At 69.8% G+C, this 115,343-nt stretch carries 98 protein-coding genes, 1 tRNA gene, 3 pseudogenes and 1 riboswitch (1 of these 103 running past the window's edge); of the genes and pseudogenes, 70 read left to right on the plus strand and 32 right to left on the minus strand.

The features are described from left to right. From CHC05_RS23190 to CHC05_RS23205, 4 genes and pseudogenes are all read right to left on the minus strand, one after another. Window positions 1–342, minus strand: a pseudogene (locus CHC05_RS23190) (DUF4097 family beta strand repeat-containing protein); the annotation flags it as partial. A gap of 63 nt (window positions 343–405) precedes the next feature. Beyond that, window positions 406–921, minus strand: a complete 516-nt coding sequence (locus CHC05_RS40860; protein WP_144022728.1) for a SecDF P1 head subdomain-containing protein — start codon at window positions 919–921, stop codon at window positions 406–408. A gap of 44 nt (window positions 922–965) precedes the next feature. Beyond that, a complete protein-coding gene (locus tag CHC05_RS23200) occupies window positions 966–2,252 on the minus strand; it encodes a WD40 repeat domain-containing protein (protein ID WP_089252314.1) in 1,287 nt (428 codons plus the stop codon). Beyond that, on the minus strand, window positions 2,249–2,713 hold the full coding sequence (locus CHC05_RS23205; protein ID WP_089252769.1) for an RNA polymerase sigma factor: 465 nt from the start codon (window positions 2,711–2,713) through the stop codon (window positions 2,249–2,251). The genes CHC05_RS23200 and CHC05_RS23205 overlap by 4 nt, the downstream gene beginning before the upstream one ends. A gap of 98 nt (window positions 2,714–2,811) precedes the next feature. Here CHC05_RS23205 and CHC05_RS23210 point away from each other — a divergent pair, with 98 nt between their 5' ends. Continuing rightward, window positions 2,812–4,107: an MFS transporter gene (locus tag CHC05_RS23210; RefSeq protein WP_089252771.1), complete on the plus strand. Its 1,296-nt coding sequence runs from the start codon at window positions 2,812–2,814 to the stop codon at window positions 4,105–4,107. Here CHC05_RS23210 and CHC05_RS23215 read toward each other — a convergent pair. The 4 genes from CHC05_RS23215 to CHC05_RS23230 form a co-directional block, all read right to left on the minus strand. After that, the gene (locus CHC05_RS23215) at window positions 4,058–4,780 is read right to left on the minus strand and encodes a hypothetical protein (protein ID WP_089252316.1); all 723 of its coding nucleotides are present in this window, start codon (window positions 4,778–4,780) and stop codon (window positions 4,058–4,060) included. The genes CHC05_RS23210 and CHC05_RS23215 overlap by 50 nt on opposite strands. 10 nt (window positions 4,781–4,790) lie before the next feature. Continuing rightward, the gene (locus CHC05_RS23220; RefSeq protein ID WP_144022729.1) at window positions 4,791–5,543 is read right to left on the minus strand and encodes a hypothetical protein; all 753 of its coding nucleotides are present in this window, start codon (window positions 5,541–5,543) and stop codon (window positions 4,791–4,793) included. A gap of 46 nt (window positions 5,544–5,589) precedes the next feature. Then, a tRNA-Lys gene (locus CHC05_RS23225) sits at window positions 5,590–5,665 on the minus strand. Between the two features lie 153 nt (window positions 5,666–5,818). Next, on the minus strand, window positions 5,819–7,189 hold the full coding sequence (locus CHC05_RS23230) for a tyrosine-type recombinase/integrase (protein ID WP_245871171.1): 1,371 nt from the start codon (window positions 7,187–7,189) through the stop codon (window positions 5,819–5,821). Between the two features lie 892 nt (window positions 7,190–8,081). Between CHC05_RS23230 and CHC05_RS23235 the strand changes: the two genes are divergently transcribed. After that, window positions 8,082–8,888: a methionyl-tRNA formyltransferase gene (locus tag CHC05_RS23235; protein WP_218824659.1), complete on the plus strand. Its 807-nt coding sequence runs from the start codon at window positions 8,082–8,084 to the stop codon at window positions 8,886–8,888. Window positions 8,889–8,994: 106 nt separating this feature from the next. Here CHC05_RS23235 and CHC05_RS23240 read toward each other — a convergent pair whose 3' ends face one another. Continuing rightward, complete coding sequence (locus CHC05_RS23240) at window positions 8,995–10,149, minus strand: hypothetical protein (protein ID WP_089252322.1); 1,155 nt, start codon at window positions 10,147–10,149, stop codon at window positions 8,995–8,997. Window positions 10,150–10,155: 6 nt separating this feature from the next. Beyond that, a complete protein-coding gene (locus CHC05_RS23245) occupies window positions 10,156–10,467 on the minus strand; it encodes a calcium-binding protein (RefSeq protein WP_089252324.1) in 312 nt (103 codons plus the stop codon). A 61-nt stretch (window positions 10,468–10,528) separates the two neighbouring features. On the opposite strand from CHC05_RS23245, the gene CHC05_RS42615 reads away from it, so the two are divergent. The 7 genes and pseudogenes from CHC05_RS42615 (at window position 10,529) to CHC05_RS23260 (ending at window position 16,669) form a co-directional block, all read left to right on the plus strand. Then, window positions 10,529–11,653 (plus strand): TOTE conflict system archaeo-eukaryotic primase domain-containing protein, encoded by a 1,125-nt coding sequence (locus CHC05_RS42615; RefSeq protein WP_245871172.1) that lies wholly within the window; start codon window positions 10,529–10,531, stop codon window positions 11,651–11,653. Window positions 11,654–11,812: 159 nt separating this feature from the next. Beyond that, a pseudogene (locus tag CHC05_RS42620) lies at window positions 11,813–12,139 on the plus strand (DEAD/DEAH box helicase); the annotation flags it as partial. A gap of 215 nt (window positions 12,140–12,354) precedes the next feature. After that, a complete protein-coding gene (locus CHC05_RS42625; RefSeq protein ID WP_245871173.1) occupies window positions 12,355–12,888 on the plus strand; it encodes a DEAD/DEAH box helicase in 534 nt (177 codons plus the stop codon). A gap of 555 nt (window positions 12,889–13,443) precedes the next feature. Beyond that, a complete protein-coding gene (locus CHC05_RS23255) occupies window positions 13,444–14,076 on the plus strand; it encodes a hypothetical protein (RefSeq protein ID WP_144022730.1) in 633 nt (210 codons plus the stop codon). A gap of 759 nt (window positions 14,077–14,835) precedes the next feature. Beyond that, window positions 14,836–15,006, plus strand: a complete 171-nt coding sequence (locus CHC05_RS43480; protein ID WP_179266331.1) for a hypothetical protein — start codon at window positions 14,836–14,838, stop codon at window positions 15,004–15,006. An 84-nt stretch (window positions 15,007–15,090) separates the two neighbouring features. Beyond that, window positions 15,091–15,393, plus strand: a complete 303-nt coding sequence (locus CHC05_RS43485; protein ID WP_144022731.1) for a hypothetical protein — start codon at window positions 15,091–15,093, stop codon at window positions 15,391–15,393. Window positions 15,394–15,934: 541 nt separating this feature from the next. Further along, window positions 15,935–16,669, plus strand: coding sequence for a M23 family metallopeptidase (locus CHC05_RS23260; protein ID WP_281257715.1), 735 nt, complete (start codon window positions 15,935–15,937; stop codon window positions 16,667–16,669). 1,014 nt (window positions 16,670–17,683) lie between these two features. Here CHC05_RS23260 and CHC05_RS42635 read toward each other — a convergent pair. Then, complete coding sequence (locus CHC05_RS42635; RefSeq protein ID WP_245871174.1) at window positions 17,684–17,971, minus strand: hypothetical protein; 288 nt, start codon at window positions 17,969–17,971, stop codon at window positions 17,684–17,686. On the opposite strand from CHC05_RS42635, the gene CHC05_RS43490 reads away from it, so the two are divergent. Beyond that, on the plus strand, window positions 17,885–18,226 hold the full coding sequence (locus CHC05_RS43490) for a hypothetical protein (protein WP_425426840.1): 342 nt from the start codon (window positions 17,885–17,887) through the stop codon (window positions 18,224–18,226). The genes CHC05_RS42635 and CHC05_RS43490 overlap by 87 nt on opposite strands. Window positions 18,227–18,807: 581 nt before the next feature. Here the strand turns inward: CHC05_RS43490 and CHC05_RS23270 are convergent. After that, on the minus strand, window positions 18,808–19,380 hold the full coding sequence (locus CHC05_RS23270; RefSeq protein ID WP_089252332.1) for a peptidoglycan-binding domain-containing protein: 573 nt from the start codon (window positions 19,378–19,380) through the stop codon (window positions 18,808–18,810). 123 nt (window positions 19,381–19,503) lie between these two features. Here CHC05_RS23270 and CHC05_RS23275 point away from each other — a divergent pair, with 123 nt between their 5' ends. The 5 genes from CHC05_RS23275 to CHC05_RS23295 all read left to right on the plus strand — a co-directional run bounded on the left by CHC05_RS23275 (window position 19,504) and on the right by CHC05_RS23295 (window position 25,648). Beyond that, window positions 19,504–22,317: an AfsR/SARP family transcriptional regulator gene (locus CHC05_RS23275; protein ID WP_218824660.1), complete on the plus strand. Its 2,814-nt coding sequence runs from the start codon at window positions 19,504–19,506 to the stop codon at window positions 22,315–22,317. 183 nt (window positions 22,318–22,500) lie between these two features. Then, entirely contained in the window at window positions 22,501–23,427 is a 927-nt protein-coding gene (locus CHC05_RS23280; protein WP_089252334.1) for a hypothetical protein, read from the plus strand. A gap of 740 nt (window positions 23,428–24,167) precedes the next feature. After that, window positions 24,168–24,401 carry a winged helix-turn-helix domain-containing protein gene (locus tag CHC05_RS23285; protein ID WP_089252336.1) on the plus strand — a complete coding sequence of 78 codons (234 nt, stop codon included), beginning with the start codon at window positions 24,168–24,170 and terminating at the stop codon, window positions 24,399–24,401. Then, window positions 24,398–25,348: a threonine ammonia-lyase gene (locus tag CHC05_RS23290; protein WP_245871175.1), complete on the plus strand. Its 951-nt coding sequence runs from the start codon at window positions 24,398–24,400 to the stop codon at window positions 25,346–25,348. Before CHC05_RS23285 ends, CHC05_RS23290 begins: the two co-directional genes overlap by 4 nt. A 57-nt stretch (window positions 25,349–25,405) precedes the next feature. Further along, window positions 25,406–25,648: a hypothetical protein gene (locus CHC05_RS23295; protein WP_089252338.1), complete on the plus strand. Its 243-nt coding sequence runs from the start codon at window positions 25,406–25,408 to the stop codon at window positions 25,646–25,648. A 37-nt stretch (window positions 25,649–25,685) separates the two neighbouring features. Here CHC05_RS23295 and CHC05_RS23300 read toward each other — a convergent pair whose 3' ends face one another. Beyond that, window positions 25,686–27,788 (minus strand): S9 family peptidase, encoded by a 2,103-nt coding sequence (locus tag CHC05_RS23300; RefSeq protein WP_089252340.1) that lies wholly within the window; start codon window positions 27,786–27,788, stop codon window positions 25,686–25,688. Window positions 27,789–27,857: 69 nt separating this feature from the next. Between CHC05_RS23300 and CHC05_RS23305 the strand changes: the two genes are divergently transcribed. Then, the gene (locus CHC05_RS23305) at window positions 27,858–29,147 is read left to right on the plus strand and encodes an FAD-binding oxidoreductase (RefSeq protein ID WP_245871176.1); all 1,290 of its coding nucleotides are present in this window, start codon (window positions 27,858–27,860) and stop codon (window positions 29,145–29,147) included. Window positions 29,148–29,260: 113 nt separating this feature from the next. Here the strand turns inward: CHC05_RS23305 and CHC05_RS23310 are convergent, their stop codons facing one another. From CHC05_RS23310 to CHC05_RS23325, 4 genes are all read right to left on the minus strand, one after another. Beyond that, complete coding sequence (locus tag CHC05_RS23310) at window positions 29,261–29,821, minus strand: ATP-dependent Clp protease proteolytic subunit (RefSeq protein WP_245871177.1); 561 nt, start codon at window positions 29,819–29,821, stop codon at window positions 29,261–29,263. 360 nt (window positions 29,822–30,181) lie between these two features. Continuing rightward, entirely contained in the window at window positions 30,182–31,807 is a 1,626-nt protein-coding gene (locus CHC05_RS23315) for an MFS transporter (protein ID WP_089252344.1), read from the minus strand. A 27-nt stretch (window positions 31,808–31,834) separates the two neighbouring features. Then, entirely contained in the window at window positions 31,835–32,347 is a 513-nt protein-coding gene (locus CHC05_RS23320; RefSeq protein WP_179266333.1) for an SAM-dependent methyltransferase, read from the minus strand. A gap of 567 nt (window positions 32,348–32,914) precedes the next feature. Continuing rightward, window positions 32,915–35,005, minus strand: coding sequence for a SpoIIE family protein phosphatase (locus CHC05_RS23325; protein WP_089252348.1), 2,091 nt, complete (start codon window positions 35,003–35,005; stop codon window positions 32,915–32,917). Between the two features lie 537 nt (window positions 35,006–35,542). On the opposite strand from CHC05_RS23325, the gene CHC05_RS23330 reads away from it, so the two are divergent. Continuing rightward, the gene (locus tag CHC05_RS23330; protein WP_245871178.1) at window positions 35,543–39,994 is read left to right on the plus strand and encodes a HAMP domain-containing protein; all 4,452 of its coding nucleotides are present in this window, start codon (window positions 35,543–35,545) and stop codon (window positions 39,992–39,994) included. Window positions 39,995–40,010: 16 nt separating this feature from the next. Further along, complete coding sequence (locus CHC05_RS23335) at window positions 40,011–40,556, plus strand: response regulator (RefSeq protein ID WP_089252350.1); 546 nt, start codon at window positions 40,011–40,013, stop codon at window positions 40,554–40,556. On the opposite strand, the gene CHC05_RS23340 is transcribed toward CHC05_RS23335, so the two are convergent. After that, window positions 40,553–40,888: an STAS domain-containing protein gene (locus CHC05_RS23340; RefSeq protein WP_089252352.1), complete on the minus strand. Its 336-nt coding sequence runs from the start codon at window positions 40,886–40,888 to the stop codon at window positions 40,553–40,555. The two genes, CHC05_RS23335 and CHC05_RS23340, sit on opposite strands and share 4 nt — an antisense overlap. A 99-nt stretch (window positions 40,889–40,987) precedes the next feature. On the opposite strand from CHC05_RS23340, the gene hemL reads away from it, so the two are divergent. The 13 genes from hemL (at window position 40,988) to mqnP (ending at window position 56,631) form a co-directional block, all read left to right on the plus strand. Further along, complete coding sequence (hemL, locus tag CHC05_RS23345; protein WP_089252354.1) at window positions 40,988–42,307, plus strand: glutamate-1-semialdehyde 2,1-aminomutase; 1,320 nt, start codon at window positions 40,988–40,990, stop codon at window positions 42,305–42,307. Next, window positions 42,304–42,951 (plus strand): histidine phosphatase family protein, encoded by a 648-nt coding sequence (locus CHC05_RS23350; RefSeq protein WP_089252356.1) that lies wholly within the window; start codon window positions 42,304–42,306, stop codon window positions 42,949–42,951. Before hemL ends, CHC05_RS23350 begins: the two co-directional genes overlap by 4 nt. Before the next feature lies 1 nt (window position 42,952). Next, window positions 42,953–43,525: a TlpA family protein disulfide reductase gene (locus tag CHC05_RS23355; RefSeq protein ID WP_425426828.1), complete on the plus strand. Its 573-nt coding sequence runs from the start codon at window positions 42,953–42,955 to the stop codon at window positions 43,523–43,525. Next, the gene (locus tag CHC05_RS23360; RefSeq protein WP_089252358.1) at window positions 43,525–44,277 is read left to right on the plus strand and encodes a cytochrome c biogenesis CcdA family protein; all 753 of its coding nucleotides are present in this window, start codon (window positions 43,525–43,527) and stop codon (window positions 44,275–44,277) included. Before CHC05_RS23355 ends, CHC05_RS23360 begins: the two co-directional genes overlap by 1 nt. Continuing rightward, window positions 44,277–45,851 (plus strand): cytochrome c biogenesis protein ResB, encoded by a 1,575-nt coding sequence (resB, locus tag CHC05_RS23365; RefSeq protein ID WP_089252360.1) that lies wholly within the window; start codon window positions 44,277–44,279, stop codon window positions 45,849–45,851. The genes CHC05_RS23360 and resB overlap by 1 nt, the downstream gene beginning before the upstream one ends. Beyond that, window positions 45,851–46,798, plus strand: coding sequence for a c-type cytochrome biogenesis protein CcsB (gene ccsB / locus CHC05_RS23370; protein WP_089252362.1), 948 nt, complete (start codon window positions 45,851–45,853; stop codon window positions 46,796–46,798). The genes resB and ccsB overlap by 1 nt, the downstream gene beginning before the upstream one ends. 144 nt (window positions 46,799–46,942) lie before the next feature. Further along, window positions 46,943–49,468 carry a right-handed parallel beta-helix repeat-containing protein gene (locus CHC05_RS23375; RefSeq protein WP_179266335.1) on the plus strand — a complete coding sequence of 842 codons (2,526 nt, stop codon included), beginning with the start codon at window positions 46,943–46,945 and terminating at the stop codon, window positions 49,466–49,468. 217 nt (window positions 49,469–49,685) lie between these two features. Then, window positions 49,686–52,052, plus strand: a complete 2,367-nt coding sequence (locus CHC05_RS23380) for a hypothetical protein (RefSeq protein WP_342745665.1) — start codon at window positions 49,686–49,688, stop codon at window positions 52,050–52,052. A gap of 22 nt (window positions 52,053–52,074) precedes the next feature. Continuing rightward, a complete protein-coding gene (locus CHC05_RS23385; protein WP_089252368.1) occupies window positions 52,075–52,500 on the plus strand; it encodes a PH domain-containing protein in 426 nt (141 codons plus the stop codon). A gap of 58 nt (window positions 52,501–52,558) precedes the next feature. Then, window positions 52,559–53,083, plus strand: a complete 525-nt coding sequence (locus CHC05_RS23390) for a SigE family RNA polymerase sigma factor (RefSeq protein WP_089252370.1) — start codon at window positions 52,559–52,561, stop codon at window positions 53,081–53,083. After that, window positions 53,080–54,225 (plus strand): TolB-like translocation protein, encoded by a 1,146-nt coding sequence (locus CHC05_RS23395; protein ID WP_089252372.1) that lies wholly within the window; start codon window positions 53,080–53,082, stop codon window positions 54,223–54,225. The genes CHC05_RS23390 and CHC05_RS23395 overlap by 4 nt, the downstream gene beginning before the upstream one ends. Before the next feature lie 49 nt (window positions 54,226–54,274). After that, the gene (locus CHC05_RS23400; protein WP_089252374.1) at window positions 54,275–55,732 is read left to right on the plus strand and encodes a menaquinone biosynthesis decarboxylase; all 1,458 of its coding nucleotides are present in this window, start codon (window positions 54,275–54,277) and stop codon (window positions 55,730–55,732) included. Further along, window positions 55,732–56,631, plus strand: coding sequence for a menaquinone biosynthesis prenyltransferase MqnP (gene mqnP / locus CHC05_RS23405; protein WP_089252376.1), 900 nt, complete (start codon window positions 55,732–55,734; stop codon window positions 56,629–56,631). The genes CHC05_RS23400 and mqnP overlap by 1 nt, the downstream gene beginning before the upstream one ends. Here the strand turns inward: mqnP and CHC05_RS23410 are convergent. Next, window positions 56,628–57,602 (minus strand): terpene synthase family protein, encoded by a 975-nt coding sequence (locus CHC05_RS23410; protein ID WP_089252378.1) that lies wholly within the window; start codon window positions 57,600–57,602, stop codon window positions 56,628–56,630. The genes mqnP and CHC05_RS23410 overlap by 4 nt on opposite strands. Window positions 57,603–57,663: 61 nt before the next feature. Here CHC05_RS23410 and CHC05_RS23415 point away from each other — a divergent pair, with 61 nt between their 5' ends. Next, window positions 57,664–58,323: a UbiX family flavin prenyltransferase gene (locus tag CHC05_RS23415; RefSeq protein ID WP_089252380.1), complete on the plus strand. Its 660-nt coding sequence runs from the start codon at window positions 57,664–57,666 to the stop codon at window positions 58,321–58,323. Between the two features lie 3 nt (window positions 58,324–58,326). Here CHC05_RS23415 and CHC05_RS23420 read toward each other — a convergent pair whose 3' ends face one another. After that, the gene (locus CHC05_RS23420) at window positions 58,327–58,596 is read right to left on the minus strand and encodes a BldC family transcriptional regulator (protein WP_089252382.1); all 270 of its coding nucleotides are present in this window, start codon (window positions 58,594–58,596) and stop codon (window positions 58,327–58,329) included. Between the two features lie 247 nt (window positions 58,597–58,843). Here CHC05_RS23420 and CHC05_RS23425 point away from each other — a divergent pair, with 247 nt between their 5' ends. Both CHC05_RS23425 and cds1 read left to right on the plus strand, forming a co-directional pair. Continuing rightward, window positions 58,844–59,302 carry an Lrp/AsnC family transcriptional regulator gene (locus CHC05_RS23425; protein WP_089252384.1) on the plus strand — a complete coding sequence of 153 codons (459 nt, stop codon included), beginning with the start codon at window positions 58,844–58,846 and terminating at the stop codon, window positions 59,300–59,302. Between the two features lie 9 nt (window positions 59,303–59,311). Beyond that, window positions 59,312–60,403 (plus strand): L-cysteine desulfhydrase Cds1, encoded by a 1,092-nt coding sequence (cds1, locus tag CHC05_RS23430; protein WP_089252386.1) that lies wholly within the window; start codon window positions 59,312–59,314, stop codon window positions 60,401–60,403. Here cds1 and CHC05_RS23435 read toward each other — a convergent pair. The 4 genes from CHC05_RS23435 to CHC05_RS23450 form a co-directional block, all read right to left on the minus strand. Continuing rightward, a complete protein-coding gene (locus CHC05_RS23435) occupies window positions 60,400–61,020 on the minus strand; it encodes a putative glycolipid-binding domain-containing protein (RefSeq protein WP_179266336.1) in 621 nt (206 codons plus the stop codon). The two genes, cds1 and CHC05_RS23435, sit on opposite strands and share 4 nt — an antisense overlap. A 28-nt stretch (window positions 61,021–61,048) precedes the next feature. After that, window positions 61,049–62,371 carry a DEAD/DEAH box helicase gene (locus CHC05_RS23440; protein WP_425426829.1) on the minus strand — a complete coding sequence of 441 codons (1,323 nt, stop codon included), beginning with the start codon at window positions 62,369–62,371 and terminating at the stop codon, window positions 61,049–61,051. Between the two features lie 241 nt (window positions 62,372–62,612). After that, window positions 62,613–64,355 (minus strand): hypothetical protein, encoded by a 1,743-nt coding sequence (locus CHC05_RS41620; RefSeq protein WP_089252388.1) that lies wholly within the window; start codon window positions 64,353–64,355, stop codon window positions 62,613–62,615. A gap of 103 nt (window positions 64,356–64,458) precedes the next feature. Further along, window positions 64,459–65,985: an NlpC/P60 family protein gene (locus CHC05_RS23450; RefSeq protein ID WP_089252390.1), complete on the minus strand. Its 1,527-nt coding sequence runs from the start codon at window positions 65,983–65,985 to the stop codon at window positions 64,459–64,461. A gap of 218 nt (window positions 65,986–66,203) precedes the next feature. Here CHC05_RS23450 and mqnE point away from each other — a divergent pair, with 218 nt between their 5' ends. Both mqnE and CHC05_RS23460 read left to right on the plus strand, forming a co-directional pair. Beyond that, entirely contained in the window at window positions 66,204–67,373 is a 1,170-nt protein-coding gene (mqnE, locus tag CHC05_RS23455) for an aminofutalosine synthase MqnE (RefSeq protein ID WP_089252392.1), read from the plus strand. Further along, the gene (locus tag CHC05_RS23460; RefSeq protein ID WP_089252394.1) at window positions 67,370–67,636 is read left to right on the plus strand and encodes a DUF4229 domain-containing protein; all 267 of its coding nucleotides are present in this window, start codon (window positions 67,370–67,372) and stop codon (window positions 67,634–67,636) included. The genes mqnE and CHC05_RS23460 overlap by 4 nt, the downstream gene beginning before the upstream one ends. Here the strand turns inward: CHC05_RS23460 and CHC05_RS23465 are convergent, their stop codons facing one another. Further along, entirely contained in the window at window positions 67,637–68,986 is a 1,350-nt protein-coding gene (locus CHC05_RS23465) for a C39 family peptidase (RefSeq protein ID WP_089252396.1), read from the minus strand. It abuts the gene before it with no gap. A 176-nt stretch (window positions 68,987–69,162) separates the two neighbouring features. Here CHC05_RS23465 and CHC05_RS23470 point away from each other — a divergent pair, with 176 nt between their 5' ends. From CHC05_RS23470 to CHC05_RS23495, 6 genes are all read left to right on the plus strand, one after another. After that, window positions 69,163–71,040 carry a M14 family metallopeptidase gene (locus tag CHC05_RS23470; protein WP_089252398.1) on the plus strand — a complete coding sequence of 626 codons (1,878 nt, stop codon included), beginning with the start codon at window positions 69,163–69,165 and terminating at the stop codon, window positions 71,038–71,040. Between the two features lie 65 nt (window positions 71,041–71,105). Next, a riboswitch (cobalamin riboswitch) is annotated at window positions 71,106–71,256 on the plus strand. A gap of 76 nt (window positions 71,257–71,332) precedes the next feature. Next, window positions 71,333–72,277: an ABC transporter substrate-binding protein gene (locus CHC05_RS23475; protein WP_425426841.1), complete on the plus strand. Its 945-nt coding sequence runs from the start codon at window positions 71,333–71,335 to the stop codon at window positions 72,275–72,277. Continuing rightward, complete coding sequence (locus CHC05_RS23480) at window positions 72,211–73,317, plus strand: FecCD family ABC transporter permease (protein WP_089252402.1); 1,107 nt, start codon at window positions 72,211–72,213, stop codon at window positions 73,315–73,317. The genes CHC05_RS23475 and CHC05_RS23480 overlap by 67 nt, the downstream gene beginning before the upstream one ends. Beyond that, window positions 73,314–74,111 (plus strand): ABC transporter ATP-binding protein, encoded by a 798-nt coding sequence (locus tag CHC05_RS23485; RefSeq protein ID WP_089252404.1) that lies wholly within the window; start codon window positions 73,314–73,316, stop codon window positions 74,109–74,111. The genes CHC05_RS23480 and CHC05_RS23485 overlap by 4 nt, the downstream gene beginning before the upstream one ends. A gap of 44 nt (window positions 74,112–74,155) precedes the next feature. Beyond that, a complete protein-coding gene (locus tag CHC05_RS23490; protein ID WP_144022733.1) occupies window positions 74,156–74,719 on the plus strand; it encodes a hypothetical protein in 564 nt (187 codons plus the stop codon). A gap of 26 nt (window positions 74,720–74,745) precedes the next feature. Further along, window positions 74,746–75,786: a WD40/YVTN/BNR-like repeat-containing protein gene (locus tag CHC05_RS23495; RefSeq protein ID WP_245871179.1), complete on the plus strand. Its 1,041-nt coding sequence runs from the start codon at window positions 74,746–74,748 to the stop codon at window positions 75,784–75,786. Between the two features lie 3 nt (window positions 75,787–75,789). On the opposite strand, the gene CHC05_RS23500 is transcribed toward CHC05_RS23495, so the two are convergent. Continuing rightward, complete coding sequence (locus tag CHC05_RS23500; protein ID WP_089252408.1) at window positions 75,790–77,847, minus strand: HelD family protein; 2,058 nt, start codon at window positions 77,845–77,847, stop codon at window positions 75,790–75,792. Between the two features lie 179 nt (window positions 77,848–78,026). On the opposite strand from CHC05_RS23500, the gene CHC05_RS23505 reads away from it, so the two are divergent. Genes CHC05_RS23505 through CHC05_RS23515 form a run of 3 tightly spaced genes read left to right on the plus strand, consistent with a single transcriptional unit; the run spans window position 78,027 to window position 80,763 of the window. Then, a complete protein-coding gene (locus CHC05_RS23505) occupies window positions 78,027–78,608 on the plus strand; it encodes an ArsR/SmtB family transcription factor (protein WP_089252410.1) in 582 nt (193 codons plus the stop codon). Between the two features lie 49 nt (window positions 78,609–78,657). Then, complete coding sequence (locus CHC05_RS23510; protein ID WP_089252412.1) at window positions 78,658–79,878, plus strand: MFS transporter; 1,221 nt, start codon at window positions 78,658–78,660, stop codon at window positions 79,876–79,878. Window positions 79,879–79,914: 36 nt separating this feature from the next. Next, window positions 79,915–80,763, plus strand: a complete 849-nt coding sequence (locus tag CHC05_RS23515; protein WP_089252414.1) for a menaquinone biosynthetic enzyme MqnA/MqnD family protein — start codon at window positions 79,915–79,917, stop codon at window positions 80,761–80,763. 3 nt (window positions 80,764–80,766) lie between these two features. Here the strand turns inward: CHC05_RS23515 and CHC05_RS23520 are convergent, their stop codons facing one another. From CHC05_RS23520 to CHC05_RS23530, 3 genes are all read right to left on the minus strand, one after another. Then, a complete protein-coding gene (locus CHC05_RS23520) occupies window positions 80,767–81,651 on the minus strand; it encodes a serine hydrolase (RefSeq protein ID WP_089252416.1) in 885 nt (294 codons plus the stop codon). 146 nt (window positions 81,652–81,797) lie between these two features. Next, window positions 81,798–82,736: a serine hydrolase gene (locus CHC05_RS23525; RefSeq protein ID WP_089252418.1), complete on the minus strand. Its 939-nt coding sequence runs from the start codon at window positions 82,734–82,736 to the stop codon at window positions 81,798–81,800. Between the two features lie 3 nt (window positions 82,737–82,739). Beyond that, window positions 82,740–83,708, minus strand: coding sequence for a serine hydrolase (locus CHC05_RS23530; RefSeq protein WP_089252420.1), 969 nt, complete (start codon window positions 83,706–83,708; stop codon window positions 82,740–82,742). A gap of 327 nt (window positions 83,709–84,035) precedes the next feature. Here CHC05_RS23530 and paaA point away from each other — a divergent pair, with 327 nt between their 5' ends. The 5 genes from paaA to paaE are packed head-to-tail and all read left to right on the plus strand — an operon-like array spanning window position 84,036 to window position 87,625. Then, on the plus strand, window positions 84,036–85,088 hold the full coding sequence (gene paaA / locus CHC05_RS23535; protein ID WP_089252422.1) for a 1,2-phenylacetyl-CoA epoxidase subunit PaaA: 1,053 nt from the start codon (window positions 84,036–84,038) through the stop codon (window positions 85,086–85,088). Then, entirely contained in the window at window positions 85,085–85,366 is a 282-nt protein-coding gene (paaB, locus tag CHC05_RS23540) for a 1,2-phenylacetyl-CoA epoxidase subunit PaaB (protein ID WP_089252424.1), read from the plus strand. Before paaA ends, paaB begins: the two co-directional genes overlap by 4 nt. Further along, complete coding sequence (gene paaC / locus CHC05_RS23545) at window positions 85,363–86,070, plus strand: 1,2-phenylacetyl-CoA epoxidase subunit PaaC (RefSeq protein WP_089252426.1); 708 nt, start codon at window positions 85,363–85,365, stop codon at window positions 86,068–86,070. The genes paaB and paaC overlap by 4 nt, the downstream gene beginning before the upstream one ends. Continuing rightward, a complete protein-coding gene (gene paaD, locus CHC05_RS23550; RefSeq protein WP_089252789.1) occupies window positions 86,067–86,531 on the plus strand; it encodes a 1,2-phenylacetyl-CoA epoxidase subunit PaaD in 465 nt (154 codons plus the stop codon). Before paaC ends, paaD begins: the two co-directional genes overlap by 4 nt. Before the next feature lie 2 nt (window positions 86,532–86,533). Then, complete coding sequence (gene paaE, locus CHC05_RS23555; RefSeq protein ID WP_089252428.1) at window positions 86,534–87,625, plus strand: 1,2-phenylacetyl-CoA epoxidase subunit PaaE; 1,092 nt, start codon at window positions 86,534–86,536, stop codon at window positions 87,623–87,625. On the opposite strand, the gene CHC05_RS23560 is transcribed toward paaE, so the two are convergent. The 3 genes and pseudogenes from CHC05_RS23560 to CHC05_RS43110 form a co-directional block, all read right to left on the minus strand. Then, entirely contained in the window at window positions 87,613–88,434 is an 822-nt protein-coding gene (locus CHC05_RS23560) for an SWIM zinc finger family protein (protein WP_089252430.1), read from the minus strand. The genes paaE and CHC05_RS23560 overlap by 13 nt on opposite strands. Then, window positions 88,434–91,154, minus strand: coding sequence for an SNF2-related protein (locus tag CHC05_RS43105; protein ID WP_342745674.1), 2,721 nt, complete (start codon window positions 91,152–91,154; stop codon window positions 88,434–88,436). The genes CHC05_RS23560 and CHC05_RS43105 overlap by 1 nt, the downstream gene beginning before the upstream one ends. 225 nt (window positions 91,155–91,379) lie before the next feature. Further along, window positions 91,380–92,285 (minus strand): annotated as a pseudogene (locus CHC05_RS43110) (SNF2 helicase-associated domain-containing protein); the annotation flags it as partial. Window positions 92,286–92,774: 489 nt separating this feature from the next. On the opposite strand from CHC05_RS43110, the gene mqnC reads away from it, so the two are divergent. The 20 genes from mqnC to CHC05_RS23670 all read left to right on the plus strand — a co-directional run. Continuing rightward, window positions 92,775–93,965, plus strand: a complete 1,191-nt coding sequence (gene mqnC, locus CHC05_RS23575; RefSeq protein WP_089252432.1) for a cyclic dehypoxanthinyl futalosine synthase — start codon at window positions 92,775–92,777, stop codon at window positions 93,963–93,965. A 334-nt stretch (window positions 93,966–94,299) separates the two neighbouring features. Beyond that, complete coding sequence (locus CHC05_RS23580) at window positions 94,300–95,457, plus strand: LPXTG cell wall anchor domain-containing protein (protein ID WP_089252435.1); 1,158 nt, start codon at window positions 94,300–94,302, stop codon at window positions 95,455–95,457. 78 nt (window positions 95,458–95,535) lie between these two features. Further along, on the plus strand, window positions 95,536–96,228 hold the full coding sequence (locus CHC05_RS23585) for a demethylmenaquinone methyltransferase (RefSeq protein WP_089252437.1): 693 nt from the start codon (window positions 95,536–95,538) through the stop codon (window positions 96,226–96,228). 187 nt (window positions 96,229–96,415) lie between these two features. After that, the gene (locus tag CHC05_RS23590; protein ID WP_089252439.1) at window positions 96,416–97,699 is read left to right on the plus strand and encodes a geranylgeranyl reductase family protein; all 1,284 of its coding nucleotides are present in this window, start codon (window positions 96,416–96,418) and stop codon (window positions 97,697–97,699) included. A 104-nt stretch (window positions 97,700–97,803) separates the two neighbouring features. Beyond that, the gene (locus CHC05_RS23595) at window positions 97,804–98,169 is read left to right on the plus strand and encodes an NADH-quinone oxidoreductase subunit A (protein ID WP_089252441.1); all 366 of its coding nucleotides are present in this window, start codon (window positions 97,804–97,806) and stop codon (window positions 98,167–98,169) included. 16 nt (window positions 98,170–98,185) lie between these two features. Beyond that, on the plus strand, window positions 98,186–98,860 hold the full coding sequence (locus CHC05_RS23600; RefSeq protein ID WP_089252443.1) for a NuoB/complex I 20 kDa subunit family protein: 675 nt from the start codon (window positions 98,186–98,188) through the stop codon (window positions 98,858–98,860). Between the two features lie 82 nt (window positions 98,861–98,942). Further along, the gene (locus tag CHC05_RS23605; RefSeq protein ID WP_089252445.1) at window positions 98,943–99,716 is read left to right on the plus strand and encodes an NADH-quinone oxidoreductase subunit C; all 774 of its coding nucleotides are present in this window, start codon (window positions 98,943–98,945) and stop codon (window positions 99,714–99,716) included. Then, on the plus strand, window positions 99,713–101,041 hold the full coding sequence (locus CHC05_RS23610; RefSeq protein WP_089252447.1) for an NADH-quinone oxidoreductase subunit D: 1,329 nt from the start codon (window positions 99,713–99,715) through the stop codon (window positions 101,039–101,041). The genes CHC05_RS23605 and CHC05_RS23610 overlap by 4 nt, the downstream gene beginning before the upstream one ends. After that, a complete protein-coding gene (nuoE, locus tag CHC05_RS23615; protein WP_089252449.1) occupies window positions 101,038–101,868 on the plus strand; it encodes an NADH-quinone oxidoreductase subunit NuoE in 831 nt (276 codons plus the stop codon). Before CHC05_RS23610 ends, nuoE begins: the two co-directional genes overlap by 4 nt. Next, a complete protein-coding gene (gene nuoF / locus CHC05_RS23620) occupies window positions 101,865–103,184 on the plus strand; it encodes an NADH-quinone oxidoreductase subunit NuoF (RefSeq protein WP_089252451.1) in 1,320 nt (439 codons plus the stop codon). Before nuoE ends, nuoF begins: the two co-directional genes overlap by 4 nt. Before the next feature lies 1 nt (window position 103,185). Then, window positions 103,186–105,624, plus strand: a complete 2,439-nt coding sequence (locus tag CHC05_RS23625) for an NADH-quinone oxidoreductase subunit G (RefSeq protein ID WP_089252453.1) — start codon at window positions 103,186–103,188, stop codon at window positions 105,622–105,624. Further along, complete coding sequence (nuoH, locus tag CHC05_RS23630) at window positions 105,621–107,009, plus strand: NADH-quinone oxidoreductase subunit NuoH (RefSeq protein WP_089252455.1); 1,389 nt, start codon at window positions 105,621–105,623, stop codon at window positions 107,007–107,009. Before CHC05_RS23625 ends, nuoH begins: the two co-directional genes overlap by 4 nt. A gap of 1 nt (window position 107,010) precedes the next feature. Continuing rightward, complete coding sequence (gene nuoI / locus CHC05_RS23635) at window positions 107,011–107,592, plus strand: NADH-quinone oxidoreductase subunit NuoI (protein ID WP_089252457.1); 582 nt, start codon at window positions 107,011–107,013, stop codon at window positions 107,590–107,592. Next, window positions 107,589–108,350: an NADH-quinone oxidoreductase subunit J gene (locus tag CHC05_RS23640; RefSeq protein WP_089252459.1), complete on the plus strand. Its 762-nt coding sequence runs from the start codon at window positions 107,589–107,591 to the stop codon at window positions 108,348–108,350. Before nuoI ends, CHC05_RS23640 begins: the two co-directional genes overlap by 4 nt. Further along, entirely contained in the window at window positions 108,347–108,646 is a 300-nt protein-coding gene (nuoK, locus tag CHC05_RS23645; protein WP_089252461.1) for an NADH-quinone oxidoreductase subunit NuoK, read from the plus strand. Before CHC05_RS23640 ends, nuoK begins: the two co-directional genes overlap by 4 nt. A gap of 13 nt (window positions 108,647–108,659) precedes the next feature. After that, complete coding sequence (gene nuoL, locus CHC05_RS23650) at window positions 108,660–110,579, plus strand: NADH-quinone oxidoreductase subunit L (protein WP_089252463.1); 1,920 nt, start codon at window positions 108,660–108,662, stop codon at window positions 110,577–110,579. A gap of 2 nt (window positions 110,580–110,581) precedes the next feature. Beyond that, window positions 110,582–112,117, plus strand: a complete 1,536-nt coding sequence (locus CHC05_RS23655; RefSeq protein ID WP_089252465.1) for an NADH-quinone oxidoreductase subunit M — start codon at window positions 110,582–110,584, stop codon at window positions 112,115–112,117. After that, window positions 112,114–113,676: an NADH-quinone oxidoreductase subunit NuoN gene (gene nuoN / locus CHC05_RS23660; protein ID WP_089252467.1), complete on the plus strand. Its 1,563-nt coding sequence runs from the start codon at window positions 112,114–112,116 to the stop codon at window positions 113,674–113,676. The genes CHC05_RS23655 and nuoN overlap by 4 nt, the downstream gene beginning before the upstream one ends. Window positions 113,677–113,820: 144 nt before the next feature. Next, complete coding sequence (locus tag CHC05_RS23665; protein ID WP_425426842.1) at window positions 113,821–114,819, plus strand: polyprenyl synthetase family protein; 999 nt, start codon at window positions 113,821–113,823, stop codon at window positions 114,817–114,819. A 288-nt stretch (window positions 114,820–115,107) separates the two neighbouring features. Beyond that, window positions 115,108–115,343, plus strand: partial view of an IclR family transcriptional regulator gene (locus tag CHC05_RS23670; RefSeq protein ID WP_089252793.1) — the beginning only. 559 nt of this gene lie beyond the right edge of the window; the window shows 236 of its 795 coding nt (coding positions 1–236); it begins with the start codon at window positions 115,108–115,110; the stop codon falls past the right edge of the window.

Here is a 115,343-nt window from a genome sequence, read left to right on the forward strand (position 1 = left end):
GTCGAAGGTGACGTCGCCGAGGCGGCCGGTGCCGCGGACCTCGCAGGCGCCGGTCTTGGCGTCGACGCGGGAGCCGGCGGGCAGCTCGACGGTGACGTCGACGGAGCCCTTGGAGCCGATCAGTTTGTGGTGGGTGGTGGAGTCGGTGATGCGCAGGACCCCGTCGTGGTAGTCGACGGTGGTGCGCTCCGCGGCCTGGACGTCGTGGCTCTTGGCCGCGTTCACGGGCTGGACCCGCACCGTGGTGACGGCCTGGTCGGAGGCGATGAACTGGACGCGGCCGGCGGGGATCTCGAGGATGGTGGCGATCGGGGCGGGGGTCTCGAACTTCTGCGTTGTCATGCCTCGACTATCGGCACCGGTGCTGCCACGCCCCCGCCACGGACCTGACGGGACCCCTGACACTCATTCCCATAGCCGCCGCGACAGCTCCTGGGCGGCGGCTTCCGTGTCGACCGGGATGGTGAGCCATTCGCCGCTGAGTGGTTCGGCGAGCTCGGGCGCCGAAACTACTCGGTCCTGGACGTTGACCGCTATCTGGTGTCCGGCGGACCGTGCGGTCCAGGCGGCGAAGGCGGCGCGGTCCGCCGGCGCGAGGGTTATCTCCACCGCGTGGATGCCGATTGAGTCCGCGCCGAACTCGACCGCTTCGGCCCGGGTCACATCGAAGCCCGGATCGACGAAATAGCACCAGTCCCCACCGGCTCCCGGACCCGGAAGACCGCCAGCACCAGCTATGCAGGCGGCCTCGTCCACCCGCGCGACCACGTGCAGCGACACCGGTGTGCGGAGCTGTCGAGGCGCGGTCGGGTCCGACGGCCGCGGAGTCGGCGGCTCCTGCCTCGCCGCGCAAGCGGTAGAACCGACAGCGACGGAGGTCGCGAGCACGATGGCGATGACTCCGAAACGCCGAATGGTCATGTCGTCTTCCGATCTTCGGAGTCGAGCGATCGATCCTGATGATGTCAGCCGTATGCACGCCTCGTCCTTGCCCGACGCAGGACGAGCACGTTGGCCGCGGCGACGAGCAGCAGGAAGGCGACAGCGGCGGTACGGCGGAGCGACCACGGCCAGCCGCCCGCGTCGACGTCGAACACGGTGCTCTCCGGCACCAGGTCGGTGGCGAACTGGAAGTCGGTGAGTCCGTCCGAACCCGTGGGGAAGCTGAGCATCCGGTCGAATCCGTTGCCGGTGAGGGAGAACTCCGCGACGCCGTTGCCGAGGGTGAGGTAGACCCCGTCGCCGCCGTTCCAGCCCAGCAGCCGGTCGCCTGAGCTCAGCGGCATCGAGCTGGGTACGGCGCCGTTCTGGCCGAGCCAGTCGCCGCGGAAGTTCAGGCGCCAGATGTTGCCGTACCGCTCGCCGGCGGCGATCAACAGCGACGTCGACAACGTGTTCAGGCCCAGCGTCACGACCTCGCGGCAGCGTTCCACTGGACCGTTGACGGTGACCGGCTCGGCGGGCTTGGGCGGGTCGACCTGATAGAGGCGCAGCGTGCAGCCGTCCTCCGCGCCCGCCGATGCGAGGACGGCCGACCCCGTCGCGGCGAAAGCCGCCTGCACGAGCCCGTTGCCCGTGTCCGGGCGGGGATCGGCGACCTGGACGAAGCGGCGGGTGTCGAGGTCGAGCACGCTCACTCCGGCTGGGCCGGCTCCTTTCTCGGTCGCGGTGGCCTGGGTCGCGAACGCCACGCGCCGGTTGTCGGGCGACCAGGCCAGTGGGCGGAGGGCGAGTGGGGGCTCGAACGAGTAGCGCTGGGCCTGGCCGGTGCGCAGGTCGACGACGTCGGCCTGCTCCGTCGTGCGGCTCGGGTTGGTCAGCACGACGGTGAGACCGTCCGGCGACAACAGCGCGGCGCCGTTCTGGTCGTCGAAGCGGCGGTAGGTGACCCCGTCGGTCGCGAGCACGATGTAGTGGCCGCCCTGGGCGAACAGCGCGATCGCCCGGCCGGGCGGGTCCTGCGCGACGGTGGTGGTCACCCCGGCGGCACCGGCCAGCACGCGGGGCAGTCGATAGGTGGTCGACTCCTCTCCGGGGGCCGTCGACGGGCCGGGCAGGGCCACCGTCGCGGCCAGGACGGTCGCCACGGCGGCCGCCGCCAGCGCCACGGGCCACATCCGCGCCGCCCTTTCAGGGCCGCGGCGGCGGCGCGCGGCGGCTCTGGCTCGCAGCGTCGCCGGCGGGGGAGCCTTCACCGGAATCGCGTCGACACTCGTGCGGATGAGCTCCGCGACCCGTTCCTCGGAGATCATCGGTCCTCCAGCTGAGCCTGCAGGTGTGCGAGGCCGCGGTGCAGCAGCGACTTGGCCGTACCCAATGGGCAGTCGAGCGCCTCGGCCACCTCCGCGACCGAAAGGTCGAGGTAGTAGCGCAGGAACAACGCCATCCGGTAGCGCGGCGCGAGCCGGGCCATGGCGGCGCGGACGGCGACGATCCCGGGATCGGGCGGCACGGCCGGAGTCTGGTCGAGCGTGCTCGCGTGCCGGCGCTCGAGGATCCGGCGGCGGACCCACGACGAGCAGCGGGACACGACCGCTTTGCGCAAATAGGCAACGGGCGCTTCGACCTGGTCGATGCGGCGGTACCACTCGACGAACACGTCCTGCACGACGTCTTCGGCGGCCGGCATGCTGCCGACCGTCACGTAGGCGAGCCGGACCAAAGAGGCATACTGCGCCGCGTACACCGTGTCGAACGCGTCGGCTCGCGCCATCGTCTGGACCGCCACCTCAATGAGGCGCGCGAGCGACCCGTTTCGTTGCACGCGCGTGGCCGCTTGTGCGGGTGCCGTGGTTCTGGAAGGTTCCGGCCGTGCCCACAACTGAATCGGTTGCCCTCGGCCCGCTTTCGCAGAGTTGGCGGCAGGACTTCCGGCGCAGATGGGCCGCGTTCGCCGTCAGCGAGTTCGGCGGCGCGCTGGGCTACTCGGCGATGCCGATCGTCGCGGTGCTGGTGCTCGGGGCATCGGACTTCCAGGTGTCGCTGCTGACGGTGGCCGCCGGGGTGGTGAGCGCCGTGGTCGCACTGCCGTTGGGTCCGTGGATCGAGCACCGCCGCAAGGTGCCGGTGATGGTCGCGACGGACCTGCTGCGGTTCGTGGCTATCGCGTCGGTGCCGGTCGCGGCGTACTACGGGGTCCTGACCTACTGGCACCTGTGCGTCGTGGCGGTGGTGGAGATGGCCGCGCGGATGGCGTTCGACTCGGCCGGTCTCGCCCAGCTGCGGGCCCTGGTGCCGGCCGAGCGTCGAGCGGAGGCCAACGGCCGCTTCGAGACGACAATGTGGACAGTGAACGCGGTCGGACCGCCCACGGGCGGATTCCTCATCTCCTGGCTCGGCCCGACCGTCACGATGGCCCTCGACGCGGTCAGCTTCCTGGTCTCCGCGGTGACCCTGCGCGGCCTGAGCGCCTCCGAAGTCGCGCCGCCGGCGCGATCCGGCGCCCATCACTGGCTGCGGGACGCGACCACCGGCTGGCGTTACATCTTCGCCCGCCGCGGGCTGGCAGCGCTGTTCTGGAACTCGATGATCTTCGGCGGTTGCATCCTGGCAGCCGTGCCCCTGCTGGCGGTCTTCGTCCTGCGGGATCTCGGTTTCTCGCCTTGGCAGTACGGCCTGATCGGCGGCGTGTCCAGCGTCGCCGGCATCCTCGGGTCAGTGCTGGTCATGCCGATCAGGAGGCGCATCGGCGAAAACCGGGTGCTGTTGTTCGGAGGTGTCGGCCGCAACCTGTGGCTCGGTCTCATCCCGCTCGCCACCGGCGCCACCTCGGGGCTCGTGATGATCACGGCCGCGCACTTCCTGCTCTACCTGTTCGCCGGCATCTTCAGCCCGACGTTCGCCACGTACCGGATGAACGCGACCGACGACGCCCACATGTCCCGCGTGGTGATGGCCTGGTCGATCGCGAACAAGGTCGTCCAGCCGGCCTTCATCGCCGCGGCCGGGGTGCTGGCCGCGATCACGAGCGCCAGAACGGCACTAGCGGTCCTGGCGGCGATCCTGCTGACGGGCATCCTGCTGCTGCCGTGGCGGCCCGACCCCGGGCCCGAGCTTGTCAGCGACGGCGGAAGAGACCTCGCTTCGGCCGCACCACGCCCTCGATGAGCGACCGGATCGCGTCGAAGGTGAGCACGTCCGGGTTGCGGTCGGCCGACGCGATCAGCCCGAGGCAGCGCACGACGAAACTGCGGTCGCCGTGCTCGTCGGCGACGAAGACCGGACCGCCCGCGAAGCCCTCGGGCAGTGCGCCCAGCCAGCGCACCACACCGTCGGGATCCCGCCCGATGTTGGAGGTGGCGATGGCCAGGGGCCGCTGCTCACCCTGGTCCCGGACGACATGTCCCAACGCGTACGCCCGGCGTTGCCGCCCGTCGACGGCGCGCACGTGCTCGGCCGTGGCAGCGACGCCCTCGGTGACCTCCGCTGTCGCCCAGGACCAGCCCTTCGTCGCCGCATGCTCGTGGAGGAACAACGTGCGGGTGACCGCCACGCCGGAGCGCCGCGACCACATGCCCTCGAAGTCGGTCACGAGCAGGTAGTCGGATGCCGCGTCGGTGGGCTCGATCAGCGCTGGGCGGAGCCGCGCCCTACCCACCTTCGTCCGCGTCAGACGGTCGGCGGTCACCAACCACTCGCGTACGTTGTCGCCGTCGGGCGTGGACTCGACGAGCTCGTTGTAGAAGAACGCCGTCCCCGCGCCTGGGCTCTCGCCCAGCGGCAGGGTGCAGGCGCTCCAGTGCTCCAGGATCGCGTCAGCGAGTGGATCATCCGTGGTCATCTTGCCCCGCCTAGAGCAACCGGTAGTGCGCTGCGGTCGCTTCGGTCACCGAACGAGGGTTCGGCGCCTTGATCGACAGCTTCGCCGGCGCGGTGACGGTCAACGACGTGTAGACCTCGCCCTCGGTTGTCTGCACCGTGTAGCTCATCCGCACCAGCCGCCCGGCCAGGTCGAGGTCGGCGGATAGCGGGACGGCCGACGGGTTCTGCGCGAAGTCGGCGACCCGCTGGAGGGCCGCCTTCTCGCTCGCGGAGGTCGCCGCGTCGACCGCCTTCTTCAGATCGACGGTGCCGCCGTACAGCACGCCGGCTTGCTCATCGATGGAGACCAGGCCGGCGAGAATTCCCCATTGGGCGTTGACGTCCAACGAGGCGCGCAGCGGGCTCGTCGCCGAGAGCTTGTCGAGGTCTATGCGCAGCCAGGCGTTCTGCTTCTTCGGATCGCTGGCGACGAACACCTCGTCTCCGATGCGGACCATGCGGGTCTTCCCGTCCGCGGACTCCATCGTGCCCTGCATGGCATCGGCGTCGAGGTCCGTGTCGACCGTTACGCGGGAGACCAGGTCGCCGTCGAGGCGCAGCCGGACCTCCATGGTGAAGGCCCGCTCGGCGTACACGAGCTTGACCGAGTCCTGCACGGCCGCGATGTGGTCGGGTGCCGGGCTGGTAGGCGGCGCGGACGGCGCCGCGGAGCCGGGCCCGCCGCCACATCCGGCGACCAAGACGAGCCCAAGCAGAGCGACACAGGCACGATATCGACGCACCCGCGCACCCTACAGTGATCTTGCGCCGCTCGGGTGGCATGGAAAATGGTGGGCCGCCAGGGACTCGAACCCTGAACCTATGGATTAAAAGTCCACTGCTCTGCCGGTTGAGCTAGCGGCCCGCGTCAGACAGGATACCGGACCGTAGCAGAGTCACCCGTTCACTGGAGGCCCTTGCCGTCGCGGGATGGGCTGCGCGCCGTTTCTGCAGCTCATGTCCCATTTGCGCATAGCGGATGGGGTGGGCGCGTGGTGGCGATACACGAGATAACGCCTCACTGTACGCCCGCGCTCCCGGGGGTTCGACGGAGCTGTGTCGTCGCTCTGTGTAACTGAGGCCAAGGGTTTTCTTGCTCGAAGTGGCGATATGTTGCCAACATGCGAGCGCCCAGGGGGCCGCCCAGGTCCATACTGGACATTCTGCGGTTCCGTTTGTGCAGGTGGAAGCGTTGTTTCAAATTCGGATTATTGAGGTCTTGAGGGCTTTTAATCCATAGGTTCCGGGTTCGAGTCCCGGGCGGCCCACCTGAGTCGTTCTCGTGCGAGTGGCTCGCAGGTGTGCCGACAGCGGCACCTGATCGGCGTGGCACCAGGGCAGAGGCAGCTTCGGCCTTGGCGCGTTCAGACTCTAGCTCGTGCACGACCGAGGTGTAGGTGTTCGCAGCGACAGTGATGCTCGAGAGCCCGAGTACCTCCTGGATGTCCTTGAGGTCGGATCCGGATGCCTTGAGGAACGTCGCAGCGCAATGCCGCAGGTCGTGCAGCCGGATCGGCGGCAGCCCGGAACCTGCGACAGGTCGCTCGAACCGATCGCTGACCTGCTCAGGATGCCACTGGCGACCGTCGGGTCGCACGAAGAACAACTCGGTCTTCGGCCAGGCGGCGTCGGCCCGCCAGCGTTCCCGCCGCTCCTGGTAGTTGCGTAACGCCGTGGTCGTGGAGGCGTCGAGCGCGATGATGCGGTCACCGGCGTAACTCTTGACGACCTTGAGCACTGGTCGATAGCCGACCGTCGTGAGCTGCTGAGTGATCGTGGCGGTCCCGCCCGCCAGGTCGACGTCGTTCTCGCGCAGGCCGAGTGCTTCGCCGCGACGCAGGCCCCGGTGCAGGATGAGAGCGACGATGGGGTAGACCAAGTCGTCATGGTCCTCGACATGATCGAGGAACGCGCCGGCTTGCTCGGGTGTCCACACCATGACGCTGCTGGGTCGTAGTCCCGTCTCCTTCCACTGCTGTACGGCGGCGGAGGTCCATACCCGCGCCCTCGGTGCTTGAACCGAAGGCAACTCGACGTATGCTGCGGGGTTGGACTCGATGAGCCGATGGGTGCGTATCGCATCGTTGAGGGCTTTGCGCAGGGTCGCGCGGATACGTTGCATCGTTGCCGGACCCGTCTTACGGACACCCTTGACCGACGCCCGGACCTGGACATCACCGCTGCAGCGGGCGATGTCGATCTGGAGGTTGCGGTCGCTGATTCTGTCGAACATCGACTGGAGATGGCCGACTCGGAGCCGATCGATCGGGATGTGACCAAGGTGCGGCACGAGATGGACCCGGATATGGGTCTCGTAACTGACCAACGTGGTGGGTTGGATCTTGCGACGACTGGCGTGCCACTGCCAGAGGTAGTCACCCGTGGTCATCGCAGAAGATGCCATGAGCCCGGCCCGGACGCCGCGGGTACAGCATCCCGATCGGGAAACGGCCGACCGCTCTTGGTGTCCCTGAGCATGCGCGCGATCTCGTTGCCGACTGCGTTGTCGTCACCAGCGAGTTCGAGTAGCGACTGCGCACTGCCACGGTCGACGAGTGCCGCTTCACGGGTAGCGAAACCGAAACGTCGCAGCTGCCACCGTTTGCCATCGGGCTGCACCGGTAGCTCAATCCGGTAGCCCCACGTGCCGTGGGCGGCGCTCCACGCACCACCGGCACGACGCAGCCTCGGACATGCGGCGCCGATCTTTTTCCTGTTCTCACCACGACAAGAGCAACTCTTGAACGGCAATCCCCGTGACATGAGAATTACTCCCGGTAGGCGCCTGGGCCGTGCGATTGGGCTCCACCCAGAAGACCGTCCAACCACCCTAAAAGGGTAGAAGAGTAGCGGAGGCGCGATAAGGCGCATCCGTAGTTGCTGCTCAAACGAGTGACAACACCAGCCTGAGTGCCGCGCTGATGGTCACGGGCGAGTGTGTCAGCTCACGGCGACAAGTCATCCACATCAATCCCTGTCGAATCCGTCCATCGTTCGTTGTGACTCGAGTTCCGGCGCCGAGGTGCTGCTTTGCGAGCGGGTAGTGTCACAGGCGTGACCGCTCCGATGCGTGTTGCCCTTGCGACGTTCGGCATCGATGAGTTTGCGGCGCTCCGCGCCACCTGCGTTGGGGCGGGCCACGAGCCCGTCGCGTACGTGTATTGCCGCTCGATGAAGCCGAAAGGCCGGACGGATGCTCGCGCGGCGGCGGTCGCCGGTCGTGTGATGGAGGCGCTTCCGCCGGGCATGGATCTGCTGTTGCCCCCGGTACGGCTGAAGGGTTGTCCGGCGCCCTGGGCGGATATCGACTGGATCTGCTGGTGGTCTACGGCTTCAACTGGAAGCTGCCCGCGTCCGTGTTGCGTACGCCTCGGTTGGGTGTGATCAACGTTCACTCGTCGCTGTTGCCCCGGTACCGGGGCCCGGCGCCGGTGTTGTGGGCGATCCGGAACGGTGACGCGGAGATCGGGTTGACGGTCCATCGGATGGACGAGCAGTTCGACACTGGTCCGATCCTTGCTCAGCGGGGTGGGATCGCGCTGGGGGAGGACGTCAGTCCGCAGCGGTTGTGGCAGCGGGTCAGGCCCGTCCTGGACGAGGTGCTCACGGTCGCGTTGGACGAGGTGGCGAAGGGTCTTCCCGGGGTTCCGCAGGATGACGCCGGCGCGTCCTACGCGGGGTTCGTGGAGCCTGAGTTCTCGTTGGTGGATTGGTCGCGTACCGCCGTGCAGGTGCACAACCAGGTGCGGATGTTCGGCTTCATGGGGCCGGATCATGCTCCGGTCGCCGAGGTCGGCGGTCGGTGGCTGAAGGTGCTGCGGACCCGGCTGAGACCGGCGGACGGCATCCGGGTGCAGTGTGCTGATGCGCCGATCTGGATCGTGGAGTCGGCACCCGCACAGTCGCCGCTATTGGTTGCTGAGTGCTCGGGTGATGCGCTCGCGCAGTGCGCTGGCCTCGGGGAAGACGCTGGTAATCCGCGCCGCGGGCGCGACGGACCCGATGCTTGGACGCTCCGCTGCAGTGGTCACCCGGTGCGGCGCCGCGCTGCGGGCACGGCCAGTCCGAGTCCGGATCCTCGACCGTGACGACGCCGTCCGGCAGCCAGCCACTGTTCGACGGATCGTCAGCAGCCTCGCGGATCGGTAAGCGATCAAGGAACTGCATTCGCGAGGTGTAACGGGATCAGGGGCTTCACTCGTCGAGTGCTGCCAGGTCGAGGCGTTCGAGGAGGCTGGGTTTGCGGGCGTGGGCCGTCCGCAGTTCTGCCAATCGCTGCCGGAACGGTGCGGTGGCGTGGTCGCGTTCGGCGAGGTCACCCAGGTCGGTGAGGAGTTGAACGGCGGCGTCGTAGTCGCGGGGTTTCTTGGCGGCGATGAGGTCGTGGATCTGCTGCCACGCGCCGGGTTGGTCGGCCGCGAGGGCGTCGAGGTGTCGTTGCCGTGCCGCGGCAGCGGACCGTTCCCGGCGGACGCGGTCCTGTTCGCGTTGTTGGGCTTCGCGGCGTTGCCGTTCGACGCGGATTTCGGCGGCTGCCGCGAGGATTTCTCCCGCGGTGCGCCGGGTGGCGGGGGCAGCGGGTGTCGTGGCGGGCTGTTCGTCGCGGTAGCGGCGTAGCAGGCCGCTTCGGACATGGTTGTCGCTGCCGGTGATCAGATCGGTGAGGATCTTGTCCTTGTCCCGGGCGGCAAGGCCGGTGACCCATGTGCGAAGTTGAGCACGGCTCGGTTCCTCGGCGGTGGCCGGCGCGGAGCCGGCCGCCGCGGCCGCGAGCAGGTCGGGGTCGACGCATAGAAAGTCGGCGATCGCGGTAAGGGATGCGTCGAGCGTGCCCAGCCCGGCGGGAACCGGCGGTTCCGGTTCGTCGTCGGAGAGTTCTTCCGATTGCAGGCACCGGAGCCAGCCGAGGTAGAGCAGTCGCAGGTCACCGGCGGCGAGGGCGGCCCTGGCCGGGATGATCGAGGCGAGCAGGCCGTCTCCGCCGATGTCGAACTCGTCGACGCCTTCTTCGTCCTCGCGGTGCAGGTGGATGATGATGTGCTGGCCCGCGGTCCACGCCGACGCGCCGTCGCCCACGCAGTAGTCGGCGGCCACCGCCGGGTCGAGCACGCGCTTCGGGAGCCGGAGCATGAGTTGACGGGTGCCCCAGTTCGTCAGGTACAGATGAGCGTCGAAGTAACGTTCCATCATCCGCTGCGGGTCGCCTTTGAAGTTGCCCCACTCGTAGGTGTTGACGAAGCTGGTGGCGGTGATGTCGGCGCGGGTCGACAGCGCCCGCAGTTCGGCCCGCTCACGGGCGGTGAGAGGCCGGTCGACGGCGGTGAACTCGTAGTACTGGTACTCGCTCACGCCCGGTTACCTTCCTGCCCAGTGTCGGAAGGCGTCAATCCAGTCGACGCCGTCCGGTGGCGGGGTGGGCAGGGGTAGGTCGAGCAGGTCAATCCGCTGCCGGTCGCGGCCACGGGTGCAGATCGCCGCGATGCTGTCGCCGGTCAGGTCGACCTTGCGCACAGTGACCTCGACACCGAGGATCGTGGTGCTGAACGGCACCGCCAGGTTCTCTTCGATCATGGTGTAGAGGCCGGTGAGCTGTTCGTCGTCGTTGTAAGCGTCGACGGTGGCTTCTTCGATCATCGCTTCGAGCGCCGCAACCCGCTTCGCTGCCATCGACAGATGGTAGCGACCCCTCCGCTGGAGGGTCCTATGCCGGTCTACGAGGATGGTCGGTGTGGGTGGGGTGGACGAGTTCGCCGGTCTTCGCCGGGAGGTCGAGCGTTTACGGGCGGAGAACGCCCGCCTTGCACGGCTGCTGGAGCTGCGCGGTCAGGACATTGGTCCGGCGCCTGAGCAGCTGGCGGCGCCGGTCGCCGCGCCGGGCCTGGTCACGATGAACTCCCCGGTGCGGGACAAGCTGGACCTGTTCACCAGCCTGTTCCAGGCCCGCAACGACGTGTACGCGACGCGGTGGGAGAACCGCCGGCTCGGTACGGCCGGTTGGTCACCTGCGGTCGCCGGTGGCTGGCGTAAGGGGATGGACCGGCGTAGCGCCGCGTACCTGCCCCGGACGGCGGAGGTCGTCGCCGCCCATCTCGTCGGCGACGTGTTCATGGGGCTGTACCCCTTGATGACCGGCAACACCTGCCATTTTGTGGTGGCCGACTTCGACGGCCCGACGGCGATGCTCGACGCCCTCGCCTACACCAAGGCGGCACGGACCAGCGGCGCCCCGACCGGGCTGGAGATTTCCCAGTCGGGACGCGGAGCCCACGTGTGGATCTTCTTCGCCGGCCCGGTTCTGGCGGCGGTCGCCAGAGGGGTCGGCACAGTGCTGCTGCACGAGGCGATGGTGCTGCGCGGGTCGATGGACCTGCGCTCGTACGACCGGCTCTTTCCCAACCAGGACGTCTTACCGGAGGGCGGTTTCGGGAACCTGATCGCCGCGCCGCTGCAGGGCCGCCGTCGTAACGACCACGGGCTGACCACCTTCCTCGACCTTGCCACGTTGGAGCCGTACGAGGACCAGTGGGCGTTCCTGTCGACGCTGGACCGGCTCAGCCCGGGCGATGCCGAACGCCTCGCCCGGCAGGCGAAACGTGCCACCACCGGCACCGACGTCGCCTCGATGAGCCGATCCGCCGCGACCCGCGTCCATCCCGCCCTACCGCTGGAGGTTCACGCGGAGGTCGGCGCCGGCCTGAGCATCGACGCGGCACAACTGACCCCGGCCGCCCTCGCCACGTTCAAGCACGTAGCCGCGATGGCGAACCCGAAGTTCTACGAGCTGCAACGCCTGCGCAAGTCGACCTGGGACACCCCGCGCTTCATCCGCGGCTACGACCTCACCCTCGACTAGCGCCTCATCCTGCCGCGCGGCCTGCGCCACGCCGTCACCACGATCGTCGAACAGGCCGGATCACGGCTGGCCGTCACCGACGTACGCAACCCGGGCCGGGAGATCGATGTCGCATTCACCGCCGCACTCACCACCAGGCAGAGCACCGCGGTTGGTGAAGTGCTGGCCCATGATGACGGGCTGCTCGTCGCACCGCCCGGTTCCGGGAAGACGGTCATGGCCTGCGCCGTGATCGCCGAGCGAGGCGCCTCCACCCTGGTGCTCGTCGACCGTAAGGCCCTGGCCGACCAGTGGCGGGAGCGCGTTGAACAGTTCCTCGGCGTCCGCGCCGGCCAGCTCGGCGGTGGCCGGCGAAAGCTCACCGGAACGGTGGACATCGCCCTGCTGCCATCCCTGGCACGGCGCGACGACATCGCCGGCCTCACCGAGGGGTACGGGCACGTAATCGTTGACGAGTGCCACCACCTCGGCGCCGCCGCGTACGAGCACTCCGTCAAGCGCATCGCGGCGCAGTTCTGGCTTGGGCTCACCGCCACCCCCACCCGCCGCGACGGGCTCGGCCAACTCGTCACCTGGCAACTCGGCCCCGTGCGGCACACCATGACCGAGGAAGAGCAAGGCCCCTCGCCGCCGCGCTGGAGTTCAACACCGGCCCACAACGACTCCTGCACGTCCACGAGACCAAGTTCCAAGCCGCCGACGTGGACCTGGACGCACCGGGTGCGCTCGCCGAGGTGCACCGGCTCCTGGCTGTTGCAGAGCCGCGGAACACGCAGATCGCCGCCGACGTCACCGCCGCGCTTGCCCGCGGGCGAAACTGCCTTGTCCTCACCCGCCGAGTCGCCCACGTCGAGGCCCTCACCGCGATGCTTGCCGCGCGTGGGTATCAGCCGCTTGTCCTGCAAGGCTCGATGACCACCACCGACCGGCGGGCCGCCGTCGGCCGGCTCGCCGACGCCAAGGCCGGTGACGGACTACTCGTCATCGGCACCGCACCATTCATCGGCGAAGGCTTCGACGCCCCAGCACTCGACACCCTCTTCCTCGCCGGCCCAATCTCCTACGACGGCCTGCTCATCCAATGCGCCGGCCGCGTGATCCGCGCAGCACCCGGCAAGGACGTCGCCGAGGTCCACGACTACCACGACCCGGCGACGCCGGTCCTCGCCGCCTCGCTCCAACGCCGCATGCCCGGCTACCGCGCACTCGGCTTCACCAAGACCGGCGAACGTTGATCTGAACGCCGCAGCGCACCCACCCGCGCGATCGCAATGTGATCCTACGGCGATCGGACGTTCAGCACCTGGCGAGCACGACCGCCACAGAACCAGCACAGCAGACCTACCTCGACACGTTGAACAAGCTCCGAGGAGGTACGAGATCACGTAGACCTGCGGATACGTGCCGAACCGTTCGAGTACAACACCTTGCGAAGCAACACGTCCAGCGAGTGAGTACTCGCGGGCGAGGGAAACTCAGCCAGTCTGACTACGGATCAGAAGGTTGTAACTGGTGTCGTCGTTGTGCAGCGCTGGTGGAGCCGATCAGCAAGATCCACTTGAGTGTGTTCGAGTTCGCCTGCTGGATAGTCACGCGCCTGGTCCCGTGGATCAGCCGCTGAACGTCGCACACGCCGATCACCTTGCCCGCGACGTCAGCCCATTTCGTACCTCGGCAAACTGGCCGGCCCCAACGAGCGGACGGCCCTGGCGAAGGTCGTGGATTGCATCGCCAGGGCCGTAGCGACATCGTCTCAGAGGGGCGGTGTCGCGTGGGTCGTGGTTACCGGCGTGGTGGTGCTTGCGGTCTCCGTGGTCTGGGTTGCGCGCTCCGTCGTCGGCGGCGGAGATGCACCTGCGTCGGGCGATATGGCGTTCGGGTGTCTGATGGAGGTCAACGAGCCCGACCACGACTACTGGCGGCGGGTGGCTGCCGACGTCGCGGACCGTGCCCGGTTGACCGCCGAGCAGCGCCAACGAGTCGAGGCGATCACACCGACCGTGACGCGCGTCGCGGGTGGCGGCTGTCTGCATCTCGACCCGTCCTGCCGGGGACGCGGATCGTCACATCCACCTACCGATGAGGACCTCGACATCGCCCGTCGCGGGCTCGAGCAGTTCGGCGCGGAGGAGGTGACGGTGCGGCTGGCCGTGCGGACGACCCTGCGCCGGCGGGCGCGCTGGTTTATGCGACGCTTGAAGCGCTGGCCCGGCTGGCCGCCGACGGCGACTACGACCCGCAGAACCAGTATCTGCCGGGCACCCGTCAGCGGATGGGAGGACGTGGCCTCGCCCGAAGCCGAACGCCGGATTCTGCGCTACCTCTGGGCCGGGCTGGCGGATTGGCGACCCGGGCGGTGGAACCTGATGCTCGCCGCCAACGTCGTCGGGGTACAGAGATCGGGGCTCAGCATTTCGTGGTAACCCCCACTGTTTCGACCGAGTCGTGGACCCGTCGGCGACACCAGGGCTCGGGATACGGCAACGCCTTCCGTGAGGCGCTCCTGCATGTAGAGGGCTCGAATTCGGCGGCGGAACCGGCCGGCTCAAGCGGGATCGACGAATCCAGGAACCGGCCGAGGAACTTGGCGCGATTGCCGGCGAACGCTCTCCCCGGTGAGTGCCGGTCCGCATCCTCGGCAGCGGCTCGGGTGCTCCGTGGGTGCTCGGATGGCGGCGACGCCTGACGGATTCGTTGGCTGGATTCCGGATTCCGGCCGCCAGCGCCTATTCACGGGCTGAACACCGTAAGTGACGACCGCGCTGACCTAGCGATACTCCGCCACTGGTAATCGGATTTACAGGCAAGAATCCGGACGCCGACACTAAACGTTTAGTAGCGGGGGCGAAGACAGCCGCTGTGCATTAAAAGTACACTGCTCTGCCGGTTGAGCTAGCAGCCCGCGGTGGTCAGGCTACCTGACCTGCGGTGAAACGTGGAGCCGGTTACCGGGTTCGTGCCCCGTTTCGGCAGGTCTGCCGAACACTCGAACAACTCTCGAGCAGCCAAGCTGGCCGTAGCCGGGCAGGTCGAAGGGGCTTCGTGAGCTCGAACGGCGACGCATGGACGGGCGCTGGCCGGGCGGGTGTGGGCCAGGCCACGTCCCTACGTCGTTGACTCCCGGTCGGTCAGCGTCCGGCTTTGGCGTTGAACTAGTCGACGATCTCCTGTGGGATTCGGCCTTGCTCGCTCTCGCACCGGTCTGCCGGCGGCCGGTCGACCAGATCGCGATCGGCGACGGCCCGCTGATCCCAACCCGCCACCACCGCCTGGACGCTCAGAGGGAGAGCTACCGCTACGCGACGAACCTGCAGGTCTCGATCGACGCCAGAACCCGACGGGTCATCGCTTAGTTAGTGAGACCCGCAGTCAGGCGATCGCAACGACATCGTCGTTGTTCGCACCTGAGGCATCGACCGGAAGTTGGCCGGCCGGTCATGGCCGACGGCGGCGACTGCGGCAACCGCGACGTGATCATCCCGTATCGCAAACGCCCGCGGCAGCGAGCTTGCCGACTTGAAGAAGGACCTGAAAGGCGGCCGCCGCAAGGTCCGCGCCGCATCGAACGCGCCTTGGCCAGGATGAAGAGCCGGAAGATCCTTCGCGACTACCGCCGCGCCGCCGTTACATTGACCGACTCCGCTTTCGGGGATCGCCCATCTTCACAACATCGCCTTGACCTGGTGACCGCGAACCCCTCCGATCAGCTGACGCAGTCCAGTTACGAGATATTCGCCTAGGGAGCGTCTGGCCGAGTTCGTTGGCGCGACCGGTTACCCGGCCGCTACCCGATGACCGAACGTGGCTGAGCCGTCGTCGATGCCATCGAGCCAGAGCGCCCGCTGTTTGAATCAGCGCTATACCGCGACTAAATCCAACCTCCGAATAATGGCCAACGCTGGCGCGGTCAAAAGGTAGCGGAAAAAGCTGGATCGGTCATTTGCGCGGATGTCAAAGACTTGTTCACGTGGGGCAACTCGGTGCCGAGAATCGGTCCCCTGTTGGTCCTCTTCAATATTGTCATGGCGGCGGCGCGGCCGATGCCGTCGCCATCTGAGGGGATCTATCATGATCACCAGCGCCTCGCGGCGTGTGGGTGCGGTCGGCCTCACCGCATTGGTGGGGGCCTTCTCGGCACTGAGCGCCAGCCCTGCCCATGCGGCGCCAGTTTATGAGGCGTCGTCAGGCCCTCGGCCGCACTTCCAGCTTCCCTTTCCCTGTGCTGAGCAGTGGCGATTGGGAACTTATGTGGGGCACGATGATTACGAGATCGATATGACGATGGTTGGACAGGCTTCGCTTGGTCGTCCGATCGTCGCCTCTTACAGCGGGACTGTTATGGCTTCAGGGGATGGCGGCGACGCTGGCCTCCGGGTGCGGCTATGGCATGGAGGTGGTTGGCAGACCGAGTATTACCATATGCGGGACTGGCCGCTGGTCTCGGTAGGGCAGTTTGTGCAGCAGGGGCAGGTGCTTGGCTTCGTCGGCAGCACCGGGAAGAGCAGCGGCCCCCACCTGCACTACGCTCAGCGTTCGAACGGTTCGCAAACCTCGAACGGCACCGTTGTACAGTCCTACTTCAACGGCGCACCGTCTGGGATTACGCACGACAATTCGGACTATGGGTATAACGACATTAGTCAGAATTGCCACGGAGGTCTCTATCGCGAACCCAATGGGGTTATGGCTGTTGCCAAGCGGATGGTTCAATGTTCAACCGCAGCTGCCCAAGACTTCAATCTACCCAGTATTGCCGCGCGACAACAGCAGCGGGGCAATATATGCGATCGCTGGCGGCGCCAGGTACCACCTGAATGGCACCGAATGGAGCCAGATCCCCAACGCGCAGTATGTCAACACGTCGTTGACCTGGCTACGTGGGCTAGCTGCGCGGCCGGCCGTGGGAACGTTGCTCGGTCGGTACAACGGACCCGAGATTTACCAGGTTACCAGTACCGGCCTGAAGCATCTCAGCGCAGCGGAATGGAACAACCGCCCCTTTACGAAGGTTCCTGACGGCTGGATAAATCTCATTGCCTGCTCCAGCGTATCGGGGCCAACCTGCTGATATTCGAAGGCCGCGCATAGATCGAAACTGACGAGTGGTTGATCAGGTGTCCCGGCGGCTCGCGCCGTCGGGCAACCCTCGCGCCGGCGAAGTCGTCGACGGCGACTATTACGGCGATCGCGGCTCAACGTCCTTCATGAAGTCGCGGCGCCACAGGTATCGGCCAGGTGGCTGCCAGCGGCCGGCGAGGAGGAGCGCGGACGTGACGTGCGTCGGCCTACAGACGCGCCGTCGCCGTCGAGGCGGCTGGCAGATCTAGGCATGAAGACAGCAGGTTCGGCCCCGGACGGGGTCTCGATCCCGGCAACCACTGTAGAGCCACCGGTCTCTCGCATCCGACGGGACAGTACTTCCGCAAAGTGCACCAGCCTCAGCGTCCACGGGCCCGGAGATACCCGCGCTGTCGAGGACCGCATCAACCACCGGCCAGGGAAGATCATCGGCTGGAAACGCCCATAGCAGTTCCCAAATCCAACGAGCCAGTGCCTTCGTTGAGCTGGCGAGCCCGGTGCGTCAACATCGACGCGTTGACGGATCATCCACCATTGAGCGGCGGCCAGCTTGCGGGCAACGGGCTCGGTCAGATGCCTGGCGCACTCCAGAATCTCGACGACAGCGTCGCCGTGTGGGCCGAATAGCGTCCCGGTCGGGAGCTCGGCCAGGACATCCGCGACGAAGAACCGGGTGTAGCGCGCGTCCGCATGCAAGCCTTCGGCAGCCCCTGCCACAGCAAGCCGTTCCTCTTCGCTGCTGGACGGGACGCTTGCTATGCGAAACAGCCGGCCCGGCCACCGTGCCATGATGACGGAGTCAAGCTGGCGATCCACCACGATCCACGGCGGGTCCCACGACGGGGTCATCATCCGTCTGCCGACGTTCGCATCCGCCATCGCGCCAGGCCGGTCGTCACTGACGCAGACGAAAGCCTCAACGACACTCGGTACGGTACCGCGCCGCCTGCCTCACTGCCGCAACCGAATACGCACCTCGCGAAGGACGGTCAACCGGGGCGCGCACGGCGGCAGATCCGTGCACTCGGGGTTCAGCCAAGAAACGTCCACCTGCGTGTCAGGATCGCAGCCATGGATGAGAAGACCGAAGCGCAGCTGCGTGTTATTCGCAAGGTCGCAGCGGCTCTGCAGGCGGCCGATGTCTCGGCATGGCTGTTCGGAGGCTGGGAGCTCCATGCGAGGATCGGCCGGATTACGCGCGAGCACGGCGACGTGGAATTCTGGGTCGAGCGTATTCACGCTGAGCGTTCGGAGACGCTTCTCCTAGAGGCTGACGCGACGCCTTTGACGACTCAACCGCCGGAGGAGTCTTTAGCCGCTGAGCCAGTCCTCGCCCAAGATGCGCTGGCCCCAGATGACCGCATCCGCGACCGGCGAGGGTGGCAGTCCGTTCGAGCCAGGCCGAGTCCGGGGGTCGCTTGCTTGTACAGGCGACGCCAAGCAATCCCCGGGCGTAGAAGAGCGTCCGCGGGCCCGAACCGGAGGATCGCGTAAGCCGGTCTGGGCGAGAAGGCGCGTAACTCGGGCTCCATGGCGGCGAACAGCTTCGTAGCCGACGCCGGCCTCGGTGATCGCCTTCTCCAAGCGGTCCTCGATCCCGTGGATCCCATCGACCACGTCAATCTCTGCGAGCCCATCGCCGGGCAACGTGTAGCGCACGGTTACGGAATGTTCGGATGAGCCAGCCCGTCCTTCGTCGGAGACCGGTTCGGAACGCGCACACGCGACCAAGACGCCCAGCAGGAGGGCGGCGACAGTGATGACGGCTGCGGTGGACCGGCAACTTTCCGCGCGGGCGTGTAGATCACGGCATCAAAGTAAGGGTCGCGCTGTCACCCGCGAAGATCGTAGTGCTCGATACCGCGACGGACTTCAACCAGACCCCCTGTCGCCTGCGATCAGGCTCGCCTGCCGGGAATCCGGAGCGGGCGCTGATCTCATGCTGTCGTGCGGCCCGGTTGACCGCGTCGCGGTCGTCGGGTGTCCTTCAGCCCACTGGTGAGGGGCGCGGGCGTATCGGCGCAGCGCTTGCCAGCCGGGGCGCCGCGAGGCCGCGACGCCCCTTTACCGGTGGTTCAGCAGGTGCGGGCGTTGTAGGCGGCCCAGTAGGGGCCCGTGCCGTCAGGCGTGTAGAAGCGGTAGTTCCCGTCCGGCGAGCGCTGCAGGACGAAATCGTGCGAGGCGTACGAGCTCCGGGCGCCCTTCACGCCGTCGAAGGTCACGTACAGCCACCCGTTCTGGTTGTCGTGCTGCGAGAGCCGGTCGCCGGCCTTCGTCCAGGTGTTCCGGCCGGCGGAGCCGTCCGCGGTGAGGCCCTTGTCGCGCTGGAAGTTCCGGGTCGCGGCGTCGGTCTGGTCGCCGAAGATGCCGTCGATGCCGGACGAGGGCAGGTAGCCGTTCGCCCAGAGAATGGTCTGCCACAGGCAGCCGACATTCGAGGAGCGGTGCGTGGAGACGTTGACGACACCCTCGTCGTCGAAGTCGTCAGCCACACCGCCGGTGCCGTAGACGTACGCCCGGCCGCTGTAGGAGCCGCTTGCCGCGGCCGGCGTGGCGAAGGCGACGGTCATGCTGAGCGCCAGCGCCGCGCCGACGGCCGGGGCGGCGGCCCTGCGCAGCAGGTGGCGGATGGAGCGGTGCGAAGACATCGATCTCCTCTTGTTGCTGGTGGAGCAGTGTGGACGGTGGAACGGTACGGCGGGGCCCGTACAATCGCCGCACAACTGGCGTACAACCCAGCGGCCCGCCCGCCCGACCGACTGCAGCGCGAGGTGCGTGTGCGTTTCGAGCTCCTCGGCCCACTCCGCGTGCACCGCGAAGGCCAGCCGGTTCCGCTCGGCTCGGTGAAGCAACGCCTCCTGCTGGCCACCCTGCTGCTGCGACCGAACGAGGTTGTCACCGCCAGCGAGCTGGCCGCCATGCTGTGGGGCGACGACGAGCCGGCATCGGCCGCGGCGAACCTGCGCACCTACGTACGCGGGCTGCGCCGGGCGCTCGGCGGCGGCACGCCCATAGCCGCCGCGGCCGGCGGCTATGTGCTGCGGGTGGGAGCCGGCGAGCGCGACCTGGACCTGTTCGACGCCGCGGCGGCGCGGGGCCGTGAGGCCCTCGCGGCCTCGGACGCGGACCGGGCCGCGGCCGAGCTCTCCAGGGCCTTTGGCCTGTGGCGTGGGGAGCCGCTCTCCGACCTGCCGCTGGGGCTGGCGCTGGCCCGCCGTGCAGCGCGGTTGGTCGAGCGGCGGCTGCTCGCTGAGGAGGACTACGCGGAGGCGGTTCTGGCGCTCGGCGACCCGGCCGAGGTGGTGCGCCGGCTGCGGTTGCTGCTCGATCGGCACCCGCTGCGCCAGCGGGCGTGGGGCCAGCTGATGGTAGGCCTCTACCGCATCGGCGATGTAGGCGGCGCGCTGGATGCCTTCCAGCAGGCACGGCAGGTGCTGGCGGAGGAGACGGGCCTCGACCCGGCACCGGAACTCACCAGGTTGTACGACGACCTCCTCCATCATCGCCCGAGCCTGGCGGCGCCGCAAGGCCCGCAGCGGGCGGCGCCGGACGGGTCGCCCTCGCCCTCGGGCCCGTCGGGGCCGGTCGTCCAGCGTCCCCAGCAGCTGCCGCGCGCGGTGCCGGGGTTCGTCGGGCGCGGCGCCGAGTTGGCCAGCCTCGACGCGCTCCTGGACCGCGGCGCGCAGGGGCCGACCAGCGTGGTCATTGCCGCGGTGTCCGGCATGGCCGGGGTCGGCAAGACCGCCCTGGCGCTGCATTGGGCGCACCAGGCGGCGGATCGCTTCCCGGACGGCCAGCTCTACGTGAACCTTCGTGGCTACGACGAAGCCGGCGCGGTGCCCCCGGCCGATGCGCTGTCCGGCTTCCTCGAGGCGCTGGGTGTGCCGCACGCCCGCATACCGTCCGACCCGGAGGCCCGCGCGGGGCTCTGCCGCAGTCTGCTGGCCTCCCGCCGGATGCTGGTGGTCCTCGACAACGCGCGTGACTCCGCCCAGGTCCGCGCGCTGCTGCCCGGCTCCGGCGGCTGCATGGTCGTCGTCACCAGTCGCGACCGGCTGGACGGCTTGATCGCCGCCGAGTGGGCCGTGCCGTTGACGCTGGGCGTACTCACCACGGAGGAGTCGACGAACCTGCTCGCCGGCCGCATCGGCACCGGCCGGCTCGCCGCGGAGCCGGCCGCGGTGGCCGAGATTGTCGAGGCCGCCGGCCGGCTCCCGCTGGCCCTGTCGATCCTGGCAGCGCGGGTGGCCACCCACCCTACGTTCCCACTCGGGGCCATCGCCGCTGAACTGCACTCGGCCGAGGCAAGGCTGGACGCGCTGGCCGACGGCGACGTCCGGCGCGTCTTCTCCTGGTCGTACCTGGCCCTCGGCAACGACGCGGCCCGCTTGTTCACCCTGCTGGGGCTGCACCCGGGCCCGGACCTGACCGCCGCCGCGGCCGCGGCGCTCGCCGGCATGACGACCGCGGCTGTCACGCCGCAACTGCGGGAGCTGGCCCGGCTCCACCTGCTGACCGAGCACATGCCGGGCCGCTACGCCTTCCACGATCTGCTGCGGGCGTACGCGGCCGAGATCGCGGAGTCGTCGGAGCGCGCCGACGAGCGGGCGGCCGCCCGGGCACGCCTGTACGACCACTACCTGCACGCCGCCTATCCGGCGGCTGTGCTGCTCCAGCCGCAGTGGCCCCGGATCGATCCGGTGCCGCCGCTGCCCGCACTCGCGCGCCGGCCCGTGACCGATCACGACAGTGCGCTCGCGTGGTTCACGGCTGAGCGCCGGGTGCTGATCCGCGTGGTGCGGCAGGCGGCCGAGAGCGGCTTCGAGGCGTACGCTTGGCAGATCGCGTGGGCGTTGAACACCTTCCTGGCACCGCGCGGCCTGTGGCAGGACCAGCTGGCCACCCAACGGGTCGCCCTCGCCGCCGCGGAGAAAATCGACGACCGGGCCGGGCAGGCTGTCGCCAACCGCCTCCTCTCCCGGGCACTGACCCGACTCGGCGACCACGGTGCCGCCGAGCAGCGGCTCCGGCGCGCGCTGGAGATGCACGAACGCCTCACCGATCCGACGGGTCAGGCGCTGACGCTGCACAACTACTGCGAACTCTGTTATCTGGACGGCCGGCTCGACGAGGCGCTCGCGCACGCGCGCGAGGCGCTGCGGCTCTACCGACTGGTCGGCAACCACTCGGGTGAAGCCCGGACGCTCAACGCGATCGGTTGGCTGCTGGCCAGCACGGGCGACTACGTGCAGGCCATCGAGAGCTGCACCGAAGCGCTCTCCCACCAACGCCGGAGTGACGACCGCAACGGCCAGGCCGCGACGCTGGACAGCCTCGGCTTCGCCTACGACCGTCTGGGCGAACGCGAACGCGCGGCAGAGTGCTACGAAGAGGCGATCCAGCTCTTCCGCGACTCCGTCGACCGGTATCACGAGGCGGAGACCCTGATCCGGCTGGGCGACACCCGCGAAGCGATGGGCGACGCGACCGCCGCCACCGCGGCTTGGCGCGAGGGGGTGCGGATCTACGACGAAGTCGGCGACTCCGCCGCCGAGGAGGCCCGCCGCCGGCTCGAACGCCGCTGACACCCGCCAGACGCCCCGCAGAAGAGCTTTGCTCCAGGTTTCGTGGGTCGCTTCGGGATCAGATCTGGCGGCTTTCCGTTCTACGGCGGACCAGCGACCGTGGGCAGTCGGCAATACTGGCGCACCGTGACAATCCTTCGCATTGGATGATGTGGTGTTGTGGGCAACGGCGAACCTTGATTTATGACGACCACGCCGGAGCCGCAACGCCAGCGGCGCATCGCGCTGTTCTCCGTCAGTTCAGGCATCGTGGGACTCATCGCTGGCGCCCTCCTCGGCGCCGTCGCTGACAACCTCGCTGACGGGTCATTCGGAATCGCAACGACGTCTTCGGTGGCGGCAGCTTTGGCCATCGGTGTCTTCGCCACGGTGATGCAGCTGCTGGTTCGCGCGTTCGAGGAGCACGCGAGCGCCGTCGAGCGCAACGTCGACCGACACGGCGGCGCGGTCGAGCGGGCTGTCGAGCAACACAGCCAAGCGATCGACACGGCCACGAGCAGGTTGCGGGACGGTCTGGCCGACCTGCGCTACCAGATCGGGCAGACGGTGCATTACCAGACCATCAGCGGCATGACGTTCGCGTCGACGTTGCAGGATCCGGTCACCCAGGTCTGCCTCGCCGCCACCAGTGAGATTCTTGTGCTCGACCTGCTCGACGAGTCCGGCGACCACCCGGCATCCGCGATCGATGACCCGTTGCTCGCGGGCTTCCTCGACGAACTGATCAAGAGGGTCGAGTCGGATCCGGACCTCGCGTACTCCCGCATCGTCCAGGTTGGTCGGTCGGCGGCGCTGTCGACGGCGAGCCGCTCGTACGAGAAGCACTTCGCGACCATGGTGAAGCTGCACGACGCCGGACGAACCGACGTCACCCTCAAGACCGCGGAGTCGCGCTATCCCTTCAAGTTCATCCTCGTTGACCGAAAACACCTGATGCTGCAACTCAACGCGGTCGACCGCGAGAACGAACGACACCTCAAAGCCTGGTGCGAGTTCCTCTTCACGCGTGCCCACCCAGAGCTGATCAAGGGCTTCCTCCGCATGTGGCAGGACGTCGACGGGGCATCCGAAACCCGCGCCGTCACCGCCAAACGGCTGGAAGGTGGGTAGCGCAGCTCGGCTCGGACCTCCGAGGAAACGCGGCGATCCGCGAGGCTATTCGTTGACGGGCTGGATTGCCTGTGCGGCGATGCTTTTCGAAGCGCGAGGCCGGGTTACGTCGTGGCAGAGGTATCGCCAGGTCGCCGTGCTGGTCCGGTGGCGGGTCGGGTAGGTCGATGCCCGCCACGATGAGGAGTTCTGCTGCCTCCACTCGGAAGGCGCACGGGAATCGGCCTAGACAGCCAGCGATCGCGCACCGGTTTGGGTCGTTCGGGTTGCGGCCGTGGGCCAGGTAGCTGCGGTTCCATGCTTCGACCCGGGCCGGGTCCGGTGGGTTGCCGAAGAACATCGCGAACACCTCTCCTGCGGGTGCCGCGGCAGACAGCGGCCCGGAGCTCTCGTCACGGACCGCTGCCGCCGCAGGCCGGTGCCCGGATCCCGGTGCGGGCTGGGCGGGCCCGCGACGACGCTGGGGCGTACCCGGGAATGGGCATGGCCATCTGGGAGCGCCGGGGCGGGTCGGTGACGGGGCTCCGAACCCGCCCCGGCTCGGAACGGGCGGGTGCCCGAACCGGGGGTGAAGGAGCCCGTTCGCAAGGGCCAACTCGGAAGCGAACACCTTCGGTGATACATGCTGCCAGGGCAACTCTGGCACGTCTACCTTGCCTCGCAACTTTGGTTAGTCGTCTTGTGGTTGCAAGATTGCAACAGGGGTGATCTACTGGACAGGCCAACTCGGAAGTGAGCCGATGTCCCCTTACAAGCCGGACTACCGACGCGTCGCCGACGACCTCCGTGAGCAGATCAAGGACGGTCGGCTGGCGCCGGGTGCCAAGCTGCCGACCAAGCGCGAGATGTGCGCGCAATACGGGGTGAGCAGCCAGACCATCGAGTCCGCCATGCTGGTCCTCAAGACCGAGGGTCTGCTCGACGGTCGCCAGGGCAAGGGCGTCTACGTCGCCCGTCCGGAGAGCGAAGGGTGACCGTCGACCTCATCTCGGTCGACGACGTCGAAGCGGCGGCCCGGGCGATCGCCGGCTCGGTGGTGCGCACCACCGTCTTGCCGGCGGCCTGGGCCCCCGGCCTGCACCTCAAGCCCGAAAGCCTCCAGCCCGTCGGTTCCTTCAAGCTCCGCGGAGCCACCAACGCGATCTCGCGCCTGACCCCCGAGGAGCGCGGCCGCGGCGTCGTCACGCACTCGTCGGGCAACCATGGGCAGGCATTGGCGTACGCCGCGAAGGTCTTCGCCGCTCCCTGTGTGGTCGTCATTCCCGAGACGGCGCCCGAGATCAAGATCGCGGCGGTACGCGACATCGGCGCGGAAGTCGTCATGGTGCCGCCGAGCCAGCGGGTCGTTATGGCCCAGAAGCTGGCCGACGAGCGCGGTCTGACGCTGATCCCGCCGTACGACCACCGCGACATCATCGCCGGTCAGGGCACTGTCGGTCTGGAGATCCTCGAGGACTGCCCGGACGTCGACGTGGTGTTGGTGCCCGTCGGTGGCGGTGGGCTCGCGTCCGGAGTGGCGACGGCGATCAAGGCGCGCCGCCCCTCGGCGAAGGTGTTCGGCGTCGAGCCGGACCTGGCGGGTGACGCGCACGAGTCTCTGCTCCGCGGCACGATGGTCACCTGGGACGTCGCCGACCTGATCAGGACCAGTGCCGACGGCCTGCGGGTGCCGCTGAGCGAGCTGACCTTCGAGCACCTGCACGCCCGGCTGGACGGCATCGTCACCGTGACCGAAGCGCAGATCATCGCGGCCACGTCGCTGTTGGTGCGGCGGTCGCGGCTCGTGGTCGAGCCGAGTGGGGCGGTGTCGACGGCGGCGTTCTTGTTTCGGCGCGATCAGTTGCCGCCGGGCAAGACGGTCGCGGTCATCTCCGGCGGCAACGTGGACCCGGCGGTCCTCGCCGCCGCAGCCGCCGCCTGAATATCCTCGGTCCCGGTTGGGTACTGACGCTCCATCCACAAACGGAGGAGTGCCGGCATGTCCTACCCGACCAGTCCCGCCCGGCCGCGTAGCTCGGCCGCTCGAATCTGCACCATCATCGCGTTCGTCTTCGCCGTGCTCGCGGTGCTCATCTCACCCGCGATCTTCGGCCTGCTCGGCCTGATTCTCGGCGTCGTCGGCGCGGTGCTCGGTGACAAGCCGCTCGGCTGGTACGCCGCCGGGGCCAGCGTCGCCGGCGCGGTGCTCGGCATCGTCATCAACGCCGCGCTGATGAACTGACCCCTGACAGCGAGGTCGGCCGCGGCCGACCTCGCTGTCAGTCGGCCAACCCGACGCGGTCCAGGATCCATGCCGCGATGAACGCCTCGTCCTTCCAGGCGTCGTAGCGGCCGCTGGGACCACCGTGGCCCGCGCCCATCTCGGTCTTCAGCAGGTAGTGCCCGCGCGGTGCGGTCGCCCGCAGCCGGGCCACCCACTTGGTCGGCTCGTGGTAGAGCACCCGGGTGTCGTTGAGGCTGCTGGCCGCCAAGATCGCGGGATAGTCCACATCAGACACGTTCTCGTACGGCGAGTAGGACTTCATGTAGGCGTAGACCTCGGGGTCGGCGAGCGGGTTGCCCCACTCCTCCCACTCCATCACGGTCAGCGGCAGCGACGGGTCCAGAATGGACGTCAACGGGTCCACAAAGGGCACCTCGGCGACGATCCCGGTGAACGCCTGCGGTGCGAGGTTGGCCACCGCGCCCATCAGCAGGCCGCCGGCCGAGCCGCCCCGCGCGACCAGCCGGTCCGCCGAGGTCCAGCCGGCCTTCGTCAGGTGCTGGGCGCAGGCCACGAAGTCGGTGAAGGTGTTCTTCTTGGCCAGCAGCTTGCCGTCCTCGTACCAGTGACGGCCCAGCTCCCCGCCCCCGCGCACGTGTGCGACCGCGAAGACCATGCCCCGGTCGAGCAGCGACAGCCGGGGCACGGAGAACCATGGGTCCATCGAGGCCTCGTACGAGCCGTAGCCATATAGGACGCACGGCGCCGAGCCGTCGCGTGGCGTGCCCTTGCGGTGGATCAGCGAGATCGGCACGCGGGTGCCGTCGTCGGCCAGCGCCCACTCGCGGTGCTGCTCGTAGTCGGCCGGGTCGAACTCGCGCCCGTCCGGGCCCGGCTTGACCGGCTTGCGCTTGCGCAGCACCAGGTCGCCGGTGGCCAGGTCGTAGTCGTACACGGACTCCGGCGTCGTCAGCGACGTGTAGCGCAGCCGTACAGCCGCGGTCTGGTATTCGGGGTTGGCATCGATGTTGACGCTGTAGATCGGTTCCGGGAAGCGCATGTCGTAGCCCTCGGTCTCGCCGAGCGGCAGGATGCGCAGCCCGCTGAGGCCGTCACGGCGCAGCGAGATGACCAGGTGCTCGGCGAACGCGTCGACTGACTCCAGCCGGGTGCCGGGCTGGTGGGGAACCATCGTCACCCAACTCGTCGGGTCGTCGATCGACGTGTACGCGAGCTCGAAGTCCTCGGCGCCGTCGTTGTGCAGGATCAGGAACCGGTGTCCGTGGTGCTCGACCGAGTATTCGACGCCCTGCCGGCGGGGTGCGATCAGCGCGGGCTCGGAGGCCGGGTCGTCGGAGGCGATCACCCGTACCTCGCTGGTGATCTTGCTGCCCGCCTCGATCAGGATGTAGCGCTGCGACCGGGTCAGGTCGACGCCGACCCAGAAGCGCTCGTCGAGCTCCTCGTAGACCTTCACGTCGTCGCTGGTGGCGGTGCCGACCTGGTGGCGCCAGACGCGGTAGGGGCGCCACGCGTCGTCGACGGTGAGATAGAAGAGCGTGCCGCCGTCGTACGACCAGGCGGTGCCGTAGAAGGTGTCCGGCACCTCGTCGGGCAGCACCTCGCCGGTGCGCAGATCTTTGATCTTCAGCGTGAAGCGCTCGTCGCCGGTGAAGTCGGTCGAGTACGCGAGCCGGTTGCCGTCGGGGCTGACGTCGAACGCGCCCAGCGAGAAGAACTCGTGCCCGTCGGCGAGGGCGTTGCCGTCGAGCAGGATCTGCTCGCCCGGCAGCGGAGCGCCGTCGCCGGTCGCCGGTGGTGTGGTCTGTGCGGGGTCGGCGAGCGGCACGCGGCAGTAGATCGCGTACTGCTGTCCCTCGACGGTGCGGGTGTAGTACCAGAACGCGCCCATCCGGTACGGCACGGAGAGGTCGGTCTCCTGGGTGCGCGTGCGGATCTCGCCGAACAGCTTCTCGCGCAGCGGGGCCAGGTGCGCGGTCACCGCTTCGGTGTACGCGTTCTCCGCCTCGAGGTGCGCGAGCGTGTCGGGATCGTCCTTTTCCGCGAGCCATGCGTACTCGTCGACGATCGTGTCGCCGTGGTGGGTGCGTTCCTGCTGGACCTGCTTGGCGACAGGGGGTTTCGGCTCGTCGGTCACGTCGTCACGCTACCCGGCGCGGCGTTCGACGGCGTTGCGGGTCGTTCGAACATGTGTACGATTACGCGCATGAGCGTGCCGGGGGGCTTCGATGTGAGGAGGCGGCTGGCTTCGATTTGTGGCGAGGGCTTCGCGCGCGAGGCCGGTCCGGCCGACGACGTGATCGGTGTGCCCGCGCGGTGGGTGGCCGCGCCCGGCACGGTCGAGGCGGCGTCGGCCGTCCTGGCCCTGGCCGCTGCCGAAGATCTCGCGGTCGTCCCGCGCGGCGCGGCAACCAAGGTCGACTGGGGAGCGCCTCCTGCCCGGCTCGACCTGCTGATCGACACCGGCCGGCTGGCCGGCATCTGGCACCGCGACGCCGGCGAGCTCAGCGTCGAGGTCGGCGCCGGCACACCGGTCCGGGCGGTGCAGGCCGCGCTGGGCCAGCGTGGCCACCGGTTGGCCTGCGATCCGCGCTCGATCGGTGCGACGCTGGGCGGCATCCTGGCGGCCGACGAGGCGGGGCCGCTCCGCCACCGCTACGGCACACCGTGCGAGCAGGTGGTCGGGGTGAGCTATGTAGACGCCGAGGGCCGGCTGCACCACTCGTCCGGCTGGTCGATGCGCGGCGCCGACGGCCCGGGTCTCAACCAGCTGCTGTGCGGCTCGCAGGGAGCGCTGGCCCTGCTGGTCTCGGCGACCCTGCGCACCCAGGCGGCGCCGGCCGCCCGGGTCTGGGTGACCCGCTCGGTGTGGACCCCGTTGGAGGTGCACGACCTGGTCCGCCAGGCACTGGCCGCGGCGGTGGCGCCGTCGGCGGTCGAGGTCGACCTGCCGGCACACCGGGCGATCCTGATCCCGCGCCAACGCAGCCGCCAGGGCCCGGGCACGGTGGCCCTGCTGCTGGAGGGCTCCCGCGCCGACGTCATCGAGCGTGCCGAGCAGTTGGTCCTGGTGCTGGGCGGCGATGCCCGGGCGCTGGAGACGCCACCGCGCTGGTGGCATCGCTACCCGTTCGAGCCGGGTGAGGTCGCGCTCCGCTTGTCGGTGCCGATCAGCGACCTGCACGCGGCGATCTACGCGCTGCGCGACGCGGTCGGCGGGCCGGTCCCCGTCCGCGGGGCCGCGGGCATCGGCGTCGTCCACGCGGCGCTCCCGGCCAGCCTGGGCGGTGACCGGGTCTCCGCGATCCTCACCGCGGTCCGCGGGGTGCTGCTGTTCCGGGGCGGCACGTGTGTGGTGACCTCGGCCCCGCCGGCGGTCCGCCAGGCCATCGACATGTGGGGCCCGGTGGCGGCCCTGCCGACGCTGCGGGAGGTGAAAGAACGCTTCGACCCCCAGCGCCGCATGGCGCCAGGCCGCTACATCGGCGGCCTATGAGGCCTCCGGCCTTGAATGAGGCCGCCCCTGGCTGCGGGAGGGGATGGCGTCGGACCGCTGTGTCCCGCCGCTGCGGCCGGTGGCGGGTTGTGCCGGATCGCTGCGTCGGTGGCTTACGAGGGCTTCTTTCCGGGTGTGACGATCTCGTGGACGAGGCCGTACTCGCGGGCTTCCTCGGCGGTGAGTTGACGGCCGCGCGACAGGTCGTCCTCGATCCGGCTGCGGGGCTGGCCGGTGGCCTGGGCGATTCGCACGATGAGGTCGTCCAGGACGCGCAGGTGATGGCCAGCGGCGTGGGCGACGTCCTCGGCGGTGCCGGAAACGCCGGCGGCGCGTGGCTCGCGGAGGCGGAACCGGGTGTGCGGGAAAGCCCGCCGGTGCGGTGCCACCGCGTAGAGGCCGACCGCCGCGCCGCCGATCTCGGCCGAGGCGAGCGCGTGCACCGGCGCGTGCATGACGTCGACGGCGTCGATGACCGCGAACACCGCGTCGAGGTCGCCGTCGGGGCTGCGCAGGTGCAACTCGACCGGGTCCTGGCCCTGAGCGTCGAGCGTGAGCAGAGCGGCAGCGGTCCGGGTAGCCGCGGACCCGGTCACGCTGCCCTGCAGGATGACGATGCGCCGATCGAAGAGCTTCTCCTCGAGCCAAGGCGCCAACGGCGGGCTGTTGTCCACGGGCGGCTGCTCAGCCCACTGCGGCGTGCTCCCAGGCGGCAAATTCCACCGGCGTGGGTGGTCGTCGAGGGGCATCGTCAGTCCCTTCCGTCGTGGGCGCGACCTGGTCACCGGCCGCTCCGATGTCGACGGTCGTCGGCGCCGGTCGCTGGGACGAACCGGGCGGCCGGTGTTCAGACCGCCGCGCGGCCGCGTCGGGCCTCCCTCCGCCGACCGTATACCGGCGGGCGGCACGGAGCCGCGTCGTTCGCGCGCGGCGAACACTCGGTTGGGCCGAGTGGCGCGGTGGCGGGTGGCGCAGGTCTTCGTCGTTGGCGCGCGGCGAACACCCAGTTGGCCGAGTGGCGCGGCTTGGCTGGGTCAGGCCGGGGCGACCGGAGGGCCGAGGGGTCCTCCAGGGGCATCGTCGTCGCGGGCGCCGGTGCGGGGTGGGGTCTTGGCCGGTTCCGTCGACTCGTGTTCGACCTTGCCGCCCGGGTGGAAGATCGCGAAAAAGAGGGCTACGAACAGCGCGAGGGCCATGCCGTAGAAGACGACTCGGCTTGCTTCCGCGTAGTCGCGTTGGATGGCGGCGAACGCCGCTTCGCGGATCGACGGCGGGAGCGACTCCGCGGCGGTGCTGGCACCCGTCGTGTTCATCAGGGAGTTGGCCGCGGTGGAAGCCTCGGCGTTGGACAGGCCCAGGCCGGACAGCGACGTCGTGATCTTGTCTCGGCCCACCTGCAGGAGCACCGTGCCCAGGATGGCCAGGCTCAGGCTCGAGCCGTAGTTCCGGAGGGTCTGAGTGATGCCGGTGACCTCGCCGTACGAGGCGTTGATCGCGCGGTTGACCGCGTCCGTGCTCGCTGGGCCCAGGAAGAAGCCGATGCCGGCGCCGGAGAGGATGATCCAGTACCACTGGCTGCCTTCGGACAGGGTGGTCAGGCTGCGGGCCCAGAACGCGAAGCCGATCGTGCCGAGTATGCAGCCCACGATCATCGGGCGGCGGGCACCGCCCTGGTCGAGCATGCGGCCACCGATCTGGGCCGCGACGACGAAGCCGCCGAAGAAGATGAGCAGGTACAGGCCCGCGCCGCTGGCGGACTGGCCCAGGGAGATCTGCGAATACACGCTGGCGAAGAAGAACAGCGGCACGAAGGACATCAGGCCGAAGAACAGGACCGCGTTGTCGATCGTGAACGCGCGGTCGCGGAAGATCCGTACCTTGATCAGCGGGGTCTCGGTGCGGAGCTCGACCAGCACGAAGATCACCAGGATCACGAAGCCGGCGACGATGCACAGCCAGGTGCGCCAGCTGTCCCAGCCCCACGAGCTCGCCTGCTGCAGGCCGAGCACGCTGAGCGCCATGCCCGCGACGATCAGCCCGGCTCCGCGCCAGTCGAGCTTTTCGCGGCGGTGGGCCGGGTTCACCCGGGCGTACCAGGTCAGGACAACTGCGATGATCGCCACGGGTACGTTCACCCAGAAGATCGCCCGCCAGGTGTAGTTGGTGAGCCAGCCGCCCAGGATCGGGCCGATCGCGGTCAGCCCGCCGCTGATGCCGAAGAAGATCGCCAGGGCACGGCCGCGCTGCTGCAGCGGGAACGCGGCGACCACGATGGCCAGCGCGGCCGGGAACAGCAACGCGGCGCCGAAGCCCTGGATGACGCGGAAGATGATCAGCCACGCCTCGGCGCCGGCGCCGGTCGGGGTCGCGCCGCACAGGGCCGACGCCACCGCGAAGATGGTGACACCGATCAGGACCATCCGCCGGTGGCCGAGGATGTCGGCGAGCCGGCCGCCGAAGGCGAAGAAGGCCGACAGCGACAGCAGATAGCCGTTGATCACCCACTGGATCGCGGACGCCGAGATGCCGAGCTCGCCGGAGATGTCCGGCACCGCGATCGACACGATGGTCTGGTCGATGAACGTCATCGCGACCGCGAACACCATCGCCGCGAGCGCGATGTACTTGTTCGACCCGGGCTCAGCGGTGGGCGTTGTCATCAAATACACGCTAAACGGACATGGCCCTCAGTGGCTCGTATTCGGTGGCGTGGCGGCCACGCACTGCAAACCCTCGGACGAGGTCACCGAGGTGTCGAAACCTGCATCGACGAAACGCGCTGCCGCGCGCGCCGCGATCTCGTCGGACCGGCCGGGTGTGGGTCCGCGTCCCCAGCAGGCATACATCGTGCCGCCCGGCACCAGCAGCCGGCGCAGCAGGTCGAGCTCCTCCCGCGCGGGCGTGGTCCAGAACAGGTTCACGTTGATAGAGAAGATCTTGTCGAAGCCGCCCAACTCGCCGACGCCGGCCAGGGTGAAGGGTGCCTGCAGCACGGTGAGCCGCCCGGCCGCGACACAGTCGGCGTTGCGGGCCAGCGTCTTCTTCACCGCAGTCAGCGAGCGGTCGATCGCGGTCATCGACCCGGTGAGCAGGCGCGCACAGACCAGCGCGGCCGCCGTACCGCCGCCACAGCCGATCTCCATGATCCGCTCGGCCGGCCCAGGATCGACCCGGTCGACCGACCACCGGATCCGATCCACGAGCAACCTCCTGAGGGCCAAGTCCTTCCGATCATCGCAGCCCGAGCCGAACCCCACGGCCGCCAACCGACCTCCGGCAACCTTGATCACCATCCGAAACGACCGCGATCAAGGCCGGGCGGCCGGAGCCTGACGCCGCGCGGGCCGGCGCCGCGGGTGGCTGCCGCGGGTTTGTAGCGGTCGCGGCCTGGCCACAGCGACACGCGTCAACCTGGCGCAGCCGCTGACGCCGTTAGCGGCCAGCGCGTGTCCGGGCCGAGGAAAGCGCCACGAGGCGTGCGTGTGTCCCGGGGGGTGCCCCACGCGGCGCTTCGGCCAGGCCGGCGAAGAGCTCGCGAGAGCGCATCCGCTGCTCCGGGTCCGGTCGCTGCTCGCCGACCTGACCAGGCTCGGCCCGGTCCACCGCGAGGCCGGAGCACGTCACGCAGCCACAGCCGCGCGCGCCACGGCCGAGGCCGCCGCCGCTGTGTCCGGGTTGGGGTGCGTCGCGGCGCTTGGGCGCGTCCTGGTTGCGGTGCGTCGCGGCGCGCGCCGGGCCGATGGGCGACCTCCTAGCTACCGAGCCGGTTAGTTCGGGAGGGCGTCGTTGCGGAGGACCAGGATCGCGATGTCGTCCCGGGGCGTGTCGGCGGAGAAGCCGATCACCGTGGTTTTGAGGCGTGCCGCGACCACGTCGGCCGAATACCCGGCCAACGGCGCCGCGGCGTCGCGTAGGCGTTCCGGGCCGAACAGGTCTCGGCCGCGGCGCCGTTCGGTGACGCCGTCCGTGTAGAAGACCAGGGCGTCGCCCGGTCGTAGGGTCAGCTCGGCCACCGGGGTCGCGACCTCGTCGAGGAGGCCGAGCGCCGTGCCGCCCGTACCCACGAAGGCAGCTCGGCCGTCCGCGCGGACCGCGACCGGGCGGTCGTGGCCCGCCAGGTGCAGCGACACCGCGAGGGCGCCGTCGCCCGACGCGGCAGGGCCGACCGCGGCCAGCGCCAGCGTGCAGTAGCGTCCGCCGCCGCGTTCGACCAGCGTCTCGTTGAGGCGGGCCAGCGCCTCGGGCAGCGGCCGGGCGTCGTGCACCAGCACCCGGATCACGTCGCGGACCAGGCCGGTGACCGCCGCGGCCGGCACGCCCTTGCCGGACACGTCGCCGACCACCACCAGCCAGCGGTCGTCGGTGAGGGGCACCACGTCGTAGAAGTCGCCGCCGACCTCGGCCGCGTCGCCCGTTGGCACGTACTCGGCCGCGAAGCCGATGCCCTTGACCACCGGCAGGACCGGAGGGAGCAGCGACTGTTGGAGGGTGTGGGCGACCTTCCGGCGCTCCTCGTGGATCCGGGCGTTCTCGATCGCGAGGCCGGCCCGGCGGGCCACGTCTTCGATCACCGCGATCTCGTCCGGATCGTGCCGGTGGCGCTGGTGCCGGCCGACGGCCAGGGTGCCGAGCCGCTGCCCGCGGGCCACCAGCGGCACCGCGAAGCCCTCCATCGGCGGGCCGAGCGGCACCTGGGCCTCGGTCCGGGACGACTCGCGCAGCCGCGACAGCATCGACTCCGGGCCGGATTCCTCCAGCACCGCGTGCAGGCGGGGGAGCATCGACTCGTCGGCGTGGCTGGCCGCGGCGAGGTGCAGCCGGCCCCACTCGTCGGTGGTGTGCACCGCGCACCACTGGCCGAGCCGGGGCACCACGAGCTGAGGGATAAGAGCCATCGTCAGCTGTACGTCGAGCGACTGGGCCAGCAGTTCGCTCGCCTCGGCGAGGAACGTGAGCCAGCTCTGGCGCCGCAGGTCGGCGCGGCGCAGTCGGTCGTTCTCCACGTACAGCGAGAGCCGTTCGGCCACCAGCGCGGCGAGCGGCTGGGCGTAGCTGGACGGCGCGGCGTCGAGCTCGAGCTCGCCGCTGTAGGGGCGGTTGACCGCCAGCGGCATTCGCAGCAGCTCGTCGTCCGGCCTCGGCGGGCGGCCGTAGCGGGCCAGCACCTTGGAGCCCGCGCCGTCGCCGCGGTCGAGCCGGACCACGCCGCCGGCCGCGCCGACCATCTCCGCGACGCGGGACAGCAGGTCGTTGGCAAAATCGGGGAGCGGATCGTCCGCGTACGGGTCGGGGGCGGTCTGGCTGAGCTGGGCCATCTCGGTCGCGGTGGGGGTCGGGCCGGGAGTGGGCGCGGCCGCGACGGGCACACTGCCGAGGGTGGCGCCGGTCGCCAACTGCCGGGGTACGACGGCGTGTGGCGAAGCCGACCCGTCGGGCCGGTCGAGCCGGAACCAGACGCCCTTGCGCGCCCCTTCGTGAATGGTGCCCCACCGGGAGGCGAAATGGTCGACAAGCAACAATCCCCGCCCCCTTTCCGAAATTTCGGAAATGTCGGAGGCGTCCGGCCGCGGGTGGGCCAGCACCGTCTCGATCGGGCCGCCGGCGAAATCCGTCACGGTGACCGTCAGGCCGACCGTGTCGGCCGACACTTCGATATCGAGGTCGGTGCCCGCGTGCACGACCGCGTTGGTAGACAGCTCAGTGGTCAGCAGCAATGCCTCGTTGCTGAGATCGTCGAGCCCGGCCTCGGCCAGCACGGCACGCACCAGGGCCCGGGCGGCCGCCGGTGTGCGCCGGTCGGCGGGCAGCCGCACATGACGGACGTGCTCGACCTGGCTCGCGACGCCCTCCGCTGACACGCTTAGCATCCTGCCCCGAAGCGGCGGAATGTTCCAAGCCGCCCGGTCTGACAGCGGTAATCCGGAGGCGTGGCCTCGCGCCCGGCATGCGGCAAAGGCCATGATGGGAAGGCTGCCGGCGGCATCCCCCCGCCGACATCTCCTACGCAGACCGAGCGACCTCCCCACGCAGACCGAGCGAGGAACCATGACCACGGCGAAACCGAACCCCGCCGGGGACCAGTCCGCCGCCGCCGAAGAGCCCAAGGCCGAGGCCCGGCCGCCGCAGCAACTTGCGGCTGACGGGCGCCAAGGGCGCCAGCCAGCCGCCGCGCGCCACCGGGTTGGTGCTGGTGAGGCGGTGTGGCCGGGCCACGACCGGCGGTCGCCCGGGAGCGGGAGCGTGAGGCGGCGGCGACGCGGCAGCGCGCCGGCCGGACGGTTCAGCCCGGCCGCGAACCGGCGGGCGCTGGGCACGGGGAGTCGGCCGTGACGCGGCAGCCGCCCGCCGCTAGGCGGGGTCAGGATGCGGTGGCAGCAGGGCGGGAAGCGGAAGCCGTGGAGCAGGACCGGCGGCAGGTGGGTGACGTGGGGCAGCAGGAGCGGGAGTTGGCTGACGTGATGCGGCACGAGCAGGAACTGGTTGACGCCAGGCAGCAGCGGCAGGAACTGGCTGACGCGCGTCGGCAGCTCGAGGAGCTGTCCGAAGGGCTGCGCCGGGTTGCCCGGGGTGATCTCAAGGTGCGCTTGCCGCGCCGGGCCGGGCTCGCCGGTGAGGTGGCCGACGCGTTCAACGACGTCGTGGCCACCCAGGAGCGGCAGCATCTCGACGTGCGCCGGATCGCCCGGATCGTCGGTCGCGACGGCCGGCTGACCGAGCGGCTGGACGAGGAGGGCTACGACGGCTCGTGGGCGGAGAGCCAGCGCGCGATCAACTCGTTGATCGACGACCTGGGTCGGCCGACCACCGAGATCGCCCGGGTCATCGTGGCGGTGGCCGACGGTGACCTGTCGCAGCACATGGCGCTCCAGATGGACGGCCGCCCGCTGCGGGGTGAGTTCCTGCGCATCGGGCGCACGGTCAACACGATGGTCGACCAGCTCAGCAGCTTCTCGAACGAGGTCACCCGGGTAGCCCGGGAGGTGGGCACCGAGGGTGAGCTCGGTGGCCAGGCCGACGTACGCGGCGTCGCCGGCACCTGGAAGGACCTCACCGACTCGGTCAACACGATGGCGTCCAACCTGACTCACCAGGTGCGGTCGATCTCGGCCGTCGCGACAGCCGTGGCGCGCGGCGATCTCTCCCAGAAGATCACCGTGTCTGCGAGGGGAGAAGTCGCCGCCCTGGCCGACACCATGAACTCCCTCACCGACACGCTGCGGCTCTTCGCGGAGCAGGTCACCCGCGTGGCCCGCGAGGTGGGCACCGAGGGCAAGCTCGGCGGCCAGGCCGCGGTGCCCAACGTCGCCGGCACCTGGAAGGACCTCACCGACTCGGTGAACTCGATGGCGAGCAACCTGACCGCCCAGGTCCGCAACATCGCCCAGGTCAGCACCGCCGTCGCGAACGGTGACCTCTCCCAGAAGATCACCGTGGCCGCGCAGGGCGAGATCCTGGAGCTCAAGGACACGGTCAACACGATGGTGGACCAGCTCAGCAGTTTCGCCGACGAGGTCACCCGCGTCGCCCGCGAGGTGGGCACCGAGGGCAAGCTCGGCGGTCAGGCCCAGGTCCGCGGAGTCTCCGGCACCTGGCGCGACCTCACCGAGAACGTGAACCAGCTCGCCGGCAACCTGACCAGCCAGGTCCGCAACATCTCCCAGGTCAGCACCGCAGTGGCGAAGGGCGACCTGAGCCAGAAGATCACGGTCGATGCCCGGGGCGAGATCGCGGAGCTCAAGAACACCGTGAACACGATGGTGGACCAGCTGAGCAGCTTCGCCGACGAGGTCACCCGGGTGGCCCGCGAGGTGGGCACCGAGGGCAAGCTTGGCGGTCAGGCCCAGGTGAAGGGCGTCAGCGGCACCTGGCGCGACCTGACCGACAACGTGAACTCGATGGCGTCCAACCTGACCAGCCAGGTCCGCAACATCGCGTCCGTCACTACCGCCGTCGCGAAGGGCGACCTCGGCCAGAAGATCACCGTCGACGCCCGGGGCGAGATCCTCGAGCTGAAGTCAACGGTCAACACGATGGTGGACCAGCTCAGCAGTTTCGCCGACGAGGTCACCCGCGTGGCCCGCGAGGTGGGCACCGAAGGCAAGCTCGGCGGTCAGGCCCAGGTCCGGGGCGTCGCGGGCACCTGGCGCGACCTCACCGACAACGTCAACTTCATGGCGTCCAACCTGACCAGCCAGGTCCGCAACATCGCCCAGGTCTCCACGGCCGTGGCCCGAGGCGACCTGAGCCAGAAGATCACGGTCGACGCGCAGGGCGAGATCCTGGAGCTGAAGAACACGGTCAACACGATGGTGGACCAGCTCAGCAGTTTCGCCGACGAGGTCACCCGCGTGGCCCGCGAGGTCGGCATCGAGGGTCAGCTGGGCGGTCAGGCCCAGGTCAAGGGGGTCAGCGGCACCTGGCGCGACCTGACCGACAACGTGAACTCGATGGCGTCCAACCTGACCGGCCAGGTCCGTAACATCGCGTCCGTCACGACGGCCGTGGCCCGCGGCGACCTCGGCCAGAAGATCACGGTCGACGCCCAGGGCGAGATCCTGGAGCTGAAGAACACGGTCAACACGATGGTCGACCAGCTCAGCAGCTTCGCCGACGAGGTCACCCGGGTCGGCCGGGAGGTCGGCATCGAGGGCAAGCTCGGCGGCCAGGCCCAGGTGAAGGGCGTCAGCGGCACCTGGCGCGACCTGACCGACAACGTCAACCAGCTCGCCTCGACGCTGACCACCCAGCTCCGCGCGATCGCGGAGGTCAGCACATCCGTGACCCGCGGCGACCTGACCCAGCGCATCACCGTCGAGGCCCAGGGCGAGGTCGCCGACCTCAAGGACAACCTCAACCAGATGATCGTCACCCTGCGCGAGACCACGAAGAAGAACGCCGAGCAGGGCTGGCTCGACTCGAACGTGGCCCGGATCGGTGGTCTGCTGCAGGGCCAGCGCGACCTCGGCGAGGTCTGCCGCATGATCATGACCGAGGTGACCCCGCTGGTCGACGCCCAGCTCGGCGCGTTCTTCCTGGCGGACACCGACGAGGGCGTGGTGCGGCTGCGGCTGACCGCCTCCTACGGCTACGTCGCCCGCGACCACCACGTGATCTTCGGTCCCGGCGAGGGCCTGGTCGGTCAGGCGGCACTGTCGCGCCGGCCGATTCGGGTCGGCGCCGAGCCCACCGGCACGCTGACGCTGCGCTCCGGGATGCTCGACGCCCGGCCCCGCGACCTGGTCGTGCTGCCGGTGCTGTTCGAGGGCGAGGTGCTCGGCGTCATCGAGTTCGCCTGCATCGAAGCGTTCTCCGACCTGCACCTGACGTTCCTGGAGCGGCTGGTCGCCACGATCGGCATCGCGCTCAACACCATCCAGGCCAACCGGCGCACGGAGGAGCTGCTGGCCCAGTCGCAGCGGCTGGCGCACGAGCTCCAGGAGCAGTCGGCCGAGCTGCAGCGCACCAACAACGAGCTGGAGGAGAAGGCGAAGCAGCTCTCCGACCAGAACATCAACATCGAGACGAAGAACCACGAGATCGAGCTGGCCCGGATCGGCCTGGAGGAGAAGGCGCGGCAGCTCTCGGCCGCGTCGGCGTACAAGACCGAGTTCCTGGCCAACATGAGCCACGAGCTGCGTACGCCGCTGAACTCCCTGCTCCTACTAGCCCGGCTGTTGGCCGACAACACCGAGGAGAACCTGTCGGCGAAGCAGATCGAGTTCGCCCGCACCATCCACAGTGCCGGGTCGGACCTGCTCTCGCTGATCGACGACATCCTCGACCTGTCGAAGATCGAGGTCGGTCGGATGGACGTGGAACCGACGGAACTGCGATTCGACGAGATCCGGGGGTACGTGGAGCAGGCGTTCGCGCCGCAGGCGGAGGACAAGGGGCTGCGCTTCGAGGTGATGGTCGCGCCGGAGCTACCGGACATGCTGATCACCGACGCGCAACGGCTCCAGCAGATCCTGCGCAACCTGCTCTCGAACGCGGTCAAGTTCACCGACAGCGGCGAGGTGACGCTGCGCATCCAGGCCGCCGAGCCGAGCCCGGACCTCGACGCGCCGACGTTGCAGGCGGCGCACACCGTGTTCGCGTTCTCGGTCACCGACACCGGCATCGGGGTGCCCGACGACAAGCTGGGCCTGATCTTCGAGGCGTTCCAGCAGGCGGACGGCACGACCAGCCGGCGGTACGGCGGCACGGGGCTGGGCCTGTCGATCAGCCGCGACCTGGCCCGCCTGATCGGCGGCACGATCACGGTGGTCTCGGAGCCCGAGGTCGGGTCGACGTTCACGCTGCTCGTACCCGATGTGCTCGCTCCGGACGCGGTCGTGGCGCCGATGCCGGCACCCGCACCGCCGCGCACCACCGTGCCGCCGCTGTTGCGGCCGAGTGCCGAGCCGGCACGGCAGCCCAGCGCGGCCAGCCGGGCGCTCGACGGCGCCACCGTGCTGATCATCGACGACGACGTCCGCAACGTGTTCGCCCTGACCAGCGCGCTGGAGCTGCACGGCATGTCGGTGCTCTACGCCGACAACGGCGGCGACGGCGTGCGCTCCCTGGCCGAGCACCCGGAGGTCGACATCGTGCTGATGGACGCGATGATGCCCGACCAGGACGGCTACGAGACCACCCGGGTGATCCGCCGCAACCAGCACAACGCCGGCCTGCCGGTGGTCTTCCTGACCGCGAAGGCGATGCCCGGTGACCGGGAGTCGGCGATCGCGGCCGGTGCGAGCGACTACATCACCAAACCGGTCGACCTCGACGAGCTGATCGATCTGATGGCGAGCTGGGTGCATGGCACGGTCGACCGGGCGAGCCAGGAGGGCGGGGCGGTTTGACCGCTAGGGTGAGACGGTGACAGGCACCGCGAAAGCACTGCTGGTCGACGACCGTAAGGAAAACCTCCTCGCGTTGGAGGCGATCCTGCAAGGGCTGCCGGTCAAGTCCGTGGCCGTCGAGGGCGGTGAGGCGGCACTGAAACAGCTGCTCGTCGACGACTTCGCGGTCATCCTGCTCGACGCGCAGATGCCCGACATGGACGGATTCGAGACGGCCAACCACATCAAGCGCCGCGAGCGGACCCGGCACGTGCCGATCATCTTCCTCACCGCCGCCGACCGCGACGCCCAGCTCGCCCTGCGTGGTTACGCGGCGGGAGCGGTCGACTACCTGACGAAGCCGTTCGATCCGTGGGTGCTGCGCGCCAAGGTCTCGGTCTTCGTCGACCTGTGGACCAAGAGTCGCCAGCTCGCCGCGCACAGTGAGGACGTCCGCGAGCGGGAAGCCCGGTGGAAGGGGCTGACCGAGGCCGTCGACGCGGCCACCGCGCTGTTGCGCTCCGAGGAGGAGGGCTCGCGCGACCGCGCGATAGCGATGCTCGAACAGGCCCGCTGGGGCTAAGCGGACGGCTCGCCGTTCTTGACCATCAGCGCCGAGCGGAGGCCGGTGATGTCGAGCACGCGCATGAGAAAGTCACCCACGTTGGTCAGCACCAGCACGCTCTGTGCGTCGCGCGCCTTGCGGCTGAGCACCACGAGGGTGCCGAGGCCCGTGGAGTCGCAGAACGTGACGCCGCCGAGATCGAGCGTGATCCGCGGGGTCGGCTCGGTCAGCACCTCGGTGATCGCGTTGACCAGACGGTTGCCGGTGAGCATGTCAATCTCGCCGACGAGACTCAGCACGGCCTCTTCGGGCGTGCGCCGCACGGTGATCGACAGCTCCGGACGTTCCACGCGAGCAGCCTATCGCGATCTACTCGACCCGGCCCGTCGAGCGTCTCCCGTAGGGGCGCCTGCCAGCCATCTCCTACACGCTGTCAGAATGGCAGCACCGTGACCGAAACATATTCGGCCGGCACCGCGCCGGCATCCGAGGCCCTGTTCAGCCGCGCCCGTGAGCTCACTCCGGGCGGGGTCAACTCACCCGTGCGTGCGTTCCGAGCGGTCGGCGGCACCCCGCGCTTCATGGTCCGCGGCGAAGGCCCCTGGATGTGGGACGCCGACGACCGCCGCTACCTCGACCTGGTCTGCTCCTGGGGCCCGCTGATCCACGGCCACGCGCACCCGGCCGTGATCGACGCGGTCCGGTCGGCGGCCTCCCGCGGCACCAGCTTCGGCACGCCCACGCCGGGTGAGGTCGAGCTCGCCGCCGAGATGATCGCGCGGACCCCGATCGACCAGGTCCGCCTGGTCAACTCCGGCACCGAGGCGACGATGTCGGCGATCCGGCTGGCGCGCGGCTTCACCGGCCGGTCGAAGATCGTCAAGTTCGCCGGCTGCTACCACGGCCACGTCGACTCGCTGCTCGCGTCGGCCGGCTCCGGCGTCGCCACGTTCGCGCTGCCCGACTCGCCCGGTGTCACCGGCGCTTCCGCGGCCGACACGATCGTGCTGCCGTACAACGACCTCGCCGCGGTCGAGGCGGTCTTCGCCGCTGACGGCGCCGAGATCGCGGCCGTGATCACTGAGGCGGCGCCCGGCAACATGGGCGTGGTCGCGCCCCGCGACGGCTTCAACGCCGGCGTCGCCCGGATCGCGCACGCCAACGGCGCGCTGTTCATCGTCGACGAGGTGATGACCGGCTTCCGGGTGTCGCGGTCGGGCTGGGCCGGCATCGAAGACACCCAAGCCGACCTCTACACCTACGGCAAGGTGATGGGCGGCGGCCTGCCGGCAGCGGCGTTCGGCGGCCGCGCCGACATCATGGCCCGGCTCGCGCCGGCCGGCCCGGTCTACCAGGCCGGCACGCTCTCCGGAAACCCGCTGGCCTGCGCCGCCGGCCTGGCCTCGCTGCGGCTCGCCGACGACGCCACCTACCGGCGCCTGGACGAGACCGCGGCCACGGTCGGCAAGCTCGCCGCCGAGGCGCTCGCCGCCGCGGGTGTGCCGCACCGGCTCTCGTACGCCGGCAACATGTTCTCGATCTTCTTCACCGACGCGGACGTGGCCGACTTCGCCGGCGCCAAGATCCAGAATGTCTACGCCTTCAAGGCGTTCTTCCACGCGATGCTCGACGCCGGCGTCTACCTCCCGCCGAGTGCGTTCGAGTCCTGGTTCGTGTCGACGGCGATCGACGACGCGGCCCTCGAAGTGTTGGCCGCGGCCCTGCCGGGCGCGGCGCGGGCGGCGGCGCACGCGGGGGGCGCGAGTTGACGACAACGGTGGTGCACGTGCTGCGGCACGGTGAGGTGCACAATCCGGACAAGATCCTGTACGGGCGGCTGCCCGGCTTCAAGCTGAGCGAGCTCGGCGGGCAGATGGCCAAGGCCGCCGCCCAGGCGCTCGCCGAGCGCGACGTCACGCACGTCGTGGCCAGCCCGCTCGAACGGGCGCAGGAGACCGCCGAACCGATCGCCGCCCAGTTCGGCCTTCCGGTCGCGGTCGACGAGCGCCTGATCGAGAGCGCCAACTGGTTCGAGGGCAAGCGGGTCTCGCCCGGCGACGGCTCGTTCAGCGACCCGCGCAACTGGTGGGTGCTGCGCGACCCGCTGACCCCGTCCTGGGGTGAGGCGTACCGGGCGATCGCCGAGCGGATGTTCGCCGCCCTGCACGCCGCCCGGGTGGCCGCCGAGGGCCACGAGGCCGTGTGCATCTCGCACCAGTTGCCGATCTGGACGCTGCGCCGCTACGTCGAGCGCAAGCGCCTCTGGCACGACCCGCGCAAGCGTCAGTGCGGCCTGTGCAGCCTGACCTCGTTCCACTTCGACGGCACCAAGATCGTTGGTATCGGCTACTCCGAGCCGGCCGCGCACCTGGTCGCCCTGTCGCCCAACGCCCGCAACGCCAAGGGCGCCTAGCGTGCGCCGTCGTGGGCTCCTCGTCGGGATAGTGGTCGCCGCCGTCGCGGTGGCCGCGATCGTGTACGTGATCACCGGCCGCGGCGGCGACAGCTGGAAGGACCTGTGCGGCACCTCCAGCGAGGGCTTCATCGAGTGCACCGCCGGTAAGCGCCCGGCCGCGCCGGAGGTCAAGGGCGAGCTGCTCGAAGGCGGCACCTACGACTCGGCCGCGGCCGCGGGCAAGGTCGTCGTCGTCAACTTCTGGGGATCGTGGTGCGCGCCCTGCCGGGCCGAGATCGACGACCTCGAAGCCGTCTACGAGGCGACCAAGGGCAGCGGCGTCGACTTCCTCGGCATCAACATCCGCGACGGCCGGGACGCCGCGCTCGCCTTCCACAACCAGCGGGTGGCGTACCCGAGCGTCTTCGACCCGTCGAGCAAGCTGGCGCTCGGCTTCGAGATCCCGCCGAACTCCATCCCCGCCACGATCATCCTGGACCGGGACGGCGACATCGCGTACGTGATCCGCCGGGCGGTCACCAAGGACCAGCTCCAGCCGATCGTCGAGCGGGTCGCGGCCGAGGCGTCCTGATGGGCGACACCTTCGGCAACCTGGCGACCAGCGGCCCGCTGTTCTTCGCGATCGGTGGCGCAGCGCTGGCCGGCCTGGTCAGCTTCCTCTCGCCCTGCGTGCTCCCGCTGGTACCCGGCTATCTCTCCTACGTGACCGGCCTCGCGGGCACCGAGCTCGAGCGCAAGGTACGTGAGCGCAGCCGGGTGCTGGCCGGCACGATGCTGTTCATCGTCGGCTTCACCACGGTCTTCGTGCTGGTCGCGGTGCTGGTGAGCCGGGTCGGCTGGGCGATGGTCGAGCACCGTCGGGCGCTGGAGATCGTGGTCGGCTCGCTGATCATCGTGCTGGCGCTGGCCTTCCTGGGCGTGATCCCCGGGTTCCAGCGGGAGCTGAGGATCCAGGCGCTGCCCAAGGCCGGCCTGCTCGCCGCTCCGGTGTTCGGGGCCGTGTTCGCGCTGTCCTGGGTGCCGTGCGTCGGCCCGACGATGGGCTCGGTGCTGCTGCTCGCCGGCACCTCGGGTCAGGCCGACCGCGCGGTCGTGCTCGCCGTCGCGTACTGCCTCGGGCTGGGCATTCCGTTCGTGCTCTTCGGGTTGTTCTTCACCCGGTTGCTCGGGCTGTTCAAGCTGATCCGCCGCAACAGCAAGTGGGTCACCCGGGTCGGCGGGGCGCTGCTGATCCTGATCGGGCTCGCGCTGGTCACCGGCGGCTGGAACAGCTTCCTGATCTGGCTGCAGAGCAGTGTCGGCCCGGGGAGCATCGGCATCTGATGACGACGACCGAGACTCGGCCGGCTCCCGCCACCGAACCGCCGCCGCGCCCTGGTTGGGGCAACTTCGTCCTGGGCCTGGCCCGCGGCCTGTGGCGGCAACTGACCAGCATGCGTACCGCGCTGGTGTTGCTGTTCCTGCTCGCCGTCGCGTCGATTCCCGGCTCGGTGCTGCCGCAGAGCAACGTCGAGATCGAGAAGGTGCAGACCTTCTACCGGGAGCACCCGACGCTGGCGCCGTGGGTCGAGAAGATCGACGGGTTCAACGTCTTCGGCTCGCCCTGGTTCGCCGCGATCTACCTGCTGCTGTTCACCTCGCTGATCGGCTGCGTGGTGCCGCGGCTGCGCGACCACTACAGGGCGATCCGGTCGCAGCCGCCCAAGGCTCCGGCCCGGCTGGACCGGTTGCCGCACCACGCGTCGGTCGCGGATTTCGACGGTGACGTGTCGGCCGTGGCGGCTGCGCTGCGCAAGCGCCGCTGGCGGGTGGTCGTCCGCGACGACACGGTCTCCGCCGAGAAGGGTTACCTCAAGGAGACTGGCAACCTGGTCTTCCACTGCTCGCTGCTGGCCGTGCTGGTCGCGGTCGCGCTCGGCTCCTGGTACGGCTGGCACGGCAACCGGATCCTCGTCACCGGCAAGGACTCCGGCTTCTGCAACAGCCTCCAGCAGTACGACGAGTCGAAGCTCGGCCCGCGCGTCGACGAGGGCAAGCTCCCACCGTTCTGCGTGACGCTGGACGACTTCGAGGCGACGTTCCAGACCAGCGGGCAGCCCAAGCAGTTCCGCGCGTCGGTGACCGTCGAGGGCGACGGGCCGACCCGCAGCGCGAGCTTCTCCGTCAACGACCCGCTGCGGCTCGACGGCGCTTCGCTGTACCTGCTGGGGCACGGCTACGCGCCGATCCTGCGCTACACCGACCGGTTCGGGAAGACGCAGACCAAGGAAGGTCCGTTCCTGTCCATCGACGGGATGCAGACCAGCACCGGCGCGATCTCGTTCCCGGACGCCAACGTCGACCCGGCGACCGGCAAGCGCGACGCGAACCTGCAGATGGGCTTCGACGGCATCTACATGCCGACGGCGCCGGCCCAGGCGCCGTTCCTGCGTTCGGACTTCCCCGCCGAGAACAATCCCGGGCTGCTGCTCACTGCTTATCGCGGCAACCTGGGCTTGGACGCCGGCATCCCGAGCTCGGTCTACCGGCTCGACCAGACCCAGATCGACGCGGGCCGGCTCAAGCCCGTCGGTGAGGGCAAGCTGCTCAAGCCGGGTGAGAGCTGGACGCTCGACGACGGCTCGACGGTGCAGTTCGTCGGCACGAAGAAGTACATCGTGCTGTCGGTGCGCCACGACCCGGGTCAGGGCATCGCGCTGATCGCCGCCGTGTTCGCCCTCGGTGGCCTGATGGGCTCGCTGTTCGGCAAGCGCCGCCGTGTCTTCTTCCGCCTGGCTTCCCCGTCTCCGACGTCGAGTAGTAGATTGCTCGAAGCCGGTGGCCTGCCGCGCACCGACTACCCCGGCTTCGCCGAGGAGTTCGCTTCGACCGTCGCCGCCGTGAGAGAGAAGACCTGATGGCCGCCTTGTCGGACGCCCTGCTGGTGGTGGCCATGCTCGGCTACCTCGTCGCGATGATCTGCTACGCCGCCGTGTACGCGTTCGGCGAGCGCGGCGTCGTGGCCAAGGTCGCGACGCGCGAGCTCGTCGGGGCCGGCGGTCCTCCGGTGGTCGAGGTCGTCGAGGAAGTACGCAAGCCGGCGCCCCGCCAGTCGTGGGCCGACCGGATCGCCGGTTGGGTGCTGATGCTTGCCGGTGTCGCCCAGATCGGGTCCCTGATCTTCCGCGGCGTCGCCGGACATCGGCTGCCGTGGGGCAACATGTACGAGTACGTCCTCGCGGCCACCTCGGTCGCCGCGGTGGCGTGGATCGTCGTGATGGTCCGCCGTCCGACGCTGCGCCACCTGGGCCTCTACGTTGCGCTGACGCAGGTCGTCCTGCTCGGCGTCGCGGCGCTCCTGCTCTACGTGCCGGTCGGCCCGCTGGTGCCGGCGCTCGACTCGTACTGGCTGGCCATCCACGTCACCGCCGTAGCCATCTCGTCGGGCGTGTTCCTGATCGGCTTCGTGCCGGCCGGCCTGTTCCTGCTGCGGGCGGGCTACGACAAGGGCAAGCACGGCTTCCCGTTCAGCCTGGGCGAGAAGCTACCGGCCGCGGCGGTGCTGGAGCGGCTGTCCTTCCGGCTGCACGCGTTCGCGTTCCCGATCTGGACCTTCGGCGCCCTGATCGCGGGCCCGATCTGGGCGGAGTCGGCGTGGGGCCGGTACTGGGGCTGGGACCCCAAGGAGGTGTGGGCCTTCATCTCATGGATCGTCTACGCGGGCTACCTGCACGCCCGGGCGACGCCGAGCGTCAAGCAGACAACGGCGACCTGGATCGCGGTGCTGGGCTTCCTGACGATGCTGATGAACCTGTTCGGCGTCAACATCTTCTTCACGGGCCTCCATTCGTACGGCGGCCTCTGACCTCCACCCGATCGGCCAGGCGCACTGGCTTGATCAACTCGCTAGGCTCCTGTTGTTGATCTTGGCAACGGGGAGCACGAGATGCGGCTTGGTCGCGGCTTGGTATGGGTAGCAGTCGGTGCGTTGGTGGTGGCCGGACTGCCGATGATCGGCGGGACTGCCGCCCGGGCGGCTGAGCCGCCGTCGACGATCTACGTCGCCGACATTTGTCACGGCCCGTCGGACGGCACCGAAGCGCGGCCCTACTGCTCGATCTCCGAAGCGGCCGCGGTCGCGAAGCCCGGCCAGACCGTCGCCGTCGGCACGGGGGTCTACCCCGGCCCGTTCGTCGTGCCGTCGGGGCAACCGGGCAAGCCGATCACGTTCTCCGGATACCGGGGGGCTTACGGCCGCACCGCCATCGACCAGAATGCGACCGGGCCGGCCATTGTGTTCTCCGGCGCGCACGATGTCGTCGTGGACGGCTTTGATGTCGGCTACGGCCAAACCCGCCCCACGGTCGTCATCGAGAACTCCAGCAACATCACCTTTTCCGACGCTCGAATCGTCGCGAACAAGGACCCAGGTGTTGAGATCAAGGGCGACTCGCATGCGGTGACGGTCAGTGGCACCACGGTGAGGGCAATACGAGCGCGGGCCTTCGTGGTCGGGGCCGGTACGACCGACACCGTGCTCAGCGGCAACAGTGTGTTGTCGACGTCGGGCGTGGTTGCCCCGTTGGACCCGGCGATCACGGTCACCGACGCCCCGAGGACGACCATCACGAACAACACTGTCGTCGTCGACTGCGCCGCCGGAGTCGCCGTGACAGGCGCCTCGGCCGGTTTCGCTCTTTACAACACGATTGTGCGTTCGACGTTGCTCAGCCTCCCGGGTCATTGCAAGGCCGACGCAGGGCTGGATGCGGCCAGCGTGGCACCGGTGACCGTCAGCGGCGCGGCGACAACTGATGGACGGGTCGACTACAACGTGATCGACCCCGGACATGGTGGGCCGCTCTACTCCTGGGCCGGAGCCGACTACGCGAATCCGACCTTGTTCCAGGCCTCCACCGGGCAGGGGTCGCACGACATCGGCGCGGACCCGAAGCTCGACGCGGTCGATGAGAGCTCGTACGGGGCCGGCTGGAGTCCAGGCGACAGCTCTCCCGCGATCGACTCGGCACTCGCCGACGCTCCTGGGATTCTCGCCACCGACCTGCGCGGCAACGCGCATGCTGACAAACCCGACGTTGCCAACAGCGGCGGCGGATACGTCGACCGGGGTGCCGTCGAGCTTGTCCCCACGCCCACCGTCACCACGGCGATCTCCCACACACCCGGCGGGGGTGCCTTGGACACGGTGTTCACCGGCGACCGGACCTATCCCTGGCCTACGGACGGGCCGATCGGAACGTTCCTCGTCCGCGGAGACGGCCAGCGCGAGGTGCGGAGCCGCGACGGAGTTGTGCCGTTCACCTTCCGCGGCCCTGGCCAGGCCTGCGCGACGGTCACGTTCAGCCTCAGTGGCTTCCGCCTCGGCGGCAGCGTGCCCTACATCGACTCGCCGTGTATGACGGTGGGCGGTGGTTACGCCGCGATCACTCCGCAGCGGGTGCTCGACACGCGCTCGGCCGTCGGGGCGCCGGACACCACGCCGTTGCCCAGTCATGGACAGCTGAGCTTCGCCATTCCCGGTGTGGCGGCGACCGCCAGCGCCGTCGTCCTCAACGTCGCGGTGACGAAGCCGGCAAGTTCTGGCTCGTTGGGCGTGATGCCGTCCGACAAGTTCTGGTCCGTCGGCACGAACCTCCATTTCGTCGCCAACCAGACGATCGCCAACTTGGTGACCGTCCCGGTGCACGACGGCAAGGTGTCGCTCTACAACGACAGCGCCGGCACCGTGCACGTCCTCGCCGACCTGGTCGGCTACTACGCGAACACCGCGAACGGCTTCACCGCCGGCACGCCGGCGCGGGTGCTCGACACCCGCAACGCCATTGGTGTGCCCGGGTCTGTCCCGGTCGGCGCGCAGGGCCGAGTCATCGTGGACGTGTCGTCGCGGGTACCGGCCGGCACGACCGCGGTCGCGCTCAACCTGACCATCACCAAGCCCACTCAGAGTGGGCACATCACCGTGTTCCCGAACGGCTCCCCGGTGCCGGTGGCGTCGAACGTCAACTTCGTCGCCGGCCAGACGGTGAACAACATGGTGATCGCGCCCGTCGTTGGTGGGAAGATCGCGCTCGCGCACGGCGGCTCCGGCGCCGTGCACGTGATCGCCGACTTGGCCGGTTGGTTCGCGCCTGGTGCCGGTGGCGCGTTCCTGCCGACCTATCTGAGTCGTCGTCTGTTCGGACCCAACGGCGTCGCCGGGCTGATCGGGCCGGGGCAGTCGGTGCGGGTCTTCATCGACAGCAGCCAGTGTGGACCCGTCCGCTGCGAGCCACGTAGCTCTGTGGTCGCGAACCTGACGGTCGAGAGTGCGGCTGCGGCGGGCTACCTGTCCATCTACCCGTACGGCCAGCCCCGGCCGGTGATGTCCGTCCTCAACTTCAACAAGGGACAGACCGTGTCCACGCAGGCCACTGTGGGCATCGCCGAAGACTCTTTCGTGATATTCAATAGCAGCTCGACGACTGTCGAGGTGTCCGTCGACCAGTTCGGCTTCTACTTCGGATCGGTGTCCTAGAACCGTGTCAGGCCTTCGCCGCGGTCTCGTACCGCTGATCGCCGCTGTCCTCATGACAGCCGTGCTTCCGCCGTCAGGAGTCAGCGCTGCGGCCGAACTATCGGCGACCATCCACGTCAGGCCGCGGTGTGACGAGACCGCAGATGGCAGTGTGCGGTACCCGTTCTGTTCGATCACGGAAGCGACTAAGGTCGCCCAGCCGGGTCAGACCATCGAGGTGCAGCCAGCCGATTACGTGGAGTCGGTGGTCGTCACCTCGTCGGGCCAGCCGGGCAGGCCGATTACGATCAAGGCGGTCCGCGGCCCGGGGCGGCCGGCGACCGTGCGGGCCGACCAGAAGCAAGACGCGCCGGCCTTTCTGCTCTCCGGCGTGCATGATGTCGTCGTCGACGGCTTCCAGATCGGCCTGAACGGCTCCAACTCGGCACTGGTCATCGAGAACTCCAGCGACGTCACGGTCACCAACGGCTGGCTGCTGACGTCCGCGCGGGTGACCGCGCAGATCAAAGGTGACTCGCACCGGGTGACCGTTAGCGAGATGGTGACGCGAGGATTTCACCAGTCGACCTTCGAAGTGAGCGGCGGTGCCACCGACACGCTGCTCACCGGCAACAGCGTCTACCAGGAGCGGCCCTCCAACGGCAACCAGCCGGCCATCCGGGTCGTCGACGCACCACGGACGACCATCACCAACAACACGATCGTGACGGACTGTGTCGTTGGTGTCACGGTCGCCGGCTCCTCGGCGGGGTTCGGCCTCCATAACTCGATCGTGCGGACCAATCTGCCCAACAGTCCCGGTAGCTGTAGCCCACCGCAGGCACCGCCCTCGGCGGATGCCATTCCGGTGATGGTCGACGGCCCGGCCACACACGACAGCGAACTCGACTACAACCTGCTCGACCCGGTGCACGGCGGTCCGCTGTACTGGTGGGCCGGCACGACCTATTCGGATCCAGCCGCTTTCGCGACCGCGACCGGCCGCGGCGCCCACGACATCGCGGCTGATCCGAAATTGGGGAGCAACGATCCAGGGGTAAGCGGGTGGAGCGTCAAGGAGGATTCGCCGGCGATCGACTCGGCGCGCGCGGACGCGCCGGGAGTTCTCGGTCGTGACCTGCGCGGCAACCCGCACGCTGACAAGCCGGACACTCCCAACACCGGCGGTGGATACGTCGACCGTGGCTCCGCCGAACTGCTGCCGAAACCGGAGGTCTCGTTAGGTTTCGGCCGGGCGGGCGGCGGCAGCCTCGAGACGATCGCCACGGCGACCGCCAATTATGGGTGGTCGACCGACGGGCCGGCGGGCACGGCGCTCTTCTATTCGTTCAACAACCCGTCCGACCAGCCGGCCGTTCTCACGCACACCGGCAGCGTCCGATTCACCTTTCACCGGGCGGGCGTTGCCTGCGTGAGCATCCAGTTCAGCACTGACGGGTTCCGCACGCCTTTGCCGGCACAGGAGCTCTCGCAATGCATAGTGCTCGGCTCCTCGTTCACCCCGTCGACCCCGCAGCGTGTGCTCGACACCCGGTCCGGCATCGGTGTTCCGGGCAACACCCCGATCGGGCCGAACGGTGATCTGGACCTGAAGCTCCCGGCGCCGTTCGCGGCAGCGAACGCCGTCGTCCTCAACGTCACCGTGACCCAGCCCACCGCACACGGCTACCTCACCGTTTATCCGCCGGTAGGCGAGCCGGAGTCATCGAACATCAACTTTGTCGCCGGGCATACGATCGCCAACCTTGTGACGGTGCCGGTGATCGATGGTCAGGTGCGGTTGTCCAGCAGTAGCTCGGGCACCGTGCACGTCGTCGCGGATGTTGCCGGGTACTACGGGAACACCGGCGCGGCCATGCGGGCGCCAGCCCCGGCCCGCGTACTCGACACCCGGAGTGCGGTCGGCGTGCCTGGCACGACCCCGATCGGCGCGCAGGGGCGGGTGACGGTCGACGTGTCGTCGCGAGTGCCGGCCGGCACGACCGCGGTCGCGTTGAACCTGACGGTCACCAAGCCGAGTCAGAGTGGACACATCACGGCGTTCCCGCCCGGCGCCGCTGTGCCGACGGCTTCGAACCTGAACTTCGTGGCCGCACGGACGGTGAACAACATGGTGATCGCGCCGGTCGTCGACGGGAAGGTCGCGTTGGCGCACGGCGGCTCGGGGACCGTGCACCTGATCGCGGACCTGACCGCTTGGTTCGGTCCGGGCGCTACGGACACGTACCTGCCGACGTCCCCGACGCGGATCCTCAACACCCGCATGACCGGCACACCGGTGGGCCCTGGCCAGACGGTGCGGGTCTCGGTAAACGCATGGGAGTGCTTCGACCGCCCGTGCTCGCCCAGCGCGATCGTGGCGAACGTGACCGTCACCAACACGAAGTCCGCAGGCTATCTGACCGTCTACCCGTACGGCCAGTCCCGCCCGACCGCGTCCGCCATCAACTTCACCGCCGGGCAGACGGTGGCGAACCTGGTCACCGTCGGCCTGGGGTCGGATTCGTTCCTCGTCTACAACAGCAGCGCGGCGCCCGTCGACGTGCTCGTGGACCAGGCCGGCTTCTACCTGTCGCCGGCCTGACGCACGTCACTATCCTGTCCCGATGCGACACACCTGGCGGGTATCGCCGGCCGGTCGGATCGCCGGGATCGTGTTCATGGCCTTCGGGCTGTGGGTCATGGTCCGCGCGCTGCTGTCCGGCGCGCGGGACGGCTATGAACTGGCCATCTGGTACGGGTTCGGCTTCGGCCTGGCCGCCGTGCTCGTGCCGCTGCTGTTCGCGCTGCGGCCGGCCGTGACGCTGACCGGCACCGAGGTCGAGGTGCGCAACCCGTTGCGCAGCCGGCGCGTGCCGCTCGGCGACATCACCGACGCCAAGACCGGCTACGGTGGCCTGCGCATCGAGACCCGGGACGGCCGCGCGGTCACCGCGTGGGCCGTGCAGAAGTCCAACCTGGCCAGTTGGTCCGGCAAGCACACCCGGGCCGACGACGTCGCCGACGCGATCCGGGCACAGGCGGTTTCGTAAGAAGACTCAAGCAGCAGCCGCTGCCCCGGCGGCGTTGTCAGGGGTATGAGGAACAAGCATGGACGCTGATCTCGAAGCGGAGTTCAGCGAGTTCGTCGGTGCCCGGTCGCACGCGTTGTTCCGCACGGCGCTCGCGCTGACCGGCCACCGCCAGCAAGCCGAGGATCTGCTTCAGACGGTGCTCGTCAAGGGCGCCCGGCACTGGCCGCGGATCCGGTCCGGCGCGCCCGAGGCGTACCTGCGCACCGCGCTCTATCGCCAGCAGACCAGCTGGTGGCGCAGCCTGCGCCGGCGGGCCGAGGTGGCCACCGACGTGGTGCCGGAGCGGGCGTCGGTGGGCGACCCGACCGCGACCGTCGACCTGCACCTGGCCCTGCGCCAAGCGCTCGCCCGCTTGGCGCCGAGGCACCGTGCGGTGCTGGTGCTGCGCTACTTCGAGGACCGTCCCGACGCGGAGATCGCGGAGATCCTCGGCTGCGCCGAGTCGACCGTCCGCAGCCAAGCGGCGCGGGCCATCGCCCGACTGCGCGTGCTCGCCCCAGAACTGACCACGTCCGACACGAAGCAGGAGGTGTCGCGATGAACGACCGTCTCGCGGGTGCGCTGCGGCAGACGTTCGACGAGATCGCCGACGCGGGACCGCCGCCGCAGGGGCTGGCCCGAGCCGCGCTGGCCGGTGCGCGGCGCAGCCGCCGTGGCCGGGTCGGCGGTGCTGTCGCCCTCGCCCTGTGTGCCGCGTTGGCCAGCGGCGTCGCGGTCAGCGGCCTCGGCGAAGAAGGCGGCCAGGGAGGCCAAGGCCAGGCCGGCCAGGGTGGGCCACCCCTCAACGCTCCCGGTGATGCGGTGGTCATGGCGTACAGCGGAGTCCGGGACCTGGCCGTGGAGGACGGCAGCCCGGCCTTCAACTACTCGCTGCTGCTGGACCGCGCGACGGGCAAGTACGAACGGATCGCCTACCGGTACGCGATGCCGTCGCCGGACGGCGAGCGAGTGCTGGTCGCGGTCGGCGACAACAGCGCACCCCACCCGAGCCGGGTGGGGATCATGAACCGGGCGACCGGCTCCGTGCGCTGGTTTCCGGACATCCCGGGCACCGTGGGCGACGGCGTGTGGTCGCCGGACGGCAAGCGGGTCGCGTTCCGGAACACGTCCAAGTCCGGCCCGATCACCGCGCTCGTGGCCGACGCCGAGACCCTGACCAGCGACGAGGTGCCGCTGCCGGACTTCCGCGAGGGTGACGTGCGGATGCGCTGGACGCCCGACAGCGCCGGCTTCGCGATCACCCTGGCGCGGTCACCCGACGAGGCCACGGCAGCCCAGGCGAGTGAGGTCCGCTACTACGGCCTCGATGGGAAGCAGCGACACTCGCTGCCCGTACCCGATGCCAGCTTCACGGCCGCACCGGCTTTCTCCGCCGGCGGGCAACTGGCCGTCAGCGGGCCGAAGGGCGGCGACGGGCCGCTGGAGGTCGCGATCGTCGATCCCCAGTCCGGCGCCGTGCACTCCCGCTTCACGCTGGCCGAGTCGGGGGCGATCGTCGACTGGGTCGGCGAGGCCCACCTGCTGGTCCGCACCTTCGGTCGCCAGGCGGAGCAGCTGAAGCTCGTCGGCCTCGACGGGGTCGTGGTCAAGGAGCTCACGCCGCCGGAAGACGTCTTCGCGCAGCAGATCTTCGTCGGCCCCGCCGACGGACTGCCGGACTCCGCGGCCGACCTGACCTTCTGATCGGGGGGCCGAGACGGTGCGGCACGGGTCATAGGCGAGACTGCTACCTATGGCCCGTGCCTTTCCGTACCCGGACCTCAAGGACTTCATCGCCGCCCTCGAGAGCGCCGGTGAGCTGCGGCGCGTCGGTGTGCCGGTCGACCCCACGCTGGAGATCAGCGAGGTGGTGACCCGCACCGTGCGGGCCGGCGGGCCGGCGCTGCTGTTCGAACGGCCGACCCGGGGCGAGATGCCGGTCGCGATCAACCTGTTCGGCACCGAGCGGCGCACCGCGATGGCGCTCGGCGTCGAGTCGCTCGACGAGGTCGGCGACCGGATCGGCGCGCTGGTCAAGCCCGAGCTGCCGGTGGGCTGGTCGGGGATCCGCGACGGGCTCGGCAAGGTGTTGCAGCTCAAGTCCGTACCCCCGAAGAAGGTCAAGACGGCCCCCTGCCAGCAGGTGGTCTATCGCGGCAAGGACGTCGACCTCAACCGGCTGCCGGGGCTCCAGGTCTGGCCGGGCGACGGTGGGATCTTCCACAACTTCGGGCTGACCCACACCAAGCACTCGGAGACCGGGAAGCGCAACCTCGGCCTCTACCGCCTCCAGCAGCACTCGCACAACACGCTCGGCATGCACTGGCAGATCCACAAGGACTCGACCGCGCACCACGCGGTGGCCGAGCGACGCGGCGAGCGGCTGCCGGTGGCGATCGCGATCGGCGCGGACCCGGTGGTCAGCTACTCCGCGAGCGCCCCGCTGCCGGGTGACATCGACGAGTACCTGTTCGCGGGCTTCCTGCGCGGCGAGCGGGTGGAGATGGTCGACTGCCTGACGGTCCCGCTGCAGGTGCCGGCGCAGGCGCAGATCGTGATCGAGGGCTACATCGAGCCCGGCGAGCGGCTGCCCGAGGGCCCGTTCGGCGACCACACCGGCTTCTACACGCCGGTCGAGCCGTTCCCGGTGCTGCACGTCGAGTGCATCACCACGCAGCGCGACCCGGTCTACCAGTCGATCATCACGTCGAAGCCGCCGCAGGAGGACCACGGGCTCGGCAAGGCCACCGAGCGGATCTTCCTGCCGCTGCTCAAGCTGCTGATCCCGGACATCGTCGACTACGACCTGCCGTCCGCAGGGGTGTTCCACAACTGCGTGATCGTCTCGATCAACAAGCGCTACCCGAAGCACGCGCAGAAGGTGATGAGCGCGGTCTGGGGCGCCCACCTGCTCTCGCTGGCCAAGCTGATCGTGGTCGTCGACGACGACTGCGACGTGCACGACTACGCCGAGGTGGCGTTCCGCGCGTTCGGCAACGTCGACTACGCGCACGACCTCGTGCTCACCCAGGGGCCGGTCGACCACCTCGACCACGCGTCGTACCAGCAGTTCTGGGGTGGCAAGGCGGGCGTCGACGCGACCCGCAAGCTGCCGACCGAGGGCTACACCCGCGGTTGGCCGGACGAGATGACCATGTCGCCGGAGATCACGGCCCTGGTCGACAAGCGGTGGAAGGAGTACGGCATCTGATGGTCGCCGTGGCGGCGCCGGCCCCGAACCGGGTCCGGGCCTTCATGCGGCTGGTGATGATCGAGCACTCGATCTTCGCTCTGCCGTTCGCCTACGTCGCCGCCCTGGCCGCCATGCGGCTCGATGGCGGCAGCGTGCAGTGGGACACCCTGGCGCTGATCACGATCGCGATGGTCGGCGCCCGTACGGTGGCGATGGCCGCGAACCGGATCATCGACCGGCGGATCGACGCACAGAACCCGCGCACCGCCAAACGCGAGCTGATCACCGGTGAGGTGTCGCTGCGTACCGCCTGGATCGGGCTGTTGCTGTCGCTGGCCGTCTTCGAGGCCGCGGCCGCCGCGCTCAACCCGCTCTGCCTGGTCCTCTCGCCGATCGCGCTGTTCCTGCTGGTCATCTACTCGTACGCGAAGCGCTTCACCAACTACCCGCAGTTCTTCCTGGCCGCGGCGCAGGCGGTGGCCCCGGTCGGAGCCTGGATCGCCGTCACGGGGCAGTGGTCGTGGCCGGCGTTCGTGCTCGGCGTCGCGGTGGGCACCTGGATCGGCGGCTTCGACTGCATCTACGCGGTGCAGGACCTGGAGGCCGACCGCCGCATCGGCATCGGCTCGGTCCCGGTCAAGCACGGGGTCCGCGGTGCGCTGATCATCTCCGCGGTGACCCACGTGGTCACAGTCGGCTTCTACATCTGGTTCGGCGTGCTGGCCGACCTGGGCTGGCTGTGGGGAGCGGGCGTCGCGATCACGGCGGTCGTCCTGGTCTACGAGCACGCCATCGTGAAGCCCACGGACCTGTCCCGAGTGAACAGGGCCTTCTTCACCGCCAACGGCGTGATCGGCATCGTCCTGTTCGCCTTCGCCCTGCTGGACCTGGTCACCCTCCAGGGCCTGACCGCCTAGTTCTGGGTGCCCACCCACTCTTCGACCACCGCGGGCATCGGGTAGCGAGGGGACTCCAGCGACCAGTCGATCGTGCCGCGGACCGAGTCCGCCACGCCCTCGACGTAGCGGCGGACCGCGGCGTCGATGCGGGCGCCGAAGGCCGGCACGGCCGCGCGCAGTTCGACGAAGCGGGTCATCCGGTCCTGCCAGCGGCCGATCACCTCGCGGATCGCGGCGTCGCGGGCCAGGCCTCGCTCCCGCGCCGTGGCCAGCACCAGGTTGTGCCCCGCCGCGGTGTCCTCGTCGCGTTCCAGCGAGAGCAGGTCGTTGAACCAGGAGAGCAGGTCGTTGCCCGCCGCGCTGATCTCGCGGAGCACCGGGTGGTGGTAGACCGCCTCCGGGATGCGCAGGCGGCCCGCGCCGGCGAACTCGATCAGGGCGTACGAGACGTAGGCCGCCGAGGTGGCCCGGCGGAGCTGGATGTATTCCACGATGCCGGGGCGGCGGCCGACCCACTTGTTGCTGGCCTCGACCAGGATGCCGTCCAGGTGGTGGCGCAGCGCGTCGTTGATGCGGTCGACCGACATCTCGGACAGGTCGCCGGTGATCGCCCGCCACGAGTCCAGCAGCATCGTCCGCATCGGGGCGCTCAGGCCGGGCGCCGGGTGCCGGCCGTCGCTGTCGATCGTGGCGAAGACGCCGTCGACGGTGGCCCGGACGCTGTGCAACGGCGGGGTGGCGTTGCCGTCGACGGTGTCGTCGAGCAGGAAGAACCAGGTGAACAGCGCCGTCACCAGGCGCAGGTCGGCCTCGGTGGCGTCCGGGTAGAGGCGCCCGGCGTAGCGGGCGAAACCGCTGCGCCGCAGCCGCTCGGCGGTCTCGGTCGCCACGCCTCGCTCCAGGAGCCAGCCGGTCAACCAGTTCTGCGCGTCGTCGGCGTGCGGAGAGATCCGCGGCGGGATGGGGCAGAACAGACCGGGCGTCACCATGGGCAGCGGCCTCCCGAGTGCGGGCCGGGTGGGGCCAAGCCCGGCTCATAGGCTTGACCGTATGCGAACGCCGTGGGTGGTAGGGGTCTCGGGAGCATCTGGTACGCCATATGCGGCTTCGGTGCTGCGGGGGTTGCTGGATGCCGGGGAGCCGGTCGATCTCGTGGTGTCCCGGGCCGCGCGGCTGACGATCCTGGACGAGACCGGGTCGCCGTTGCGTGACGGGCACTGGAAGGACGACCTGGCCCGCTGGCTGGGCCGCGACCTGGCCGGCGCCGACCTGCTGTTCTGGCCGGCCGGCGACCTCGCGGCCGGCCCGAGCAGCGGCTCGTACCCGGCGCGCGGGATGGTGGTCGTGCCGGCGAGCACGGCGGCCTGCGCCGGCATCGCCCTGGGCCTGTCGAAGGACCTGCTCCAGCGGGCGGCCGAGGTCAATCTGAAGGAGCGGCGCCCGACGGTGCTGGTGCCCCGGGAGACCCCCGTGACCCGCAGTCACCTGCTGCACCTGCTGGAACTCGACGCCGCCGGCGCGGTCGTCCTGCCGGCGAGCCCGGGCTTCTACGGTGCGGGTGCCACGGCGACGGCGGCCCAGTTGGTCGACTTCGTGGCTGGCAAGATCCTCGACGCGATCGGCGTCTCACACGATCTCTCGCCGCGCTGGACCGGAGTGATCGGCGGTACGTCCGGGGGCCCGCCCAGCGGGCCCCACACAGACGATTGAGAGCTAGTGCAGGCCTGCGTTGGTCGGGCCGTGGTTGCCGCTCTGGGCCGGCCCTGAGTTCGGCGAACGGTTCGCGCCGTCGTCGAGGTCGTCGAGCACGCCTTCGCCCTCGAGCAGGGCACGTACCTCGGACTCCCGGAAGCGCCGGTGTCCACCTGGTGTCCGGATGCTCCCAATTCGGCCCGCCGCAGCCCAGCGCGTCACGGTCTTTGGGTCGACCCGGAAGAGTGCGGCCACCTCGCCCGGCGTCAGCAGACGGTCTCCAGTGTCCACGGTCCCCTCCTCGCGTCAGCGAAAGCCTCTCGAACTGGTCTCAGATGTGCGCCCCGGCAGTGCGCGAGAGGCTTTCATAGGGACGTACGGCCATTAGAGCACCGTGAGAGTGCACTGTCCTGGAATCGGGGAAAACGCACTGTGTGGGCAGATCCCCCGTAAAATTGCGAGCCGTACTCTCCTTTGCCCATGTTTCACGCGGACCGGCGAATCGTCCACTCCCGGCCCCGGTTAGGGTCTACAGGACGTGGATGCCATCGACCTGCGACTCGTGGAGTTGTTGCGTACCAACGCCCGGCTGTCCTTCGCCGAGCTCGCCAGACAGGTCGGCCTGTCCGCGCCGGCGGTGCACGAGCGGGTCGGAAAGCTCGAATCGTCCGGTGTGGTCCGTGGCTACCGGGCCGACGTCGACCCCGAGGCGATCGGCCTCGGCGTGACCGCGCTGATCAGCGTCGTCGAGGAGTCGACCACCGACGCCGACGACCTCCAGGAGCTCCTGCGGGAGCTGCCCGAGATCGAGACCTGCTACTTCATGGCCGGCGTCGAGTCGTTCCTGCTGACCGTGCGGGTCGGCACGATCGCCGAGCTCGAGCGGCTCATCGTGCGGCTGAACCGGACACCCGGGGTGGCTTCGACGCGTACCGCGATCGCGCTCTCGGCCAAGTGGGAGAACCGCCCGCGTCCGTTGTCGCCGCCGGCGGAATAGCCTGCATCCATGGAACAGCTCGACCGATGTGACGACGCTGATCGGGCGTGGGTGACCGAAGCGGTCGCCGCGGTCGAAGCCGACGCGAACCGCTCCGCGGACACCCACCTGCTGCCATTCCCGCTGCCTCGGGAGTGGGGGGTCGACCTCTACCTGAAGGACGAGTCGGTGCACCCGACCGGCTCGCTCAAGCACCGGCTGGCCCGTTCGCTGTTCCTCTACGGGCTCTGCAACGGCTGGATCGGCCCGCGCACCACGGTCGTCGAGGCGTCGTCCGGGTCGACGGCGGTCTCCGAGGCGTACTTCGCCCGGATGCTCGACCTGCCGTTCATCGCGGTGATGCCGGCGTCGACCTCGGCCGAGAAGATCGCGTTGATCGAGTTCCAGGGCGGCAAGTGCCATCTGGTCGACGACCCGTCCGCCGTGGTCGACACCGCCCGCCGGCTCGCCGCCGACCTGCACGGCCACTTCATGGACCAGTTCACCTACGCCGAACGGGCCACCGACTGGCGCGGCAACAACAACATCGCCGAGTCGATCTTCAACCAGATGTCCCGTGAGCGGCACCCGCTGCCGACCTGGGTGGTGGTCGGCGCGGGCACCGGCGGCACCAGCGCGACGATCGGCCGGTACGTCCGGTATCAGCGCTATCCCACCAAGATCTGTGTGGTCGACCCGGAGAACTCGGCCTTCTACCCCGCGTACGCCACCGGCGACTGGTCGGTCAGCACCGGTCGTGGGTCGCGGATCGAGGGCATCGGCCGCCCGGTGGTCGAGGCCTCGTTCCAGCCGCAGGTCGTCGACCGGATGTTCGAGGTGCCGGACGCGGCGTCACTGGCCGCGATGCGGGCGGCCTCCGCGGTGCTCGGCCGCCGCGTCGGAGGCTCCACGGGTACGAACCTGTGGGGCGCTTTCGCCCTGATCGCGGAGATGCGCGCGGCGGGCGTACGCGGCTCGGTGGTGACCCTGCTCTGCGACGGCGGCGAACGCTACGCCGACACCTACTACGCCGACGAGTGGGTGGCCGCCGCGGGCCTGCATCTGGCGCCCCACCTGCGAGTGCTGGAAAGCTTCCTGGCCACGGGGCAGTGGCGCGGCTAGCCCCGTTTGGCCAGCCCCGGGTAGTCGACCACGAAGCCGGCGTCGTCGACGGTCATGTCGGCCCGGAAGGTGTCGCTCTCGTAGCGGATCTTGTTGCCGCCCAGTGGGGTGTACGTGTGCTCGCTGGCGATGATCTCCAGGCTGGGCAGCAGCAACCAGGCCGTCGTCACGGTGTAGGGCCGGTCGGGCGCGGCGTTGAGCAACCCGAGGCGGCGGATCACCAGCGTGTTGGTCAGCGGTGAGCCACCCAGGTCGACGTCGAGCGCCCGCTCCAGCCGCGACGCGTCCTCGATGCCGGGGAGGCCGACGCGGCGTTGCCCGGCGGCGACCAGCGCCGCGTCGAGATCACCCTGCTCGCCGGTGGTGGCCCGCCACCGGCCGGTGGCCCGCTGCAACCGGATCGTGCGGGTCCAGCCGGCGCCCTCGACGCTGACGTCCAGCCGGGCCGTCTGCCAGTTCTCGTCGACGATCAGCTCGTAGCGGGCCAGGTAGGGGATGGGGTCGACCGCCTGCTGAGTGCCCCGGGCGACGAGCCCGCGCCGGTCGTCGAAGACGACGGTCTCGGCGCCGGGCACGTCGGTGCGGGTCCACAACAGAACCTTCGGCAACGTGGCCATGCGATCACGTTACCGAAGGTCTGCCGATCTAGTGGGTACGGCGCGGGCCGCTGCGGGGACCGCTCCGCGGGCCGCGGGGCCCGCCGTGGCGGTGCTCGCCGCCGTGCCGGTCGCCGTTCGGGCGCGGACGGCGCGGCTGCTCGAGGTCCGGCTTCACCGGGACGCCGCTGGGCTCGCGCGCGCCGGTCAGCTCGGTCAGCGCGGCGTCACCGGCGCGGACCCGAGTCTCCGCCGGCTCGACGCCCGCCTTGCCGAGCATCGCCAGCGTGCTGCGGCGCTGCTTGGGCAGCACCAGCGTGGCCACCGAGCCGGACTCGCCGGCCCGGGCGGTGCGCCCGGCCCGGTGCAGGTAGTCCTTGGCGTCCCGCGGCGGGTCGATGTGGACGACCAGCGTGACCCCGTCGACGTGGATGCCGCGCGCGGCGACGTCGGTGGCCACCAGCACGGTGGTCCGACCTTCCTTGAACTCGGCGAGGGTACGGGTGCGCGCGCGCTGGGTCTTGCCGCCGTGCAGGCCGCCGGCCCGGACGCCCACCGCCGCGAGCTGCTCGACCAGCCGGTCGACGCCCATCTGGGTGCGGGCGAACATCATCGTGCGGCCCTCGCGGGCGGCGATCGACGCGGCGACCTGGAACTTGTCGTGTGGCGGGATCAGCAGCAGGTGGTGGTCCATCGTCGTGACGCTGGCGGACGCCGGCTCCGTGGAGTGCGTGACCGGGTCGGTCATGAACCGCTTGACCAGCGAGTCGACGTCGTTGTCCAGGGTCGCCGAGAACAGCAGCCGCTGGCTGCCGGCCGGCGTCTTCGCGAGGAGCTCGGTGACCTCGGGCAGGAAGCCCAGGTCGGCCATCTGGTCGGCCTCGTCGAGGACGGTGACCTCGATGTCGTCGAGCGAGCAGATGCCGCGGTTGATCAGGTCGCCGAGGCGGCCCGGGGTCGCGACGATGACCTCGACGCCGCGCTGGAGCGCGTCGATCTGCCGGTCGTAGGGCACGCCGCCGACGGCGGTCTTCAGGAAGACGCCGAGCGACTTGCCCAGCGGCAGCAGCGCGTCGTTGACCTGCATGGCCAGCTCGCGGGTGGGCACCAGGACCAGGGCGCGCGGGTGCTTGGGCCGGGCCCGCTCGCCGCGGGCGACCCGGGCGAGCACCGGCAGGCCGAAGGCGAGCGTCTTGCCGGAGCCGGTCTGGCCGCGGCCGAGCACGTCCTTGCCGGCCAGCGCGTCCGGGACGGTGGCCTTCTGGATCTCGAACGGGGTGACGATGCCTTCGCGGGCCAGGGCCCGGACCAACTTCTGCGGCAGGCCGAGCGAGTCGAAGCTGTCGCGGGCCTCTTCGGTGCCCTCGGTCACGGCAGACGGGTCAAAGATGGACGGAAACGTGCTGGGGTCAGCAAACGCGGTCAAGTGGGGCCTCTCGTGGGCGGGCCATCTCGCGCGTCAGTCAAAAACCAGGGGCCAGGGTGTGCCCGCTTCGCAAGATCGCCCATGGGGCGCGGAAGCGCGCCGGTCGATGAACTTGACGAGTGTACGGTGCGTGGCCGCCTGACGTCACATCGAGGCGGCTACGGGTGTGCGGCATCACGCGCGCGGGTTACCCGAGGAACCCCGTGATCGAGTTGCTGACGAACAGGACGACGAGCGCACCGATGCCGATCAGCACGCCGAGGCCGATGGCGAGGAACAGGCCCACCTTGGCGTAGCTGCGCTTGGCCGGGGCCGGCTCGGAGCGCCCCTGGGCCAGGATGTGGCCGGTCAACGAGCCGGAGTTGTCCATCGTCGCGGCGGGATAGGCGGTTGGGAAGGCCGTCGTCATCTCCGGCGGGTCGTCCGACTGGCCGTAGAGCCGGCCACCGGGCCGCTGCCCTTGGGCCCAGCGTTGGTAGTCGGCCGCCGCGGGCGAGGTGCCGGGCGCGGTCGGGTTGGTCGACTCCGGCCAGCTCGGCAACGCCGGGGCGGGCGTCGCGGTGGCCGGCACCGCCGAGACCGCGGGTGGCGGCGGGAACGGCGGTGCGGGCGTGGGGCCCGGCGGAGGCCCGGGCGGCGGCACCGGTGGCCCGGGTGGCGCGGGCGGCCTCGGTTCCGGCACGGGCGGCACCGGTGAAGGCGGCGGCTGCGGGATCGGAGACGGTGGCACCGGCGGCGGGCCGGGTGGCGTCGGGCCGGGACCGGGCGGCGGGCTCGGCGGCGGGCCGGGTGCCGGGAACGGCGACGGCGCCGGCTCCGGGCCGGGGAAGGGCGGCTGCGGGTGCAGCGGCGGCTCCGGCTGTGGCTCCGGAGGCGGGGCGGGCCGCCGCGGGGGCGCCGGGCGACCGGGCTCTGGCTCCGGCTTCGGCTCGTCCGGCTCGGGCTGGTCGGGTGTGGGCTCGTCAGGGGCAGGGCGGGCCGGCTCAGGCTCCGGGTCGGGTTCGTCGGGACCTGAGCTTGACGCGGAACCACCTCCCAGGTCCGCCTCGCCGGCCCGGTAGACCCGGGCGCTGCCGCTGCTGACGGACGGCACCCCGTAGGGCAGGTCCGCGGCGGAGGGCCGGCGGGCGCCCGGCACGATGACCCGCGCCTTGGCGACGCGGGCCGTGGATCCCTGTTCGGGCGCCTCTACCGGCACGACCGATGCGGGGGTACTGGCCGCCCAGCCGGACCGCTGTGCCGGGATGGCCGACGCGGCCGGTTCACCCTCGGCCGCGACCGGCTCGACCCCGGGCAGCGAATAACCCGGGGCGGCCGGCGCGGCGGTCGGGCCGGCGGCCGGCTCGGGTCGGACGTAACCGGGCGACTCCTGCTCGGCCTTGTTGAACGGCACCGCGAAGCCGGACCACGGTGACTCGTCGGCGACCGGCACCTTGGGCACCCGCCGGTCGAGCGGCGGCACAGGCCCCTTGGCCGCCACGGGTGTGATCGGCGCGGCCCGGCTGGGCAGCGGCGCCTCGGCGGGCGCCGGCGCCTCGGCCGGCGCGGCGCTCTCGCCGGCCTGGTAGGTGCCGGGCACCGGCGGCACGGCGACATGCTCCGCGTCCGGCGTGGTGCTGGTGCGCACCGACGCCCGCCCGACGGCCGAGGTCGTCGTGCCGGCGGCGGGCGCGGTCGGGATGTACGAGATCTCCGAGACTGGCGTCGGCCGCGTCCAGCCCGGCGCGGGGTCGGGCCAGAGCGCACCGTCGCCGGAGGGCGCCGGCGGCGGCTCGTACGCCTCGGGTAGCTCTTCCACCCCGGACGACTCGGGCAGCACCGTGCCTACCGGCGGTGGCGCCGGCAGCGGCGGCAGATCGGCGGGCCGGCCGCTGGGCGGCTCTGACTCGTCGATCCGTGCGTCGTTGGACTGCTGCGGCTTCTCGTCCATCGCTGCCTCCCTGCCCGCCGCCGGGCGCGCGGATTCGCCCGGCGCGGCGTGCCAATGTCACATCGTGGCACAACCGCACACCCCAGTACGCCGGGAAGCGGCCTCAGCTCCCTGACGTGCCGGTCGGCGTGGCGGCCGAGTCGGTCGCCGGCGGGTCCTCCTGGGTCACCGGTGGCGCGGTCTCCTCCGTGTCGTCGTCGACCGGCGGATTGGTCGTCTCGTCCGTCACCGGCGTCTCCGGCGTTTCGGTCGGATCGTCCGTGGGGTCGGTGGACGGCGGCGGGTCCACCGGCTTCGTCGGCTCGACGACCGGGGGCCGGGTCGTCTCCGGGGGCTTCGTCACCACGGGCGGCTTGGTGGTCGGCGGCGTGGTCGTCGGAGGCGGGGTCGTCGCCGGCGGGGTGGTCGGCGGCGGCGTGGCCTGCTGCGCGGGGAAGATCCGGGTGGCGCCGTAGAACCGCGACCACCAGACCGTCGACACCTTGACCACGTCGCCAGTGGTCGGGGCGTGCACCATCTTGCCGCCGCCGATGTACATGCCGACGTGGTGCACGGTCTGCCAGCTCGACCCCGAGGCGAAGAAGATCAGGTCGCCGGGCAGCAGCGCCGACCGCGAGACGCTGCGGTCGCGGCTGTAGTAGTACTGGTCGCGGGCCACCCGCGGCAGGTCGCGGAAGCCGGCCGCCCGGTAGGACGCCCACATCAGGCCGGAGCAGTCGAACGAGTCGGGACCCTCGGCCGCCCAGACGTACGGGTCACCGAGCTGCGCCAACGCGTACCGGACGGCGACCATCGCCTTGTCGTTGGCCTTCATCCCGGCGACGCTCTCGCCGGAGACGTATTGCGCGCCGAGCCGCTGCTCGGCGCGCTCCTGCTCACGCTCGTAGGCCTCGACGGCCTCGATGTTGTCGGCCCGCAGCGCGCGCAGCGCGTTTTCCTTGGTCTTGCGGCTCTTCTCCAGCGCGCCCGCGTCGGTGACCAGCTTCTGGTGCTTCGCCTGCATCGCGGCGTAGTAGGCCGTGGCGTTCTGCTCGGCGAGCCGGGCCCGCTCCACCTCGTCGCCGGCGACCTCGGGGTGCGTCCCGGTCGACTGACCGGTCAGCATCCGCCGCAACGTGTCGAGATCCTGCATGTCGCGGTCGTAGGTGCCCAGGGGCAGCGCGGCGGCGGCCTTGAGCGCGTCGGACGCGGCGCTGTCGGCGTTGCGCTGGGCGGCGGCCAACTGGTCGCGCTTCTGGCGCAGGTTGGTGTCGGCCAGCGCCAGGTCGGTGGCGGCCTGGTCACGCTGCTGCTGGAGCTCCAGCACCCGCTCGCCGAGCATGGCGACTTCGGTCGCGCTGGCGTTGATCCGGGCGGCCAGCGGGCCGCTGGCGACCAGCGACGGGAGCTGCGGAACGGTGGTGGCCGGCGGCTGGCCGGGAAGCTGGATCGTGCCGAGCGGCTGGGGCCGGGAACCGGCATCGGGCACGTTGTTGGGGTATGGCGGATCCGCCGCGCGCGGGGTGGCCGATGCGGGCGAGCCGAAACCGGCGGCCGCGGCTGCGGTCGCCGTGAGCAACGCGGCCCACGCCACTGGTCTGATGACCCGCATGTGCGGGACGTCGCGGCGATTGGGCTGCCGGCGCGTCATGATCCTCCCCGGATGTCGCGTTGTGACGAGCGAACGCCGGGCGGCACATTACGTCCTGGTTCGGACGCGAGGAGGCCTCTGGTGTATCCCGTCACACTCGTTACTACCGCAAAACTGTGGCCACTGTCGATGGCAGCGGCGGTAACGAGACGCTGAGAACCGGTGAACGGTGGTGGCCAATCAGTGATCATCGGACGGCGGCACGTACGCTCGCCTGCATGGACGAGGCACGTAAGCACGAGCTCGAGGAAAAGGTCTACGCGGGTATCCGACTTTCCCGGAAAGACGGCGAGGACCTCTACGAGTGCGATGACCTGGCCTGGCTCGGCCGGCTGGCACACCACAAGCGCACGGAGCTCAACGGCGACCGGGTGATGTTCAACATCAACCGGCACCTCAACCTGACCAACGTCTGTTCGGCCAGCTGCGCCTACTGCTCGTTCCAGCGCAAGCCGGGCGAGAAGGACGCGTACACGATGCGCATCGACGAGGCCGTCCGCAAGGCCAAGGAGATGGAGAGCGAGCAGCTCACGGAGCTGCACATCGTCAACGGCCTGCACCCGACGCTGCCGTGGCGCTACTACCCCAAGGTGCTGCGCGAGCTGAAGGCGGCGCTGCCGAACGTCAACCTCAAGTGCTTCACCGCGACCGAGGTGCAGTGGTTCGAGAAGATCAGCGGGCTGTCCGCCGACGCGATCCTCGACGAGCTGATGGACGCGGGCCTCGAGTCGCTGACCGGCGGCGGTGCGGAGATCTTCGACTGGGAGGTCCGCCAGCACATCGTCGACCACGCGTGCCACTGGGAAGACTGGTCGCGGATCCACAAGCTGGCGCACAGCAAGGGCATGAAGACCCCGGCCACGATGCTGTACGGGCACATCGAGGAGCCGCGGCACCGCGTCGACCACGTCATGCGGTTGCGTGAGCTGCAGGACGAGACCGGCGGTTTCGCGGTCTTCATCCCGCTGCGCTACCAGCACGACTTCGTCGACTCGCAGGACGGCAAGGTGCGCAACAAGCTCCAGGCGCGCACCACGATGGCTTCGCCGGCCGAGTCGCTCAAGACGTTCGCGGTGTCCCGGCTGATGTTCGACAACGTGCCGCACGTGAAGTGCTTCTGGGTCATGCACGGCCTGTCGGTCGCCCAGCTCTCGCTCAACTTCGGCGTCGACGACCTGGACGGCTCGGTGGTCGAATACAAGATCACACACGATGCCGACTCGTACGGCACGCCGAACACGATGCACCGCGAAGACCTGCTCAACATGATCGGGGACGCCGGCTTCCGGCCGGTCGAGCGGGACACCCGCTACAACGTCGTGCGCGAGTACGACGCGCCCCCGTCGCTGGCCGAACGCCGCGCCGAACCGCAGGACGTGATGTCGTGAGTCCCACCGTCAAGTACACGCTGGCCCGGCTCGGGCTGTTCGTGGTCATCTTCGCCGTGCTGATCCCGATCCCGATGGGCCTGTTCCTCAAGCTCATCCTGGCGCTGGCGTTCTCGGCGACGATCTCGTGGTTCTTCCTGCGCACCTGGCGTGACCAGATGGCGCAGCAGCTCGCCGACACGGTCGACAAGCGCCGCGCCGACAAGGCCAAGCTGCGGTCGGCGTTGGCCGGCGACGACGAGCCGCCGGCCACCGCTCCGTAACTACCAGTTGGTCGAGCCGGCTACCTTCGGCCAGGGCTTCCACCACGGCTTGATCAGGTACGCGATGCCGCCGGTGCCGCCCGAGGTGCCGCCGTTCGCGTTGATCCGCTTCGTGCGCAGCCAGATCTGCTCGAACTGGCTGCGCTTGTAGACGTTGCGGACCACGTCGTTCGACGAGCTGGCCGGGTCGTTGATGATTACGTCGCCGTCCGCGGTGAAGCCGACGATCACGAACAGGTGCCCGGAGGTGCCGTAGTTCGCCCCGTCCAGCTCGCTGGCCAGGAACGACTGCGAGGTGACGATCGGGATGCCGGCGGCGATGAAGCGTTCCGCCTCGTCAAGTGAGTGCAGCCGGGTGACCTTGCCTTCCAGACCGGGGAACGACGCCGCGTACGCCGTGTTGAACGGCCAGTTCCCCGCACCGTCGTACGTGTAGTCGTAGGTCATCCGGGCCGCGTGGTTGACCGACGGGTCCGGGTAGGTCGGGTCGACCCACGCGGTGTCGGCGGCCGACGGCTTGCGACCCCAGTACTCCACGACCATCTCGGTCGAGGTCGGTGAGCACCAGGCCTCGCCGCCGCCGTCGTACTCGGGATAGTGCCCCTCGTGGATGTTCTGCGAGTAGGTCGGGACGTCCAGCTCCTTGCCCCAGGCGATGTGCCCGGCGCTCGGCGGCACGGTGAACCGGTCGGGCACGTAGGACGACATCGCGCCGAGGGCCCAGACCCGCGGCGCGGCGAGCTGGCCCGGCGCCTTGTAGAGCGTCAGCCGGAGTTGGTACGCGCGCAGCATCACGCCGTTGGCGACGTCGTCGATCGAGAACGTGTCGGTCCAGATCGTCGAGTACGGGTCACCCTGCCGGTTCACCGACGTCCGCCGGATGTCCTGGTCGCCGGAGGCCCACCGCCCCATTACGTACCACGGGGTCTGGTTTCCGGTGTTGTAGGTGCCTTGCATCTCCACCTGGATCCAGGTGCCGCGCGGCGTCTCGGCGTTCCACGAGGCGATCAGCTCGCTCGCGTCGAACCCGACGTCACGCTTCGGCGAGGTCCAGGTGGCGTAGTTCCAGCTGCGGGTCACGCCGGTGTGCGGATCGGTGTATTCGGTCGTCCCCTGTGGACGCAGGATGGTTACGCCACCCTGCAGGCCGGGAACGCCGGGAATGCCCGGCAAAGCCAGGGTGCCCTGGTGCGTGCCGGTACGCCAGTCGCGATAGGTCGACCAGCCCTGGTACGTGATCTGCTCGTCATGGACGGGTGTCGAGGTGGCGGCGCCGGCCGGTGCCGCGAACCCGGCAATCAAGGCAACCGCGCCGAAAACCGCGACGGCCGCCCGCGCTGATGCGTTCATGGCTGTCACTATGTCTGCTGAAAGGAAGTTTCACCAGACCACGCTTCGTTGAAGTTCGTTGCCGGCAGGATGATCGACCTGGCATGGTCCCGCACAAAGACCCATATTGATATGACCATGAAACGGGTGGTGAGGTTCGACCAACGTTCCTCCACCTACCCCCATGGAGGTCATGCATGGCCATCCGTCTGGGCCGGCGCCGCGCGCTGACCGCTCTGGTCAGCACCGCGATCGTCGGCCTGCTAGTCGCCTCGGCCAACCCGGTCTCGGCGAAACCGGCTCCGGCCTGGCCGAGCGCCACCGCCGCGCCCGCGCCCTCGGCCGAGTACCGCGTTCTCGGCCCGAAGAACCAGGCCGACCGCAACGCCGTCGCGCGCACCGGTGCCGCGATCGACTATGTCGAGCACGGCGTCCTCAACGTCACCGCCACCGCCGCCGAGGCCGCGGCCATCGGGCGGCTCGGCTTCAAGCTGGAGCGGGTCATTGCTCCCGCGACCAGCGGTGGGCCGACCACGCTGGCGTTCCCGCCGGCGGACTCCAACTACCACGACTACGCCGAGCTCACCGCCGTGGTCAACCAGGTCGTCGCGGACCACCCGTCGATCGCCCGCAAGCAGTCGATCGGCACCTCGTACGAGGGCCGCGACCTGATGGTCGTGAAGATCTCCGACAACGTCAACATCGACGAGGCCGAGCCGGAGATCCTGTTCAACGCGCAGCAGCACGCGCGTGAGCACCTGACCGTCGAGATGGCCATCTACCTGCTCAACCTGTTCACCGACAGCTACGGCTCGGACTCCCGGATCACGAACCTCGTCAACAGCCGGGAGATCTGGATCGTGCCGACCGTCAACCCGGACGGCAGCGAGTACGACATCGCCACGGGCTCCTACCGGAGCTGGCGCAAGAACCGGCAGCCCAACTCAGGCTCGTCCAATGTGGGCACCGACCTCAACCGCAACTGGAGCTACCAGTGGGGTTGCTGCGGCGGATCGTCCGGCACCACCAGCTCGGAGACCTACCGCGGCCCGTCGGCGTTCAGCGCTCCGGAGACCCAGCGCCTGCGCGACTTCGTCAACAGCCGGGTCGTCGGCGGCCAGCAGCAGATCAAGGCGAACATCGACTTCCACACGTACTCGCAGCTGGTGCTCTGGCCCTTCGGCTACACGACCGCCAACACGCCGAGCGGGATGACGGCGGACCAGTACAACACGTTCGCCACACTCGGCCAGCAGATGGCGGCGACCAACGGCTACACGCCGGAGCAGTCGTCCGACCTCTACATCGCCGACGGCACGAGCATCGACTGGATGTGGGCGGCCCACAACATCTGGGCCTACACCTTCGAGATGTACCCGGGCTCGGCCAGCGGCGGCGGCTTCTACCCGCCCGACGAGGTGATCCCGGCGCAGACCAGCCGCAACCGGGAAGCCGTGCTGTTGCTGCTGGAGGCGGCGGACTGTCCGTACCGCGTCATCGGCAAGCAGGCGCAGTACTGCGGCGGCGGTGGCGGCACGACCGTCTACTCCGACACCTTCGAGACGGCCACCGGTTGGACCGTCAACCCGTCCGGCACCGACACCGCTACCGTCGGTCAGTGGGTTCGCGGTGACCCGGAGGCCACCACCTCGAGCGGCGCCAAGCAGCTCGGCACCACCGTCAGTGGCACCAACGACCTGGTCACCGGCGCGGCGGCCGGCACCTCGGCGGGCGACTTCGACATCGACGGCGGTCTGACCAGCGTCCGCTCGCCGGCGATCACCCTGCCCGCCGGTGGCACGCTGACGCTGAGCCTGTCGTGGTACCTCGCTCACGGCTCGAACTCGTCGTCGGCGGACTTCTTCCGGGTCAGCGTGGTGCACAACGGTGGCACGACGGCCGTCTTCACCCAGGCCGGTGCGGCCACCAACCGCAACGGTGCGTGGGGGGTCGCGAACGCCAACCTGTCCGCGTACGCCGGGCAGTCGGTCCGGATCCTGATCGAGGCGGCCGACGCCTCGACCGCCTCGCTCGTGGAGGCCGGCGTCGACGACGTCCGGATCACCCAGAGCTGAGCATCGACGTCACCGGCGTCCCGCGTTCGACCGCGGGGCGCCGGTGACGCGACTAACGGCCGCGTAACAGCCCTGCCGACCATGGTGACCTGTGCGTTACCGTGCTCCGGACCCCACGCAGCGAAGCCGGTGTGAACCCGGCGCTGTCCCGCAACTGTGATGCCCCCGGTTTTCCGGGGGACAAGCCAGGTCGCCTGCCAAGGTCGCGAACCAGCGCTCTCGAGGAAGGGCGCCTCGCGGGCCGGGCCCAATCCCTGTCGGCGAAGCACCAGACCTCGACCGACAGGAGGCTCTGATGCGATATCCGGCCCGATTCGTCGCCGTCGCCCTCGGCGCGGCCCTCGCGCTCGCCGGCTGCGGCTCCGGCGGCGGCACGGAGAACGGCGGTATCCCGCCGAACACCGACGTCAGCGCCACCGCCGACTTCCCGGCCACCGTCGGCGACGTGACCGTCGAGGCGAAGCCCACCAAGATCGTCTCTCTGTCGCCGACCGCGACCGAGATGCTGTACGCGATCGGTGCCGGCCCGCAGGTGCTGGCGGTCGACGACCAGTCCAACTTCCCGGCCGAGGCGCCGAAGAGCGAGCTGTCCGGCTACCAGCCCAACGCCGAGGCGATCGCCGGCAAGTCGCCCGACCTCGTCGTGGTCTCGAACGACACGAACAACGTGGTCGCCCAGCTCACCCAGCTGAAGATCCCCGTTTACCTGGCGGCGTCTGGCAAGACGATGGACGACAGCTACCGGCAGATCACCGACCTGGGCGCGCTGACCGGCAACCGGCCGGCCGCGGAGGACCTGGCCAAGCGGATGAAGGAAGAGGTCGACAAGCTGGTCGCCGACGTCCCGAAGCGCGCGACCAAGCTCACCTACTACTACGAGCTCGGCCCGGAGCTCTACTCGCTGACCTCCAAGACCTTCGTCGGCGCGCTGCTCGCCCAGCTCGGGCTGGAGAACATCGCGGACCCGGCCGACGCCGACCGCAAGAGCGACGGCTACCCGCAGCTCGCCGCGGAGTCGTTGGTGAAGGCGGACCCCGACCTGATCTTCCTGTCCGACACGGTGTGCTGCCAGCAGACCGCCGAGACGGTCAAGGCGCGCCCCGGTTGGGCCGGCATCACGGCCGTGAAGACCGGGCAGATCGTGTTGCTCAACGACGACATCGGCTCGCGATGGGGTCCGCGCACCGTGGACCTGCTCCGCCAGGTCGCGGACGCGGTGGCCAAGGTCCCGGCCTGAAAACCTTGAAAATCCCCGGCGTACGGTGGCCGTGGCTGCTCGGCGGTGTGCTCGCCGTGCTGGTCGCGGCCATCGCCGGGCTGGCCTTCGGCCCGGTCTCGCTGCCACCGGGCGGGGTCGCGGTCGAGCTGCTGGACCTGATCCCGGGCGTCAACCTCCACAGTGGTCTCTCGGAGCGCGACGCCGCGATCCTGTTGCAGCTCCGGCTGCCCCGGGTGGTGCTGGCCCTGCTCGCCGGCGCGATGCTGGCGTTGGCCGGCGGCTGCTACCAGGGCGCGTTCCGCAACCCGCTGGCCGACCCGTACCTGCTGGGTGCCGCCGCCGGCGCCGGGCTCGCTGTGACCGCGGTGGTCGCGTTGCGGGGAGCCGACCTCGGCGCGCTCCCACCGAGCGTGCCGCTGGCGGCGTTCGCGGGCGCCCTGATCGCGGTCGCGCTGACCTATTTGCTCGGCGTCGGGGGCCGCGACCGCAGCCCGGCATCGCTGATCCTGGCCGGTGTGGCCGTGTCGGCGTTCCTTGCCGCCGGCCAGACATACCTGATGCAGCGCAACGCCGACGACATCCGGGCCATCTACTCGTGGTTGCTCGGGCGCCTCGCCACCAACGGCTGGCACGAGGTGCGGTTGCTGCTGCCGTACGCGGTGGTCACGACCGTCGTCGTGCTCGCCCTGCGCCGCGAGCTGGACGTGCTGTCGGTCGGTGACGACGAGGCCAGCGGCCTGGGCCTGCACCCACAGCGGTCCCGGTTCATCCTGATCGCGGCGGCCTCGCTCGGCACCGCCGCGGCCGTCTCGGTCTCCGGGCTGATCGGCTTCGTCGGCATCGTCGTGCCGCACATCGTGCGGATGCTCGCCGGCGGCAGCTACCGCGCGATCCTGCCGCTGTCGATGCTGTTCGGAGCCGCGTTCCTGGCGCTGGCCGACCTGGCCGGGCGGACCTTCGCCGCACCGGCCGAGATACCCATCGGGGTGGTCACGGCGTTCGTGGGCGGGCCGTTCTTCGTGCTCGTCCTGCGCTCCGCGAAGCGGGTGATCACATGAGTGCCATCGTGGTTCGCGACCTGCACGTCACGCTGGGGAAGGCGCCGATCCTGCGCGGGGTCGACCTGACGGTCTCGGCGGGTGAGTGGGTCGCGGTGATCGGCCCGAACGGCGCGGGCAAGTCGACGTTGCTGCGGGCGATCGGCGGCCTGCTGCCCTCTTCGGGCGCGGTCTCCCTGCTGGGTACGCCGGTCGAGCGCCTGCGCCGCCGGGCCCGCGCCCGCACCGTGGCCACCGTCGCGCAGTCGCCGGTCGTACCGCCGGGCATGTCGGTCTTCGACTATGTGCTGCTCGGCCGCACGCCGTTCGTCTCGCTGCTCGGCCGCGAGTCTTTTGCTGATCTGGAAGCGGTGCGCGCGCTGCTGGAGCGGCTGGACCTGACCGGGTTCGGCGACCGGGAGCTCGACACCCTGTCCGGCGGCGAGCGGCAGCGGGCGTTCCTGGCCCGGGCGCTGGCGCAGGAGCCGTCGCTGCTGCTGCTCGACGAGCCGACCAGCGCGCTCGACATCGGCCACCAGCAGGAGGTGCTGGAGCTCGTCGACACCCTGCGCCGCGACCAGGGCTTGACCGTGCTGGCGACCATGCACGACCTTTCGATCGCCGGCGGCTACGCGGACCGGTTGGTGCTGCTGGCGGAGGGTCGGGTGGTCGCGGCCGGCACCCCGCGCGAGGTGCTGACCGAGGAGATCCTGTCGCGCTTCTACCGGGCCAAGGTCCGGGTCGTGGACGGCGTCGACGGGCCACTCGTGGTACCCGTCCGTTCGGTCAGCGCAGACTGGCCGAGCGGTTCTTAGGTATTCGCGATAGTCGACGGCTTTCGTGATTACCGTCAGGGTTTGTGAGCGTTCTTACGCACCGCACCGCATGGGTGCCCAGCGACGACCACACCCCTCGTAGCGACGCCGCCGAACTGGCGGCCGCGTGGGTGCTCGAACAGGCCCGCGCCCACGCCCTGCAGCCCGTCCTGCGCGACCCCGGCAAGGGTGGCAGTCCTGGACGAGGCCATGCCGTGCTCGCCTACCTCCCCGACTACGACGACGTGCACCACTCGCTCCAGGCCGTCCGCTACGGCGCGTTCGCCGCCGTGGAGTCGGTCGCGTACCCGCTGATCGGTTGGGCCATGGCGACGCGTGCCCTGGACCTGACCACCGGCGAGATCACCGTGGACAGCCGCAGCGAGACCCTGAAGGAGGCCATCGAACGCATCCACTTCTTCGACAACAACGGCTGGACGCGTGGCTTCGGCGCCGACAGCGCCAAGCGCATCCTCGGCGACCTGCCGCCGCCGGACCGCGACAAGGACCTGCTGCTCGGCAGCCTCTGTGCGCTCGGCTCGCGCGGCCGGGCACTCGAGCGGCTCGGCGATCTGGCTCAGCGGGTGTGGAAGAAGATATCCACATGAGCTGATCCGGAGTAAGTTCGGTCGGCATGTGGATGCGGAAAGCGTCGATGGCCGCCGTCTCACTGGGCGTGCTGGCCGTCTCGGCGGGGTTCACCCATACCCCGTCACCGTCCTGGGACCTCTCGCCGACCGACAGCACCGCGCGGCTGCGCGGTCTCTCCGTGGTCAGCGCGGCCACGGTCTGGGCCAGCGGCAGCGGCGGCACCGTGCTGCGCACGGTCAACGGCGGCCGCACCTGGTCGTCGGTCGGCCCCGCGGCGGCAGCCGACCTGGAGCTTCGTGACATCGAGGCCTTCGACGCGCGGCGAGCGGTCGCGCTGTCCATCGGCCCGGGCGAGGACTCCCGCGTCTACCGCACGGCCGACGGCGGGCGCACGTGGACGGAGGCCTACCGCAACACAGACCCGGCGGCGTTCTACGACTGCCTGACGTTCCTGGACGAGCGGCACGGGCTCGCCCTGTCCGACCCGGTCGACGGCAAGTTCCGCATCCTGTCCACCAGCGACGCCGGTCGCTCGTGGTCGGTGCTGCCGTCGACCGGAATGCCGGCGGCGCTGCCGGGCGAGTTCGCGTTCGCGGCCAGCGGCACGTGCCTGGTCTCGTCGGGCGGGCGGGCCTACTTTGCCACGGGCGGCGGCGCGACCGCGCGGGTGTTCCGCAGCGACGACCTGGGCCGTTCGTGGCGGGTCTCCGACACCCCGGTGCCGAGCGGCCCGTCGGCGGGCATCTACTCGCTGGCGTTCCGCGACCGCGACAACGGGGTGGCCGTGGGCGGCGACTACGCGACCCCGTTGGCCGCGCCTGACGGAGCGGCGGTCACTCGCGACGGCGGCCGCACCTGGACGGTGGCGAAGGAAGAGCCGGGCGAGTACCGCTCCGGCGCCGCCTGGATGACCCGCCTCGGCCCAGTGCTGGCGGTCGGCCCGACGGGCAGCGACATCTCGTACGACGGCGGCCGAAAGTGGTCCCTGTTCGACGGAGGCAGCTTCGACGCGGTCGAGTGCGCGGGGTTGTCGGTCTGCTACGCCTCGGGCGAACAGGGCCGGATCGCCAGATTGCGCTGGTGACCTCTAGCCCGCCAGCACCTCCGGCAGCGGTGCCGTGTGCAGGACGGCCAGGCGGCTGACCGCTCGGGTGAGCACCACGTAGAGGCGGTGTAGGCCCCGGGGCTCGGCTTCGACGATGGCGGACGGTTCGACGACCACCACGTGGTCGTACTCGAGGCCCTTGACGACCGACGCCGGGACGACGGTGACCCGCGCCGGCGACTCGACCTCGTCGGCGGTCGCGTTCTCGATGCCGGCTGCGGTCAGGGCGGCTCGCACGCCGGCGACGGCGGTGTCGGCCGCGATCACGCCGACCGAGCCGTCGTGGCGGAGGGCGTCCCGGACCTCCGCGACGGTCGCGGCGTCGAGGTCGGCCACCTGCTCGATGGTCAGCCCGCCGTCGTTCCGCAGCGAGCGGGCGGCGGGCACGTCGACCGCCAGCGCGGGCAGCAGGCGGTTGGCGAACGCGACCACCGCGGCCGGAACCCGGAAGCCGATGGTCAGCGGGACCACTTCCGCGTCCGGCTTGCCGAGGTGGCGCAGGGTGTCGCGCCAGTCGGCGGCGGCCCACGGCGCGGTGCCCTGGGCGAGGTCGCCGAGCAGGGTGATCGAGCCGTGCTCGCTGCGCCGGGCGATCGCGCGGGCCTGCATCGCCGACAGGTCCTGCGCCTCGTCGACCACCACGTGGCCGAAGCTCGGGCGGCGCTCGATCAGGCCGGCGGCCTCGTCGACCAGCACCAGGTCGGCAGTGGTCCACTTGGCCGTCTTGAGCGAGCGCGGCGCGGCCGGCCAGCGGATCAGCTCGCGTTCGTCGTCGGTCAGCACCCCGGCCGGCGGGTCGGTGAGGATCTCCGCGACCAGGCCTTCCGGCGTGATCGCTGGCCAGACCCGGTCGAGGAACTCGGTGACCTCCTTGGCCTTGCCCATCCGGCGTAGCCAGGCGTCGTTGGGCGAGTCGCCGCGGCGCGCCTCGGACTGGCGTTGCAGCAGGCTGACCACCCGGGCGCGGATCCGTTCGCGGGCGGTGCCGTAGGGCAGGTTCTCGGCCCGCACGTCGGCGACCAGGCGGCGGAGGACCTCGGCACCGATCCGCCAGCGGTACGAGCCGTCGGACACCGTCATCGGCTCGACGTCGCCGCCGATGCGGGCGTCGAGGGCGGTCGCCAGGACGGTGGCCATCCGGGCGTCGTGCTTGACCGTCGCGGCGGCGGGGGAGTCCTCGGCGCGCACCCGGACGGCTGCGATCAGGTCGTCCACCGTCGCCTGCTCGACCTCGACCTCGCCGAGCGCGGGCAGCACCGCCGAGATGTAGGACAGGAACGCCCGGTTCGGCCCGACCACCAGCACGCCCGACCGGCGCAGCCGCTCGCGGTGCAGGTAGAGCAGGTACGCGGCGCGGTGCAGCCCGACCGCGGTCTTTCCCGTGCCGGGTGCGCCCTGCACGCAGATCGAGACGTCCAGGTCGGCCCGGACCAGCTCATCCTGCTCGGGCTGGATGGTGGCGACGATGTCGCGCATCGGCCCGACACGGGGCCGCTCGATCTCGGCGGTCAGGATCCGGCTGGTGGTGCCGAGCTCCTCACCCCGGTCCAGGTGCTCGTCCTCGAAGCTGGTCAGCAGCCCGGCGGCGAACCCGAACCGGCGCCGCACCGCGATGCCCTGCGGCTCGCGGGCGCTGGCCCGGTAGAACGCCCGGGACACCGGCGCACGCCAGTCGAGCACCATCGGCTCACCGTCGTCGTCGGTGACGTGCCGGCGCCCGACGTGGTAGCGGTGCCCCGCGTGGTCCTCGGCGGCCGGGCCGCTGCCGAAGTCGAGCCGCCCGAAGAACAGCGGGGTGTCCGGGTCGTCGGCGAGCTCCGCGACGCGGCGGGCGAGCGTACGCCCGAGCGTCTCGGCGGTGTAGGCGTCACCGGCGACGTTGCCGCCGGTGCTGAACAGGGCTTCGGCACGGTCGCGCATCCGGCGCAGGGCGGCCCGGGACGCGGTCAGATGGTCCCGCTCGGCGCCGAGGTCGGTCTCGAGATCGGAAGCGGGCTCGGTGGCATCGGTGTTGACAAGGTGATCAGCGGGCAGGGTCATCCGAGGAAACCTTCCGGCGGTGGTCAGTGGGACTCGGGAAGACCTGGGCCGCCCGGAACTCCGCGCGCAGCGGTGCCGGCAGTGCCCGGTAACCACGCTTCCAGCGCGGCGGCGCTCCACGTTACGCCCGCCCCGGACCGGCGGCCAGGCATTTACGGCGGCGGTGGGACGATGTCTTTATGGCGGAGGTCGGGCAGGAGCGGCGTCAGATCACGGATCCGAAGATGATGCGGGCGTTGGCGCATCCGGCTCGGTTGGCGATTCTCGAGCACCTCAACTCGACCGGGGAGCCGACGACCGCCACCGAGTTCGCGGAGATTGTCGGGTTGTCGCCCAGCGCTACCAGCTATCACCTGCGTGAGCTGGCCAAGGTCAACATGATCGAGGAGGCGCCGAGTCGGGGGGACGGGCGCGAGCGGGTCTGGCAGAGCCCCGCGCACTCCTTTCAGATCGACCTCGAGCAGGGCCGCGGCGACCCGGAGACGCGGGCGGCCGAGGACGCGTTGATGGCCGTCTACCTCGAGCGGGACCAGGCGCGCCTGCGGGCGTTCCTGTCCCGTGCCCGCGACGAGCCGCAGGAGTGGCGCGACGCCGCCGGACTCACGACCTCGACGATCTTCGTGACCGCCGACGAGCTCAAGACCTTCCTCGAGCAGGTGCACGAGTTGATCGACCCGCTCAAGAAACGGCACCGCCCGGAGGCGCCGCCGGACGGAGCTCGCACGGTTCGCGTGCATTTCGCCGCCTTCCCCGACGACTGAGTTCATCGAGGGGGTTGCCCTAGCAGATGTGAAGGATTATTTTCGAAACATGTCCTTCGCATCTGCTGGTTCGTCGCGCTGGAGTGACGTCTACGTCACTGCCGGCTCGCGTGCTCTGTCCATGGCCGGCGAGACGCTCGTCGCCACCACGCTCGCGCTTGCCCTGCAGGAGCGCGGCTCCGGCGGTCTCGCCGTCTCCGGGCTCTGGCTGGCCGCGACGCTGCCGCTGGTCGCGCTGGCTCCGCTGGCGGGCCGGCTGGCCGACCGGGGCGACAGCCGCACCTTGCTGGTCGGCATCGGCGTCGCCCAGGCGCTGGTCTGCGCCGCGCTGGCCTTCGTCACCGCGCCCGTCGCCGTGATCGCCCTGGTCGCCGTGCTGGCCTCCGGGCTCGCGATCACCAACCCGGTGTTCGCCGCGCTGGTGCCCTCGATGGTCACGCGCGACGACCTGCCCAAGGCGAGCGCGATCGGGCAGACCGCGTCGATGATCGGCATGCTGACCGGGCCGGCGGCGGCCGGCTTCCTGGTCGGCGCGTTCGGCACCCGGCCACCCCTGCTGATCGGTGCCGTCACGTACCTGGCCATCGCCGGCGCGGGGCTGCTGCTGAAGACCCGTCGCGGCGCCACTCCCGAAGCGGCGGCGGCAGCGGCCAAGACGGCCTGGACCCTGCGCGGCGACGGCCTGTTGCTGGCCACCTTCCTGGCCTTCGGCGCCGTGGTCGCCGGCGTCGGCGGTGTCAACGTCGTCGAGGTCTTCTTCATCCGCGACACCCTGGGCGCCTCCGCCTCGGCGTTCGGGCTGGTCACCGCGTCCTGGACCGCCGGCATGGCGGCCGGCGCCTGGGTGTTCGCGAAGGCGGTCCGCCGGTACGACGACGACGCGAGTCTGGTCCGCGCGTTGCTCGTCCTGCTGGGCTCCACCTGCGTGCCGGTCGTGCTCAGCGCGGCCGCGCCCGGTGTCTGGGTGGTCGTGCTGCTCTGGCTGGCCGGTGGCCTGCTCAACGGCGGTCTCGGCGTGTTCAGCACCGTCCTGGTCTCGCGCCGGGTGCCGGAGCGGGCGCGCGGCCGGGCGTTCGCCGGCCTCAACGCCGCGGCCAACGGCGGAGCGATGTTCGGGTACGTGCTGGCCGGCGCCCTCCTCGGCCCCTTCTCGCCGCGGGCGCTGGTGCTCGGGTTCGGCCTGGCGGGAGTCCTCGCGGTGGTCGCCGTCGCGGTGCCGGTCGCGCGGGCCATCCGGCAGGAGCGCGTCACATCCGTGGCGGTCGCCTGAGCGGCGTCCCACTGCTCGGGATACGGTGAGGTCACCATGATGGAGATTCGCAGGCCCCGGGTCGGGCACATCCAGTTCCTGAACTGTCTTCCGATCTACTGGGGCCTGATGCGCTCGGGTGCCCTGCTCGACGTCGACCTCCACAAGGACACCCCGGACAAGCTCAACACCGCGCTGGTCGCCGGCGACCTCGACATCGGCCCGATATCGCTTGTCGAATACCTCCGCCACGCCGACGAGCTGGTCCTGCTGCCCGACATCGCGGTCGGCAGCGACGGCCCGGTGCTGTCCGTCAACATGGTCTCGACCAAGCCGCTCGACGAGCTGGACGGCGCCCGGGTCGCGCTGGGGTCGACCTCGCGAACCGGTGTGCTGCTCGCGCAGATGCTGCTGACCCAGCGGCACAGCGTGACACCCGAATACTTCCGCTGCCCGCCCGAGCTCACCCAGATGCTGCTGGAGGCCGACGCCGCGGTGCTGATCGGCGACGCCGCGCTGCGGGCGCTCTACGAGGCGCCGGGTCGCGGGCTGACCGTCACCGACCTGGGCCAGGCCTGGCGGGAGTGGACCGGCCTGCCGATGGTGTTCGCCGTCTGGGCCGCCCGGAAGGACTTCGCCGAACGCAACCCGGGCCAGGTCAAAGAGGTGCACGAGGCGTTCCTGCGGTCGCGCGAGCTGTGCCTGGCAGAGCTCGACGAGGTCGCGGCCGCCGCGGCCCGCTGGGAGCCGTTCGACGCGGCGACGCTGGCCGAGTACTTCCGGGTGCTCGACTTCTCCCTCGGCGAGCGCCAGATCGCCGGCCTGAAGGAGTTCGCCCGCCGCGCGGCGATCGCCGGCGAGGCGCCGGAGCTCCCCGACACGGGCCCGGCCTTCTACACGGACTGAGGGTCAGCCCCCGGCCGCCCGGCGGAGCTCCGAGCCGACCAGGCGGCAGATCTCGGCGCCGTACGCGGGGCCTTTCTCGATCTCGTAGCGGGCCATCACGCCGACCACCCAGCCGGCGCCGATGGCCATGCAGCTGACGTGGTACTCCTGCTCCTCCTCCCGGTCGACCCAACCGTTCTTCGTGGCGATCGTCTTCTGCTGGTCCTCCGGGAACGCCTTGCGGATGCCGAAGTCGCCCTCGTCGCGGACCGCCCGCAGCTGGTCGAGCAGGTAGTCGGTCCAGGTCGGCCCGGCCGCCCGCCCGTCCGCGATGCACGCACCGAGCCGGGTGATGTCGGCGGGAGACAGCATGGTGCCGCTCCAGCCGCCGTCCGGGGCGACCAGGCTGTCGTGCAACCCGCACATCGAGATCAGGCGCCGGATCGACTCGTCCCGGCCGTTCGCGGCGTGCAACTCCTCCGCCGCCTCGTTGTCGCTGTCGCGGATCATCGTCTCGACCAGCTCGGTCTCTTCCGTGCTGGGCCGCACTCCCTGCTCGGCCGCACGCCGCAGGAAGTCCGCGCCGATCCACGACTTGATCAGCGACGCGGTGGTGCTCAGGGCGGTGCGGTCGGACGGGCCGAACAGCTCGCCGGTACGGGTGTCCAGCAGCGCCCACGAGTACCAGCCGCTATGCGAGATCCTGATCTCGGTCGCTTTCACCGGCAGCGGCGCGAGCTTCGACGCGGCGGTTCTGGGCGCCGACTCGGGCAGCTGTCCGGTGGCGACGGGCTGGGGCATGACCCGGGAGCGCGCCGCCGACCGAGCGGCGAACGGCGACCCGGGCCAGAACCGCGCTCCCGCGAAACCGAGCACGGCGAGTACGCCGATGACGGCGATGACGGTCATGGCGCGGTTGTCCCGGCGCCGCCTATGGCTAGTGCTCAACGTCAGCCCCGGATGCGCCGGACGAAGGGTGGCAGACCTTCGTTCTGTCCAAGATTCCTTGGTCAGGTTAGCGAGCCGGCGCGGGCCGCACCCGGAACTTGAAAGATCTAGCCGGCGGCCGCGCGAAGCTGCTCGCCGACCTGCTCACAGATGTTGGCGCCGTACGTGTAGCCCTTGCTGATGTCGTACTTGGTCATCACACCGACGACCCAGCCGTCGCCGATCGCCATGCAGCTGACGTGGTACTCCTGCTCGCGCTGCCGGTCGACCCAGCCGTTCTTGATGGCGATCTTCTTCTGGTCGGCCGCCGGGAAGGCCTTGCGGATGCCGAAGTTGCCCGTGCCGCGTACCGCGCGCATCTCGTCGAGCAGGTACTTGGTCCATTTCGGACCGGCGGCCGTGCCGTTCGCGATGCAGGCGCCGAGGCGGGTGACGTCGGCCGGGGAGAGCAGCGTGCGGCTCCAGCCGCCGTCGGCCGCGACCTTGCTGTCCTTGAGCTTGCACATGGAGATGAGCCGCTTGATCGAGGGCGACCCGCCGTTGGCCTCGTAGAGCGACTGCGCGGCGTTGTTGTCGCTGTCCCTGATCATCGTCGAGACCTGGGCCATCCGCGACGCGCTCGGTTCGGTGCCCTGCTCGGCGGAGCGGCGCAGGAAGTCGGCGCCGATCCACGACTTGATCAGCGAGGCGGTGGTGCTCAGGTCGGTCCGGTCGGCCGGACCGGACATCTTGCCGGTACGGGTGTCCAGCAGCGCCCACGAGTACCAGCCGGTGTGGTCGATCTTGACGTCCGTGGCCGCGACCGGCAGGGGCTTGAGCGTGGGCTTGGGGGAGGGCTTGGCCGGTGGGGTGGTCGGCGAGGCGTCGGGGTCACCGGTGGCGCCGGTCAGTCCGGGCGGGGTCTCCCAGCGGGCCGCGGCGCGGGTGGCCATCGGGGAGCCGGGCCAGAGCCGTATCCCCGCCACCGCGAGAGCGGCGAGGACGACGGCTATTGCGACAACGGTCGTGGCGCGCCGGCCTCGGCGCCGCTTAGGAGTGGTCGCCAACGGTCAGCCCTTGCTGCCGCTGGCAGAAGGGATCTTCAGCGCCGCGCCGACCTTCGGGGTCACCAGCTGGGTAGCGGTGTCCTGACACACCTTCGCACCATATGCCAAACCGTTCGAAATGGGATACCGAGTCTGTACGGCGAGTACCCAGTCCTTGCTGATGGCCAGGCAGCTGATGTGCCAGTCGTTGTCGTAGACGAGCGGCGTCCAGCCGTTCTTGAAGCTGATCGGGCCCTCTTTGCTGACGATCTCCTTGGGCAGGCCGTCGATGACGCCCCAGCGACCACCGCCGCTGCTCTTCCCCTGCTGGCTGACCTTGCCTTCGACCTTGGTCATCTCGCTGAGCACCAGCGGGGTGTATTTCTTGCCCGCCGCCTTGCCGGACTGGATGCACTTGCCGAGCCGCGTCACGTCCTGGGCGGACATCTCGGTGAAGCTCCACCAGCCTTCGTAGCCGTCGACCGTGCCAAGGTGGGTGTTCTTCAGGCCGCACCAGCTGATCATGCGTTTGGTCTGGGTGGTGCCGCCGCCGAGCTTGTTGAGGGTGCCGGCGGCATCGTCGTCGCTGTTCCGGATCGCCCGCTGGATCTGCTCTTTATAAGTAGAGGTAAGCGGTTTGCCCGATTCATCCAGTTGACGCAGATAATCAGCGACGATCCAGGTCTTGATCATCGACTCGGTCGAGCTCGTCTGTGACGCGCTGTTCTTCGAGCCGGAGATCTTGCCCGACTTGAGGTCCATCAGGGCCCACGAGTAGAAACCGTCGACCTTGACCGAGACCGGCTGGGCGGCGAGCGTCGGCTGGGGTGGTTCGACCACCTTTGGGGGGATCGTCGGAGCCGGGCCGGCAGCCGTCGCGACCGTGCCGCCGTCACCGCCGTCGCTCATCTTGGCGTAGGCGGCGGGCACCAGCAGCACACCGCCGAGCAGCAGAGCTGCGATGGCGAGCACCATAACCACGCGTGGACGCATGAAGGGTGATCTCCGGTTGTTTTCTGGCCGGGGGGTGGCTCTCGGTAATTGACCGCAGGGGGTGGCGATCTACCGGGGTGAAGTCTACGACCGCCCCCACGCCGATAGCACGGGTGGAAATTGCGTTAGCGGCCCGATATAACGCCGTTTGGGGGTCAATCGCCTACAGAGTTAAGGAAATCTTAGACATCCAAGTGAGCCGAGTCATTGTCCATAGTGGAAGAAAGCATTTGCGCATTGCATAGAGCTGGTCACTCAGGGTGATTTCGCGCCACGGGTTTGTTACAGATGCTGGCTTGTGTGTCAGGAAGCTGTAACACTGAGGGCATGTACGGGAATGACTTCGCCGGCCCGGATGCCGGGTCCGACGGTGGTCTCCTCGGGCAGGTCGAGGCCGCCGAGGCGGCGCTGCGCGCCGCCGCGCACCGTGGTCGGGTCGAGGGCGATCCGGCGGCACTTCAGGACTACTTCGACGCCGTCATCGACGCCGACCAGAAGATCGAGCCGCGCGACTGGATGCCCGATGCCTACCGGCGTGGCCTGGTCCGGCAGATCGCCCAGCACGCCCATTCCGAGATCATCGGAATGCAGCCCGAGGGGAGCTGGATCACCCGCGCGCCCTCGCTCAAGCGCAAGGCGATCCTGCTGGCCAAGGTCCAGGACGAGGCGGGGCACGGCCTCTATCTCTACGCGGCCGCCGAGACCCTCGGCATCACCCGCGCGGAACTGGTCGACATGCTGCTCGACGGCCGGCAGAAATACAGCTCGATCTTCAACTACCCGACGCTGACCTGGGCCGACATCGGCGCGATCGGCTGGCTCGTCGACGGCGCCGCCATCGTCAACCAGGTGCCGCTGTGCCGCTGCTCCTACGGCCCGTACGCCCGGGCGATGATCAGGATCTGCAAGGAGGAGTCCTTCCACCAGCGGCAGGGCTACGAGATCCTGCACACCCTGTCGCACGGCACGCCGGAGCAGCACGCGATGGCCCAGGACGCCGTCGACCGCTGGTGGTACCCGTCGCTGGCGATGTTCGGCCCGCCGGACACCGACTCCACCCACTCCGCCCAGTCGATGGCGTGGAAGATCAAGCGCTTCTCCAACGACGACCTGCGGCAGCGCTTCGTCGACATGTGCGTCCAGCAGGCCGGCGTGCTGGGCCTGCGGATCCCGGACCCGGACCTCCGGTGGAACAGCGAGCGGCAGGCACACGACTTCACCGCGCCCGACTTCGACGAGCTGATGCGGGTGATCAAGGGCGACGGCCCCTGCAACGCCGAGCGGATGGCGCACCGCCGCCGGGCCCATTCAGACGGTGCCTGGGTACGCGAGGCAGCCGCGGCGTACGCCGCCAAGCAAGAGGAAGTGGTGGCCGTATGACGGGCGAGCCCTTGTTCGAGGTTTTCGTGCGGCCCCGGCGCGGGTTGTCGCACACCCACGTCGGCAGCCTGCACGCGCCCGACGCGGAGATGGCGCTGCGCAACGCCCGCGACGTCTATACCCGGCGGGAGGAGGGCGTCTCCATCTGGGTCGTGCCCGCCACCGCCATCACGGCGTCGAGCCCCGACGAGAAGGACTCCTTCTTCGACCCGGCCGCCGACAAGGTCTACCGGCACCCCACCTTCTACGACGTACCCGACGGAGCGAAGCACCTGTGACCACGGTCGACTACGTCCTCCGGCTCGGCGACGACGCACTCGTCACCGCGCAGCGACTCGGCGCCTGGTACGCCGCCGGGCCGGAGATGGAGGAAGACGTCGCGCTGGCGAACATCGCGCTCGACCAGCTCGGTGCCGCCCGGCTGCTGCTGACCTACGCCGGCGAGCTGGAGGGCGCGGGCCGCGACGAGGACGCGCTCGCCTACCAGCGTGGGCCGGCGGACTTCCGCAACTGCCGCTTGGTCGAGCAGCCGGAGCCCGACTTCGGCGTGGTGATCGCCAAGCTGCTGCTGCTCTCGGCGTTCCAACTGCCGTGCTACGAGGCCCTGGCCGGCGCCGGCGACGAGCGGCTCTCCGCCATCGCTGGCAAAGCGCGCAAGGAGTCGGCCTACCACCTCGACCACGCCACACTGTGGACACTGCGGCTCGGTGACGGCACCGACGAGTCACACCAGCGCATGCAGGCGTCCTTCGACACCCTGTGGCCCTTCGTCGACGGTCTGTTCGCCGGCGACGACGGCGGGCCCGTCGACCCGGCCGAGCTGCGCAAGGCGTGGACGTCCACTGTGGAAGACGTGCTCGGCCGGGCCACGCTGACCGTGCCGGCGCCGGTCGCCGAGCCGACCGGTGAGCGCACCCACCTGGTCGAGCTGCTGGCCGAGATGCAGCAACTGCACCGGGCCCATCCGGGAGCGCGGTGGTGACCGCCGCGCGCGAGGCGGTGGCCGGGGTCGTCGACCCGGAGCTGCGCGTGGTCACCATCGACGAGCTCGGCATCCTGCGTGCGGTCGATACCGACGACCGCGGCCATGTCACGGTCACGATCACGCCGACGTACACCGGCTGCCCGGCGATGGACGTGATCCGCGCCGACATCGGTGCCGCCCTGCGCGCCGCCGGGCACGCCGACCACGAGGTCCGCACCGTCTTCGCGCCCGCCTGGAGCACCGACTGGATCTCGCCCGGTGGGCGGGAAAAGCTGGCCGCCGCCGGTGTCGCCCCGCCCGGCCCCACGCGGCCGGTCGCGCTGTCGCTGGCCGTCCGCTGCACCAACTGCGGTTCGCCCGACACCGAGCAGCTCAGCCGCTTCGGCTCGACCGCGTGCAAGGCGCTGTGGCGCTGCCGCGCCTGCGGCGAGCCGTTCGACGCGATGAAGGCCTACTGACGATGAGCGTGACGATCAGCCGGCCCACGCGCCGGCGTCCGGTCTTCCACCCGCTGCCCGTGGCGGCGATCGACCGGTTGACCGACGACGCCGTCGCGATCACCTTCGCGGTGCCCGCCGAGCTGCGCGAGCAGTTCGCCTTCCGGGCCGGGCAGCACCTCACCGTGCGCAAGGTCGACGACGACGCGCGGCGCTCGTACTCGATCTGCTCGACGCCCGCCGAGCTGGCCGAAACGGGGCTGCTCCGGATCGGCGTCAAGGAGATCCCGGGCGGCGTCTTCTCCAGCTACGCGGCCGGTGCGCTGCGGCGGGGCGACGCGATCGACGTGATGCCGCCGCTGGGCAAGTTCACCTCGGCGTTCGAGGCCGGCCGGCAGCGGCACTACGGCGCGATCGCCGCGGGCTCGGGCATCACACCCGTGCTCTCGCTGGTCGCCACCGCGCTCGCGGTCGAGGAGCGCAGCCAGTTCACGCTGCTCTACGGCAACCGGTTCGCCCGCAGCGTGATGTTCGCCGACGAGCTGGCCGACCTCAAGGACCGCTACGCCGCCCGCCTGCACCTCGTACACGTGCTCTCCCAGGAACCCGGCGAGTCCGAGCTGCTGTCCGGCCGGATCGACGCCGACCGCCTCGCCCGCATCCTCGACCGGCTCGTCCCCGCGGACAGCGTCGACGAGTGGTTCCTGTGCGGGCCGTACGGTCTGGTCACCGACGCGCGCAACGTGCTGGCGGGCCATCGCGCAGTGCACACCGAGCTCTTCCACGTAGACGAGGCGCCAGAGCCGCCCCGGCGGCCCAGTACGGTCGACGACGCCGCGCCCGTCGAGGTGTCCGTGCTGCTCGACGGCCGGGTCTCCACCCTGCGGATGCGCCGCGACGAGCGGGTCTTAGACGCCGCGCTGCGGGTGCGGTCCGAGCTGCCGTTCGCCTGCAAGGGCGGCGTGTGCTCGACCTGCCGCGCGCGGATCGTCGAGGGCGAGGTCACGATGGCGCGCAACTACGCGCTGGAGCCCGACGAGGTCGAGCGCGGTTACGTGCTCACGTGCCAGTCGAGCCCGGTCACCGACAAGCTGGTCGTCGACTACGACGCCTGATCCTCGCCGAGGTCCCGATAGACGGGCCGCAGCAGGTCGACGAGGGGAATGTGCCGCACCCGCACGGCCGGCGGATCCAGCACCCGCAGGAGCAGTTCGGGCGGCGCGCTCGCCCCACCCGGCAACTCCTTGAGCTTCGCCAGCGAGACCGCCGGACTGTAGAAGTCGTGCAGCCCCAGCGGCCGGTCGGGCACGTCCAGCGGGTCGGCCGGAGGTGTCTCGACCGCCGGCCCGCGCAGCGCGCCCAGCAGCTCGTCGCGCGCCCGGCCCCGCCAGGCCAGCACCAGGAACGGGTCGTCGTCGAACGCCTCCGCGAGCAGGTAGAGCACCGCGGACAGGTGCTTGCAGGGAAAACCCCAGTCCGGGCAGCTGCACTTCATGTCGAGCTCCGCCGGGAACAGCGGCAGTCGCAGGTCGTCGAAGACGGCGACGATCTGGGTCGGCATCTCGCCGGCGAGCAGCTTGGCCCGGAACACCGCCTGGTGCGCCAGCGCCTCCTCGACGCGGGTCCAGGCCTCCGCGTCGAACACCGGGATCGTGACTTCCACCTGGTACGGCTCGGCGCGTGAGCCCTGCACCCGGGCGCTCAGCCGGCCCGGCTCGAGGTCGAGGTTGAGCACCTGGCCCTGGCGGGCGTACCTGCGGCCCCGGTCGAGCCGGCCCTTGTCACAGATGCCCTCGAGGATGTCGATGAACCTCCGGGACCACCACTCCTCGCCGATCGAGCCGCGCCGCGAGCGGGCCTTGATGCCGCCCTCGACCTTGATCGTCTTGCCGCCCTCGAACCAGCCGTCGGGACCGACCGGCATCAGCCCACCGCCTTCGGGTCGAGCGCGAACAGGTCGCGCAGCTCCTCGGTGGACAGCTCGGTCAGCCACTCTTCGCCGGTGCCGACGACCCGCTGCGCCAACGCCTTCTTGCGCTCGATCATCTCGTCGACTCGCTCCTCGATCGTGCCGGTGCAGACGAACTTGCGGACCTGCACGTTGCGTGCCTGCCCGATCCGGTACGCGCGGTCGGTGGCCTGGTCCTCGACCGCAGGATTCCACCACCGGTCGACGTGGATCACGTGGTTGGCGGCGGTCAGGTTGAGCCCGGTGCCCGCCGCCTTCAGCGACAACAGGAAGATCATCGGCTCCGGGTCGTTCTGGAACCGGGTGACCAGCTCGTCCCGCCGCTGCTTCGACAGTCCACCGTGGAGCCAGAGCACCGGCCGGTCGAGGTGCGCGGCCAGATACGGCTGGAGCAGCGAGCCGAACTCGGCGTACTGCGTGAAGACCAGGCCCTTGTCGCCCTCTTCGACGATCTCCTCGGCGAGCTCCTGCAGTCGGGCGAGCTTGCCGGACCGGCCGGCCAGCTTGGACCCGTCCCGCAGCAGGTGCGCCGGGTGGTTGCAGACCTGCTTGAGCCGGGTCATCGCGGCCAGTACGTTGCCGCGCCGCTCGATGCCCATGCTCGACCCGATCTTGTTGAGCATGTCGTCGACGACGGCCTGGTAGAGCGCCGCCTGCTCGGGGGTCAGCGGACACCAGACCTTCATCTCCAGCTTCTCCGGCAGGTCGGAGATGATGGTCTTGTCGGTCTTGAGCCGGCGCAACACGAACGGCCCGGTGGCCCGCTTCAACGCGGCGGCGGCGTCCTCGTCCTGCCGCACCTCGATCGGCTCCTGGTAGCGCCGCCGGAAGGTCTTGGCCGGCCCGAGCAGGCCCGGGTTGGCGAAGTCCATGATGGACCAGAGTTCGGCCAGATGGTTCTCGACCGGCGTGCCGGTCAGGGCGAGCCGAGTCCGGGCCGGAATGGCCCGCACGGCCTGCGACTGCCGCGTGCCCGAGTTCTTGATGGCCTGCGCCTCGTCACACACGACGCGCCCCCATTCGACGGCCCGCAGCGCCTCCAGATCACGCAAGGCCGTCCCGTACGTGGTGATGACGAGATCGGCCTTCCCCAGCCGTGCGGCGTCCCGCGTCGCGCCGTGGTGCACGTAGACGTCGAGCGAGGGCGCGAACTTCTCGGCCTCCTTGCGCCAGTTGCTCACCAACGACATGGGACAAACCAACAACGTGCTCCCGACGGCGCCGCGCTCCCGTTCGGCGAGCAACAACGACAACGTCTGAGCGGTGTTGTGGCACAACATCCCGCCCGCGACGAAGTTGTGCTCGCCGGCCACCTCGAAGTCGTACACCTCGCCGGTGTAGTCGACGTCCTGGATGCTGGTCACCCGCGAGTAGTAAACCTGCTGGTTGGTGCGTCCCTCGAGTCGTTCGCGGAGGTCTGCCAAGGCTGGCCGATCCAGGGCCGCATAGGCAGCTCTGGTCCGAGTGGTCCACTTGCTGGTGGGCAGCGCCTGGTAGGCGCGCTCGGCTTCGCCCGACAGGATCCGGTCGATCGCTTCAACGGCCGCGGTGGCGGTCGGCCGCGATAATTCCTGCGAGCCGGCGAAGTAGACGGTGCCGACACCAAAATGACGTTGCGGGAGCTTGGTCAACGCGTGGGCGGCCCGCAGCAGGTCACTGCCTGGAATCCCCTCGACGTTGGTGTTGACCTTGGTTGCGCAGATTCCGTCCAATTTTCCTTGCTTGATCGGATCGCTGAAACCCACCAGCGCGTTGAATCGGCGGAGGCTGCCTCCACCGATCACACCAACGCGGTACGGGCGAGCAATACCCGATCCGTTGACGGCGGTCTTGTTCTTGGTGGTGACCCGCATCCAGACCCCGAAACGCCGCAGCAGGGTCACGAGCTGGTCCATCAACCACCTCGACGCCGACGAGATCTCCACCATCCGCATCCGCTGGTTAACAGACCCCTCGGCGCTGAAGAACTCGCGCAGGAACAACCGGACGCTGGCCTCGTCGGCCGCCATCACCAGGTCGGGTATCCGCTTGTGCGCCGAGCGCCGGCCCCACTCGTACCCGTGCTGCCGCAGGAACGCCGCATAGCCGGCGCTGCACATGCGCAGCACATGGCAGTTCCGGTCGGGGAAGACCCGGGGCGAGTTCATGGTGAGCTGGAACCTGTCGCCGACCGCGTGAATGTGCCGGACGAGCGCGTGCAGGATCGCCGGATCTTTCTGGGTGATCCGCAGTGTTCCGTTGCGGGACTCGTCGCCCTCGCTGATCTGCCAGGCAAGCAGCCGCACAAGATCGTGTGCGACCGGTGCGCCGGACCATTCGAGCCGCCCCGGCACACAGAGAGTGTCGCCAACCGAGAAGTCGCGGGTCCACTCCTCGACACCGCGCAAGCGGTGCCGTCGGGTCACCGTGAGTTGGCTGCCGTCATCGAGTTCCACCAAGCGGACTTTCTCCGCGATTCGCTGGCGGTAAAGCCGGGTGACAGGACTGACGACCATCCGTCCCTGGGCATCCAACGCGTTTGTCACCAGCGGTTCGGTCGGCGTCCGCCACTGGCCTTCGCCGTCGTCGAACGTGCTGGTCCCGTCCCCGTATCGCTGCCAGGCGTCTTCGGCACTCACCAGGGTGCCGTTCAGGAAGACCGGGGACTCCGGACCGATACATTTCCCCAAACCCATGTCGTCCGCGAGGATGCCGCCGATTCCCAGTCTGGACAGGAAGTCCAACCAGGACAGACCGCGTTCCTGGTACGGGCGCAGCGTGCCCTGGAAGGTGGGTGGGGTCGCGGTTGGTTGCAGGCGGTGGTCCGCGTCCCCGGAGAGCAGGTCGCCGAGCCAGCCGTCCGCGTCGACCGCGACCAGGGGGAGGTCCTCCTCGCCGCCCGCGGCGACCTGGCCCAGCACCTCGGCGATGGTCAGCTCGCCGGTGCGGTGCTGTTCGACGGCCCGGATGGCGGCCGTGAGCTGGCGGTCGTCGAGCTCGACCCAGCGGCCCTTGACCCGCAGCAGCGGCACCTTCAGGCGGGCCAGGTCGTGCAGGTCGGCGGCGCTGATCTCCTCGTCGCCGACCATCAGGTCGACCTTGAAGTCGACCAGCTGGTCCTTGCCGACACCCTGCGCGGCCAGCGCCTTGCCGCCGCCGGCCGTCGACTTGGTGCGCGTGGTCAGCTTCAGGCCCAGGGTCTTGCGGCCGGCCCAGGCCGGCAGCTGCACCCCGTAGCCGGCGGCTTGCAGGAGGGGCGCGGCCTGGCGGAGGAACGTGAACGCCGCCGCCGTGTCGAGGATGCTCTCGGTGGGTTGGGCCTCGCGCAGGGCCTCGTCGAGCGGCGGGAACAGCCGGACCGCCCGGCCCAGGCCGGCGAGCAGGGTCTCGTCCGGGCGGGCGGGCAGGCCGGGCACCCGCTGACCGGCCCAGATCACGTCCGCGGGTACGTACAGCGACGGGTCGTCGACCGACTGGAGTGCGAACTCGAGGTCCCAGCGGTCGGTGGTCGGCAACGGCTCGACAAGCCGGAAGCAGACGCGGACCGGCTCGTTGGCCTGGTGCGCCGAGCGGTGCCAGCCGTCCAGCGCGGTGCGCAACGCGGCCAGCTCGGGGCGTTGCGCGGTGGTCGCGGTGACCGTGGGATCGTCCGCCGTGAGCGCGCGCATCCACCGGTCGGCGACCGGCGCCTTCGGGCCGGGGCGGTGGCCGAGCAGGAGCCGCTCCGGCAGGCTGCGGCGGGCGGCGGCGTCGGTGAACGCGTCCAGCAGGTCGCGCAGCACCTGGCCCGGCGGTGCCGCGTCGGCAGCCCGGACCGCGCCCGGCATCGCGGCGGCCAACTCCCGGAACGCGGCGGCGTCGCGCCCGGTCAGCACCGGGCGCCAGCGGGCGGCGTGCGCACCGTCGGCGGTGACGAGCGCGGGGAGCAACCGACCCCGGCGGAGCAACCCGGCGGCGTACGAGGCAACCACCGCGAGGTAGCGCAGGTCACCACCCGGCGTCCAGTCCAGATCGTCGATGTCGAGGAGCAGGTCCAGGGCGGGGCCCGGGTCGAGAAGAACGGCCTCGACGGGCCACGCGGCCAGGGTGGCGTCGGGCGGTGGTTCTTCGGAGGCGGGCACTGGCTTGCCGTCGACCGTCGGCAAGGTAAGCGTCAGCGTGGCGAGCGCGCCGGGAACCTCGGGCGGCTGCTCACCCCAAAGACCCAGCCGCCCGCCCGTCCAAACGCCGTGAATCACCCGCACCCCCTACGCGACGCTCGACACTACCCGCGCGGTCCGGCGTGCGGCCTGATCGGCGCGGGCTAGGCTCGCTTCGTGGATAACCGGCGGGAGATCGACGAGATTTTGCAGCGGGGCGCCGACGGTGGGCGGATCACCGCCGAGGAGGCGTTGCTGCTCTACACCGAGGCGCCGTTTCATGCGCTCGGCGAGGCGGCCGACGCGGTGCGGCGCCGCCGCTATCCGGACGGCATCGTCACGTACCTGATCGATCGCAATATCAACTACACGAACGTCTGCGTGACGGCCTGCAAGTTCTGCGCCTTCTTCCGGGCGCCGAAGCACGCCGAGGGCTGGACCCACCCGACCGAGGAGATCCTGCGGCGCTGCGGCGAGGCGGTCGAGCTCGGCGCGACGCAGGTCATGCTCCAGGGCGGGCACCACCCGGAGTACGGCGTCGAGTACTACGAAGAGCTGTTCAGCTCCGTCAAGGCCGCCTACCCGCAGCTGGTCATCCACTCGATCGGTCCGTCCGAGATTCTGCACATGGCCAAGGTCTCCGGCGTCTCGCTGGAGGAGGCGATCTCCCGGATCAAGACGGCCGGGCTCGACTCGATCGCCGGCGCCGGTGCGGAGATGCTGCCCGATCGGCCGCGCAAGGCGATCGCGCCGCTCAAGGAGTCCGGCGCCCGTTGGCTCGAGGTCATGGAGATCGCGCACGGGCTCGGTCTCGAGAGCACCGCGACGATGATGATGGGCACCGGCGAGACCAACGCCGAGCGGATCGAGCACCTGCGGATGATCCGCGACGTGCAGGACCGCACCCGCGGCTTCCGGGCGTTCATCCCGTGGACCTACCAGCCGGAGAACAACCACCTCAAGGGCCGCACCCAGGCGACCACGTTGGAGTACCTGCGGCTGATCGCGGTGGCCCGGCTGTTCTTCGAGACCGTGCCGCACCTGCAGGCGTCGTGGTTGACCACCGGTAAGGACGTCGGGCAGCTCGCGTTGCACATGGGCGTCGACGACCTCGGTTCGATCATGTTGGAGGAGAACGTCATCTCTTCCGCCGGTGCGCGGCATCGGTCCAACTTGCACGAGCTGATCTGGATGATCCGGTCGGCGGGCCGCATTCCGGCGCAGCGGGACACCCTCTACAACCACCTGCGGGTGCACCACACGCCGGCCGACGACCCGACCGACGACCGGGTGGTCTCGCATTTCTCGTCGATCGCGCTGCCCGGCGGCGGAGCCGGCACGCTGCTCCCGCTCGTCGAACAGCACTGAAAACACGCTCTGAGCCAGCTCGGCAGTCGGAGCCTTCGGCAACATTTCGGCAACGGTCAGCACACGATTGGTACCGCCTGCTAGCGGGCGGTTTTCGCCGGTCGATAGCGTCCGTGGCGTCGCTAGGAACACGACCACGCAACGCCCATGAGACGCCGACCGCGAGACGGTCGTACATATAGAGCCGAGGCGGGATGGGAAACCATCCCGCCTCGGCGTTTTTCTATCCGATCACCGTCTAGCGCAGTGCCCGCGCCTGTGGTTACCGTGCGCTGTTCCCAATTCTCAGCTGTCCCACAGGCAACATTTGCCTCACAGCCCCCACGAGGAGCCGATGAACACGCGCTTGCGCGCCGTGGTCCTCCGCGCCGGTGCGGCCACCGCTCTCGCGGTCGGCCTGGTCGCCGTCGCCGGACCGGCGTACGCCGCCGACGGCCCGGACGTCGCCGTCACCCCGATCAGCCTCCACCTCGCCAAGGGTGTGAAGGAGGCCAAGGCCAAGCCGTTCCAGGTCGAGTTGCGCAACTTCGGCAACGCCGCGGCCAAGGACGTGTCGGTCAAGCTGGACCTGTCCGGCCTCAAGGGCAAGGTCGGCTACGTCACGCCGGACGGCTGCACCAAGTCGGGCCCGGCCGCGTACGCCTGCCCGATCGGTGAGATCGCCGCCGACCAGGACGTGGTCATCGGCATCCCGCTCTTCAACGCCAACGGCAAGAAGGGCGACGGCGGCCACTTCTCGATCGCCGCGATCGTCCCCGGCGACACGAACGAGGAGAACAACTCCGCGGACGTCGACGTCACGGTCGAGGCGAAGACCTACGACCTGACGGTCTGGGCGCAGGACGTCTACGCCGAGGTGGTCGCCGACGGCGACGAGGTCGGCGAGGAGACCCGCACCCCGGTGCCGCCGGGCGGCACCGCGCCGCTGGACTCGGCCATCTTCAACCACGGCAGCAAGCGCGTGGTCGGCGTCGCCTACTCGGTGAAGCTGCCGGAGGGCGTCTCGTTCGCGAGCGTGCCGGCGAACTGCATCGAGTGGGAAGACGTCAACGGCATCATCTGTGAGGACGACGAGGTCGTGCTCAAGCCGGGCGAGGTCATCCTGCCGGAGATCAGCGTCAAGGTCGCCGACGACGCCAAGGCCGGTGTGATCACCGACGGCATCATCGACGCGCGCGCGCTCGAGCCCGGTGCGACCGATCCCGAGCAGGCCGGCGACGAGGCGCGGGCGGCCACCGCGGAGCAGCGCAAGGAGCTCACCGACGCGGACGAGGCCGACAACCAGGCGCGCTTCGACGTCTTCGTCGGCGCGGCCCCGACCGAGCCGGGCACGCCGGGCGAGCCCGGCGAGGGTGGCGGCGGTGGCCTCCCGGTCACCGGCGCGGCGGCCGGCATCATCGGTGGCGTGGGTGCCCTGATCGTCGTCGCGGGTGCGGTGCTGTTCTTCGTCGCCCGCCGGCGCCGGATCGTCACGGTCACCCCCGACGCCTGACCAGCCGGACCAGCACGACCAACCAGCGACAGCGGCCCGCTCCCCGATGGGGGGCGGGCCGTTCCATAGAGTGGCCAGGTGACGCGAGCCAACCTGGACAAGCAGCCGCACGAGGTCGCCGAGATGTTCGACGGGGTGGCCGAGCGGTACGACCTGACCAACACCGTGCTGTCCTTCGGGCAGGACCGCGGCTGGCGAAAGGCCACCCGCGCCGCGCTCGACCTGGCGCCGGGGGAAAAGGTGCTGGACGTCGGCGCCGGCACCGGTGTCTCGACCGAAGAACTGGAACGTTCCGGTGCGTACGCCGTCGGTGCGGATCTGTCGGTAGGAATGCTGCGTGCGGGCCGGCACACGAGGCCGACCGTTCCGCTGCTCGCCGGCGACGCATTGGCGCTGCCCTTTCCGGACGCCACCTTCGACGCGGTCACCATTTCCTTCGCACTTCGCAATGTCGTCGACACCCGCGGCGCGCTGCGTGAGCTGGCCCGCGTGACCAGGCCCGGCGGCCGGCTCGTGGTCTGTGAGTTCAGCCACCCCACCAACTTCACCTTCCGCACCATCTACCTCTCGTATCTGATGCGGTCACTCCCGGCGGTCGCCCGGCGGGTCTCCAGCAACCCGGACGCGTACGTCTACCTGGCCGAGTCCATCCAGATGTGGCCTAACCAGCGAGATCTCGCGACACGAATTCAGGACGCCGGATGGGGCCGGGTCGGCTGGCGGAATCTGTCGGGTGGAATCGTCGCGCTGCACCGCGCCACGCGCGAATGAGCATTTTTCGGAAATGCCGGATTGGCGAAACGGACATCGATCGACAACTCGGTTCCGCCCCTGGGGTTAGGTATACCTAACTGGCCGTCCGCAGTATCCCCGGTTCTAGACTCCACCCGATGAGCTTGTGAAGCATTTCACGAGCCCGCGAGGAGCGAAAACAGCCGGAACCCCAGGGGGAGTCGTAGTGGCCGCCAGCAGGGACAACGACGCCGACGTCATCGTCGTCGGTGCCGGACCGGGTGGCTCCACGACCGCGTACCACCTCGCGCGCCACGGCGTACGCGTGCTGGTCCTGGAGAAGTCGCAGTTCCCCCGCGAGAAGGTCTGCGGCGACGGGCTGACCCCGCGCGCGGTCAAGCAGCTCATCAAGTTGGGCCTCACCGCCGACGGTTCCTTCGAGGAGCAGGGCTGGCTGCGCAACAAGGGCCTGCGGGTGATCGGCGGCGGTGTCCGGCTCGAGCTCGACTGGCCCGACCTCGCCAGCTTCCCCAACTACGGGCTGGTGCGCACCCGCTTCGACTTCGACGACCTGATCGCGAAGCAGGCCGTCAAGGCCGGCGCCGACCTGCGCACGGGAGTGAACGTCACCGGTCCGGTGCTCGACGACACCGGCCGCGCGGTCGGGGTGACCGCCGAGGTCGAGGGTGGCGAGCCGCGCGAGTTCTACGCGCCGCTGATCATCTCGGCCGACGGCGTCTCGGGCCGCTTCCCGCTCGCACTCGGTCTGGCCAAGCGCGAGGACCGGCCGATCGGTGTGGCCGTCCGCCGCTACTACCACTCGCCGGCCAAGCACGACGACGACTACCTCGAGTCCTGGTTGGAGCTGCGCAGCAAGGAGGGCGGCGACCGCCTGCTGCCCGGCTACGGCTGGATCTTCGGCATGGGCGACGGCCGGGTCAACGTCGGCCTCGGCGTGCTCAACTCGTCGGCGGCGTTCGGCAAGACCAACTACCGGCGGATGCTCACCGAGTGGCTGGGCGCGACGCCGCCGGAGTGGGGCATGAACGACGAGGCCAACGCCGACGGCCCGATCCTCGGTGCCGCGCTGCCGATGGGCTTCAACCGCGTGCCGCACTACACCCGCGGCGTGCTGCTGGTCGGCGACTCCGGCGGCATGGTCAACCCCTTCAACGGCGAGGGCATCGCGTACGCGATGGAGTCCGGTGAGCTCGCCGCCGAGGTGGTCGCGCAGGCGCTGGGCCGCACCGGTCTCGACCGCGAGCGCGCGCTGGCCGCGTACCCGACCGAGCTGAAGGCCCGCTACGGCGGCTATTACCGCCTCGGCAACATCTTCGTGAAGCTGATCGGCAACCCGCAGATCATGCGGATCGCCACCAAGCACGGCATGCCGCACCCGACCCTGATGCGGTTCGTTCTCAAACTGCTGGCCAACCTGACGGATCCGCGCGGTGGCGACGCGATGGACCGGGTCATCAACGCGATGACCAAGGTGGTGCCAGCCGCATAAGCACGGCAACTGGGCCTGACCCCGCCAAGCGAAGGCCCGCACAACGGTGAATACTCAGACGCTGATTCTCGACAGAGGGCAGGAAAGGACGAGCAGGGAAGACCATGACGCTCTCGCCGTACGCACCGATCCTGGGGCTGTTGGCCCTGGCTGCCTTCTTCGCGCTGTTCTCCGTCGCGTCGGCCCGGATCGCCGGCCCGCGCCGGTACAACCGGGCCAAGCTCGACGCATACGAGTGCGGCATCGAACCTAGCCCGCAGCCGGTCGGCGGCGGTCGGTTCCCGATCAAGTTCTACCTGACGGCGATGCTGTTCATCGTCTTCGACATCGAAATCATCTTCCTGTACCCGTGGGCCGTCAGCTTCGACGCGCTCGGGCTCTTCGGGTTCGTCGAGATGGTCATGTTCATCGGCACCGTGTTCATCGCCTACGCCTACGTCTGGCGTCGCGGCGGCCTGGACTGGGACTGAAGGGAGGCACGCCAGCATGGGTATCGAAGAGAAACTCCCCGCGGGCGTCCTGCTCACCTCCGTGGAGAAGCTCGTCAACTGGTCCCGCAAGTCGTCGGTCTGGGGCGCCACGTTCGGCCTCGCCTGCTGCGCGATCGAGATGATGGCGGCCGGCGGCCCGCACTACGACCTGGGTCGCTGGGGCATGGAGGTGTTCCGTGCTTCGCCCCGCCAGGCCGACCTGATGATCGTTGCCGGCCGGGTGTCGCAGAAGATGGCCCCCGTGCTGCGGCAGATCTACGACCAGATGGCCGAGCCCCGTTGGGTGCTCTCGATGGGCGTCTGCGCGAGCAGCGGCGGCATGTTCAACAACTACGCCATCGTGCAGGGCGTCGACCACGTCGTGCCGGTCGACATGTACCTGCCCGGTTGCCCGCCGCGGCCCGAGATGCTGATCGACGCGATCCTCAAGCTGCGCGAGAAGATCAACCACGAGCCGCTCGGCGCCAACGGCCGGCGCATGCTCGAGCAGCGCAAGGAGCGCGGTGACGTTCCGGTCGTGCCGTACGGCTCGATGCCTTCGTCCTACCGCAACGACAAGGCCCGGCGCGCCGAGTGGACCCAGGCGGTCCGCGACGGCCGCGAGGAACAGCTGCGGATCGAGAACTGGATGAAGGAAGAACGACACATGCAAGGCGGTGGACGCTGGTGAGCGCGAGGAGTGAGCGAAGCGGCGCCGCAGCCGCCCGCGGACCGGAGGCCGGGAGCCCCGCAGTCGCGAACGGAAGGCGAACATGGTGACCACCAGTCCCGACAAGGACCCGGTTACGGACTCGCAGCCACCCAGCGCGAAGCCCGGTGGCGGCGTGCCTGTCCAGGCGACGCCGGTCGGTGCGACCACCGGTGCGCCGGCCGAGCTGCCGCCGTCCTCTGTGGCCGGTCGTGGCATGTTCGGCATCTCCGGCTCCGGCGACACCTCCGGCTTCGGCGGCCTGGTCCGCCGGCGGGTGGGTGGCGGTGGCAGCGAGCGCCCGTACGGCAGCTACTTCGACGAGGTCTACGACGCGCTGGCCGAGGCGTTCCCGGGCCTGGACGACGCCATCGAGAAGGTGGTCGTCGACCGCAACGAGCTGACGCTGCACGTCAAGGCCGAGCGGATCCTCGACGTCGCCCGCACGATGCGCGACGAGGAGTCGCTGCGCTTCGAGCTCTGCTCCTCGGTGTCCGGTGTGGACTATCTCGGCTCCGACGAGCGCCGGCTGCACGTGACCTACCACCTGGCGTCGATGACCTACCGGCGCCGGGTGCGGCTCGAGGTCGCGGTCGGCACCGAGCACCCGCATGTCCCGTCGGTGACGCCGGTCTACCCGACCGCCGACTGGCAGGAGCGGGAGACGTACGACATGTTCGGCATCATCTTCGACGGCCACCCCGGTCTGACCCGCATCCTCATGCCGGACGACTGGGAGGGCTACCCGCAACGCAAGGACTACCCGCTCGGCGGGGTTCCGGTGGAGTACAAGGGCGCCGAGATCCCACCGCCGGACCGGCGGAGGAGCTACCAGTGAGCACTAACCCGAGTTACGCGCCCGAGCGCGAGACGTCCGAGGGCAAGGTCTTCACCGTCACCGGTGGCGACTGGGACACCGTCGTCAGCGGCACTGACCCGGTCAGCGACGAGCGCATCGTCGTCAACATGGGCCCGCAGCACCCGTCGACGCACGGCGTGCTGCGGCTGATCCTCGAGCTCGAGGGTGAGACGGTCCGCGAGATGCGGTCGGTGGTGGGCTACCTGCACACCGGCATCGAGAAGTCCATCGAGTACCGCAACTGGGTGCAGGGCACGACGTTCGTGACCCGGATGGACTACCTCTCGCCGATCTTCAACGAGACCGCCTACAGCCTGGCGGTCGAGAAGCTGCTCGGCATCGAGGACCAGATCACCGAGCGGGCGTCCACCATCCGCGTGCTGATGATGGAGCTCAACCGGATCTCGTCGCACCTGGTCTGGCTGGCCACCACCGGCATGGAGCTGGGCGCCATCTCGATCATGTTGTACGGCTTCCGCGAGCGCGAGTACATCCTCGAGATCTTCGAGATGGTCTCCGGCCTGCGGATGAACATGGCCTACGTGCGCCCGGGCGGCGTCGCGCAGGACGTGCCGGACAGCGCGATCAAGAAGATCCAAGAGTTCCTCAAGATGATGCCGAAGCGCCTCAAGGAATACGAGGACCTGCTCTCCGGCCAGCCGATCTGGACCGAGCGCACCCAGGGCGTCGCGGTGCTCGACGTGACCGCGTGCGTCGCGCTCGGCGTGACCGGCCCGGTGCTGCGGTCCGCCGGCCTCCCGTGGGACCTGCGCAAGACCGAGCCGTACTGCGGCTACGAGAACTACGAGTTCGACGTGCCGACCTCGAACGACGGCGACGTGTGGGGCCGCTACCAGGTCCGGCTCGCCGAGATCCGCGAGTCGCTGAAGCTCATCGAGCAGGCGCTCGACAAGCTCCGGCCCGGCCCGATCATGGTGGCCGACAAGAAGATCGCCTGGCCGGCGCAGCTCGCGCTCGGCGTCGACGGCCTCGGCAACTCGCTGGAGCACGTCGCCAAGATCATGGGTCAGTCGATGGAGTCGCTGATCCACCACTTCAAGCTCGTCACCGAGGGCTTCCGGGTGCCGCCCGGCCAGGTCTACGTGGCGATCGAGGGCCCGCGCGGGGAGTTGGGCGCCCACGCGGTGTCCGACGGCGGCACCCGGCCCTACCGGGTGCACTTCCGCGAGCCCAGCTTCGTGAACCTCCAGGCGCTTCCCGCGATGGCCGAAGGCGGCCTCATCGCCGACGTCATCGCCGGCGGCGCCTCGCTGGACCCCGTGATGGGTGGGTGTGACCGATGACGACGCCAACGACGGTCTTCGACGAGGAGCTCCGGCAGCGCGCCCGGGAGATCCTGGCCCGCTACCCGGCCGACCGCTCCCGGTCCGCCCTGCTCCCGCTGCTGCACCTCGTGCAGTCCGTCGAGGGGCACGTCTCCCCGGCGGGCGTGGAGTTCTGCGCCGAGGTCCTGGGCATCAACAAGGCCCAGGTCGGCGCGGTCGCGTCGTTCTACACGATGTACAAGCGCCGCCCGACCGGTGACTACCTGGTCAGCGTCTGCACCAACACGATGTGCAACGTGCTCGGCGGCCAGGAGGTCTACGACACGCTCACCGAGCACCTCGGCGTCGGGCACGACGAGACCACCGCCGACGGCTCGATCACGCTGGAGCACGCTGAGTGCCTCGCGGCCTGCGACTACGGCCCGGTCGTGACCGTCAACTACGACTTCTTCGACAACGTCACCCCGAGTGCCGCGGTCGACCTGGTCGACGAGCTCCAGCGGGGCAACCGGCCGCAGCCCAGCCGCGGCGCCCGGCTCTGCACGCTCAAGGAGATGTCGCTCCAGCTCGCCGGCTTCCCGGACACCCGGGACGACGCGGTCGCCGACGGCGTGGCCGGCGCGGCCACCCTGCGCGGCCTGCACCTGGCCCAGGAGCACGGCATCGCGGTGGCCGGCTTCAACCCGGACACCCCGATCAAGAAGAAGGACGACGCCGGCTCGGGCAAGCCGGCGGCGCAGGCCGGCGCCGCGGCCAACAAGCCCGCGAGCGACGCCAAGCCGGCCGGCGACGCGCCGAAGCCGCAGGAGGGCAACCTCCGCGGCGCCAAGGAGGCGAACAAGTGACCACCACTCCTCGGCGGGAAGTTCTCGAGAAGCTCACCCCGGTCCTGACCAAGCGGTGGCTCTCGCCGAACGCCTGGGCGCTGAAGACCTACGAGCAGCTCGACGGCTACGCGGCGCTCAAGAAGGCGCTCAAGGCCAACCCCGACGACCTGATCCAGCTCATCAAGGACTCGGGCCTGCGCGGCCGCGGCGGCGCGGGCTTCCCGACCGGCCTCAAGTGGGGCTTCATCCCGCAGGGCGACGGCAAGCCGCACTACCTCGTCGTCAACGCCGACGAGGGCGAGCCGGGCACCTGCAAGGACCTGCCGCTGATGACGCACGACCCGCACTCGCTGGTCGAGGGCGTGATCATCGCGTCGTACGCGATCCGGGCCGAGCGGGCCTACATCTACATCCGCGGTGAGGCCGTGCATGCCGCGCGCCGGCTGCGCAACGCGGTCGTCGAGGCCTACGACAAGGGCTACCTCGGCCGCAACATCCTGGGCTCGGGCTTCAACCTCGACGTGGTCGTGCACAGCGGCGCCGGCGCCTACATCTGCGGTGAAGAGACCGCGCTGCTGGACTCGCTCGAGGGCTTCCGCGGCCAGCCCCGTCTGCGCCCGCCGTTCCCGGCGACGCACGGCCTCTACGCCTCGCCGACGGTGGTCAACAACGTCGGCACCATCGCCAGCGTGCCGTACATCGTGCTGGGCGGCGCCGACTGGTGGAAGACCATGGGCACCGAGAAGTCGTCGGGCCCGATGATCTACTCGCTGTCGGGCCGGATCAACCACCCCGGTCAGTACGAAGCGTCGATGGGCATCACGCTGCGGGAGCTGATCGAGCTCGCCGGCGGCATGCAGGACGGCCACCAGCTCCGGTTCTGGACCCCGGGTGGCTCGTCGACCCCGCTGCTCACGGCCGACCACATGGACGTGCCGCTCGACTTCGAGGGCGTGGCCGGTGCCGGCAGCATCCTCGGCACCACGGCGACGCAGATCTTCTCCGACCAGGACTGCCCGGTCTACGCGACCTACCGGTGGCTGGAGTTCTACCACCACGAGTCGTGCGGCAAGTGCACTCCGTGCCGCGAGGGCAACTACTGGATGGTCCGGGTCTACCAGCGGATCCTGAGCGGTCAGGGCACCCACGAGGACCTCGACACGCTGCTCGACACCTGTGACAACATCCTGGGCCGCTCGTTCTGCGGTCTGGGCGACGGCGCGACGAGCCCGGTGACGTCCTCGTTGCAGTACTTCAAGCAGGACTACCTCGACTACATCGAGGGCCGGACGGCTCCGCGGCTGTCCGACAAGGCTCTCGTGGGGGCGCACTGACATGACGGATGTAGCCAAGAAGGCCGACGAGGTCACGCTGACCATCGACGGCGTCGAGGTGACCGCGCCGAAGGGGACGCTGCTCATCCGCGTCGCCGAGCAGCTCGGCATCGCGATCCCGCGGTTCTGCGACCACCCGCTGCTGGCGCCCGCGGGCGCCTGCCGGCAGTGCCTGGTCGAGGTCGAGGGGCAGCGCAAGCCGGTCGCCTCCTGCACCCAGGCGGTCGCCGACGGCATGGTGGTCAAGACCCAGCTCAGCTCTCCGGTCGCCAAGAAGGCGCAGGAGGGCATCATGGAGCTGCTCCTGATCAACCACCCGCTCGACTGCCCGATGTGCGACAAGGGCGGTGAGTGCCCGCTGCAGAACCAGGCGATGTCGACCGGCCGGGCCGACTCGCGGTTCCACGAGCACAAACGGGAATACCCCAAGCCGATCAACATCTCCTCGCAGGTCCTGCTGGACCGCGAGCGGTGCGTGCTCTGCCAGCGCTGCACCCGGTTCTCCGAGGAGATCGCGGGCGACAAGTTCATCGACCTGATGAACCGCAGCAGCAACGAAGAGATCAACGTCTACCGCGACGAGGTCTACTCCGGTGACGCCGGTGAGGAGGCCGAGGGCGACGTTCCCTTCAACTCCTACTTCTCCGGCAACACGGTGCAGATCTGCCCGGTCGGCGCGCTGACCGGTTCGCAGTACCGGTTCCGGTCACGGCCGTTCGACCTGGTGTCCTCGCCGTCGACCTGCGAGCACTGCGCCTCGGGTTGCAGCATGCGCACCGACCACCGGCGCGGCAAGGTGCTCCGCCGCCTGGCCGGCGACGACGCGGCCGTCAACGAGGAGTGGAACTGCGACAAGGGTCGCTGGGGCTTCCGCTACGCGACCGCCACCGACCGGCTCACCACGCCGCTGGTCCGCGACGCGGCCAGCGGCGAACTGCGTGAGGCGTCCTGGAGCGAGGCGCTGAGCGTCGCCGCCGAGGGGCTGCGCGCCGCTCGCGACGGTGCCAACGGCGTCGGCGTGCTGACCGGCGGCCGGCTGACCGTCGAGGACGCCTACGCGTACGCCAAGTTCGCCCGGGTCGCCCTGGGCACGAACGACATCGACTTCCGCTCGCGGCCGCTGTCGGTCGAGGAGACGGAGTTCCTGGCCTCCTCAGTCGTCGGCACCACCGAGGTCACCTACAGCGACATCGACTCGGCGCCGGCGGTGGTCATCGTCGGGCTGGAGCCCGAGGAGGAGTCGCCGATCCTCTTCCTCCGCCTGCGCAAGCAGTTCACCAAGCGCAAGCTGCCGATCTACGCGCTCTCGCCGTACGTGACGCGGGGCCTGGAGAAGCTCGGCGCCAAGGTCGCCCGGATCATCCCGGGCGAGGAGGCGCGCGTGCTCGCCGAGCACGACGTGGTCGCCGAGGCGCTCAAGGCGCCGGGCGCGCTGCTGCTCGTCGGCGAGCGGCTGGCCTCGGTGCCCGGCGGCCTGTCGGCCGCCGCGGCGCTGGCGGAGCGCACGGGCGCGAAGCTGGCCTGGGTGCCGCGGCGCGCGGGTGACCGCGGCGCGGTCGACGCGGGCTGCCTGCCGAACCTGCTGCCCGGTGGCCGGCTGGCCAGCGACGCGGCGGCGCGGGCCGAACTGGCCAGCGCCTGGGACGTGGCCGCCTTCGTCATCCCGAGCGAGGCCGGTCGCGACACCGACGCGATGCTGGTGGCCGCGGCCGGTGGCCGACTCGGCGCGCTGGTCGTGGCCGGCGTCGACCCGGCCGATCTGTCCGACCCCAAGCTCGCAGAGCAGGCCCTCGACGCGGTGCCGTTCCTGGTCAGCCTGGAGGTCCGGCTCAGCGCGGTCAGCCGCCGCGCCGACGTGGTCTTCCCGGTCTCGCCGGTCGCGGAGAAGGCCGGCAGCTTCCTCGACTGGGAGGGCCGGCTGCGGACCTTCGAGGCGGTGCTGCCGACCGAGTCGATGAACGACGGCCGCGTGCTCGACGCGCTCGCCGCCGCGCTGGGCGTCACGCTCGGCACCGCCGACGTCAACACGGTCCGCCGCGAGCTCGGCGGCCTCCCGGTGACCCGGGCCGACCGCCCGCTGGCGCCGCGGCACGAGCCGACCGACGTGGTCGAGCCCGGCGACGGCGAGGCGGTGCTGGCGACCTGGCACCAGCTCATCGACCTGGGCAGCCTGCTCGACGGCAACGAGGAGCTGGCCGGCACGGCCCGCCCGCCGGTGGTCCGGCTCGACAAGGCCACCGCCGAGGCGATCGGTGTCGCCGACGGCGAGGCGGTCACGGTCGGCACCGGCCGCGGTGCGGTGACGCTGCCGGCGATGATCACGGACATGCCGGCCGGCGTCGTCTGGCTGCCGACCAACTCGCCCGGTTCGACCACCCGGCGGACGCTCGGCGTCACCTCCGGCGCGGTCGTCTCGATCTCGGCTGGAGGGGTTCGATGACGCCTGCGGTGTACCTCGCGCAGGACCCGACGCTGTCCGACTTCGGGCACGATCCCTGGTGGATCGCGCTCATCAAGATTGTCTTCGCGTTCGTCTTCGCGGTGCTCGCGACGCTGCTCGGCGTCTGGTTCGAGCGGCGCGTCGTCGGCTTCATGCAGGTGCGGCCCGGCCCCAACCAGGTCGGCCCGCTCGGCCTGCTGCAGACGCTGGCCGACGGCCTGAAGATGGCCTTCAAGGAGGACATCCTCCCGAAGGCCGCAGACAAGGTCGTCTACTTCTTCGCGCCGACGATCTCGGTGATCTGCGCGGTGACCGCCCTGTCGGTCATCCCGTTCGGCCCGATGGTGAGCATCTTCGGCCACCAGACGCCGCTGCAGGTCACCGACGTCTCGGTCGCCGTGCTGGTGATCCTGGCCGCGTCCTCGATGGGCATCTACGGCATCGTGCTGGGCGGTTGGGCCTCGGGCTCGACGTACCCGCTGCTCGGTGGCCTGCGGTCGAGCGCCCAGATGATCTCGTACGAGGTCGCGATGGGCCTGTCGATCGTCGCGGTGTTCATGACCGCCGGCACGATGTCGACCAGCGGCATCGTCGCGGCCCAGGCAGGCAGCGACCGGAGCGCCTCGCTCGGCGGCTTCGAGTTCTTCGCGCCCGGCTGGTACGCGATCCTGCTGCTGCCGAGCTTCGTCATCTACTTCATCTCCGCGGTCGGTGAGACCAACCGTGCGCCGTTCGACCTGCCCGAGGCGGAGTCCGAGCTGGTCGCCGGCTTCATGACCGAGTACAGCTCGCTGAAGTTCGCGCTGTTCATGCTCGCGGAGTACGTCAACATGGTGACCGTCTCCGCGGTCGCCACGACGCTGTTCCTCGGCGGCTGGCGCGCGCCCTGGCCGATCAGCATCTGGTCCGGTGCCAACGAGGGTTGGTTCGGCCTGATCTGGTTCTTCGCCAAGGTCATCCTGCTGGTCTTCGTCTTCGTCTGGCTCCGCGGCACGCTGCCCCGGCTGCGCTACGACCAGTTCATGCGGCTCGGCTGGCGCGTCCTGCTGCCGATCAACCTGGTCTGGATCCTCGCGCTGGCCGGCATCCGGGTGCTGCAGAAGGAGAACAACGACGCGGTGCGCTGGGGGATCATCGGCGGCGCGCTGGTCGTGGTCCTGCTGATCACGCTGCTCCTGCCGGACCGCAAGAAGGGTCCGCAGGTCTCGCTGCAGGAACAGGTCAACCAGCGGCCGCAGGGCAGTTTCCCGCTGCCGCCGATGGACCTCGTGGTGCCGCCGAGCCCGCGGGCCCGCCGGCAGGTGGCGGAGCGGCAGCCGGCCAACGTGGGCGGTGGCGCACCCGACGTCATCGAGTCCACCACGTCCGAAGAGAAGGAAGGCTGAGATGGGCGCCATCACGGGCACGTTCAAGGGCTTCGGCGTCACGTTCTCGCACATGTTCCGCAAGATCGTGACGACCGACTACCCGTTCGAGCCGGCTCCGGCGGCACCGCGCTACCACGGCCGACACATCCTCAACCGGCACCCGGACGGGCTGGAGAAGTGCATCGGGTGCGAGCTGTGCGCCTGGGCCTGCCCGGCCGACGCGATCTACGTCGAGGGTGGCGACAACACCGACGAGCAGCGCTTCTCGCCCGGTGAGCGGTACGCCAGCATCTACCAGATCAACTATGCCCGGTGCATCTTCTGCGGGCTGTGTATCGAGGCGTGCCCGACCCGTTCGCTGACCATGAGCAACGAGTACGAGCTCGCCCGCGACTCCCGCCAGGACCTGATCTTCACCAAGGAGCAGCTGCTCGCGCCGCTGCTGCCCGGCATGGAACAGCCGCCGCACCCGATGCGGCTGGGCGACACCGAGAAGGACTACTACGTCGGTGCGCTGACCAACCCGGGCACCTCGGCCGGCGCCGAGAAGGCGCCCTGGTCGGAGACCGGCACCAAGGACGCGACTGGAGAGGCGTCATGACCAACATCGCGTTGGCGGCGACGGTCACCACCGGTGAGGCGGTGACCTTCTGGATCCTCGCCCCGCTCGCGCTGCTCGGCGCGATCGGCATGGTGGCGGCCCGCAACGCCGTGCACTCGGCGCTCTGGCTGGTGCTGACCATGCTCTGCCTCGGCGTCTTCTACGTCGTGCAGGCCGGTCCGTTCATCGGCATGGTGCAGATCATCGTCTACACCGGCGCGATCATGATGCTGTTCCTGTTCGTGCTGATGCTGGTCGGCCGGGACGCCTCGGACTCGCTGATCGAGACGTTGCGCGGGCAGCGAGTGGCGGCCGTCCTGGTGGGGCTCGGCTTCGCCGGCCTGGTCGGCACGCTGGTCGCCCGCGCGGTCAGCGACACGACGGCGGTGGGCCTGGAGGCCGCGAACCGCGACGGCAACGTCCAGGGCATCGCGGCGCTGCTGTTCACGAACTACGTGTTCGCCTTCGAAGCAACCTCGGCGCTGCTGATCACCGCTGCGGTGGGCGCGATGGTGCTGGCGCACATCCACAAGCCGAAGAGCGAGCGGCTGGGCCAGCCGGACCTCATGCGGCTGCGCTTCCGCGCCGGCAACCACCCTGGGTCGAAGGCGGGCCCCGGCGTGTACGCCACCTCAGACTCGGTCGCCACCCCGGCGCGGCTGCCCGACGGCACGCTCAGCCGGGGAAGCATCCCCGAGATCCTCCCGACGCGTGAGCTCAGCCCGCGCGAGACCGCCCCGAAGGGCACCGAGAAATGAACCCGAGCTACTACCTGGTGCTGGCCGGCATCCTGTTCACGATCGGCGCCGTCGGCGTGTTGATCCGCCGCAACGCGATCGTGCTCTTCATGTGCATCGAGCTGATGCTCAACTCGGCCAACCTGACTCTGGTCACGTTCAGCCGGATCAACGGCAACCTCAACGGCCAGATCATCGCGTTCTTTGTCATGGTCGTCGCCGCGGCGGAGGTCGTGGTCGGTCTGGCGATCATCATGACGATCTTCCGGACGCGACGCTCGGCGAGCGTCGACGACGCGAACCTGCTGAAGTACTAGAGGGGCCGCATTCGTGGAACAGACGATCGAGTACGCCCAAGCGACGGGCGTACTGGGCAGCGTGTGGCTGCTCATCGCCATCCCGCTGGTGAGCGCGGCGGTCATCCTGCTGCTCGGGCGCCGGAGCGCGAAGTTCGCGCACTGGCTCGGCACAGCGGCCATCGGCGCTTCCTTCGTGTTGACGCTGATCTACTTCTTCTCGCTGCGCGACCAGCCCAACCGGGCTGTGGAGCGCAACCTGTGGGAGTTCATCTCGGTCGGCAACCTCAAGGTTGACGTCGGTCTGCTGTTCGACCCGCTGGCCGCCGTCTTCTGCCTGCTGATCACGGGTGTGGGTTTCCTGATCCACCTGTACGCGGTCGGCTACATGGCGCACGACGAGCGCAGGCACACGTTCTTCGGCTACTTCAACCTCTTCGCCGCCGCGATGTTGCTGCTGGTCCTCGGCAACAACTACGTGATGCTCTTCCTCGGCTGGGAGGGTGTCGGTCTGGCGTCGTACCTGCTGATCTCGTTCTGGTACACGCGCCCGGCCGCGGCGACCGCGGGCAAGAAGGCGTTCCTGATGAACCGCGTCGGCGACGCCGGCCTGGTCATCGCGATCTTCACGATGTTCGCCTACCTCGGCTCGACGAACTACGAGGACGTGTTCAACGGCGTCGGCGGCCTGTCGTCGACCGTCGTGCTGCTGATGGGCCTGCTGCTCCTGCTCGGCGCGACCGGCAAGTCCGGCCAGTTCCCGCTGCAGGCGTGGTTGCCGGACGCGATGGAGGGCCCGACCCCGGTCTCGGCCCTGATCCACGCGGCCACGATGGTGACCGCGGGCGTCTACCTGATCGCCCGGTCCAACGCGATCTTCTCGGCCAACGAGGTGCTGCAGACCGTCGTGGTCAGCGTCGGTGCGCTGACGCTGCTGATCGGCTGCATCATCGGCGCGGCCAAGGACGACATCAAGCGCGTCCTGGCCTGGTCGACGGTCTCGCAGATCGGCTACATGTTCCTGGGCGTCGGTCTGGGTGGCGGCGCGTACGCGCTGGCGATCATCCACCTGCTCGCACACGGCTTCTTCAAGGCCAACATGTTCCTCGGTGCCGGCTCGGTCATGCACGGCATGAAGGACCAGGTCAACATCCGCCGCTTCGGTGGGCTGTGGAAGCTGATGCCGTGGACGTTCGGCACGTTCACCGCCGGCTGGCTGGCGATCGTCGGCTTCCCGGGCTTCTCCGGCTTCTTCACCAAGGAGCCGATCATCGTCGCCGCCTTCGAGCGGGAGGGCTGGACCGCCTGGCTGTACGGCTGGGCCGCCCTGCTCGGCGCCGGGCTCACCGCGTTCTACATGACCCGGCTCTGGGTGCTCACCTTCCTCGGGCCGAAGCGGTGGACCGAGGACATCGACCACCCGCACGAGTCGCCACCGATCATGGTCGGGCCGCTGGTGCTGCTCGCGATCGGCTCCGCGATCGCCGGTGGCCTGATGGCCAGCCCGGTCGCCAAGTGGCTCGAACCGCCGCTGCCCGAGGAAGCGCACGACCTGCACCCGGTCATGTCGCACGGGGTGATCACCACGCTCTCGCTGGTGCTCACCTTCGCCGGCATCGGCCTGGCCTACCTGCTGTTCCGGCGCGGCACCGCGATCGTCGAGCAGCCGGCCGGCGTGGTCGTCACCGCGGCCCGCCGCAACCTCTACGCCGATGCCTTCAACGAGATCGTCTTCGAGAAGCCCGGCATCTTCCTGACCCGCGCGCTGGTGTTCCTCGACAACCGGGGCATCGACGGCGCGGTCAACGGCCTCGCGGCCGCGGTCGGCGGCGGCTCCGGCCGGTTGCGCCGGCTGCAGACCGGCTTCGTCCGGTCCTATGCGATGTCAATGATGGCCGGCGCGCTGCTCGTGGTCGCCGCGTTCGTCGCCGTGCAGATGGGATGGCTGAGCTAGCGATGCAGGACTTCCCGTATTTGACGGTGCTGACGGGGTTGCCGCTGCTCGGCGCGATCGTCGTCTGGTGCCTGCCGAAGTCGAAGCCGGAGACGGCCAAGATCGTGGCGCTGGCCTGGTCACTGGTGGTCTTCGTGCTGTCGGTGGTCATGTGGATCGCCTTCCAGGCGGGCGGCGACCGGCTCCAGCTCCGCGAGTCGTACGAGTGGATCCCGACCTGGGACGCCCGGTTCACCTTCGCGGTCGACGGCATCGCGCTCGTCATGCTGCTGATGGTCACCGTGCTGGTGCCGATCGTGATCCTGGCGTCGTGGCACGACGCCGACAAGAGCAAGCGCAGCATCCCGACGTACTTCGCGCTGCTGCTGGTCCTCGAGTTCACGATGATCGGCGTCTTCGCGGCCGCCGACATCTTCCTGTTCTACGTGTTCTTCGAAGTCATGCTCGTGCCGATGTACTTCCTGATCGGCAGCTTCGGCGGACACCAGCGGCAGTACGCGGCCGTGAAGTTCTTCCTCTACTCGCTGGTCGGCGGCCTGTTCATGCTGGCCGCCGTGATCGGCCTGTGGGTGGTCGGCGGGCACACCTTCGACTGGGCGACGCTGATCAACAGCGACTTCGCCACCAACACCGGTCGCTGGCTGTTCCTCGGCTTCTTCATCGCCTTCGCCATCAAGGCGCCGTTCTTCCCGTTCCACACCTGGCTGCCGGACGCCGGTGGCGCCGCTCCCGCGGGCGCCGCCGCGCTGCTGGTCGGCGTGCTCGACAAGGTCGGCACGTTCGGCATCCTGCGCTACTGCCTCCCGCTGTTCCCGGAGGCGTCGCGCTGGTTCGCGCCCTGGGCGATCGCGCTGGCCGTGATCGGCATCATCTACGCCGCCCTGCTGGCGATCGGCCAGAACGACCTCAAGCGCCTGGTGTCGTACACCTCGATCGCGCACTTCGGTTTCATCGGCGTGGGCATCTTCGCCTTCACCACCCAGGCCGGCACCGGCGCGGTGCTCTACATGCTCAACCACGGCCTGGCCACCGGCCTGCTGTTCCTCGTGGTCGGCATGCTGGTCGCGCGCCGCGGCTCGCAGAACATCCGCGACTTCGGCGGCGCCGGCAAGCTGGTGCCCGTGCTGGCGGGCGTGCTGTTCTTCGCCGGTCTGGCCTCGCTGGCCCTGCCCGGCACGGCGCCGTTCGTCTCGGAGTTCCTGGTGCTGATCGGCACCTTCACCGTCAACAAGCCGGTGGCGGTGATCGCGACGCTCGGCATCATCCTGGCGGCCGCGTACGTGCTCTGGATGGTGCAGCGGACGACGCAGGGCAACCTGAACCCGGCGCTGCTCGACGAGCCACGCATGCGGCGTGACCTCACGGTGCGGGAGAAGGTCGTGGTCGCACCGCTGATCCTGCTGATCCTGTTCCTCGGCTTCTACCCGAAGCCGGTCACCGACGTGATCAACCCCGCCGTCCAGGCGACCATGCAAGACGTGGGCAAGTCGGATCCGGCCCCCATCTCCGGCACCACCACGGAGGCAGCAGTCAAATGACGATCAAGTTCCCGGACTTCGACTACGCCGCGATCGCGCCGATCCTCATCGTGTTCGGCGTGGCGGCGGTCGGAATCCTCGTCGAGGCGTTCGTACCGAAGCGCGGTCGCTACCTGACCCAGCTCGTGCTGGCGCTGACCGGTCTGGTCGCGGCGCTGGTCGTGCTGATCACCCAGGCCGACACCCGGGTGGTGACCGCCGGTCAGGCGATCGCGATCGACGGCCCGGCGCTGTTCCTGCAGGGCTCGATCATCGTGCTGGCCATCATGTCGGTGCTGCTGATCGGCGAGCGGGCGCTGGAGAAGGGCGGCCCGTTCGTCGCGCAGGCGGCGATCACCGTGGGCTCCGAGGACGACCGCAAGCAGGCGGCGCACGCCGACGGCGCGACCGAGGTCTACCCGCTGGCCACGTTCGCCATCGGCGGCATGATGCTCTTCGTCTCGGCCAACGACCTGCTGACGATGTTCATCGCGCTCGAGGTGCTCTCGCTCCCGCTCTACCTGATGTGTGCGCTGGCTCGCCGCCGGCGCCTGGTCAGCCAGGAAGCGGCACTCAAGTACTTCATGCTCGGCGCGTACGCGTCGGCGTTCTTCCTGTTCGGTGTCGCGCTGGTCTACGGCTTCACGGCGTCGGTCGAGGCGGCCCCGGGCCGGCAGGCCGGCGGCGTCGACTTCGCCACCATCCACGCCGCGGCGACCGCGTCCCCGGCCAACCGCGCGCTGCTCTTCGCCGGCCTGGCGATGATCGCGATCGGCCTGCTGTTCAAGGCGGCCGCGGCGCCGTTCCACGTGTGGACGCCGGACGTCTACCAGGGCGCGCCGACGCCGGTCACGGGCTTCATGGCCGCCTGCACCAAGGTCGCCGCGTTCGGTGCCCTGCTGCGGGTGCTCTACGTCGCCTTCGACGGCGCGCGTTGGGACTTCACCCCGGTGCTCGGCGCGATCGCGATCCTGACCATGCTGGTCGGTGCGGTGCTCGCCGTGACGCAGACCGACCTCAAGCGACTGCTGGCCTACTCGTCGATCGCCAACGCCGGCTATCTGCTGGTCGGCGTGCTCGCCGGGGTCCGCGGTGGCATCTCCAGCACGATGTTCTACCTGGTGGCGTACGGCTTCACGGTGATCGCCGCGTTCGCGGTGGTGACCCTGGTCCGCGACGCCGACGGGGAGGCCACCCACCTGTCCCGCTGGGCCGGCCTGGGCCGCCGCTCGCCGGTGTTCGCGGGTGTCTTCACGTTCATCCTGCTGGCCTTCGCCGGCATCCCGCTCACCAGTGGCTTCATCAGCAAGTTCGCGGTGTTCGGGGCGGCGCTGGACGGTGGGCAGACCTGGCTGGTGATCGCCGGCGTGGTGACGAGCATGATCCTCGCGTTCCCGTACCTGCGCGTGGTGGTCATGATGTGGCTCTCCGAGCCGGGTGAGACGACTCCGACGATCGCCGTGCCCGGTGCGCTGACCGCCGCGGCCCTCGTGATCGGTGTCGCGGCGACCCTGGTGCTCGGTGTGGCGCCGGCACCGCTGCTCAACCTGTCGGACACCGCTGCGCAGTTCATCCGATAATCCCGTTTCGCTGGATGGGGGTCGCTTTCGCGGCCCCCATCTGCTGTTTCTGCCTGCCACGCCGGTGCTCCCCAGGGACCTCCGCGCGCTGAGTCGATTTCGCGGTGTGGCATCGTGGGTTACGTGGTGAGGGGGGCGCAAGAGCTGACGTCGATCGGGCTCGACTTTGTCGATCCAGAGGTCGAAGCGTCGGCGCGTGGGGTCCTGGCCGCGGTCGAAGACGAGTTGCGCACGTGCGTGACGAGTGCCGACCCGATGGTCACGGAAGCCGCGCGGCATCTCGTCGAGGCCGGCGGCAAGCGGTTCCGGCCGCTGCTGGTCGCGCTCGGCGCGCAGTTCGGTGACCCGACGGCGCCGATGGTGGTGCCGGCCGCGGTGGTGATGGAGCTGACGCACCTGGCGACGCTCTACCACGACGACGTGATGGACGAGGCGCCCGTGCGGCGCGGCGTGCGCAGTGCGAACTCCCGGTGGACCAACTCGGTGGCCATCCTGGTCGGCGACTACCTGTTCGCCCGGGCCGCCGACCTGGCCGCTGATCTCGGCACCGAGGCCGTCCGGCTGCAGGCGCGCACGTTCGCGCGGCTGGTGCACGGCCAGATCGCCGAGACGGTCGGCCCGCGGCCCGGCACGGACCCGGTCGCGCACTACCTCGACGTCCTGGCCGAGAAGACCGGCTCGCTGATCGCCACCTCGGCCCGGTTCGGCGGCATGTTCGGTGGTGCCGGTCCGGAGGCGACCGAGGCGCTGGCCCGCTACGGCGAGAAGATGGGCATCGCGTTCCAGCTCTCCGACGACCTGCTCGACATCGCGTCCGAGTCCGAGCAGAGCGGCAAGACGCCGGGCACCGACCTGCGCGAGGGCGTGCCGACGTTGCCGGTGCTGTTCGCGCTGGCCTCCGACGACGCTTCCCCGGCGGCGGCCCGGCTGCGGGAGATCCTGGCCGCCGGCCCGGTCACGGACGACGAGCTCCACGCCGAGGCGCTGTGCCTGCTGCGCGAGTCGTCGGCGATGAAGCAGGCCCGCGAGACGGTCCGCAGCTACGCGGAAGAGGCGCGGGATCGGCTCACGCCGTTGCCTGCCAACCCCACCCGGGCGGCGTTGGAGTCGCTCTGCGACTTCATCGCGGACCGCACTGGTTGAGGGTTCCAGTCGCGCTGACAGTAAAGGTCCGGTGACCAACCGCGAGCCTGGCAGCGACGCGTCAGCGAGCGGTCTCCGGCGGGAGCAACGGTCAGGTCCGTCGCGAACCCGGGACATCTTGATCTTGTTCTCCACTTCGTCTGCTGTGCGACAAACCGAGCGTACGAACTCCGCGTATCGGGCGCATCGACGCTCCGTGTCGATGAATTTGGCGTTCTCGATACCAACAGGCATTTCGCGGACCGGAGCTTTTTCATATGGTGTAAGCCCCGGCCCGCGGAGGTGGGTGTGCGCGACCCTCTGGCAGAACCATCGGATCTGATCCGCAGCGTTTCCCGCGCCCTACGCGTGCTGGAAGCCGTGGGTCGGGCGCCGAAAGGTCTGACCGTCAAGCAGGTCGCTCGCCGGTGCGAGCTCACCGTCGCGACCACCTACCACCTGGTGCGGACGCTGGCCTATGAGGGCTACGTCATCCGCCGGGAGGACGGCACCTACATCGTCGGGCTCGAGGTCGCCGACCGCTA

It is taken from the genome of Asanoa hainanensis (assembly GCF_900188485.1).
Lineage (GTDB): Bacteria > Actinomycetota > Actinomycetes > Mycobacteriales > Micromonosporaceae > Asanoa > Asanoa hainanensis.

Bases quoted from the DNA above. Each gene is read 5' to 3' on its own strand.
- CHC05_RS23400 (WP_089252374.1), top strand. From the start codon at position 54,275: ATGGCCCGTGCCTTTCCGTACCCGGACCTCAAGGACTTCATCGCCGCC.
- CHC05_RS23230 (WP_245871171.1), bottom strand. From the start codon at position 7,189: ATGACCACGGGTGACTACCTCTGGCAGTGGCACGCCAGTCGTCGCAAG.
- CHC05_RS23295 (WP_089252338.1), top strand. From the start codon at position 25,406: ATGTCCTACCCGACCAGTCCCGCCCGGCCGCGTAGCTCGGCCGCTCGA.
- CHC05_RS23625 (WP_089252453.1), top strand. From the start codon at position 103,186: ATGACGGATGTAGCCAAGAAGGCCGACGAGGTCACGCTGACCATCGAC.
- CHC05_RS43105 (WP_342745674.1), bottom strand. From the start codon at position 91,154: ATGGGTTTGGGGAAATGTATCGGTCCGGAGTCCCCGGTCTTCCTGAAC.
- CHC05_RS23415 (WP_089252380.1), top strand. From the start codon at position 57,664: ATGCGAACGCCGTGGGTGGTAGGGGTCTCGGGAGCATCTGGTACGCCA.
- CHC05_RS23280 (WP_089252334.1), top strand. From the start codon at position 22,501: ATGACGACCACGCCGGAGCCGCAACGCCAGCGGCGCATCGCGCTGTTC.
- nuoE (WP_089252449.1), top strand. From the start codon at position 101,038: ATGACGACGCCAACGACGGTCTTCGACGAGGAGCTCCGGCAGCGCGCC.
- CHC05_RS23580 (WP_089252435.1), top strand. From the start codon at position 94,300: ATGAACACGCGCTTGCGCGCCGTGGTCCTCCGCGCCGGTGCGGCCACC.
- mqnP (WP_089252376.1), top strand. From the start codon at position 55,732: ATGGTCGCCGTGGCGGCGCCGGCCCCGAACCGGGTCCGGGCCTTCATG.
- CHC05_RS23520 (WP_089252416.1), bottom strand. From the start codon at position 81,651: ATGACCGTCATCGCCGTCATCGGCGTACTCGCCGTGCTCGGTTTCGCG.
- CHC05_RS23515 (WP_089252414.1), top strand. From the start codon at position 79,915: ATGATGGAGATTCGCAGGCCCCGGGTCGGGCACATCCAGTTCCTGAAC.
- nuoH (WP_089252455.1), top strand. From the start codon at position 105,621: ATGACGCCTGCGGTGTACCTCGCGCAGGACCCGACGCTGTCCGACTTC.
- CHC05_RS23270 (WP_089252332.1), bottom strand. From the start codon at position 19,380: ATGTCTTCGCACCGCTCCATCCGCCACCTGCTGCGCAGGGCCGCCGCC.
- CHC05_RS23410 (WP_089252378.1), bottom strand. From the start codon at position 57,602: ATGGTGACGCCCGGTCTGTTCTGCCCCATCCCGCCGCGGATCTCTCCG.
- CHC05_RS23205 (WP_089252769.1), bottom strand. From the start codon at position 2,713: ATGGCGCGAGCCGACGCGTTCGACACGGTGTACGCGGCGCAGTATGCC.
- CHC05_RS23595 (WP_089252441.1), top strand. From the start codon at position 97,804: ATGACGCTCTCGCCGTACGCACCGATCCTGGGGCTGTTGGCCCTGGCT.
- CHC05_RS23395 (WP_089252372.1), top strand. From the start codon at position 53,080: ATGAACGACCGTCTCGCGGGTGCGCTGCGGCAGACGTTCGACGAGATC.
- CHC05_RS23385 (WP_089252368.1), top strand. From the start codon at position 52,075: ATGCGACACACCTGGCGGGTATCGCCGGCCGGTCGGATCGCCGGGATC.
- CHC05_RS23655 (WP_089252465.1), top strand. From the start codon at position 110,582: ATGCAGGACTTCCCGTATTTGACGGTGCTGACGGGGTTGCCGCTGCTC.
- CHC05_RS23500 (WP_089252408.1), bottom strand. From the start codon at position 77,847: ATGACCCTGCCCGCTGATCACCTTGTCAACACCGATGCCACCGAGCCC.
- CHC05_RS23465 (WP_089252396.1), bottom strand. From the start codon at position 68,986: ATGAACGCATCAGCGCGGGCGGCCGTCGCGGTTTTCGGCGCGGTTGCC.
- CHC05_RS23480 (WP_089252402.1), top strand. From the start codon at position 72,211: ATGGGGTCCGCGCACCGTGGACCTGCTCCGCCAGGTCGCGGACGCGGT.
- CHC05_RS41620 (WP_089252388.1), bottom strand. From the start codon at position 64,355: ATGGACGAGAAGCCGCAGCAGTCCAACGACGCACGGATCGACGAGTCA.
- CHC05_RS23560 (WP_089252430.1), bottom strand. From the start codon at position 88,434: ATGCCGGTCGGTCCCGACGGCTGGTTCGAGGGCGGCAAGACGATCAAG.
- CHC05_RS23305 (WP_245871176.1), top strand. From the start codon at position 27,858: ATGAGCGTGCCGGGGGGCTTCGATGTGAGGAGGCGGCTGGCTTCGATT.
- mqnE (WP_089252392.1), top strand. From the start codon at position 66,204: ATGGACGAGGCACGTAAGCACGAGCTCGAGGAAAAGGTCTACGCGGGT.
- CHC05_RS23450 (WP_089252390.1), bottom strand. From the start codon at position 65,985: ATGACGCGCCGGCAGCCCAATCGCCGCGACGTCCCGCACATGCGGGTC.
- CHC05_RS23245 (WP_089252324.1), bottom strand. From the start codon at position 10,467: ATGGCAGCGAAGCGGGTTGCGGCGCTCGAAGCGATGATCGAAGAAGCC.
- nuoK (WP_089252461.1), top strand. From the start codon at position 108,347: ATGAACCCGAGCTACTACCTGGTGCTGGCCGGCATCCTGTTCACGATC.
- CHC05_RS23215 (WP_089252316.1), bottom strand. From the start codon at position 4,780: ATGACCACGGATGATCCACTCGCTGACGCGATCCTGGAGCACTGGAGC.
- nuoI (WP_089252457.1), top strand. From the start codon at position 107,011: ATGGGCGCCATCACGGGCACGTTCAAGGGCTTCGGCGTCACGTTCTCG.
- CHC05_RS23260 (WP_281257715.1), top strand. From the start codon at position 15,935: ATGGTTGGACAGGCTTCGCTTGGTCGTCCGATCGTCGCCTCTTACAGC.
- CHC05_RS23200 (WP_089252314.1), bottom strand. From the start codon at position 2,252: ATGATCTCCGAGGAACGGGTCGCGGAGCTCATCCGCACGAGTGTCGAC.
- CHC05_RS23360 (WP_089252358.1), top strand. From the start codon at position 43,525: ATGGGCGACACCTTCGGCAACCTGGCGACCAGCGGCCCGCTGTTCTTC.
- paaB (WP_089252424.1), top strand. From the start codon at position 85,085: ATGACGGGCGAGCCCTTGTTCGAGGTTTTCGTGCGGCCCCGGCGCGGG.
- resB (WP_089252360.1), top strand. From the start codon at position 44,277: ATGACGACGACCGAGACTCGGCCGGCTCCCGCCACCGAACCGCCGCCG.
- CHC05_RS23485 (WP_089252404.1), top strand. From the start codon at position 73,314: ATGAGTGCCATCGTGGTTCGCGACCTGCACGTCACGCTGGGGAAGGCG.
- CHC05_RS23640 (WP_089252459.1), top strand. From the start codon at position 107,589: ATGACCAACATCGCGTTGGCGGCGACGGTCACCACCGGTGAGGCGGTG.
- CHC05_RS23435 (WP_179266336.1), bottom strand. From the start codon at position 61,020: ATGGCCACGTTGCCGAAGGTTCTGTTGTGGACCCGCACCGACGTGCCC.
- CHC05_RS23375 (WP_179266335.1), top strand. From the start codon at position 46,943: ATGATCGGCGGGACTGCCGCCCGGGCGGCTGAGCCGCCGTCGACGATC.
- CHC05_RS23470 (WP_089252398.1), top strand. From the start codon at position 69,163: ATGGCCATCCGTCTGGGCCGGCGCCGCGCGCTGACCGCTCTGGTCAGC.
- CHC05_RS23605 (WP_089252445.1), top strand. From the start codon at position 98,943: ATGGTGACCACCAGTCCCGACAAGGACCCGGTTACGGACTCGCAGCCA.
- paaE (WP_089252428.1), top strand. From the start codon at position 86,534: ATGAGCGTGACGATCAGCCGGCCCACGCGCCGGCGTCCGGTCTTCCAC.
- nuoN (WP_089252467.1), top strand. From the start codon at position 112,114: ATGACGATCAAGTTCCCGGACTTCGACTACGCCGCGATCGCGCCGATC.
- paaA (WP_089252422.1), top strand. From the start codon at position 84,036: ATGTACGGGAATGACTTCGCCGGCCCGGATGCCGGGTCCGACGGTGGT.
- CHC05_RS23600 (WP_089252443.1), top strand. From the start codon at position 98,186: ATGGGTATCGAAGAGAAACTCCCCGCGGGCGTCCTGCTCACCTCCGTG.
- cds1 (WP_089252386.1), top strand. From the start codon at position 59,312: ATGGAACAGCTCGACCGATGTGACGACGCTGATCGGGCGTGGGTGACC.
- CHC05_RS23495 (WP_245871179.1), top strand. From the start codon at position 74,746: ATGTGGATGCGGAAAGCGTCGATGGCCGCCGTCTCACTGGGCGTGCTG.
- CHC05_RS23530 (WP_089252420.1), bottom strand. From the start codon at position 83,708: ATGCGTCCACGCGTGGTTATGGTGCTCGCCATCGCAGCTCTGCTGCTC.
- CHC05_RS23505 (WP_089252410.1), top strand. From the start codon at position 78,027: ATGGCGGAGGTCGGGCAGGAGCGGCGTCAGATCACGGATCCGAAGATG.
- ccsB (WP_089252362.1), top strand. From the start codon at position 45,851: ATGGCCGCCTTGTCGGACGCCCTGCTGGTGGTGGCCATGCTCGGCTAC.
- CHC05_RS23390 (WP_089252370.1), top strand. From the start codon at position 52,559: ATGGACGCTGATCTCGAAGCGGAGTTCAGCGAGTTCGTCGGTGCCCGG.
- CHC05_RS43485 (WP_144022731.1), top strand. From the start codon at position 15,091: ATGGCCGACGGCGGCGACTGCGGCAACCGCGACGTGATCATCCCGTAT.
- CHC05_RS23510 (WP_089252412.1), top strand. From the start codon at position 78,658: ATGTCCTTCGCATCTGCTGGTTCGTCGCGCTGGAGTGACGTCTACGTC.
- CHC05_RS40860 (WP_144022728.1), bottom strand. From the start codon at position 921: ATGACCATTCGGCGTTTCGGAGTCATCGCCATCGTGCTCGCGACCTCC.
- CHC05_RS23315 (WP_089252344.1), bottom strand. From the start codon at position 31,807: ATGACAACGCCCACCGCTGAGCCCGGGTCGAACAAGTACATCGCGCTC.
- CHC05_RS23285 (WP_089252336.1), top strand. From the start codon at position 24,168: ATGTCCCCTTACAAGCCGGACTACCGACGCGTCGCCGACGACCTCCGT.